General features: G+C 30.4%; 83 protein-coding genes and 4 tRNA genes (2 of these 87 running past the window's edge). 73 read left to right on the forward strand and 14 right to left on the reverse strand.

Translation table 11 applies throughout. The features are described 5' to 3' along the window. The 22 genes from obgE to dnaJ all read left to right on the forward strand — a co-directional run. Positions 1-58 carry the 3' portion of a GTPase ObgE gene (gene obgE / locus Bamer462_RS00490; RefSeq protein WP_500837757.1) on the forward strand. The gene continues 1,010 nt to the left of window position 1, outside the view, so 58 of the gene's 1,068 nt are visible here — the last part of the coding sequence; its start codon lies beyond the left edge, outside the window; the stop codon is at positions 56-58. Positions 59-356: 298 nt separating this feature from the next. Further along, positions 357-833, forward strand: a complete 477-nt coding sequence (greA, locus tag Bamer462_RS00495) for a transcription elongation factor GreA (protein ID WP_500837758.1) — start codon at positions 357-359, stop codon at positions 831-833. Positions 834-1,218: 385 nt separating this feature from the next. Then, positions 1,219-1,845, forward strand: coding sequence for a 23S rRNA (uridine(2552)-2'-O)-methyltransferase RlmE (gene rlmE / locus Bamer462_RS00500; protein WP_500837759.1), 627 nt, complete (start codon positions 1,219-1,221; stop codon positions 1,843-1,845). A 63-nt stretch (positions 1,846-1,908) separates the two neighbouring features. Next, the gene (gene ftsH, locus Bamer462_RS00505; protein ID WP_500837760.1) at positions 1,909-3,840 is read left to right on the forward strand and encodes an ATP-dependent zinc metalloprotease FtsH; all 1,932 of its coding nucleotides are present in this window, start codon (positions 1,909-1,911) and stop codon (positions 3,838-3,840) included. Positions 3,841-3,964: 124 nt separating this feature from the next. After that, positions 3,965-4,819, forward strand: coding sequence for a dihydropteroate synthase (gene folP, locus Bamer462_RS00510; protein ID WP_500837761.1), 855 nt, complete (start codon positions 3,965-3,967; stop codon positions 4,817-4,819). A gap of 1 nt (position 4,820) precedes the next feature. Next, positions 4,821-6,176: a phosphoglucosamine mutase gene (gene glmM, locus Bamer462_RS00515; RefSeq protein WP_500837762.1), complete on the forward strand. Its 1,356-nt coding sequence runs from the start codon at positions 4,821-4,823 to the stop codon at positions 6,174-6,176. A 157-nt stretch (positions 6,177-6,333) separates the two neighbouring features. Next, entirely contained in the window at positions 6,334-6,621 is a 288-nt protein-coding gene (gene secG / locus Bamer462_RS00520; RefSeq protein ID WP_500837763.1) for a preprotein translocase subunit SecG, read from the forward strand. 103 nt (positions 6,622-6,724) lie between these two features. Then, positions 6,725-6,810, forward strand: a tRNA-Leu gene (locus Bamer462_RS00525). A 70-nt stretch (positions 6,811-6,880) separates the two neighbouring features. Beyond that, positions 6,881-6,954, forward strand: a tRNA-Met gene (locus Bamer462_RS00530). Positions 6,955-7,429: 475 nt separating this feature from the next. After that, on the forward strand, positions 7,430-8,950 hold the full coding sequence (nusA, locus tag Bamer462_RS00535; RefSeq protein ID WP_500837764.1) for a transcription termination factor NusA: 1,521 nt from the start codon (positions 7,430-7,432) through the stop codon (positions 8,948-8,950). A 29-nt stretch (positions 8,951-8,979) separates the two neighbouring features. Further along, complete coding sequence (gene infB, locus Bamer462_RS00540; protein ID WP_500837765.1) at positions 8,980-11,658, forward strand: translation initiation factor IF-2; 2,679 nt, start codon at positions 8,980-8,982, stop codon at positions 11,656-11,658. Between the two features lie 95 nt (positions 11,659-11,753). Beyond that, positions 11,754-12,116: a 30S ribosome-binding factor RbfA gene (rbfA, locus tag Bamer462_RS00545; RefSeq protein ID WP_500837766.1), complete on the forward strand. Its 363-nt coding sequence runs from the start codon at positions 11,754-11,756 to the stop codon at positions 12,114-12,116. Positions 12,117-12,146: 30 nt separating this feature from the next. Further along, positions 12,147-12,929, forward strand: a complete 783-nt coding sequence (truB, locus tag Bamer462_RS00550; RefSeq protein WP_500837767.1) for a tRNA pseudouridine(55) synthase TruB — start codon at positions 12,147-12,149, stop codon at positions 12,927-12,929. Between the two features lie 324 nt (positions 12,930-13,253). Then, positions 13,254-13,523, forward strand: coding sequence for a 30S ribosomal protein S15 (gene rpsO / locus Bamer462_RS00555; RefSeq protein ID WP_500837768.1), 270 nt, complete (start codon positions 13,254-13,256; stop codon positions 13,521-13,523). 241 nt (positions 13,524-13,764) lie between these two features. Continuing rightward, positions 13,765-15,861, forward strand: coding sequence for a polyribonucleotide nucleotidyltransferase (gene pnp, locus Bamer462_RS00560; RefSeq protein ID WP_500837769.1), 2,097 nt, complete (start codon positions 13,765-13,767; stop codon positions 15,859-15,861). Positions 15,862-16,460: 599 nt separating this feature from the next. Further along, positions 16,461-18,218 (forward strand): DEAD/DEAH box helicase, encoded by a 1,758-nt coding sequence (locus tag Bamer462_RS00565; protein ID WP_500837770.1) that lies wholly within the window; start codon positions 16,461-16,463, stop codon positions 18,216-18,218. 107 nt (positions 18,219-18,325) lie between these two features. Continuing rightward, positions 18,326-18,754 carry a DNA polymerase III subunit psi gene (locus Bamer462_RS00570; RefSeq protein WP_500837771.1) on the forward strand — a complete coding sequence of 143 codons (429 nt, stop codon included), beginning with the start codon at positions 18,326-18,328 and terminating at the stop codon, positions 18,752-18,754. Positions 18,755-19,683: 929 nt separating this feature from the next. Then, positions 19,684-22,131, forward strand: coding sequence for a bifunctional aspartate kinase/homoserine dehydrogenase I (gene thrA, locus Bamer462_RS00575; RefSeq protein ID WP_500837772.1), 2,448 nt, complete (start codon positions 19,684-19,686; stop codon positions 22,129-22,131). Between the two features lie 21 nt (positions 22,132-22,152). Further along, positions 22,153-23,088: a homoserine kinase gene (gene thrB / locus Bamer462_RS00580; protein WP_500837773.1), complete on the forward strand. Its 936-nt coding sequence runs from the start codon at positions 22,153-22,155 to the stop codon at positions 23,086-23,088. Positions 23,089-23,091: 3 nt separating this feature from the next. Beyond that, entirely contained in the window at positions 23,092-24,393 is a 1,302-nt protein-coding gene (gene thrC, locus Bamer462_RS00585; protein ID WP_500837774.1) for a threonine synthase, read from the forward strand. A 271-nt stretch (positions 24,394-24,664) separates the two neighbouring features. After that, entirely contained in the window at positions 24,665-26,578 is a 1,914-nt protein-coding gene (gene dnaK / locus Bamer462_RS00590) for a molecular chaperone DnaK (RefSeq protein WP_500837775.1), read from the forward strand. 132 nt (positions 26,579-26,710) lie between these two features. Next, positions 26,711-27,838, forward strand: a complete 1,128-nt coding sequence (dnaJ, locus tag Bamer462_RS00595) for a molecular chaperone DnaJ (protein WP_500837776.1) — start codon at positions 26,711-26,713, stop codon at positions 27,836-27,838. A 21-nt stretch (positions 27,839-27,859) separates the two neighbouring features. Here dnaJ and rpsT read toward each other — a convergent pair whose 3' ends face one another. Beyond that, positions 27,860-28,177 (reverse strand): 30S ribosomal protein S20, encoded by a 318-nt coding sequence (rpsT, locus tag Bamer462_RS00600; RefSeq protein ID WP_500837777.1) that lies wholly within the window; start codon positions 28,175-28,177, stop codon positions 27,860-27,862. Between the two features lie 249 nt (positions 28,178-28,426). On the opposite strand from rpsT, the gene ribF reads away from it, so the two are divergent. The 8 genes from ribF to Bamer462_RS00640 all read left to right on the forward strand — a co-directional run bounded on the left by ribF (position 28,427) and on the right by Bamer462_RS00640 (position 40,183). Next, positions 28,427-29,401 carry a bifunctional riboflavin kinase/FAD synthetase gene (gene ribF, locus Bamer462_RS00605; RefSeq protein ID WP_500837778.1) on the forward strand — a complete coding sequence of 325 codons (975 nt, stop codon included), beginning with the start codon at positions 28,427-28,429 and terminating at the stop codon, positions 29,399-29,401. Next, positions 29,398-32,226 carry an isoleucine--tRNA ligase gene (gene ileS / locus Bamer462_RS00610; protein ID WP_500837779.1) on the forward strand — a complete coding sequence of 943 codons (2,829 nt, stop codon included), beginning with the start codon at positions 29,398-29,400 and terminating at the stop codon, positions 32,224-32,226. Before ribF ends, ileS begins: the two co-directional genes overlap by 4 nt. Further along, on the forward strand, positions 32,226-32,717 hold the full coding sequence (lspA, locus tag Bamer462_RS00615) for a signal peptidase II (RefSeq protein ID WP_500837780.1): 492 nt from the start codon (positions 32,226-32,228) through the stop codon (positions 32,715-32,717). The genes ileS and lspA overlap by 1 nt, the downstream gene beginning before the upstream one ends. A gap of 167 nt (positions 32,718-32,884) precedes the next feature. Continuing rightward, positions 32,885-33,820, forward strand: a complete 936-nt coding sequence (gene ispH, locus Bamer462_RS00620; RefSeq protein WP_500837972.1) for a 4-hydroxy-3-methylbut-2-enyl diphosphate reductase — start codon at positions 32,885-32,887, stop codon at positions 33,818-33,820. A gap of 248 nt (positions 33,821-34,068) precedes the next feature. Then, positions 34,069-34,908, forward strand: coding sequence for a 4-hydroxy-tetrahydrodipicolinate reductase (gene dapB / locus Bamer462_RS00625; protein WP_500837781.1), 840 nt, complete (start codon positions 34,069-34,071; stop codon positions 34,906-34,908). Between the two features lie 226 nt (positions 34,909-35,134). After that, positions 35,135-36,280 (forward strand): glutamine-hydrolyzing carbamoyl-phosphate synthase small subunit, encoded by a 1,146-nt coding sequence (carA, locus tag Bamer462_RS00630; protein ID WP_500837782.1) that lies wholly within the window; start codon positions 35,135-35,137, stop codon positions 36,278-36,280. Positions 36,281-36,295: 15 nt separating this feature from the next. Next, complete coding sequence (gene carB, locus Bamer462_RS00635; RefSeq protein WP_500837783.1) at positions 36,296-39,553, forward strand: carbamoyl-phosphate synthase large subunit; 3,258 nt, start codon at positions 36,296-36,298, stop codon at positions 39,551-39,553. A gap of 129 nt (positions 39,554-39,682) precedes the next feature. After that, complete coding sequence (locus Bamer462_RS00640; protein ID WP_500837784.1) at positions 39,683-40,183, forward strand: dihydrofolate reductase; 501 nt, start codon at positions 39,683-39,685, stop codon at positions 40,181-40,183. A gap of 175 nt (positions 40,184-40,358) precedes the next feature. Here the strand turns inward: Bamer462_RS00640 and apaH are convergent, their stop codons facing one another. The 9 genes from apaH to leuA form a co-directional block, all read right to left on the reverse strand. Beyond that, the gene (apaH, locus tag Bamer462_RS00645) at positions 40,359-41,180 is read right to left on the reverse strand and encodes a bis(5'-nucleosyl)-tetraphosphatase (symmetrical) ApaH (RefSeq protein WP_500837785.1); all 822 of its coding nucleotides are present in this window, start codon (positions 41,178-41,180) and stop codon (positions 40,359-40,361) included. 355 nt (positions 41,181-41,535) lie between these two features. Continuing rightward, on the reverse strand, positions 41,536-42,339 hold the full coding sequence (gene rsmA, locus Bamer462_RS00650) for a 16S rRNA (adenine(1518)-N(6)/adenine(1519)-N(6))-dimethyltransferase RsmA (RefSeq protein WP_500837786.1): 804 nt from the start codon (positions 42,337-42,339) through the stop codon (positions 41,536-41,538). Further along, a complete protein-coding gene (gene pdxA / locus Bamer462_RS00655; RefSeq protein WP_500837787.1) occupies positions 42,320-43,339 on the reverse strand; it encodes a 4-hydroxythreonine-4-phosphate dehydrogenase PdxA in 1,020 nt (339 codons plus the stop codon). The genes rsmA and pdxA overlap by 20 nt, the downstream gene beginning before the upstream one ends. A 1-nt stretch (position 43,340) precedes the next feature. After that, positions 43,341-44,624: a peptidylprolyl isomerase gene (locus Bamer462_RS00660; RefSeq protein ID WP_500837788.1), complete on the reverse strand. Its 1,284-nt coding sequence runs from the start codon at positions 44,622-44,624 to the stop codon at positions 43,341-43,343. A gap of 50 nt (positions 44,625-44,674) precedes the next feature. Further along, the gene (lptD, locus tag Bamer462_RS00665; protein ID WP_500837789.1) at positions 44,675-47,056 is read right to left on the reverse strand and encodes an LPS assembly protein LptD; all 2,382 of its coding nucleotides are present in this window, start codon (positions 47,054-47,056) and stop codon (positions 44,675-44,677) included. Between the two features lie 443 nt (positions 47,057-47,499). After that, entirely contained in the window at positions 47,500-48,108 is a 609-nt protein-coding gene (leuD, locus tag Bamer462_RS00670; RefSeq protein ID WP_500837790.1) for a 3-isopropylmalate dehydratase small subunit, read from the reverse strand. 18 nt (positions 48,109-48,126) lie between these two features. Next, positions 48,127-49,527, reverse strand: a complete 1,401-nt coding sequence (gene leuC / locus Bamer462_RS00675; RefSeq protein ID WP_500837791.1) for a 3-isopropylmalate dehydratase large subunit — start codon at positions 49,525-49,527, stop codon at positions 48,127-48,129. Between the two features lies 1 nt (position 49,528). Continuing rightward, positions 49,529-50,629, reverse strand: coding sequence for a 3-isopropylmalate dehydrogenase (gene leuB, locus Bamer462_RS00680; RefSeq protein ID WP_500837792.1), 1,101 nt, complete (start codon positions 50,627-50,629; stop codon positions 49,529-49,531). Positions 50,630-50,648: 19 nt separating this feature from the next. Further along, positions 50,649-52,205 carry a 2-isopropylmalate synthase gene (gene leuA / locus Bamer462_RS00685; RefSeq protein WP_500837793.1) on the reverse strand — a complete coding sequence of 519 codons (1,557 nt, stop codon included), beginning with the start codon at positions 52,203-52,205 and terminating at the stop codon, positions 50,649-50,651. Between the two features lie 451 nt (positions 52,206-52,656). Here leuA and rsmH point away from each other — a divergent pair, with 451 nt between their 5' ends. From rsmH to secA, 15 genes are all read left to right on the forward strand, one after another. Then, positions 52,657-53,616, forward strand: coding sequence for a 16S rRNA (cytosine(1402)-N(4))-methyltransferase RsmH (gene rsmH, locus Bamer462_RS00690; RefSeq protein WP_500837794.1), 960 nt, complete (start codon positions 52,657-52,659; stop codon positions 53,614-53,616). 2 nt (positions 53,617-53,618) lie between these two features. Then, positions 53,619-53,933 (forward strand): cell division protein FtsL, encoded by a 315-nt coding sequence (gene ftsL / locus Bamer462_RS00695; RefSeq protein WP_500837795.1) that lies wholly within the window; start codon positions 53,619-53,621, stop codon positions 53,931-53,933. A gap of 80 nt (positions 53,934-54,013) precedes the next feature. Continuing rightward, complete coding sequence (gene ftsI / locus Bamer462_RS00700; RefSeq protein ID WP_500837796.1) at positions 54,014-55,708, forward strand: peptidoglycan glycosyltransferase FtsI; 1,695 nt, start codon at positions 54,014-54,016, stop codon at positions 55,706-55,708. Between the two features lie 35 nt (positions 55,709-55,743). Further along, positions 55,744-57,249 carry a UDP-N-acetylmuramoyl-L-alanyl-D-glutamate--2,6-diaminopimelate ligase gene (gene murE / locus Bamer462_RS00705; protein WP_500837797.1) on the forward strand — a complete coding sequence of 502 codons (1,506 nt, stop codon included), beginning with the start codon at positions 55,744-55,746 and terminating at the stop codon, positions 57,247-57,249. Next, positions 57,246-58,619, forward strand: a complete 1,374-nt coding sequence (gene murF, locus Bamer462_RS00710; RefSeq protein WP_500837798.1) for a UDP-N-acetylmuramoyl-tripeptide--D-alanyl-D-alanine ligase — start codon at positions 57,246-57,248, stop codon at positions 58,617-58,619. The genes murE and murF overlap by 4 nt, the downstream gene beginning before the upstream one ends. After that, positions 58,604-59,689 (forward strand): phospho-N-acetylmuramoyl-pentapeptide-transferase, encoded by a 1,086-nt coding sequence (mraY, locus tag Bamer462_RS00715; RefSeq protein WP_500837799.1) that lies wholly within the window; start codon positions 58,604-58,606, stop codon positions 59,687-59,689. The genes murF and mraY overlap by 16 nt, the downstream gene beginning before the upstream one ends. 7 nt (positions 59,690-59,696) lie before the next feature. Then, positions 59,697-61,025, forward strand: a complete 1,329-nt coding sequence (gene murD / locus Bamer462_RS00720) for a UDP-N-acetylmuramoyl-L-alanine--D-glutamate ligase (RefSeq protein WP_500837800.1) — start codon at positions 59,697-59,699, stop codon at positions 61,023-61,025. Then, positions 61,025-62,221, forward strand: coding sequence for a cell division protein FtsW (ftsW, locus tag Bamer462_RS00725; protein WP_500837801.1), 1,197 nt, complete (start codon positions 61,025-61,027; stop codon positions 62,219-62,221). The genes murD and ftsW overlap by 1 nt, the downstream gene beginning before the upstream one ends. Further along, the gene (gene murG / locus Bamer462_RS00730; protein WP_500837802.1) at positions 62,218-63,285 is read left to right on the forward strand and encodes an undecaprenyldiphospho-muramoylpentapeptide beta-N-acetylglucosaminyltransferase; all 1,068 of its coding nucleotides are present in this window, start codon (positions 62,218-62,220) and stop codon (positions 63,283-63,285) included. The genes ftsW and murG overlap by 4 nt, the downstream gene beginning before the upstream one ends. A 102-nt stretch (positions 63,286-63,387) precedes the next feature. Further along, on the forward strand, positions 63,388-64,800 hold the full coding sequence (gene murC / locus Bamer462_RS00735; RefSeq protein ID WP_500837803.1) for a UDP-N-acetylmuramate--L-alanine ligase: 1,413 nt from the start codon (positions 63,388-63,390) through the stop codon (positions 64,798-64,800). A gap of 92 nt (positions 64,801-64,892) precedes the next feature. After that, positions 64,893-65,711: a cell division protein FtsQ/DivIB gene (locus Bamer462_RS00740; protein WP_500837804.1), complete on the forward strand. Its 819-nt coding sequence runs from the start codon at positions 64,893-64,895 to the stop codon at positions 65,709-65,711. Positions 65,712-65,769: 58 nt separating this feature from the next. Then, on the forward strand, positions 65,770-67,026 hold the full coding sequence (gene ftsA / locus Bamer462_RS00745; RefSeq protein WP_500837805.1) for a cell division protein FtsA: 1,257 nt from the start codon (positions 65,770-65,772) through the stop codon (positions 67,024-67,026). Between the two features lie 80 nt (positions 67,027-67,106). After that, on the forward strand, positions 67,107-68,273 hold the full coding sequence (gene ftsZ / locus Bamer462_RS00750; RefSeq protein WP_500837806.1) for a cell division protein FtsZ: 1,167 nt from the start codon (positions 67,107-67,109) through the stop codon (positions 68,271-68,273). Positions 68,274-68,372: 99 nt separating this feature from the next. Beyond that, on the forward strand, positions 68,373-69,299 hold the full coding sequence (gene lpxC, locus Bamer462_RS00755; protein WP_500837807.1) for a UDP-3-O-acyl-N-acetylglucosamine deacetylase: 927 nt from the start codon (positions 68,373-68,375) through the stop codon (positions 69,297-69,299). A 762-nt stretch (positions 69,300-70,061) separates the two neighbouring features. Further along, positions 70,062-72,794 (forward strand): preprotein translocase subunit SecA, encoded by a 2,733-nt coding sequence (secA, locus tag Bamer462_RS00760; protein ID WP_500837808.1) that lies wholly within the window; start codon positions 70,062-70,064, stop codon positions 72,792-72,794. A 399-nt stretch (positions 72,795-73,193) separates the two neighbouring features. Here the strand turns inward: secA and coaE are convergent, their stop codons facing one another. Next, the gene (gene coaE / locus Bamer462_RS00765; protein WP_500837809.1) at positions 73,194-73,811 is read right to left on the reverse strand and encodes a dephospho-CoA kinase; all 618 of its coding nucleotides are present in this window, start codon (positions 73,809-73,811) and stop codon (positions 73,194-73,196) included. A gap of 521 nt (positions 73,812-74,332) precedes the next feature. Between coaE and dksA the strand changes: the two genes are divergently transcribed. Both dksA and folK read left to right on the forward strand, forming a co-directional pair. Then, positions 74,333-74,797, forward strand: coding sequence for an RNA polymerase-binding protein DksA (dksA, locus tag Bamer462_RS00770; RefSeq protein WP_500837810.1), 465 nt, complete (start codon positions 74,333-74,335; stop codon positions 74,795-74,797). Positions 74,798-75,043: 246 nt separating this feature from the next. Continuing rightward, positions 75,044-75,535, forward strand: a complete 492-nt coding sequence (folK, locus tag Bamer462_RS00775) for a 2-amino-4-hydroxy-6-hydroxymethyldihydropteridine diphosphokinase (protein WP_500837811.1) — start codon at positions 75,044-75,046, stop codon at positions 75,533-75,535. A 2,143-nt stretch (positions 75,536-77,678) separates the two neighbouring features. Here folK and lpdA read toward each other — a convergent pair. From lpdA to aceE, 3 genes are all read right to left on the reverse strand, one after another. Further along, a complete protein-coding gene (gene lpdA, locus Bamer462_RS00780; protein WP_500837973.1) occupies positions 77,679-79,115 on the reverse strand; it encodes a dihydrolipoyl dehydrogenase in 1,437 nt (478 codons plus the stop codon). 207 nt (positions 79,116-79,322) lie between these two features. Further along, positions 79,323-80,618 carry a dihydrolipoyllysine-residue acetyltransferase gene (gene aceF, locus Bamer462_RS00785; protein WP_500837812.1) on the reverse strand — a complete coding sequence of 432 codons (1,296 nt, stop codon included), beginning with the start codon at positions 80,616-80,618 and terminating at the stop codon, positions 79,323-79,325. Positions 80,619-80,628: 10 nt separating this feature from the next. Continuing rightward, positions 80,629-83,295: a pyruvate dehydrogenase (acetyl-transferring), homodimeric type gene (aceE, locus tag Bamer462_RS00790; protein ID WP_500837813.1), complete on the reverse strand. Its 2,667-nt coding sequence runs from the start codon at positions 83,293-83,295 to the stop codon at positions 80,629-80,631. Positions 83,296-85,353: 2,058 nt separating this feature from the next. Between aceE and mrcB the strand changes: the two genes are divergently transcribed. From mrcB to tyrA, 26 genes are all read left to right on the forward strand, one after another. After that, the gene (mrcB, locus tag Bamer462_RS00795; RefSeq protein ID WP_500837814.1) at positions 85,354-87,651 is read left to right on the forward strand and encodes a bifunctional glycosyl transferase/transpeptidase; all 2,298 of its coding nucleotides are present in this window, start codon (positions 85,354-85,356) and stop codon (positions 87,649-87,651) included. A 315-nt stretch (positions 87,652-87,966) separates the two neighbouring features. Further along, entirely contained in the window at positions 87,967-88,317 is a 351-nt protein-coding gene (erpA, locus tag Bamer462_RS00800; RefSeq protein ID WP_500837815.1) for an iron-sulfur cluster insertion protein ErpA, read from the forward strand. A 452-nt stretch (positions 88,318-88,769) separates the two neighbouring features. After that, positions 88,770-90,413, forward strand: coding sequence for a CTP synthase (pyrG, locus tag Bamer462_RS00805; protein WP_500837816.1), 1,644 nt, complete (start codon positions 88,770-88,772; stop codon positions 90,411-90,413). Positions 90,414-90,492: 79 nt separating this feature from the next. Continuing rightward, complete coding sequence (gene eno / locus Bamer462_RS00810) at positions 90,493-91,776, forward strand: phosphopyruvate hydratase (protein WP_500837817.1); 1,284 nt, start codon at positions 90,493-90,495, stop codon at positions 91,774-91,776. Between the two features lie 634 nt (positions 91,777-92,410). Beyond that, positions 92,411-94,228 carry an NADPH-dependent assimilatory sulfite reductase flavoprotein subunit gene (cysJ, locus tag Bamer462_RS00815; protein ID WP_500837818.1) on the forward strand — a complete coding sequence of 606 codons (1,818 nt, stop codon included), beginning with the start codon at positions 92,411-92,413 and terminating at the stop codon, positions 94,226-94,228. Then, positions 94,228-95,961 (forward strand): assimilatory sulfite reductase (NADPH) hemoprotein subunit, encoded by a 1,734-nt coding sequence (gene cysI / locus Bamer462_RS00820; RefSeq protein ID WP_500837819.1) that lies wholly within the window; start codon positions 94,228-94,230, stop codon positions 95,959-95,961. The genes cysJ and cysI overlap by 1 nt, the downstream gene beginning before the upstream one ends. Then, positions 95,954-96,715, forward strand: a complete 762-nt coding sequence (locus tag Bamer462_RS00825) for a phosphoadenylyl-sulfate reductase (RefSeq protein ID WP_500837820.1) — start codon at positions 95,954-95,956, stop codon at positions 96,713-96,715. The genes cysI and Bamer462_RS00825 overlap by 8 nt, the downstream gene beginning before the upstream one ends. Before the next feature lie 285 nt (positions 96,716-97,000). Further along, positions 97,001-98,431 carry a siroheme synthase CysG gene (cysG, locus tag Bamer462_RS00830; protein WP_500837821.1) on the forward strand — a complete coding sequence of 477 codons (1,431 nt, stop codon included), beginning with the start codon at positions 97,001-97,003 and terminating at the stop codon, positions 98,429-98,431. 21 nt (positions 98,432-98,452) lie between these two features. Next, the gene (gene cysD / locus Bamer462_RS00835; RefSeq protein ID WP_500837974.1) at positions 98,453-99,364 is read left to right on the forward strand and encodes a sulfate adenylyltransferase subunit CysD; all 912 of its coding nucleotides are present in this window, start codon (positions 98,453-98,455) and stop codon (positions 99,362-99,364) included. Positions 99,365-99,373: 9 nt separating this feature from the next. Continuing rightward, complete coding sequence (gene cysN, locus Bamer462_RS00840) at positions 99,374-100,801, forward strand: sulfate adenylyltransferase subunit CysN (RefSeq protein ID WP_500837822.1); 1,428 nt, start codon at positions 99,374-99,376, stop codon at positions 100,799-100,801. Positions 100,802-100,814: 13 nt separating this feature from the next. Continuing rightward, positions 100,815-101,453: an adenylyl-sulfate kinase gene (cysC, locus tag Bamer462_RS00845; RefSeq protein WP_500837823.1), complete on the forward strand. Its 639-nt coding sequence runs from the start codon at positions 100,815-100,817 to the stop codon at positions 101,451-101,453. A gap of 363 nt (positions 101,454-101,816) precedes the next feature. After that, the gene (locus Bamer462_RS00850; protein WP_500837824.1) at positions 101,817-102,092 is read left to right on the forward strand and encodes a septum formation initiator family protein; all 276 of its coding nucleotides are present in this window, start codon (positions 101,817-101,819) and stop codon (positions 102,090-102,092) included. Positions 102,093-102,143: 51 nt separating this feature from the next. Continuing rightward, a complete protein-coding gene (gene ispD / locus Bamer462_RS00855; RefSeq protein ID WP_500837825.1) occupies positions 102,144-102,872 on the forward strand; it encodes a 2-C-methyl-D-erythritol 4-phosphate cytidylyltransferase in 729 nt (242 codons plus the stop codon). A gap of 13 nt (positions 102,873-102,885) precedes the next feature. Beyond that, a complete protein-coding gene (gene ispF, locus Bamer462_RS00860; RefSeq protein WP_500837826.1) occupies positions 102,886-103,359 on the forward strand; it encodes a 2-C-methyl-D-erythritol 2,4-cyclodiphosphate synthase in 474 nt (157 codons plus the stop codon). Positions 103,360-104,053: 694 nt separating this feature from the next. Beyond that, positions 104,054-104,998 (forward strand): peptidoglycan DD-metalloendopeptidase family protein, encoded by a 945-nt coding sequence (locus tag Bamer462_RS00865; RefSeq protein ID WP_500837827.1) that lies wholly within the window; start codon positions 104,054-104,056, stop codon positions 104,996-104,998. Positions 104,999-106,067: 1,069 nt separating this feature from the next. Then, positions 106,068-108,707 (forward strand): alanine--tRNA ligase, encoded by a 2,640-nt coding sequence (gene alaS / locus Bamer462_RS00870; protein ID WP_500837828.1) that lies wholly within the window; start codon positions 106,068-106,070, stop codon positions 108,705-108,707. A gap of 194 nt (positions 108,708-108,901) precedes the next feature. Continuing rightward, a complete protein-coding gene (csrA, locus tag Bamer462_RS00875; protein ID WP_500837829.1) occupies positions 108,902-109,087 on the forward strand; it encodes a carbon storage regulator CsrA in 186 nt (61 codons plus the stop codon). A 160-nt stretch (positions 109,088-109,247) separates the two neighbouring features. Continuing rightward, positions 109,248-109,338, forward strand: a tRNA-Ser gene (locus tag Bamer462_RS00880). A 15-nt stretch (positions 109,339-109,353) separates the two neighbouring features. Further along, positions 109,354-109,427 (forward strand) — tRNA-Arg (locus Bamer462_RS00885). A gap of 173 nt (positions 109,428-109,600) precedes the next feature. Continuing rightward, entirely contained in the window at positions 109,601-110,962 is a 1,362-nt protein-coding gene (ffh, locus tag Bamer462_RS00890) for a signal recognition particle protein (protein WP_500837830.1), read from the forward strand. A gap of 91 nt (positions 110,963-111,053) precedes the next feature. Continuing rightward, positions 111,054-111,293, forward strand: coding sequence for a 30S ribosomal protein S16 (gene rpsP, locus Bamer462_RS00895; protein ID WP_500837831.1), 240 nt, complete (start codon positions 111,054-111,056; stop codon positions 111,291-111,293). A 13-nt stretch (positions 111,294-111,306) separates the two neighbouring features. After that, positions 111,307-111,864 carry a ribosome maturation factor RimM gene (gene rimM / locus Bamer462_RS00900; protein ID WP_500837832.1) on the forward strand — a complete coding sequence of 186 codons (558 nt, stop codon included), beginning with the start codon at positions 111,307-111,309 and terminating at the stop codon, positions 111,862-111,864. A 34-nt stretch (positions 111,865-111,898) separates the two neighbouring features. Next, positions 111,899-112,669: a tRNA (guanosine(37)-N1)-methyltransferase TrmD gene (gene trmD / locus Bamer462_RS00905; protein ID WP_500837833.1), complete on the forward strand. Its 771-nt coding sequence runs from the start codon at positions 111,899-111,901 to the stop codon at positions 112,667-112,669. A gap of 5 nt (positions 112,670-112,674) precedes the next feature. Then, positions 112,675-113,025, forward strand: coding sequence for a 50S ribosomal protein L19 (gene rplS / locus Bamer462_RS00910; RefSeq protein ID WP_500837834.1), 351 nt, complete (start codon positions 112,675-112,677; stop codon positions 113,023-113,025). Positions 113,026-113,568: 543 nt separating this feature from the next. Beyond that, on the forward strand, positions 113,569-114,654 hold the full coding sequence (locus tag Bamer462_RS00915) for a 3-deoxy-7-phosphoheptulonate synthase (protein ID WP_500837835.1): 1,086 nt from the start codon (positions 113,569-113,571) through the stop codon (positions 114,652-114,654). Next, positions 114,651-115,343 carry the 5' portion of a bifunctional chorismate mutase/prephenate dehydrogenase gene (gene tyrA, locus Bamer462_RS00920; protein WP_500837836.1) on the forward strand. 435 nt of this gene lie beyond the right edge of the window, so the window shows 693 of its 1,128 coding nt (coding positions 1-693); it begins with the start codon at positions 114,651-114,653; its stop codon lies beyond the right edge, outside the window. Before Bamer462_RS00915 ends, tyrA begins: the two co-directional genes overlap by 4 nt.

Here is a 115,343-nt window from a genome sequence, read left to right on the forward strand (position 1 = left end):
GTATAATCAGAATCAAGAACAAATTCTTACATATACTCACGACAATACAATAGGATAGTCATATTGATTGATTTAATTTGTATTTTGACGCGATACGTAATATATCATTAAGTTTAAAATTTTTCAATATCGTGGTTTTCCTATTTATAATGTTTTTCATAGGGCAAATGCTATTTATAAAATAGTGTATATGTAAGAGGAGGGTATTTGTAATTAAATTGTTTAAAAATTAGGTATAATAGTTTTTTATTTTTTAAAAAGATAAAGATATAAATATTATTTAATAATGATGTATTGATTATATATAGATGAGTATTAATTTTTATTAAACATATGCAATAAGATAAAGGTAAAATATGAAGCGTATACCAATGACTGTACGTGGATCTGAAAAGTTGAGAGAAGAATTGGATTATTTAAAAAATATTCGTCGTCCGGAAATTATAAAAAATATTTCTGAAGCGCGTAAGCATGGCGACTTAAAAGAAAATGCTGAATATCATGCCGCTCGTGAACAACAGGGATTTTGTGAGGGTCGTATTCAAGAAATAGAGTCTAAGCTTTCTAATGCCCATATTATAGATATTGCTAGATTAACTACCGGGGATAGAGTAGTTTTTGGTGCTACAGTTGGGATTGAAAATTTAGATACAGCATGTAGAGAAACATATACTATTGTAGGAGATGATGAGTCAAACCTTAAAGAACATATGGTTTCTATAAACTCCCCAATGGCTAGAGGTTTAATTGGTCATAAAGAAGGAGATGTTGTTGGAGTTAATACTCCAACAGGAGAGATAAGATATAAAATAATCCAGGTTAAATATTATTAAAAATATGTTTTTGAATTTTTATTTTTTTGAAAAAATTTATAGAATAGTAATTATAAAATTAAGAATTTAAGTTCTATGTGTTTGTATAATCTATATAGACACACGTTTTATGCAAATGTATGGCATAATTCATGTTATTACTAGTAGGTTTATATTTTAATTTTTGTGTGTTTTTGAGATTTGTTATTTGTAATTAGATATGTTTTATTATACGTATTATTTGAAATATTTGGAAGAATATATAAATTATATATGCACATAAATTTAATCTATTTTATAAAAAAAATTTTTTATTTCAGTGAAATTGTAAGGAACATAGATTATCGCTGTTTTATTAATGTTGTTTATTTATTATTTAAAAATACTTGAGAAGTAATAACCTGGCATGGCACATAGAAAACGTTCAATACGTTCTTCAAAGTGGGTACAAAGATATTTTAAAGATCAGTATGCGAGAGAAGCTCAAAGACGGCAATTGAGATCACGGTCTTGGTTTAAGCTTGATGCGATAAATCGTATGGATGCATTGTTTTCCACCGGAATGACAGTAGTGGATTTAGGATCAGCGCCTGGTGGTTGGGCGTTGTACGCAAAAAATGAAATAGGAAGTACAGGCCATATTGTAGCTTGTGATATATTGTCTATGCGTAGAATTTCTGGGGTGAGTTTTTTGAAAGGAGATTGTTCTGATCCTGATATTTTTAAAATATTGTGCACATGGGTAGGGTATAAAAAGGTTCATGTTGTTTTATCTGATATGGCTCCTAATACAACTGGTATATCAATAATTGATGTAAGTCAATCTATATATCTTGGAAATTTGGCGTTAGATATTTGTCGTGGTGTTTTAATGCGTAAAGGTACTTTTTTAGTAAAAGTTTTTCAAGGCAGGGGTTGGGATAAATACTTATGCGATGTGCATTCTTTATTTAACATAGTAAAAATCCGCAAACCAGATGCCTCTAGATCTCGTTCTCGTGAGGTTTATATTGTAGCGAAAGAACGTAAGTAAGTATAATTAACATGTGGACATGTTAAAATTATTTAAATTTTGTTGTAATGCGAGGGTAAGCTTTTGAGCGATATGGCGAAAAATCTGGGTCTTTGGTTGGTTATTGCAGTAGTCGCGATGTCTTTATTCCAGAATTTTGGGCCTAGCGACTCAGGTAGTCGTAAATTGGATTATTCTACTTTTATGTATGATTTAAATCAAGATCAAGTTAAAGAAGCTCGTATTAATGGCCGTGAAATTGTAGTTATCAAAAAGGATAGTAATCGTTATACTACTTATATTCCAGTCAATGATCCGAAACTACTTGATATTCTTTTAACTAAGAAAGTTAAAGTTGTTGGAGAGCCTCCAGAAGAACCAAGTTTAATTACGTCTATTTTTATTTCTTGGTTTCCGATGTTATTATTGATCGGGGTGTGGGTTTTCTTTATGCGTCAAATGCAAGGAGGTGGTAAAGGAGCTATGTCTTTTGGTAAAAGTAAGGCGCGTATGTTAACTGAGGATCAAATCAAGACTACTTTTGCAGATGTAGCAGGATGTGATGAAGCAAAAGAAGAAGTAAAAGAATTGGTAGATTATTTGCGTGAACCTAGTAGATTTCAAAAATTAGGAGGAAAAATTCCAAAAGGAATATTAATGGTAGGACCGCCTGGTACAGGAAAAACACTCTTAGCAAAAGCAATTGCTGGCGAATCAAAAGTTCCATTTTTTACTATTTCGGGGTCTGATTTTGTAGAAATGTTTGTCGGTGTTGGAGCATCTCGTGTACGGGATATGTTTGAACAAGCTAAGAAAGCAGCTCCATGTATTATTTTTATTGATGAAATTGATGCAGTTGGTCGTCAAAGAGGTGCGGGTTTAGGAGGAGGACATGATGAACGTGAACAAACTTTAAATCAGATGCTAGTGGAGATGGATGGATTTGAAGGAAATGAAGGGATTATTGTTATAGCTGCTACTAATCGCCCAGATGTGTTAGATCCAGCTTTGTTGAGACCAGGGCGATTTGATCGTCAAGTAGTTGTAGGATTACCAGATATCCGAGGGAGAGAACAGATATTAAAAGTACACATTAATCATGTGCCGTTATCATCAGATGTAGATATATTAGTAATTGCTCGGAGCACACCGGGATTTTCAGGGGCAGATTTAGCTAATCTTGTAAATGAAGCGGCATTATTTGCTGCTCGTGATAATAAAAATATGGTATCGATGATAGAATTTGAAAAAGCTAAAGACAAGATTGTAATGGGCGCAGAACGTCGGTCTATGGTGATGACGGAAACTCAAAAAGAATCTACAGCTTATCATGAAGCAGGTCATGCTATCATTGGTAGATTAGTCCCGGAGCATGATCCAGTTCATAAAGTAACCATTATTCCTAGAGGGCGTGCCTTAGGTGTAACGTTTTTTTTACCAGAAGGTGATGTAATTAGTACAAGTCGTCAAAAATTAGAAAGTCAAATTTCTACATTGTATGGAGGGAGACTTGCTGAAGAAATAATTTATGGTCCTAATAAAGTATCTACTGGTGCTTCTAATGATATTAAAGTAGCTACTTCTATTGCTCGGAATATGGTAACCCAATGGGGATTTTCTGAAAGGCTTGGGCCGTTATTGTATACAGAAGAAGAAGGAGAGATATTCCTTGGGCGTTCAGTAGCTAAATCAAAACATATGTCTGATGAAACCGCTCGTATTATTGATCAGGAAATTAAATTTCTGATAGAAATAAATTATGCACGTGCTCGCAAGCTTTTGATTGAAAATATGGATATTCTGAATGCTATGAAAGATGCATTAATAAAATACGAAACGATTAATGTATCTCAGATAAATGATTTGATGGATCGAAAACCAGTTAATCCTCCATCTGGATGGGAAAACGGTACGTCTAATATTAATGGCAAAGATATTTGTGTTTCTTCTGAAAACGAATCAAAATCAGTAGATAGCGAATCTTATAATGATCATCCTGGTGCTGCGTCACAATAATACATAATGATTTTTGCACAAAAAGTTAAAATTATTTTTAATATTAAATAGTGTTTTATTTTTTTGATATGAATTAAATAATATAGATTAATTTTAAATAATTTTTGGAGATGTCTTTAAATTTATGACATTGGTTATGAATAATTGTATTTGGGATTTTTCTAAAATTCAAATTATGGGAATTTTGAATGTTACACCAGATTCTTTTTTTGATGGAGGCAACTATTGTAACGTTTCTAAAGCAATTGATCATGTGTTTAATATGATTACTAATGGCGCTACTTTAATTGATGTTGGCGGTGAATCAACACGGCCTGGGGCCGACGGCATCAGCGATGAAGAAGAAGCGGACCGTGTTATACCTGTAGTACGCGCTATAGCGCAGCGTTTTGATATTTTTATTTCAATAAATACATCATCAGCATTAGTCATACGCGAGAGCGCAGCTATTGGTGTGCATCTGATTAATGATGTACGCTCTCTTACCGCTGAAGGAGCGATGCAGGCTGCTTTATGTTGTAAACTACCGGTGTGTTTGGTGCATATGCAGGGAGAGCCTAAGACAATGCAAAATTCTCCTGTATACTCTACTAATATTATAAATGAAGTAAATGAGTATTTTACTCAACAAATTACTCGTTTTGAATCGGCAGGTATTGATAGAAATAGGTTATTACTTGATCCTGGTTTTGGTTTTGGAAAAAATTTAACACATAATTATCAGTTATTGGCTAATTTGAAATATTTTCATCATTTTGGTTTACCTTTATTGGTAGGTATATCACGTAAGTCTATGCTTAATCTTAGCCGTAATCAACATGACCCTAAACAAAGGTTAATAGGTAGCATTGCTTGTGCAGTGATTGCGGCTATACAAGGCGCAAAAATTATTCGTGTTCATGATGTTCAGGAAACAGCAGAAGCATTAAAAGTAGTGCGTACTATGGTGCGCTACAGTAAAGGAGGGGAAAAAAACTGATATGAATCGCTGCAAATACTTCGGTACTGATGGCATTAGAGGTAGAGTAGGAAGTATTCCAATTACTCCGGACTTTATGTTGAGACTTGGGTGGGCTGCAGGAAAGGTATTAAGTCATTTTAGCGGTGGTCGGTCTAATTACATTATCATTGGAAAGGATACTCGTATTTCTGGATATATGTTAGAATCAGCATTAGAATCAGGATTAGCTGCTGCCGGTTTATCTGCAGCATTAACTGGTCCCATGCCTACACCAGCTATTGCATATTTAACCCGTGCTTTTAGAGCTGAGGCTGGTATTGTAATTTCTGCTTCGCATAATCCTTTTTATGATAATGGTATTAAATTTTTTTCTATTAAGGGTGCTAAATTAGATACTGAAGTAGAGCGTTCTATAGAAACAGAATTAGATAAATGTTTAACATGCGTTGAACCAAAAGAATTAGGGAAGGCTAGTCGCATTGTTGATGCAGCTGGTCGTTATATAGAATTCTGTAAAGGAACATTTCCTGCTCATCTGAGTTTGAGAAAATTAAAAATAATTGTAGATTGTGCTAATGGAGCTACTTATCATATTGCTCCAAGTGTATTTCGTGAGCTGGGCGCTAATGTAGTTACAATTTCGTGTCGTCCAAATGGAGTTAATATTAATAAAGAATGTGGTACTACAGATATTCGGAAATTACGTGCTCATGTTTTATCAAAAAAAGCAGATTTAGGTATTGCTTATGATGGGGATGGCGATAGAGTAATTATGGTAGATCATTTTGGAAATAAAGTAGATGGCGATCAAATGCTCTATATTATTGCTCGAGAAAAATTGTATTGTAGACAATTAACAGGAGGTATCGTAGGAACTCTCATGAGTAATATGGGACTTGTATTAGCATTAAAACAGTTAAATATTCCTTTCGCACGTGCTAATGTTGGTGATCGGTGCGTGCTTGCAATGTTAAAAAAAAGGGGTTGGTGTATTGGTGGCGAGAATTCTGGTCATATTGTACTTTTAGATAAAACCACCACAGGAGATGGTATTGTTGTTGCTCTGCAAATATTATCTGCTATGGTAAATAATTGCGTAAGTTTATATGAATTATGTAATGATGTGTGTTTATTGCCGCAGATTTTAGTTAATGTATATTGTTCTAGTATTAAGAGTCCTTTAGAATCTGATTTGGTTAAGAAAGAAACTAAAGCAGTAGAACAGGAGTTATCTGAGCAAGGACGCGTATTATTACGTCAGTCTGGTACTGAACCATATATCCGAATTATGGTAGAAGGAAAAAGTTACGATAAAATATTATATTTGGCAAATAGGATTGCTTCTGTAATTAAATCAGCAATAAAATCAATATAATAGTCATTAGATTGAAATATTACGATATATCGTGCATTACAATATCGGTAATTTATATAATATATTTTATATAAGAAAAGTTTAGTTTAATATTAATAGATATGGACACAATCTCATTGTGAATAGTATATGCTTATATGAGGGCGAAATAACATTTATGTATCAATTTTGTTTAGTTGTTTTTTTAATTATAGCAGTAGCTTTAATTACATTAATTATGTTGCAGCAAAATCAAGGTAATAATTCAGGAGGAGGAATGTTGAGTAGTCGTTCTTTAGGGGATATGTTAGGGTCAGGAGGTATTAATGATGGTGTAACGTGTTTGATAGTAATTCTAGCGATATTATTTTTTTTATTTAGTTTGTTACTAGGTAATATGAATAGTAAGCAAAATCAAAAATATATGCAAGGCAATGTGCAAAATAGTCAATTTCAGGATAAATAAAGTTATACAGGTTTTGTATAAATAGCATCATTTAATAATGAATTGATGAAAAAGATATATACATATATATCATTATAGCGATTAATATGAAACCTTATTAATAACCGAGGTGGTGGAATTGGTAGACACGCTACTTTGAGGTGGTAGTTCTCTTATTTGAGATTACGGGTTCAAATCCCGTCCTCGGTATTATTCGTGATATAAATAATTTGCTTTCTTAACGTTATATGGTGTACAATTCTCGCTGTTTTGATACAGACGCGGGGTGGAGCAGTATGGTAGCTCGTCGGGCTCATAACCCGAAGGTCGTTGGTTCAAATCCGACCCCCGCAACCGTATTAAGCAAATTATTTTTTTAATCGTAATAATACACGTTATGTGTAAGCTGCATCCTGTTGTAATAATAGAATAATAGAAAATATATTGATATGAGCTAGAGACGTGGTATCAATTATTAAATTATTTATGGGTACACGTTGATATTTAAAGAATCTTAATGAATTTCTTATAATATTAGGAATATACCTACCAAATAAGTGGATCACTGATTGTTTTCTATGAAAATTTCTCAAGATTTATGAATTTTGTAATATTGAATAGAATTCTGTTATATGATAACAAGGTTATCTGATCTGAATAGGACAATAAATTGGTGTATGTTCATTCATCATAGTTTTGCAATTGTATCAATAAATACGGTAATTTTCTGATTCTAACGTGGATGAGTGGTAGGTTATTTGTAAGATTTATTTAAACGACAATACATATATAGCTATTAAAAAAATAATAGCATTTTGAGACAACTAGGATGAATAAAGAGATTCTGGCTGTTGTGGAAGCAGTGTCTAACGAAAAAGCTGTACCTCAAGAAAAAATTTTTGAGGCGCTAGAGATAGCATTATCTGCTGCTACAAAAAAAAAATATGAACAAGATATTGAAGTACGTGTGGTAATTGATCGAAAATCAGGTCGGATTAATACGTTTCGGAGATGGATGGTAGTGGAACAAGTAACTCAACCTACTAAGGAAATTACGTTGGATGCTGCTCGGTTTGAAGATCCAAAAGTTCAAATCCGTGATTATGTTGAAGATGTTATTGAATCTATCAGTTTCAATCGTATTACAACACAAACTGCAAAGCAAGTTATTGTTCAAAAGGTACGTGAAGCTGAACGTGCAATTATTATAGAACAGTTTTTAAGTCGTCAAGGTGATATTGTTACAGGTATAGTAAAGAAAATTAATAGAGATAACATAAGCATAGATTTAGGAAATAATGCTGAAGGTATTATTAATAAGGAAGAAATGTTACCGCGTGAAAACTTTAGATTGGGGGATAGAATTCGTGGTATTCTTTATTTAGTACGGCCAGATTTTAAAGGTCCTCAATTACTTATAAGTCGTACTAAGACTGAAATGTTGACCGAATTATTTCGTATTGAAGTGCCTGAAATTGGAGAAGAATTGATCACGATTAAAGCAGCAGCACGAGACCCTGGCTCACGAGCCAAAATTGCTGTTAAAACAAATGATAAACGTATTGATCCAGTGGGGGCGTGCGTGGGTATGCGAGGAGCGCGTGTTCAAGCTGTTTCTAGTGAATTAGGAGGTGAACGTGTAGATGTTGTATTATGGGATGATAATCCTGTACAATTTGTTATTAATGCTATGTCTCCTGCTGATGTTGCATCTATTGTGATAGATGAAGATACGCATACCATGGATATTTCAGTAGAGGAATCTAATTTAGCTCAAGCTATTGGAAGAAATGGACAAAATATTCGATTAGTGTCCAAATTAAGTGGTTGGGAACTCAATATTATGACTGTAGATGAGTTGGAAAAAAAACGCCAAGTTGAAATATGTGCTATTACCAATATTTTTATTCATACTTTAAAAATTAGCGATCAATCTGCTAAAATTTTAATTAATTCAGGATTCTCTTCGATTGAGGAATTGGCTTATGTACCTATAACAGAATTATTATCAATAAAAGAATTTGATAAAAAGACAATAGAAACCATTAGGGATCGTGCAAAAAGTGCTTTAAGAAATTTTTCTGAATCTCATAATAAAAAAAATATTAAGGATCATGATAATAATCATGTTGCTTTTATTCATCCTATTACAGGATTAATGAGATTGTCTAATATTGAATATGAATTAGCATTAAAATTAGTTGAGCGTGGTATTTCTACATTAGAGGATTTAGCTGAACAGGATATTTCAGATCTTTCCGATATTGAAGGATTAACTCAGGAAAAAACTGGAGAATTGATTATGGAAGCGCGTAACATTTGTTGGTTTGATAATGATAATACACATTAATATTATTGAAGTAATGATTAAGGAAAGCCATGATAGATAGAACTATACAATCATTTGCTGTGGAAATGAAAATGTCAGTTGATCAATTAATACAATGGTTTTCGAGTCTTGGCATTTTTAAAACAGAAACAGGTGTTGTAACTCAAAGAGAAAAAGAAATTTTATTTAAGTATATGAATTACAATAAAAGCAGTATATTTAATAAATTAACACTACGACGAAAAACACGTAGTACTTTAAGTATATCTAGCATTGGTGGTAAAAATAAACGTGTACATATAGAGATACGCAAGAGACTTACGTATATACAATCTACTTTACAAGAGACAGATCTTATTGATGTAACAAGTAAAATGGTGTCTGATGTTAATCACAAAACGTCCGATTTACCTGTAAAGGATAGATTAGTAAACAAAAAAGTAGATAATACTGTAAATCCATTATTATCAACACAAATTTCCAAAAAAAATCATCGTTATTCTGTAACATCAGAATATAAAGAAAAAGTAACAGGAAAAGTGCGTCATAAAGTTCAAGGCAAATATTTACAAATGTCAGATAGAACACATGCGCTTGAATGTAAGTCTGGGGACTATTGGAATATTAAATCAAATACAAATCCAACTCATTCTAATTTAGAAGACACCCATGGTAATAGTAAACTGCATTGTTTTCCTCCTGCGTCAATAGAGAAAAATAGTAGTAATCAAAAGTTAGAAAATGAACGAAGAAATCGTTCTCGTGTGCGTGCGCGATATCGGAGTAGCGGGAAGACAACTAAGCAACAACCACATAAAAGAAGTAATAATCATCGTTTATATGAAGTTATACCGGATGAATTTGGTAGAGAAGAAGAGTTGTATATTCCAAATCGTATAATCAAAAGTAGGCGTAAACAAAGCGCGTTATTACAAGTTTTTAATAAACCTGTTCAAACAATTGCTCGCGATATTATTATTGGAGAAACTATAAGTGTAGTTGAGTTAGCCAATAAAATGTCAATAAAGAGTTCGCGTGTTATCAAAGTAATGATGCAATTAGGTATAATAGCAACTATTAATCAAATTATTGATCAAGATACCGCTCAATTAGTAGCAGAAGAAATAGGGCATAATGTTATTTTACGTCGTGAAAACGAACTAGAAGAATTGATTATGAATGATCGTAATACTGACGCATCGAATTGCGATATGATCGAAAATAGAGCTCCAATAGTTACCGTTATGGGCCATGTAGATCACGGGAAAACTTCTCTTCTTGATTGTATTCGATCAACTAAAATAGCTTCTTCTGAGATAGGAGGTATTACTCAAAGTATAGGCGCGTATCATGTACGTACTAACAATGGTATGATTACTTTTCTTGATACTCCAGGACATGCAGCATTTACTGCTATGCGTGCTCGTGGAGCTCAGCTAACGGATATAGCGGTATTAGTAGTAGCTGCTGATGATGGAGTTATGCCTCAAACTATTGAAGCAATACAGCATATTAAGGCTGCTAATGTTCCCGTGGTAGTAGCGATAAATAAGATTGATAAATCAGAAGCTAAACCCGAACGTATAAAAAATGATCTTAATAATTATGGTCTTATTCCAGAAGAGTGGGGTGGTGATACACAATTTGTAAATGTTTCTGCTGTTTCAGGAAAGGGAATAGATAGTTTATTAGATGCTATTTTATTGCAATCAGAAATATTGGAATTAAAAGTAATGTGTCATGGCATGGCTAGAGCTATAGTGATTGAATCTTTTTTAGATAAAGGGCGTGGTCCTGTAGTGGCTGTTTTGGTGCGTGAGGGTACATTAAAATGCGGAGATATAATACTATGTGGTACAGAATATGGACGGGTGCGCGCTATGCGCAATGAGTTCGGCCATGAGATTACTTCGGCTGGACCATCGATCCCGGTTGAATTATTGGGTTTATCAGGATCACCTGCTTCTGGAGAAATGGTAATTGTGGTGCGTAATGAAAAAAAAGCTCGGGAAGTAGCATTATATCGTCAAGAAAAATCTCGTGAAGTAAAATTAGCTCGTCAAAAAGAACCTAATATAAAAAATATATTTTCTGATATTAAGAATAACAGTATGGTTCCTGAATTAAATTTAGTTGTCAAATCTGATACACAAGGCTCTTCTGAAGCTATTCGTGAATCTTTAGAAAATTTATCAGTTATCGGTGATGTAACAATAAAAATATTGTCTTCATCTATTGGTGGTATTACTGAAACTGATGTTACATTAGCATTAGCTTCGAATGCGGTTATTTTAGGATTTAATGTTACCGCCGATCCTTCTGCTCGGCGTATAATTGAGTTGGATCAGTTAGATGTGCGTTATTATTCAGTAATTTATCATTTGATTAATGACGTCAAACAAGCGATGCGCGGTATGTTAGCGCCACAATATAAACATGAAAGTATTGGTTTAGCAGAAGTGCGCAATGTATTTAATTCACCAAAATATGGAAATATTGCTGGTTGTATAGTTGTTGAGGGGATGATAAAACATCATAAAAAGATTCGAATTATAAGAGATCATATAGTGATGTATGAAGGGGAATTAGAGTCATTACGTCGTTTTAAAGATGATGTTCATGAGGTACGGAATGGAATGGAATGTGGTATTGGTATAAAAGATTATAATGATATTCATGTAGGGGATATAATTGAAGTGTTTGATATGATAAAAATCTCTCATATGTAACTTTATTTAAGAGTATTGATTGTTAAATAGTTAGATTAAAATATTTATTATTTATCCATGTATGTGTATGTTTATTTTTACTGCGAGTAAGAGAAATGTACTGTCAACAAAGTTATCGTGCTCAGCGTATTTCTCAGGAAATACATAAAAAAATTTCTATTATCTTACAGCATAAGATGGATGATTGTCGTATAGGTACACCTACTATTTCAGAGGTGCAGGTGTCTAAAGATTTAAAAAATGCTAATATTTTCGTTACTTTTATTGATAAAGATAGTGTGGAGGAAATAGATGCGGCTATTATGATATTACAACGTGCCTCCCGGTTTATTCGTTTTTTATTAGCCAATACTACGTATTTGCGTGTAGTGCCTGTATTATTATTTAAGTATGATTCTTCGTTAAAAGAAAGCGCAAAAATAGGCAGGCTAATTGCTGCTATGGAAAAGTTGCGGTAGAAAAATTCAATTGAATAAATTACAGTTCTTATGAATAGATATAAGCATGAAATAAATCGAGATATCAGTGGTATTCTATTATTAGATAAACCTAAGGGAGTATCTTCTAGCTTATTATTAAATAAGATCAGAAAATTGTTTGGTGCTAATAAAATAGGACATACTGGTACATTAGATCCATTGGCTACAGGAATGCTTCCTATTTGTTTAGGACAAGCAACTAAGTTTGCTAAATATTTATTATATTCTGATAAAAGATATAGAGTAATTGCTCAATTAGGAATAAGTACTGATACTTTTGATGCAGATGGGAGAATTATTCGTGTATCACCTGTACAGTTTAATGATAATAAATTAGAGGAATGTTTAGAATCTTTTAGAGGAATAAAAGATCAGATTCCTCCTATGTTTTCATCATTAAAATATCGTGGATTACCTTTATATAAGTATGCTAGAAAAGGAATATGTATTTCTAGGAAACCCAGGATAGTTAAAATATATAATTTGAATCTTATTAAAAGGGTAGAAAATATTATTGAATTAGATGTTTATTGTTCTAAAGGAACTTATATTCGTAGTATGATTAATGATATTGGGGGGTATTTAGGATGTGGAGCGCATGTTATAGAATTGCGTCGTTTATCAGTAGGACAATATATTTCTTCTTCAATGATAAAGTTAACAACTTTGGAAGATATTTTTTATAATGATTCTTTTGACGATTTAGAAGCGTTTTTAAAATTAGATGCATTATTGATATCAATGCGTGAAATTAGGATTAGGTTGAACAAGATATCCGATAAAAAATATTGAAATCATTCATATATGTTCTGAGCTGTAACAAAAATGTTGAATGAATATATTTGGTGAATTTATAAATAAAATCACATGAACATATAGTATTGTTATATATATTGTTTGATATGTTTATAAGAATAATAAAAGGTATTGTGAATTTTTAACAGATATAGATAATGCTTAAGAAATAAGTTTCAATTGTTATTGAATTTATTTTTGTAATTAGATAGAAGGATAAAATAAAAAATTGAATATTGATTTAGGTTTGATTTAATTGAAGTATTCAAGATAATTTATCTTCAAATTAAACATAGGTTTTTTAAATAAAAGGTGCGTTTCATGTCTTGGAGTGCTGAAAAAAAAATAGAAATAATTTCTAAATTTGGTCGTGATTTTAAAGATACTGGTTCTACTGAGGTACAAGTTGCTTTATTAACTGAGCGTATTGATCACTTGAAACATCATTTTTTAAAACATAAAAAAGATCATCATAGTCGCCGTGGATTACTCAAAATAGTTGCGCATCGACGAAAACTATTGAAATATTTAAAAGAAAATAATGTGTTACGTTATACTAATTTAATAAGGAATTTAGGGTTACGTCATTAATATAAATTTGTGATTAGATTAAAATATTTTATTTGATACCTTTTTGTTTGATAAAGACATTATTAAGCATAAGTTTAAAAAAATGAAATTTTTTAATTTTTATACTTAAGATCATGATTTGTTTATGGACTATAAATTCATAATAGAAAAGGTACAATGAAGAATGTGTATTAATTAATCATATATGATTAATTAATACATCGAAACTTATATTTTCAATATAAATAAAAAGGATATAATTTTGTTAAATCCGATTATTCATGAATTCAAATATGGAAAGCATACTGTAATTTTAGATGTTGGAACTATAGCTCGTCAAGCAAATGCTGCAGTTATGGCGAGTATGGGCGATACTACAGTACTAGTTACAGTAGTTAGCTCTAATCAAATAAAATTAGAACAAGATTTTTTTCCTCTTGTTGTGCATTATCAAGAACGTACTTATGCTGCTGGAAAATTTCCAGGAGGTTTTTTTCGTCGAGAAGGTCGTCCAAGCGAAAACGAAATATTAACGTCTCGTTTGATTGATCGTCCTATTCGGCCGTTATTTCCTAAAGGGTTTTTTAATGATGTGCAAGTGGTTGCTACAGTAGTATCAGTTAATCCGCAAGTGCATCCAGATATTGTAGCAATAATAGGGGTATCTGCTGCGTTGAGTTTGTCTGATATCCCATTTTCTGGCCCAATTGGCGCTGCTAGAGTTGGTTATATTAAAAATAAATACGTATTGAATCCAACAATGACAGAGTTATCTAATAGTCAGTTAGATCTGGTTATTTCAGGAACTGAATCTAATATTTTGATGGTGGAATCAGAATCGTGTTTATTAAGTGAAAAAGAAATGTTAGATGCTATTGTATTTGGACACGAACAACAACAAACGGTGATTCATAATATTAATAAATTAGTTAAAAAATCTGGAAAACCTAAGCGTTCTTGGCAAGAAAAAGAAGTTAATTTTTCTTTGAAAACGTATTTATCCGAATTATATGAGTCTCGTTTTAAAGATATACATTATTGTTGCGGTAAGCAGGAGCGTCGTATTCAAATTGATAGTATTAAGCAGGATATAGCAAAAACCGTCCTGACCAATTATGATAATACTGCTGTGGACGAAAAAGAAATAATGCATCTTCTAAATTATTTAGAAGATCAATCAATTCGCTATCGTATTTTAACAAATAAATTACGTGTTGATGGACGCTCGAAAGACACAATTAGAAAAATAGATATAAAAACAGGTATATTACCGCGTACTCATGGATCAGCATTGTTTACTAGAGGCGATACTCAAGCATTAGTTACGGTTACACTTGGTACAGAACGGGATGCGCAGAATATTGATGGATTGACTGGGACCCGTGTTGATAGATTTTTATTGCATTATAATTTTCCATCATATTGTGTAGGTGAAATAGGTATTATAGGAGTTCCAAAAAGAAGAGAGATAGGACATGGACGTTTAGCAAAACGTGGTATGTTAGCGGTCATGCCTAATGCTAATGAGTTTCCTTATACAATACGTGTAGTATCAGAAATTACTGAATCTAATGGATCTTCTTCCATGGCGTCTATTTGTGGAGCATCTCTGGCACTAATGGATGCCGGAGTGCCAATTAAAACAGCAATTGCTGGTGTTGCTATGGGATTAATTAAGGAAGGAGAGGATTTCGTGGTATTGTCTGATATTGGCAGCGACGAGGACCGTATTGGAGATATGGATTTTAAAGTATCTGGTAGTCGTCAAGGCATCACGGCGTTGCAAATGGATATTAAGACTAAGACAAACGGTATTACTTATGATATTATAAGCATCGCTTTAAAAAAAGCAAAGTATGCTCGATTTCAAATATTAGATACTATGGAACAGGTTATTCAGTTTCCTAGAAAAGAAATTTCCAAATTTGCCCCACGGATATATAGCATTAAAGTTAATCCAGATAAAATTAAAGATGTGATAGGAAAAGGAGGGTCAGTTATTCGTTCATTGACTGAAGAAACTAATACTATTATTGATATTGCAGATGACGGTACCATAAAAATAGTTTCTTTAGATTATGAGCAAGCAAAACAAGCTATGCGTAGAATTAACGATATTACCGCAAATGTTGAAATAGGAGCTATTTATACTGGAAAAGTTACTCATATTGTTGAATTTGGGGCATTTGTTAGCATCCTTTCTGGAAAAGAAGGATTGGTTCATATTTCTCAGATTGCTGAAAGAAGAATAAATAAAGTGGGTGATTATTTGACATTAGGACAAGAAGTATTAGTAAAAGTATTAGAAATAGATCGTCAGGGACGAATCCGTTTAAGTATGAGGGGAATAAACTTGTAGTATTTTACTATGAAGATAACTCTGATTTAGTATATTTGAGTATGAATAATAATATGTGGTCTATGGATTTTTTATAGATGGGCAATTATCTTATATTCTTGAGTGTTTATATTGAAACTTATAATAAGTTGGTTGTATTTTGATTGTATATAATATACATAGCATATATATGTATATAAAAGTACAATCTATATTGTAATTATAAAAGGGGTAATATGTGGATAGTTGTACGATCGAATGAATAATAGCATATGATATAAACAGGTACAGGGAAATAAGTAAATTTAATTAGTGATACATCGTTAAAAATACGTTATTGTGTGCTTAATATTTAATAACGCTTCAAAAATTAATATTTTTCTCCTTTATAGTAGCGATATTTATACTTGTATTAATGCAAGATCCAATAAGTATTGGCGATTTTTTATAGTCATAGTTGTTATATAACCATAATATGTCTATATATATAGACATATTATTGAAATAACTGTTGTTAATGTATATGCGTATTTTTATATTAAGAAATATTATTTCTTAATATAGGATTGTGATGTTGATCTTGCTCAGTTGCTTATTTATTAAAAATGAGGTAATAATAGATGTTGAAACCCGTAGACTCTTTTGTGGATTTAGGATTAAATTATCATATACTTAATGTTTTGCATGATATTGGTTACGAAAAGCCTCTACCTATTCAAATCCAATGTATTCCGTATTTATTAGCTGGGCGTGACGTATTAGGAATGGCGCATACAGGTAGTGGAAAAACTGCGGCATTTGTATTACCATTATTACATAATGTTGATATTAATAATTTTTTTTCTCAAGGCTTGATTGTAACACCTACTAGAGAGTTAGCGATTCAAATTGGGAAAGTATGTGCTAATTTTGCAAGATATATGAAAAAAATTAATGTCGTTACTTTATATGGAGGTCAAAGTTATGATATACAGTTAAGCGCTTTAAATAAAAGACCTCATATTATAGTAAGTACCCCGGGTAGATTAATAGATCATTTGCATCGTGGTACTGCTGATTTATCTCAATTGAAAACTTTAGTGATAGATGAAGCCGACGAGATGTTGCGTATGGGATTTATTGAAGATGTAGAGCGTATTATTAAAAATATCCCAATTAAACGTCAAACAGCGTTGTTTTCTGCTACTTTCCCCATGGGTATTCGCCGTATAAGTTATCGATTTATGAATAATCCAAAAGAGGTATATATTCAATCTAATACTAATATGTGTGCTGATATTAGACAAAGTTATTGGTTAGTACATGGAATGGCTAAACATGAAGCGTTAATGCGTTTTTTAGAAACAGAAGATTTTGATGCTGCTATTGTTTTTGTTCGAACTAAATGTGCAACATTAGAAATTTCTGAAATATTAGAGAAATTTGGGTATAATAGTGCAGCTTTGAACGGAGATATGAATCAAACAGCACGACATCAGACGTTAGATCGATTAAGGAACGGAAAATTAGATATTCTTATAGCTACTGATGTTGCTGCTCGGGGATTGGACGTGCATCGCATTAGTTTAGTCATAAATTATGATATACCAATAAATTCTGATGCTTACATACATCGCATAGGGAGAACTGGTAGAGCAGGGCGTATTGGAAAGTCTTTGTTGTTCGTAGATCCTAGGGAATATCGGTTGCTACGTAATATTGAACGTAAAATAAACTTACATATTCCAGAGGTTCGGTATCCTACTGCTAAAACTGTACTTACTTGTCGTTTAGCTAAATTTACCAACAAAATAGAACATCGATTAAACATTGATAATGATTTGGATATATATAAATCTTTATTGTCTCAGATAAAACCTAGACAAGATTTAACAACAGAAAATTTAGCAGCTGTTTTATTAAAAATAGCACAAGGGAATCGTCCATTGGTATTGCCACCCGATCCAATTATTAAAAAAAAATCAATTTGTAAGATACGTATAAATAATAAGCGTCAAAATGATTATCATATTGATGATAAATCGGTAAAAACTAAATCACAATCTAAAATTTCTGATAATATGGATGTCTATCATATATCGGTAGGGCGTAATGATGGAGTTAAAATACGTCATATTATTCAGGTGTTTGTGAATAAAATTAGTAATATTCGTTATCATGATATAGGTCATATTCGATTATTTTCTTATTATGCTATTATTGAGTTAGCCAAAGGATTAGTCAGTAATAACATATTAACTCAGTTGTCTCATGTGTGTATTTTAAATAAACCAATAAATATTAAATTTTTAAGTAATATGTCTGCATGCAATGTTACGAATTATCAAAAAACATTTGTTAAAAATACATATATATCAGATAAAAGAAGATCATGTTAATTTAATCATTGTTCAATATATATATATATATATTGTTTAAATGAATTATTTGCATTAAGTTTTGTGAATAATGATGTATTGCGTGAGAATGAATATTTTAAATTTAAATGAGTACATGTATCTATAATAATAAACATAAAGAATATAATCGTATTTTACAGGCGTTGGGTATTACATTTTGGAAGTTACGATATCCCGTAGTTTTAGATAATAACAATTCAATTGAGTTATACCCATATCTGCGTTTATTATTGATATCGTCGGATCTTCCGGTATCATTAGATGATCCTTTTGTCAAGGATGTCATACATGCTATGCAGATTAATCTGAGAGCAGTGTGTGTATTGACTATCAATCAAATTAAAACTTTGATCATTCCAGTAAAGTTTTCTTGTTATTGTTGGTGGATTGATACTGAGGTATTTAGAGATTTTCATGGTATATCTATAAAAACCCCAGCATTACCGATATTGAAATGCAATATTCAAGCTAAGTGTGATTTATGGTACCAAATTGGGCGTACTATGCTGACGTGACAGTTTAAAATTATTTAGTAATATTTTTTATCAGAAACAAAAAAAGAAACAAAGTATTACGTAGTACATTAGTGATATTACTAATTTTTTTGTATATTTTAATTTTTTAAATTATGTTGGTTTATTTGTACAAACAAGAATTATATTATATAAATGAAGTTTATGTATGTAACATTGTCACGTTAAATGATACAAATTTTTTATTAATAATTATTTTTAATAAATTAAAGGTATTGATAATTTCAATATGAATCTACATGCATCATTTCTACTAAAAAATGTTCAGAATTATTCATAACTAAACTGATATTAGCCTAGTTAAACATAATTAAGACGATATTAAAAAAAATATAAATTATAATTATTTTAATTAATTATTAGTCTTACTAATTTTAATTTTTGTATTAATAAAAAAGTTATTATGTCCGATAACTTAAGAGTATTTTTTATGCTGAAAAATATATGTTATTAATAACTGTAATATTATTTTTTATTGCTGTTTTATTAAAAAATATTGTTATATTTTATGTGCGATATAAAAATATTTGAGCACTTAAATACATGAATATTGCAGAAATTATGTGATTACATAGATAATCATTTGTTAATAAATATACGTATTTTATAAAAGTATTTATATATATATAATAATTTTCATATTAAAAATAATGTTTTTACATTATTAAAATTTTTATATATTTCAATAATAATTAATTATCTTTTAGAAAAAATTTTTATTATAGGTAGTATTATATTATTGATATAATGATATTATTGATTATAATTTGTGTTTGTTCTAATTTTTAATTATTAATTATAATATTTATCTATAAAGTACAGTAGTAATTTGGAAAAATATTATGTGATCTTTGTGTATCTATTTTTAATGAAGATTCAGAATATTAGAAGGTATATTTAGGAGACAAAACATGCGAGTATTGAAATTTGGTGGAACTTCACTTTCTAATGCAAATCAGTTTATTCATGTAGCTAATATTCTTGAAAAAAACGCTCAAGAAGAACGTATAGCAGCAGTGTTATCAGCCCCTGCAATGATTACTAATTATTTAGTATCAGTTATTGATTGCGCATTAAATGGTAATTCTGTATTAGAACATATTCATAATATAGAAACTATTTTTAATACTTTGTTAGAAGATATAGCTCAGATTCAATCAGGATTTAGTCATGTGATTTTACGCACTATGCTAGAAAAAGAGTTTGTTTGTTTGAAAAATTTATTGCACGGAATTTCGTTACTAAAATTTTGCCCGGATAATGTAAATGCTAATATTATTTGTTTGGGGGAAAAATTGTCTATTGTTTTAATGGAAGGTCTTTTAATCGCAAGAAATCTCCAAATAACTGTTATTAATCCAGTAGATAATCTTATAGCACAGGGAGGGGAATATCTTACTTCTATGGTAAATATTGAAGAATCTGCACGGCGTATTAAAAATATACCTATTTCTCATGTAGATATTATATTAATGGCTGGGTTTACTGCAGGTAATGAGCAAGGTGAATTAGTTGCTTTAGGGCGTAATGGTTCTGATTATTCGGCCGCAATTTTAGCAGCTTGTTTAGGTGCTAGTCGATGTGAAATTTGGACAGATGTGGATGGTATTTATACGTGTGATCCACATCAAGTCCCTAATGCAAAATTGTTACATTCATTATCTTATCAAGAGGCTATGGAACTGTCTTATTTTGGCGCTGAAATTTTACATCCACGTACTATTGTGCCGATTGCTCAATTTCATATACCTTGTTTAATAAAAAATGTTTTTAAACCTAATGCTCCTGGTACATTAATTGGTCCGATTAATAATGATATTACTAATATAGTTAAAGGAATTACGAATTTAAATAATATGGTTATGTTAAATGTTTCTGGACCAGGAATGAAAGGTATGATTGGTATGGCTGCTCGTGTATTTTCTGCAATGTCTAAAGCTACGTGCTCAGTAGTGTTAATTACTCAATCATCTTCTGAGTATAGTATAAGTTTTTGCGTGCCTCATCAAGAATTATCGAAAGCTTGTGCTTCATTAAGTGAGGAATTTAATTTAGAATTAAAAAATGGACTTTTAGAACCAATAGATGTGATACAAGATCTTGCAATTATTTCAGTTGTGGGCGATGGTATGCGTACCCAACTTGGTTTATCTAATAAATTATTTGAGGCATTAGCGCGCGCTAATATTAATATTATTGCAATTGCTCAGGGATCTTCAGAACGGTCTATTTCGGTAGTGGTAAAAAATAATGTTACTGCTATTGGAATTAGAGTAGCGCATCAACTGTTATTTAGCACTGATCAATTAATAGAAGTATTTGTTATCGGATCTGGAGGTGTTGGTTCTGCTTTAATAGAACAAATTCGACGTCAGAGACATTGGTTAAAAAACAAACATATTGACTTACGAGTATGTGGTATTACTAACTCACAGGTGATGTGTATCGATATACATGGGATAGATTTAAATTATTGGAAAGTATCTCTGAAAAAAACACATGAATCTTGTAATTTAAAAAAATTAATAGAAACTATAAAAGAAAATCATTTGTTAAATCCAGTGATTGTTGATTGTACTAGTAGTATGGATGTAGTTAATTGTTATGTAGATTTTTTGTTGAATGGTTGTCACGTAATTACACCAAATAAAAAAGCTAATACTGGATCTATGAAACAGTATAGAATACTTAGAGACGTTGTGATAAAATCACGAAGGAAATTTTTATACGATACTAATGTTGGAGCTGGATTACCAGTTATAGAAAATTTGCAAAATTTATTAAATGCTGGAGATGAATTAATTAGTTTTTCAGGTATTTTATCTGGATCTTTATCATTTATTTTTGGGAAATTAGATGAGGGATTATCGTTATCTGCTGCAACTTTATTAGCTAAGAAGAAAGGTTATACTGAACCAGATCCTAGAGATGATCTATCCGGTATAGATGTAGCTAGAAAGTTATTAATTTTAGCACGAGAAGTTGGATATGAATTAGAGTTGAGGGATATTCAAATTGATCCGGTAATACCACATAATTTTATAAGTAAAAATGATCCGAGCGACTTTTTTAAAAAATTATCTTTATTAGATGATATTATTTTTACCAAGATTCAAAGGGCATGTGAACTAGGATGCGTATTGCGTTATGTGGGGAATATACAGCAAGGACGATGTTCTGTTCAAATTGAATCTATAGATAATAATCATCCGTTATTTAAAGTAAAAGATGGAGAAAATGCTCTTGCATTTTTTACCCGATATTATCAACCGTTACCATTAGTATTACGTGGGTATGGAGCAGGAAATGATGTAACAGCAGCAGGAGTATTTGCAGATTTGTTACGTACTTTGTCGTAAAAATAGTAAGGATATGTAGATATGGTCAGAGTTTATGCTCCAGCATCTATCGGTAATATTGGAGTAGGATTTGATACGTTAGGGATGGCAATTGCCCCAATAAATGGTAGATTACTTGGAGATTGTATAAGTATTGAAGATGCTAATACATTTAGTTTAAAAAATACAGGGTGTTTTCACAGTCAGTTACCAACACAATTAGAAGAAAATATCGTATTCCAATGTTGGGAGAAATTTTGTGAAATTTTAGGACGAACATATTCTGTCAGTATTAAGTTAGAAAAAAGTATTCCCGTTTCTTCTGGTTTAGGTTCTAGTGCTTGTTCTATAGTAGCTGCATTAGTGGCAATGAATCATCATTGTGGATGTCCTCTTAATAAAGATCAATTGATTACATTAATGGGAGAAATAGAAGGTAAAATTTCTGGTGCAATTCATTTTGATAATGTGTCTCCTTGTTTTTTAGGAGGTATGCGTTTGATTTTACAGAATTGTGATTCTGTTGATCAGATAATACCTAGTTTTAGTAATTGGCTATGGATTGTAGCATATCCAGGTATAAAAATATCTACTGCGGTATCTCGATCGGTTTTGCCAAATCAATATGATCGTGAAGATTGTATTAATCATAGTCGATATTTATCTGGATTTATACATGCTTGTCATACTAAACAGGAATATTTAGCAATTAAATGTATGCAAGATATTATTGCAGAACCTTATCGTTCAAGGTTATTTCCAGTTGAACTATCTTATATACGTCATAATGTTATAAAAAAAGGCGCTATATCTTGTGGTATATCAGGATCTGGTCCAACGGTTTTTGTCTTATGCAATACTCATGATGTAATAGAGGATATTTCTAATTGGTTGTCATATTTTTATTTGCAAAATGATTCTGGTTTTATTCAAACCTGTTCTGTAGATAGGCTCGGAGCTCGTATTATGGTGGAATAATTAATGAAATTATATAACATTAATCAACATAGTGAACAAGTCACGTTTTCTCAAGCTCTTTTGCAAGGATTAGGAAAAGAGCAGGGGTTATTTTTCCCATTAGATCTTCCAAAATTTTCTATATTTGAAATAAATTCTTTGTTAGAAATGAATTTTATTGAACGTAGTGCGCATATTTTATCTATATATATTGGACCTGAACTACCAAAGAATAATATATTGAGTTGTGTTAAAAATGCTTTTAATTTTCCAGTACCATTAGTATTTGTAAATAATAACATTTCGATTTTAGAACTTTTTCATGGCCCAACGTTAGCTTTTAAAGATTTTGGAAGTAGATTAATGGCTCAAATGTTAAACCAGATTAACCATCGCTTTGATAAGCCTATGGTCATTCTTACTGCTACTTCTGGAGATACAGGAGCAGCTGTAGCCCATGCTTTTTTTGGGTTAAGTAATATACATGTTATAATTCTTTATCCTAGAGGTAAAATTAGCGTATTACAAGAAAAATTATTTTGTACTTTAGGGAGTAATGTATCTACTATATCTGTAGATGGAGATTTTGATGCATGCCAATGTTTAGTTAAACAAGCTTTTGATGATAGTAAATTAAGAAGGACATTAGATTTAAATTCTGCTAATTCTATTAATATTGGTCGATTATTAGCCCAAATTTGTTATTATTTTGAAGGAATATCGCAGTTACCGCATCAAATGCGTGATCAATTAGTGATTGCGGTTCCTAGTGGGAATTTTGGAAATTTAACCGCAGGATTATTAGCTCAATCTTGCGGATTACCAGTAAAAAAATTTATTGCTGCTACTAATATTAATGATACTGTGCCTAGATTTTTGAGGAATGGTTGCTGGGAACCTCATCCTGCTGTTTCAACGTTTTCTAATGCAATGGATATAAGTTCTCCAAACAATTGGCCTAGAATAGAAGAGTTATTTCGTAGAGAAAACAGATCTATTAAAGAATTAGAATATGGTTGTGTTAATGATGCTTTTACTGAAAAAACGGTCCGCGAAATTGCAGATTTAGGATATCTTTCTGAACCTCATACTGCTGTAGCATATCGATTATTATATGATAAATTGCATGCTGATGAATTTGGGATATGTCTTGGCACTGCTCACCCTGTGAAATTTAAAGGATTAGTAGAGTCTTTTTTAAAAAAAGAGATACAAATAATATTACCAGATTTATTAAAAGAACGTATGAAACTACCTGTTTTATCGTATGAAATTTCTAAATGTTTTTCTTCGTTACGTAATTTAATTTTAAGAATAACATCTTAAAATATTATGTATAAATTGTATATGTTATATTAAAATTTAATATGTTTATATTTGTGTGTATGATTGATATATTTTATGAAAATGAATAATTATTAGTAGAAGTTATGTCATTACCTTATGGCGTGTTATTAATAAAACATGAATTGTATTTAATTTGTATAATCTTTTTGAAAAGTTTTGAAAACAAACTTGTTTTGAGGTTGAAAAGTACAGTTTTGACCGCATATCAGGTGCATAGTGTGATTAAATCGATTTCAGTGGAGATGTTTAGATGGGAAAAATTATTGGCATAGATTTGGGCACAACCAATTCTTGTGTTGCAATTATTGAAGGAAATAAACCTCGTGTATTAGAGAATAGTGAAGGTGATCGTACCACCCCTTCCATTATCGCTTATACACAAGACGGCGAGATTTTGGTTGGTCAACCAGCGAAGCGCCAGTCTGTTACTAATCCTAAAAATACTTTGTTTGCTATTAAGCGACTGATTGGTCGCCGGTTTAAAGATGAAGAGGTGCAGCGTGATGTTAATATCATGCCGTATAAAATAATTTCTGCTAACAACGGAGATGCTTGGTTAGATGTTAAAGATCAAAAAATGGCGCCTCCTCAGGTTTCCGCTGAAATTTTAAAAAAGATGAAGAAAACCGCAGAAGATTATCTTGGAGAGCAAATTTCTGAAGCAGTTATTACGGTTCCGGCTTATTTTAATGATGCTCAACGTCAAGCCACTAAGGATGCTGGACGTATTGCTGGTTTAGAAGTTAAACGTATTATAAATGAACCGACTGCTGCAGCATTAGCTTATGGTTTAGATAAAGAAACTAGAGGTAATCGTACTATTGCGGTATACGATTTAGGTGGAGGAACTTTTGATATTTCGATCATTGAAATTGATGATGTTGATGGAGAAAAAACTTTTGAAGTTCTTTCTACTAACGGAGATACTCATTTAGGAGGAGAAGATTTTGATAGTCTTCTAATAAATTATTTAGCAGATGAATTTAAAAAAGATCAACGTATTAATTTATACAATGATCCTTTAGCAATGCAACGATTGAAAGAAGCAGCAGAAAAAGCAAAAATAGAGTTATCTGCTTCGCATCAAACTGATGTGAATTTACCATATATTACAGCGGATAATACTGGACCGAAGCATATGAATTTAAGAGTAACTCGTGCTAAATTAGAATCTTTAGTAGAGGATTTAGTTAATCGTACTATGGAGCCACTTAAAGTAGCGTTAAAGGATGCTAATTTATCTGCTTCTAATATAAATGATGTTATTTTAGTAGGCGGCCAGACTCGCATGCCTCTTGTTCAAAAAAAAGTGTCTGAATTTTTTCAAAAGGAACCGCGCAGAGACGTTAATCCTGATGAAGCAGTTGCTATTGGAGCAGCAGTACAAGGAGGGGTATTGTCTGGAGATGTAAAAGACGTATTGTTACTAGATGTGACGCCATTATCTTTAGGGATTGAAACGATGGGCGGAGTTATGACCTCATTAATCGCTAAAAATACTACTATCCCTACTAAGCACAGCCAGGTTTTTTCTACAGCTGAAGATAATCAATCTGCTGTCACTATTCATGTTTTACAAGGGGAAAGGAAAAGAGCAAATGATAATAAATCATTAGGACAATTTAATTTAGACGGAATAGCAGCAGCGATGCGTGGTATACCTCAGATTGAGGTAACTTTTGATATTGATGCTGATGGAATTTTACATGTGTCTGCTAAAGATAAAAATAGTGGGCGTGAACAAAAAATTACTATTAAGGCTTCTTCTGGTTTAAATGAAGAAGAAATTAATAAAATGGTTCAAGAAGCAGAAGCTAATGCTGAATCAGATCGAAAATTTGAAGAGTTGGTACAAATTCGTAATCAAGCCGATCATTTATTACATAGCACAAAGAAACAATTAAAAGAAATCGGTGACAATTTATCATCAGATGATAAATCTTCTGTAGAGGATGCATTAAAAGAGTTAGAATCAGTCATAAAAAATGAAGATAAAAATGAAATTGAGTCTAAAATTCAGTCTTTAATTAAAGTTTCTGGAAAATTATTAGAAGCAAGTCAAAAGCATCAAGAACAGTCTAAATCTCAAACTTCTAATAATACTGCTGATCCAAATGGAGAAGTAGTAGATGCAGAATTTGAGGAAATAAAGAATAAAAAATAATATTTTTTAAAAGAATTAAACTTAGAGTGGGGGCAAGAATAATATTAAAATATCAAATCAAAATATTGTGAATCGATAAATATGTTATATACCTAATGAATAGGTATATGGAGGAGGGATATAAAGAAAACCATGGCTAAGTCAGACTATTATGAGATTTTGGGCGTTTCCAAAAATGCGGATGAGCGTGAAATCAAAAAGTCCTATAAACGCTTGGCAATGAAGTTTCATCCAGATCGAAATCCCGGAAATACTGCAGCTGAAACAAAGTTTAAAGAAATCAAAGAAGCATATGAAGTATTAAGTAGTCCAGAAAAACGTGTAGCTTATGATCAGTATGGTCATGCGGCGTTTGAACAAGGAAATATGGGATCAACAGTAAACTCAGGAGGAACAGATTTCAGCGATATTTTTGGCGATGTGTTTGGAGATATTTTTGGAGGAAATAGAAGGAATCGTGCGGGTAGAGGATCAGACTTACGTTATAATGTAGAGTTAAGTTTGGAGGATGCGGTACGTGGGATAATTAAAGAGATATGTATACCGACTCTATCAACGTGTGAGAAGTGTTGTGGAAGCGGTGCGAGATCTAATTCGGCAATAATTACTTGCATGACGTGTCATGGGCAAGGACAAGTACAGATACGACAAGGTTTTTTTTCTGTACAGCAATCTTGTCCCGCATGTCATGGTCATGGGAAAATTATTAAAGAAATTTGTAATAGATGCCATGGAAATGGTCGGGTGGAACGATCTAAAACTCTTTCTGTTAAGATTCCAGCAGGTGTAAATACAGGAGATCGTATACGTTTATCGGGTGAAGGCGAATCAGGCAGTAATAGAGGGCCAGCGGGGGATTTATATGTTCAAATACAGGTTAGAAAGCACCCAATTTTTGATAGAGAAGAAAAAAATCTTTATTGCGAAGTGCCAATTAGTTTTTCTATGGCAGCGTTAGGAGGAGAAATTGAGGTTCCCACTTTGGATGGAAGAGTTAAATTAAAAATTCCTTCTGAAACACAAACTGGCAAATTATTTCGTATGAGAGGAAAAGGTGTAAAATCAGTGCGAAGTGGGGGGAGTGGCGATTTGTTGTGTAGAGTTGTAGTAGAAACTCCAGTGAAATTGAATGATACGCAAAAACAACTACTGCAGGACTTATCAGATAGTTTTGAGGGGCCTCATGGAAACCGAAATAGTCCTAGGTCTAAAAGTTTTTTTGATGGCGTAAAGAAATTCTTTGATGATCTTACTCGTTAATTGATAAAAATAGTGTTTTTATTATTTTACGAGATTATTTTCTATTTGTTTGTTTATTTTCTGTTCTGTCTGATAAGACAGCATAGACTTGATGCGAGCATATACTCTAGATTTACATCTAGCAGCTTTGTTCTTATGAATTAAACCTTTACAAGCTTGTCGGTCTATTATTTTTTGCATAGAAGTAAATGCGGTCATTGCAGCTATTTTATCTTTCGTTTCAATCGCTATGTATACCTTTTTTACAAAGGTACGTAACATAGACTTGCGACTTATATTGTGTTTACGTTTCTTCCTCGATTGTGTGAGAGATTTTTTAGCCGATTTAGTGTTAGCCAATATATAATACTCCTAAATATTAAATTTTAATTACATTGCATATCTATATTATATTGTTGTATTGTATATTACAATTGTTATTTCTAATTCGAATAGGATTAATATGTTGTTGAGCATAATATTTGTGTTATTGATTTACTTTAAGATATGTTATAAATATTATTTTTTTGTAATTTCATAAAAAATGAGTCAGTAATTTTAAAAATATGAATAGTATGAATATTTTTTAAAAGTTTGTTGATATTTAACATGGAATTTGTTAGAGGATTACATAATATAAAGTCTCATCATAAAGGATGTATACTTACTATCGGTAATTTTGATGGATTTCATCGTGGGCATCAAGCATTAATTTCAAAATTGCAAAAAGAAAGGAGCAAGTTGAAATTACCTGTTGTGGTTATGATTTTTGAACCTCAACCTAGGGAATATTTATCTGATATAATAGCAATACGGTTAACAAGATTAAGAGACAAAGTTGATTATTTATATACAGCAGGAGTGGATGTTATTTTATGCATTACTTTTAATAAGAAATTTGCTTCTATTGAAGCATATAATTTTGTTAAAAATATATTAATATGTAAATTAGGAGCGCAGTTTGTTTATGTCGGAGACGATTTTAGGTTTGGTGCTTTTAGGAAGGGAGATTTTGTTTTTTTGAAAAAAATAGGTAAAAATGAAGGTTTTAAAGTGATACGCATTGCGACTTATCTCGATGCGAATAATCAAAGAATAAGTAGCAGCGCGATACGTGTGGCTTTAATAGAAAATAGAATTTTAGATGCTGAATTGTTACTTGGGCATTCTTATTGTATTTCTGGTCGGGTAGTACATGGAGAGGAATTAGGCCGTAGGCTTGGGTTTCCTACAGCTAATATAGCGTTACAGGGCAAACGATTACCCATGCATGGTGTATACGCGGTGGAAGTATATGGCATTTCTAACCTTCCATTACCGGGAATAGCTAATGTGGGGATATGCCCAACAATTATCGGAAAAAATCAACAGAAATTAGAAGTACATTTGTTGAATATATCTACAAATTTATATACTTATCACATTAAAGTAGTTTTTTTAGCTAAAATTCGTGATGAACAATGCTTCACTTCTCTGAAAACATTACAGCATCAAATCAAGAACGATATAATAAAGGTACGTAGTTATTTTAATAAAAAAAATAATATGAATAAAATTTATAAAAACGGAATAATTTATAAATGACTGATTATAAAAATACTTTGAATTTACCACATACACCATTTTCTATGCGTGCTAACTTAGCTATATGCGAGCCTGCTGTATTAGAACGTTGGTATAAAGATAATTTATATGAATTAATTCGTTATAAAAAAAATAAAAAAAAATTATTTTTATTGCATGATGGCCCGCCTTATGTAAACGGTAGTATTCATTTAGGTCATGCAGTAAACAAAGTGCTGAAAGATATTATTCTGAAATATAAAAGTTTTATGGGTTATAATGCTCCTTATATCCCTGGTTGGGATTGTCATGGATTACCTATTGAATTACAAGTAGAACGATTAATAGGACAACCGGGTGTTAGTATTAATCCAAATGAATTTCGTAGTATCTGTCGTAATTATGTATTGGAACAAATAGAAATACAAAAGAGAGATTTCATAAGGTTAGGTGTGTTAGGGGATTGGAAGCGACCTTATTTGACGATGGATTTTAAGACTGAATCAAATATTATTCGTACTTTAAGTAAAGTTATATCTAACGGTTATTTATATAAAGGTGTTAAACCTGTGCATTGGTGTTTTCAATGTTGTTCTGTATTAGCTGAATCAGAAGTGGAGTATAATAATACCCATTTTTCTCCTGCTATTGATGTTGCTTTTGCTTCGGTGGATAATATTCGTATTTCTAAAATATTTAATCTAGATTTATCTCAACATACCATCGAATTGGTGATTTGGACTACTACTCCTTGGACATTACCTGCTAATCAAGCTATTTCTGTGCATCCGGATTACAGTTATCAGTTAATTGTGATAAATAATAATAAATATATAATCATTGCAACTAATTTGGTAGATGTTGTGATGCAACGTATACAATGTTTTTCTTGGAAGATTTTAGGTGAGACTTCAGGTAATTCTTTAGAATTATTAAGATTTCATCACCCATTCATGCCTTTTGATATCCCTGTTGTATTAAGTTGTCATGTATCACTGAATTCTGGAACAGGGGTGGTACATATAGCCCCTAATCATGGTATTGATGATTATATTGTGGCTCAAAAATATAATTTTAAAATTATTAATATAATAAATGATACAGGTCATTATATACCCAATACACATCCTATGTTAGATGGGGTACAAGTATTGAGATCAAATGACATAATAATAAATTTATTAAATCAATCGGGTGCTTTATTACATGTAAACTATAATTACTCACATAGTTATCCATACTGTTGGCGTCATGCAATTCCTGTTATTTTTAAATCTACTTCACAGTGGTTTTTAAGTATGGATAAATATAATTTAAGAGATAAATTACTGAAAACAATACATACAGTACATTGGATTCCAGATAAGGGTAGGTCTAGTATTGAAACGATGCTGATTAATAGACCCGATTGGTGTCTTTCAAGACAACGTGTTTGGGGTGTACCCATACCTCTCTTCGTTCATAAAAAAACTGCAATTTTACATCCACGTACGTTTGAATTAATGGAAATAGTTGCGCAATACGTAGAACAATGTGGAATACAAGCGTGGTGGGATTTAAAAGTTGAAGACATTATAGGAGATGAATCAGATCAATATGAAAAAGTGCTAGATACACTTGATGTGTGGTTTGACTCTGGTTCTACTCATGATTCGGTGATACCAGAACGATTAGAACTGAGTAAAAAGTTACCAGATTTATATTTGGAGGGTTCAGATCAGTATAGGGGTTGGTTTATGTCTTCTTTAATTATATCAACCGTGATCACAGGTAAAGCACCCTATAAAGAAGTACTGACTCACGGGTTTGCTGTAGATGCTCAGGGGCGTAAAATGTCTAAATCTCTTGGTAATGTCATTAGTCCTCAGGAGATAATAAAGAATTTTGGAGCAGATATTTTACGATTATGGATAGCTTCTTCTGATTATTCTAAAGACATGACTATTTCAAATGCTATTTTAAAACATACAACTGATGTGTATCGGCGCATTCGTAATACTGCTCGGTTTTGTTTGGCTAATATTAGTGATTTTAACCCAAAACAAGATTGTATACATCCAGAAAATATGATCGAATTGGATTGTTGGGCGGTAGATCGTGCTTTATCTGTACAATCAGAAGTAATATCAAATTATAATAAGTATAATTTTCATAATGTAATCCAACGAATTATGCAGTTTTGTTCAGTGGAAATGGGTTCATTTTATTTAGATGTTATTAAAGATCGACAATATACTACAAAAAAAACTAGTACTGCGCGTCGTAGCTGTCAGACTGCATTATATCATATTATTGAATCTATGGTACGTTGGATCGCTCCAATTCTATCTTTTACTGCTGATGAAATTTGGAAGTATATTCCAGGAAATAGATCAAAATATGTATTTACTGAAGAATGGTATAGTGGATTATTTAGTATCAATTCAAAAAAAACTATGAACAGTAATGATTGGAATATTTTTTTAGATGTTAGAAACGAGGTAAATAAAATAATTGAACAAGCGCGTCTTAGTGGTATGATTGGCGGGTCTTTAGATGCCAGTGTCGTTTTATATGCTGTTCCAAAATTAGCAAGTAAATTACGTATCTTAGATAATGAACTTTCTTTTGGATTGATTACGTCTTCAGCTATAGTTTTAGATTATTATGATGAATGTAATACAACGCAACATAAAAAAGAAGAGATTCCAGGTTTGAAGATTGTTTTAGAAAAAGCTAAGGGAAAGAAGTGTTTGCGTTGTTGGCATTATAGATTAGACATTGATCGATATAAAAATTATGTCAATATTTGTGCTCGTTGCATTGATAATATAGTGGGACCAGGAGAAAATCGTAGGTTCTTTTAATGGATAGAGAATTTAATTATAAAAATTTAAAATGGTTGTGGTTATCTATATTCTTAATGTTGTTGGATATAGGAACTAAATATTGGATAAAGACACATTTTGTGATTGGTGAGGTATCGTCAGTATTCCCCGGTATTAATTGTTATTATATTTGTAACGCAGGATTAGCTTTTGGGTTTTTTACTAATGTTAATTTACATTATCGTTGGATATTTATGTGGATAATAATATGGGTAATTGTAGCATTTATTATAACTTTGTATAAATTGACCGAGCGTTCTAAGTGTTGTAGTGTATCTTATTCTATGATTATTGGAGGAGCTTTAGGGAATTTATTTGATAGAGTATTACACGGAACAGTAGTTGATTTTATTGATGTATATATTAAAAGTTGGCATTGGCCCACTTTTAATGTTGCTGATATGTCAATTTGTGTAGGAATTACTATTTTAATAGTCAAATACTACTATGATGGTTTAAAAATAATTTAAATTAGAGAATTTTATTGTATATCAAGATTCGTTACGCGCATAATACATCATGGTGTTGTGTTTATCAGTTAATTAAACAATTGATTAGAAAATCAGTTGTATTATGTGCATATAAGTGTTAAATATAGTGAATTTATTTATTAATCATATAATAAAGAGGTTTAAATATTAGAGTTGTGTTGGCCAATCCGCGCGGGTTCTGTGCAGGAGTAAATAGAGCAATTAATATCGCAGAGAATGCTATACAAACATACGGCGCTCCGATTTATGTGAGACATGAGTTAGTGCACAACAGTTATGTGGTAACGCAATTATCGAATAAAGGTATTATTTTTATTGAACGATTAGATGAGGTACCTAATAGATCCGTTCTGATTTTTTCTGCTCATGGGGTTTCAAAAAAGATACGGGAACAAGCAAAAATTAAAAATTTAATAATACTCGATGCTACTTGTCCTTTAGTAACTAAGGTACATAAAGAGGTTTCTCAAGCTAATCGTAATAATATGGAAGTTATTTTAATAGGCCATGCTGGCCATCCAGAAGTTGAAGGGACTATGGGGCAGTATATTACTTCAGATTCTGGAGGAAAAATATATTTGGTTGAATCTCCATCAGACGCTTGGTCACTTCAGGTGAAGTATCCAAATAATTTATTTTTTGTAACACAAACAACTTTGTCGGTAGATGATGCTGCAGAGATTATAGCAATTTTACATCAAAGATTTCCCAAGATTATGGGTCCTAGAAAAAATGATATTTGTTATGCAACATTTAATAGACAAAATGCTCTTAAAAAATTAGCTCTAACAGTAGAGATTATATTTGTTGTAGGATCAAGAATATCATCTAATTCTGTTAGATTAATGGAGTTGGCACGTCGTATTGGGAAAATTGCATATTTGATTGATCACGCCAATGATATTCAAAGAAATTGGTTGCACGGGATAAATAATATTGGTATTACTGCCGGGGCATCAGCCCCGGATATTTTAGTGCATCAAGTTATTGAAAAATTACGTATATTAAGTACAGATTGTATTGTTGTTGAAGAAATGATAGGACAGGAAGAGAATGTCTTTTTTGATGCACCTAAAATTTAGTATGTTTATAATTATCATATATTCATTAATTTTATTGTAATAATAAAATAACGAGTTAAAGAAAACGGTATAATATAAATCATATAACGATGTTATATGTTGTTTAGCTGTATCGAATAGCATAATAATTTTTATTAAAATTTGATAAAAAATTTCATATATTGTTGTATATAAAATTTTTGATATGAAAATTAATTAGAGTCATAAATTATTCTATATGTAATAAATATTGTATAGGTATAAAAATTATGAACGATGTGCCTCTTCGTGTTGCCGTTACGGGGGCAACTGGGCGTATGGGTAAAGAAATAATAACATGTATTGTGCAGGGAGAAGCAAAAAAACAATATAGTCAAGAAATTGTTTTGGGAGCTGCTATAGCACGTTTAAATACTAACATTTGTGGTAAGGATGTTGGAATGTTAATAAACAATGATGATTTGGGTGTGATAGTTACTGATAATCTTGAATCAATTAAAGATGATTTTGATGTTTTGGTTGATTTCACTGCCCCTGATATATCTATGGAATATTTAAAATTCTGTGCTAATAACAATAAAAACATAGTCATTGGCACCACTGGATTGAATCAGATACATAAAAATTTTATTATAAATACATCCCAAAAAATAGGCATCGTGTATTCTTCTAATTTTAGTGTAGGAGTTGCATTAATATCTAAATTGTTACATAAAATTACACAAGTTATAGGTAGTACTTCAGATATCAGTATTATTGAAATGCATCATAATAAAAAACATGATATGCCGTCTGGCACTTCTTTAATGATGCGAAATATTATTGCAAATGCATTGCGATCTAACCGATCTGGTAGCAGTATGAATAGTAATGTTGATTCTATAAAGCATTCGTCAGAAGAATCTTATTATCATGATATATTAATCCATTCGATACGTGCCGGAGATGTTGTAGGGGAACACACTGTTCTATTTACCGGATCAGGGGAACGTCTAGAAATAATACATAAAGCATCGGATCGTATAATATTTGCTATTGGAGCATTACGTGCCGCTATTTGGTTAGGGCGTGATAAAACAGGTTTGTTTGATATGAGTGATATTTTATAGATGTATATGTTATTGTGATTAATTAGATGATATTGTTTAATGGTTTTAAAAAATTTTAAGATTGATTTTAATAAATAAAACATGTGTAAATTTTATTTACACATGTTTTATTTTAATCTAAAATAATAGTAATTATAATTTAATATTTGACTCATCAATTTCCCCTAATAAATTAAATATAAATTATATATTTAATGATTAATTTACTTGCTAAAATAGAGGTACTTTGATGAAACCGGCGTTGTTAGTATTAGAAGATGGTAATCAATTTTATGGGCATGCAATAGGAGCAGAAGGAGAAACGGTAGGAGAAGTGGTGTTTAACACATCAATGACCGGATATCAAGAAATAATCACTGATCCTTCTTACGCATATCAGATAGTAATATTAACTTGCCCTCATATTGGCAATGTTGGTGCTAATGAATTGGATAATGAATCTTCTTGTGTACAAGTAAGAGGACTGATTATTCGTAATTTATCGGTTATTGTTAGTAATTTTCGTCATACATTGACTCTTTCAGATTATTTAGTACAGCAAAATATTGTTGGGATTGCTGGAGTAGATACTCGTAAATTAACGCGGCTAATACGAGAAAAGGGAATACTACATGGTTGTATTATTGCTCATGATATGCCTGACGCTGCATATGCATTGCGTAAAGCTCGTGAATTTCCTGGGTTACATGGACTTAATCTTGCTCATAAAGTAAGTACTGATAAACAGTATATTTGGAATCAAGGTACTTGGAATATTAAATCTGGAATATTTGTTACCCCATTAAGTTTACCTTATCGTGTTGTAGTATATGATTTTGGTATTAAACGAAACATCATGCGCATATTAGTGGATTATGGTTGTGTATTAACTGTAGTTCCGGCACATACTACAGCGCAAGAAATAATAGATATGAGACCAGATGGCATCTTTTTAGCTAATGGCCCTGGAGATCCTAATGCATATGAATATGCAATTAATTCTGTTCAAATTTTTTTAAATACAACTAAAATTCCCCTGTTTGGAATTTGTTTGGGTCATCAATTACTGGCATTAGCCAGTGGAGCAAAAACAATAAAAATGAAATTTGGTCATCATGGTTCTAATCATCCTGTTAAAGACATAGCGACGAACAAAGTTATAATTACCACGCAAAATCATAATTTTGTAGTAGATAAAAAAACTTTACCTGATACATTAAAAATAACGCATATTTCATTGTTTGATGGCACGATACAAGGTATCCATCATGTCGATAAACCTGCTTTTAGCTTTCAAGGACACCCGGAAGCTAGTCCTGGGCCTCATGATGCTACATCATCGTTGTTTAGTCATTTCATTAAATTGATTAAACATTATCGTAATCAACAATAAGTTGGGGAGTGTAATATGCCGAAAAGAACCGATATACACAGCATCTTGTTATTGGGAGCTGGACCAATTGTTATCGGTCAAGCCTGCGAATTTGATTATTCCGGAGCGCAAGCTTGTAAAGCATTACGGGAAGAAGGATATCGTATAATTTTAGTTAATTCCAACCCTGCTACAATTATGACGGATCCTGATATGGCTGATGCTACTTATATTGAAGCGGTTCAATGGGAAATAATATCTAAGATTATAGAAAAAGAACATCCAGACGCATTGTTATCCACTATGGGCGGGCAAACTGCTTTGAATTGCGCTTTAGATTTAGAGCGCCATGGAATTTTAAGACAATTTAATATCATAACAATTGGAGCGACGATAGATTCTATTTATAAGGCAGAAGATCGTCAAAAATTTCGAGAGTCTATGAAAAGAATAGGATTAGAAACAGCCCGATCTGGTATAGCGCGCGATATAGATGAATCTATGATGGTTTTGGAAAAAATAGGGTTACCTTGTATTATTCGTCCTTCTTTTACTTTGGGAGGCAGCGGAGGAGGTATTGCGTATACTACAGAGGAATTTGAAAAACTTTGTAGATATGGGTTAGATTTATCTGCTCATCATGAACTTTTAATTGATGAATCTTTAATTGGTTGGAAAGAATATGAAATGGAAGTTATACGTGATATTAAAGACAATTGTATCATTGTATGCTCTATAGAGAACGTTGATCCTATGGGGATTCATACCGGTGATTCTATTACTGTGGCGCCAGCTCAAACTTTGACTGATAAAGAATATCAAATTATGAGAAATGCTGCAATAATGGTATTACGTGAAATTGGTGTAGATACTGGCGGGGCTAATGTACAATTCGCGGTAAATCCAAATAATGGTAGACTTGTTGTTGTGGAAATGAATCCGAGAGTATCACGATCGTCAGCATTAGCTTCTAAAGCAACTGGATTTCCTATAGCAAAAATAGCTGCTAAATTAGCAGTAGGATATAGTTTAGACGAATTATCAAATGACATTATGAGTGGTTGTATTCCAGCATCTTTTGAGCCATCAATTGATTATGTAGTCACTAAAATTCCACGTTTTAATTTTGAAAAATTTCCGGAACAACATAATAAATTGACAACTCAAATGAAATCAGTGGGCGAAGTGATGGCGATTGGACGCAGTCAGCAAGAATCTTTACAAAAAGCAATACGTGGATTAGAAATAGGAGTAACGGGATTAGATCCTAAGATTAATTTAGATGACCCTAAAGCCTTTAATATTATTGTATATGAATTAAAAAATGCTAGCAGTAATCGAATATGGTATATTGCTGATGCTTTTCGTTATGGTATATCTTTGGAACAAGTTTTTCAGCTAACCAATATTGATCGTTGGTTTTTAGCTCAAATTGAAGAATTAGTACAATTAGAAAACGATATAATATCAGCAGGTATATCATGTCTTGACAGAAATCGGTTGCATTGTCTTAAAAAGAAAGGATTTTCTGACGCAAGATTGGGGCAATTAACAGGTGTATCAGAAAATAAGATTCGCACATTAAGGGCGATGTACGACATACATCCTGTATATAAACATGTAGATGCATGTGCGGCAGAATTTTCTACTGATACTTCTTATATGTATTCTACTTATGATGGTGAATGTGAATTTCAGTTGAATAAAAAAAGTGAAACTATCATGATATTAGGAGGGGGGCCTAATCGTATTGGCCAAGGCATTGAATTTGATTATTGTTGTGTGCATGCAGCAATAACTTTACGTGAAAGCGGATATGACGTAATCATGGTAAATTGTAATCCTGAGACTGTTTCCACTGATTATGATATATCAGATATTCTTTATTTTGAGCCAATTACATTAGAGGATATTTTAGAAATTACACGTATTAATAAACCAATAGGTGTGATTGTGCAATATGGAGGTCAAACTCCATTAAAATTGGCTAAAGCGATAGAAGAAGCCGGAATATTTATTATAGGTACTAGTCCTGATGCAATTGATCAAGCAGAAAATAGAGAACGGTTTCAGCGCTCAATAAAGTGTTTAGGATTGCAGCAGCCTAATAATGCTACTGTAATATCTATACGATCAGCTTTAAAAAAAGCTAAAAATATAGGGTATCCCATAGTGGTAAGGCCTTCTTATGTTTTAGGAGGGAGGGCTATGGAGATAGTATATAATGAAAAAGAATTGTTATTTTATTTTAAAAACGCTATTAAAGTATCCAATAATGCGCCAGTCTTGCTAGATCGTTTTTTAGAAAATGCGATCGAAGTAGATGTAGACGCTGTATGCGACGGAGAGCAGGTGTTTATTGGGGGAATTATGGAGCATATTGAGTATGCAGGAGTGCATTCTGGAGATTCAGCGTGTTCTTTGCCTGTTCATACATTAAGTAAATGTATTCAAGATAGGATACGTTGTCAAGTAAAAGAATTAGCGTTTAAATTTAATGTAAAAGGTTTGGTAAATATACAATTTGCGATACAAAAAGATGAGATTTATATCATTGAGATTAATCCAAGAGCATCACGTACAGTTCCTTTTGTATCTAAAGCTACTGGGATGGCTTTAGCAAAAATCGGGACTCGTGTAATGATCGGGCAATCTTTATCTAAACAAGGTATTTTAAAGGAAGTGATTCCTCCTTATTTTGCAGTGAAAGAGGTAGTATTACCGTTTAATAAATTTATTGATATGAATCCAAAATTAGGTCCAGAAATGCGATCTACAGGTGAAGTAATGGGTATTGGACGTACTTTCGAGGAAGCGTTTGCTAAAGCAACATTGGGTAGTCAGTTTTGTATAAAAAAACATGGCGATATATTATTATCATTATCTGAAAGCGATATGGATAAAGCGTTGGATTTAGTTACTAAGTTCATTCAAAACGGTTATATGTTAGATGTTACACATAAAACAGCGAAGATGTTAAAGAGTGCTGGTATTGATTCTCAAATGATTAGATCAGTGCGTGTAACTCATGCATATATTCATGAAAAGATTAAGAATGGTGAATATAGTTATATTATTGATACTACTTTGACAGAAAAAATTAATAATAATAACAATAATTATTGTAATAATCATACTACATTGTTATGTAGTATTGCATTACAACATAATATTCGTTATGTTACTACAATAAATGGAAGTTTTGCTGTAGCTATGTCATTAACTGTTGATACTACGGACCACGTGATATCAATTCAAGATATGCATTCTAAAATGATGACCGACTATAATTAGAGATATATTTATATAGTTATAATCATTTATATCTTTTTAGTTAAGTTGGTATTAAAATTAATACAATTGGGGATTTTTTATAAAACATATTTTTATTTAATTTAATGCGTGTTTAAATGTTATGTATAAATGATTATTAGCTTAATTGTTGCATTAACTACCAATCATGTAATTGGAAAAAAAAATGTTATTCCTTGGAGTTTACCTGTAGATAAACAGTGGTTTAGATATCATACCTTATATAAACCAATTATTATGGGACGTAAAACGTTTGAGTCTATAGATAATAAACCATTATTAAATAGACTGAATATTGTTTTAAGTCGTAATTTATTAAATAATTATAATGGTGTTTTTGTAGTAGATAATATAGATGATGCTTTATCTTGTATCCAAGATAAATATGAAGAAGTTATGGTAATTGGAGGAGGTGAAGTATACAAAATTTTTTTACCTTATGCACAGCGATTATATTTAACACATATTCATAATCTTGTTGATGTTGATGGAGATACTTGGTTTCCTGAGTATGATATAAAAGAATGGAAACTTATTTTTAATAGTTTTTATAAAATTAATGAAGGTTGTTTTGATTATTTAAACTTTGAAATTATTGAGCGTTGTGAATAATTATATTATAGTGAATTATAAAATATATGGTATTTTGTCATCAATATTTTAAATCAATAATTTGTGTCTTTTTTTTTGTAAGAGGGATTCATTAAAATGTGATGATAATTTATTTGTAACTTATATGATACGGGGGGTATGTGGTAATTGTTAAATTTTGTGATTTTTTAAAGGATTAAGCAGGTGGTGTGCAAGGTACATGTATAATTTTTTTATCTTCCCATCGTAATAAAGTAAGTGTTCCTCCCCAACAACAACCAGAATCCAATCCATAAATACCCGATGGAATTTGTATATCTGTTAATGATGCCCAGTGGCCAAAAATTATATTATATGTAGGATCAATTAATCTAGTTAAACAAAACCATGGATATATATTTTTTGGGGCGTATTTAGGAACTCCTTTATATTTTAAATTTAACTGACCATTTAAATAAATGTAACGCATTCTTGTAAATATATTAATGTTTTTTTGTATTTTTTTTAATTTTTTAATGTCTATGTGATTTATATTAGATATATTTTCAGGTATATCTTTTTTAAAAAGTAGAAAAGAATAGTCGCTAACTAAAATGTCTTCTATTTCTTGAGCATGTTTTTTCACATCATTAATATCCCAATTAGGACTAATACCTGCATGAGTCATTAATATTTTTTTGTTTTTATCTATATATAGTATAGGTTGATGACGTAACCAATAAATTAGTTCTTCTAGATCTGGAGCATTTAATATAGCATCAAAGTAATCTGTATTTTTTTTTCGGTTTATTCCAAAGTATATTTTTAACAGATGTAATTCGTGGTTGCCTAATACTAGACAAGCACTTTTTTTAAATGTACGGATTAGACGCAATACTTCTAATGAATTTGGCCCTCTAGCTATTAAATCTCCGGTGAAATGTAGGGTATCAAAGTCAGGATTAAAGCATACGCGATCTAATATAGTTCTTAAGTTTTTGTAGCATCCATGGACATCTCCAATGAAATAAGTAGACATTTTTATTATAGATTTTATTTCCAGAAAAATTGATTAATCACATATCAAAATATTTTTATTTTTTTATCTTAAAAAAATTTTCTCTTTTTGAGAAGCATATTTTCATAAATATAATTATATTTATGAAAATATGCTCTTTTAATTTAAGGGTTGTCAATTATAACGTTTGCTGTTTTATTTTAAATGTTTTTGTTTTAATTTAAAAGTTTTAATCTCCCTCATTTGATATGTAATTATTGATATGTTTGCAAAATATATAAAGAATTAAAACATATAATTAATACATGCGAATGATAGCATTGAATCAATTGAAATACAATTATAAAGAGTATAATTAAAATATTGCATAGTAAGTCTATTTATTTTTTAATATGTTCGTTAGCATACAGTATTGATCAATAGTAATATTTTCTGCTCGTAGTTTTGGATTGATTCCTTGTTGTGTGATTTCTGTTTCTTTAAAAAATGTAGATAGGCTATTTCGAATGGTTTTTCGTCTTTGGCTAAAGGCCAATTTTGTAAGTGAAGATAGTTGTTTTATATTAATTATTGGATAAGGAGTAAGTGTGTGAGGGAGTAAACGTATTACTACAGATTTTACTTTTGGAATAGGAATAAAAGCAGTAGCTGGTATTGACAATAATGGAATAACTTTATAATGATATTGCGTTATTATACTTAATCTTCCGTATTCCTTATTATTAGGCATTGCGCAGAGTCGCCTGGCTACTTCTTGCTGAAACATAAAATGCATATCATAAATTACATTAGTGTATTTAAACAAATATATGATTAATTCTGTGGCTATATTATAAGGTAAATTTCCGACTAATCGTAGTTTTTGGCCAACTTGGTGTGATAAATCAAAAAAATTTATCGTTAAGATATCTTGACAAAAAATATTAATTTTTTTATTAAACATTTGTATTAGTCGCATGGCCAAATCGAAATCACGTTCTATTAGTATTAGTGAATCGAGATCTACAGTATTTAAAATTTGTTTGGTTAACGCACCTAAACCGGGTCCAATTTCTATTATTTTTTGATTTTTTTTAAGATTAATAGTTTTAATAATAGTATTAATAGTATTTTGGTCGTTGAGAAATACTTGGCTCCATTTTTTTTTTATAAGATGATTTTTATAGTATGTTTTTTTCATGAAGATTATTTATCATGTTAATTGCAACTGTAATAGCCATGATCATACTATTAGGCAAAGCTGTTCCCTTACCAGATAAATCAAGAGCGGTACCATGGTCTACAGAAGTTCTAATAAAAGGCAATCCAAAGGTAACATTGACTGACTGTCCAAATCCAGAATATTTTAATACAGGTAATCCTTGATCATGATACATAGCTAGTATTACATCTGCATCTTGAAGATATTTTGATTGAAATATTGTATCAGCTGATAACGGTCCAATTAGTTTACAATTAATTTTTTCTTTTAAAATATTTAAAGTAGGTATAATAATATTAATTTCTTCTTGTCCTATATAACCGGATTCTCCAGTATGTGGATTTAACCCACATACATAAATTTTAGGATATGGAATGCCAAAGTATTTTTTTAATCCTTTTACGAGAACGGAAATAGTATCGCAAAGAGACTGTTGAGTAATCATTTTTGGAACAGATAATATAGGGATATGAGTAGTGACTAAAGCAACACGTAATTTTTTGTTACTCAACATCATTACAGTTTTTTTGCATTTGTTGAGTTGGGATAAAAATTCAGTGTGCCCACAGAATGAAATGTTGCCTTTATTAAGAATAGCTTTATGTATAGGACCAGTCACTAAAGCTGCAAATTCCCCGTTTAAACATCCTTGCGATGCCCGAGTTAAAGTATTGATAACATAATCGTTATTAGTAACATCTAATTGACCGGGGACAGATTTTTTTGGAAGTGATATTTTTAATATGGATAATTCTCCAGGTACACAAGGAGACGATATTTTTTTTTCATGATAGGAACGTAATTTTAGAGGCAGATTGATTTTATTTGCTCTATCGAGCAGTAAATCAGGATCAGCGCAGACAACTAATTCTACAGGCCACTTTTTCTGAGCACTCATTATGACTATATCAGGCCCTATTCCAGCTGGTTCTCCTATAGTAATGATAATTCGTCGGAATTTTGTGTTTTTTTTAATCATTTTATTGAATGATTTTAATGTAAGCCGTTGATCGCAATTCTTGAATCCAATTTTTCATAATTTCATCAAATTTTTTGTTTAATAAGTATAAGTAAACACGTTCTTGTATCATTTCATTGTAATCTAACATAGATATATCTATCAATTGTATTAAACTCCATCCATAAGAGGTATATACTGGTATACTAATCTCATTTCTCTTTAAGTACATCAAAATTTTTCGAATTGATGATTCAAAATCGTCTAAATCCTTATATACTATATCTTCTTCATAATAATTTAAACATGTATCTTGTGATTTTTCTTTAATAATCATACTAAACGTGGTATTACTTTTTTCAATTCTTTCTTTAATTTGTAACAGTTGTTTTATTACGTTTATATTTTCACACGAATTTTTTATACTAAATATTTTTGCTTTAACTTTAGTTACAGGTAATATAATTTGTTTATAACGTATATCTTGTACCTCTATAATATATATCCCATCATAAGATAAAATTGGACCGATAATATCACCTTTGTTTGCTTTTTCTAAATGTTTATCAAAAATAATTGGTATGTCTTTCCATCCAATCCATTCTGTTTCTTGTGTTTTAATTATTTGAATAATATTTTTATATGCATGTGTGTGCATTAGTTCTTTAATATTGTTATTAAATTCTTTTTTTTTAATTAATAATTTTGCAAAATATTCTATTTTATTTATTTGGGTTTTTGTTGGTTGTATTGGTAATGTGAATATAATATGCTTTAACTTAAATTGTTTATTAAAATCAATAATATTTGATTTATTAGCAATTTTTTTTATTTCAGTTGTCAATATATTAGCACGATGATAAACGATATGATCACATATGTGCTTTTTAAGCATGTTTTGGTATTGTTGCCAATAATATTTTTCATAACTTAAACCAATATTATATAAGTGCATACGAAACTGATCTAATGTCATATCATGTAGATTTAAAATACAATTAATCATCTGATTAATTTGGTCGTAGTTGATGGTGATATTTTGTTGCGTAGCGAATTGAAAAATAAGGTTGTCTGTGATTAATTGATCTAATATTATTGGATAATGTACAATGTTCTGTAATGTTGCGTCATTGTTATCAGAATTAGAAATGGTATCTTGAATCATATAAATATTATTTCTGACGTCGCTATCTAATATAATATGGTGATTCGTTAATGCTACAATTTTATCTACCTTTTCTAAGGCTCCAAGAACAATATTTGTTTTTAATGCAAATATAAGAATTAGTGTGTTCCAAAATTTCATATAATTGATAATGTTGTAATTGTGAATTTAACCTGATGTAGTACACGAGGTTAAAATATATGTTGATATGGTAATATACCTATATTCATCATTTGATATGGGTTTGATTTAAAATCTGCTGTGGAACTATATATTTTAATATCTAATCGTATTTTGTTGTCATACATATTATGATGTAGCTGTTTATGCCAATCGATCACTTTTCGTTCGCAAGATGCATTTATTCTCCAACATGGAGTATAGTACTGTATCCCAATTGTTTGATCAATGAGTTGATGAGTTTTTATATTGTGGTAATGCGAACAACTTACTCTCCAATTATCAAATAAAGGGTAGCAAGCAAGAATACCCAATTGAGCAATTGTATTATGGTAAATTGATTCATTGATTTGTGGTAGTATTTTTTCGAGATATTGTTTGTTAGTGTATCGATAATGTGTTTGTAAAATTTGGTTGTTTTTTCCTATATATTCTAATATTACAGTTCCAAAAGATAGTGTGTGGTGTTGCATATCATATTGTATTTCGGTGTTCATGTTACAATATCTGTTAATATTACAACGACTTATTCCTGAAAACAGGAGGAAATTGTAGTTTTTTTCGTGTATGTATTTAGTTGTGTTTATGTTATGTTTGGAATTAGGTTGGCTTAAGTTAAAAATATGACCTATGGATGTGTAAAATAATTCGTGTTTTTTCTTAAAGTATCGTATAGCTATATTTCCGGTAATTTGATTAACGGGCATGATACGATCCAATCCACTGTATATGGTGTCATGAAATAAATTTTTATGATCTATATGAATCAAATCGGTATCGTACATACCGATGTTTTCCTGAAAATAATATGGTACATATAAATATTGTAGTTTTGGTTCTAAGAAATGTTTATATTTTTTTGAAGTATATGTGTTTTCTTTCAAAATCATTTTTCCGTTGATTTTAAATTGCGGAATAATACGATTAACTATATCATCTAAATGATAATTCGTGTGTTGTGTTTTGTTGTAGTGGTTTATATTTTTTTGTCGATAATGTGTTATTCTTAATTTTGCTTCAGTATTAAAATTAATCCAATGATTGTTTATTGAGATATTTAAAGTTGGTTCTGTGTGTATTCTAATTGTTTTTGGATAATCATAATTTATAGGAATAAATTGGGTGAGTTGACTAAATAATTTTAAGTTAAATGATTTGTGTTTGATGTCATAGTAATATGAATTTAATTCTAATTGAGGTGCTGCACTATAACTACCAAGATGTTGTATCATTGTGTTTTTGGTATTTGCAATGCCAAAATAAGCTACACTGGCGTTCCAATTTTTATCACTGTAATTGCATAAAATTTTTTGGTTTAAATAATCATTATTAGAGTGTGTATGGGTTGGTATACTGGCGTTTTCAACATAATCGTTAGAACCTGTATTTAAGAGATAATTAGAATTGAAATGCCATTTTTTATGTATGATACCATTGTGTTTCCAATATATCTGCCAATATCTGTTATAGCAATTATTGGACATTTTTTTATTGTATATTTTATTGTTTTCTATAAAATCTAAGATCAACAATCCAGTACCTGGATTAATTGTATAATGTATTTCAGTTTCTAATTTTGTTCCTAGATTGGATGCGTAACATGGAGAGATGCTACCTGAGTAATGTTTTGATAAATTAATGGGACAGGGTATTTTAAATTTTAATCCATGTTTACTACTGTATTTAATACTAGGTATATAGTGCCTCAAGATATTGTTTTGATGCAGAGATAATGATAAATAGGGGCTATAAAATATTGGTATTTTTTTTATTTTTAGGCAAGCGTTCCAGATATCAATATTATGTTTATGGTGATCATAAATCATTTCTGATCCTGTTATAATCCAATGATTTTCATTTGAAACACAAGTAGTACATTCTCCTTGTTTAATAATAGTATAACGATTTTTTTCTCGTTGCATTATGGAACGAGCTGTTCCGTGAATATGTGGTTCTAATACATAATATGTGCCTTTATGAATATCTATATTTTTATTATAAAGATTAATCCAAGCGTGAGTTCCGGTTAACACAATATAGTTGTTATTATAGTTAATATGACCACAGGCATATAATGTATTATATAAGAGCTCATTTTGTTTATTATGTGATATTATTAATTTGTCAGATGTTAAAATATTGTTATTATGTTTCATATTGACGTGTCCAGAAAACTGAATTTTTTTAGGATAATAAATTTCTAGTTCGTCAGATTGCACGTAGATAGGGTGATCAGTAGAAAAAAGATTGTCGGTTATAGAAATTGAAATTGGTGCGTAATTAGATGCATAAGCTGAAAGATAAAATTGAGTATAGAATATCAACAAAATCGAATTAATAATGGTGTTTTGATAAAAAAACCTAATATTATGGTTTGAACGATTTTGATGCATATTTTGTCAAAGAATGACGAATTATTTATGATTGAATTAATAAATAGTATATGACGTATATAAAAACATTAAAATTTAAAAATATATAACATATATCTGCGCATCTGCATGTTCAGTTGTTTTAATTTTGTTACGGTATACAGATGTTGTTTGTATTTGTATATGAGAAAGATACAGATATTTATCTGTTATGACAACATTAAATATCATTGGTTTATGAATTTTTATTTATATATATAAATAAAAATTTTAATGTTTATATTTATTTTTTTATATTGTTCTAATTTAAATGATTAATATAAAGGTACATAACATTTGATGTAGTTTTTACTACATATTTTTATTATTGCAATCTATATGCAATGATTTTTAGCGTTTATTGTTATTACAATTTTTATAAAGGTAATACTAATATGTTTATATTTTTGTTGTTTTGTTTGTATTTATTTTAAATATGGCAGCTGATTGTCTTCGTATTTTTTAATAGCATAATCATGCTGTAAAGTTAAGTTAATATTATCAAGATCGTTAAGCATGCAACGTTTATAAAAGTCATTTATTTTAAAGAAATATTTTTTTTTATTATGTGTATAAATAATTTGTTCGTATAAATTTACAGTAAATGATATGCTTTTGTTTTCTGTTGAAATTTCTTTAAATAAATCATTTACTTGTAGTTCTGATATGGTAATAAGTAATAATCGATTATTAAAGCTGTTTTTATGGAAAATATCTGCAAAACTTGGAGCTATGATAACTCTGAATCCATAATCCATGAGCGCCCATACTGCATGTTCACGAGATGAACCACATCCAAAATTTCTTTGGCTTAATAAGATACTAGCTTTTTTATACTGTGGTTTGTTTAATATAAAATTTGGATTTAAAATTTTAGTTGTATTTTCAAGAAAACGCCAATTAAAAAATAAGTATAACCCAAAATCAGCGCGAGTGATAGCTTTTAAAAATTGTTTTGGGATTATATTATCTGTGTCGACATCGGCAATATCAAGTGGTAGAACTACACCGGTATGCTGAATAAATCGAGTCATATGCATGTATCCTTTATATTATTTTAATTTTCGGATATCGATAAAGTGCCCGGCAATGGCGGCCGCCGCCGCCATTGCCGGGCTTACTAAATGAGTCCGACTCCCACGACCTTGGCGACCTTCAAAATTCCGATTGCTAGTAGAAGCACAACGTTCGCCGGTATTGAGTCGATCATTGTTCATAGCTAAACACATAGAGCATCCAGGTAAACGCCACTCAAATCCTGCTTGTATAAATATTTTATCTAATCCTTCTAATTCTGCTTGATTTTTTACTAATTTAGATCCAGGCACCACAATTGCTTGTGTATTATTGGAGATATGATGCCCCTTAATTACTGTTGCCGCTATGCGTAAATCTTCAATGCGCGAGTTAGTACATGAGCCTATGAATACTTTATCAACAGAAATATCTGTTAAATAAGTATTTGATTGAAGTTGCATATATATTAAAGCCCGTTTAGCAGAAATACGTTCCACGGGATCTATAAAGGATTCTGGAAACGGGATCGGTTGATCAATAGAGATTACTTGGCTAGGATTGGTTCCCCAAGTTACTTGTGGTTTAACGTTAGATATATCGAAATCAAATATTTTATCAAAGTGAGCATCGTGGTCGGAATATAAAGTTTTCCAATATAATAATGCTTGATTCCAATTGTTTCCAGTTGGAGAAAATTTACGATTTTTTAAATAATCATAAGTAGTTTTATCTGGTGCTATTAAAGCAGAAGTTGCTCCCATTTCAATAGCCATATTACACAGGGTCATGCGTTCTTCCATACTCAAACGAGTTATAACAGTCCCACAAAATTCTACTACATAACCAGAGGCTCCTCCATGTCCAATTTTTCCAATAATTGCTAGGATTATATCTTTAGCTGTAATTTGAGGAGCGATAACACCTGAAAGGTTAACTTTCATTGATTTATATCGAATTTGTTTTAAAGTTTGTGTTGCTAATACATGTTCTATCTCCGATGTCCCTATTCCAAAAGCTAAAGCGCCAAAAGCCCCATGGGTAGCGGTATGAGAATCTCCGCACACGATAGTCATACCTGGCAGTGTAATGCCTTGTTCTGGAGCTAAAACATGTACTATTCCTTGATAAGGATGATTTAAATCGAACAATGTAATTCCAAAATCTTTACAATTTTTAGTCAATTTATTTAATTGTAATTTAGCCATGTTTCCAGAAGCATTGATATTTTGTGTGGTAGTCGAGACATTATGGTCCATGGTGGCAAATGTTTTATTTGGTTGTCTAACTATACGTTTTTTTAAACGTAGTGCTTCAAAAGCTTGAGGTGACGTAACTTCGTGCAGTAGATGTCGATCAATATATAATATTGGAACATCATTTTTATCTTCGTAAACGATATGTATATCGTATAATTTTTGGTATAAGGATTTTCCCATATCATTTTTCTCTTGTGTTTTGAATGAATGACGCTATAATATTGCCCATTTCATTAGTGCCTATGCTTTTTTCGTGTTTTTTTGCTATATCAATTGTTCGATATCCTAAATTTAATGTTTGAGATACTGCTTTTTCAATTGCAATAGCAATATGATTCAATTTTAAACTATATCTAAATAATAACGCAGTAGAGAGGATATGTGCTATGGGATTGGCAATATTTTTTCCTGCAATATCCGGAGCTGATCCCCCGGCGGGTTCATATAGACCAAAGTTATGTGCATTAATACTAGCAGAAGGTAGTGTTCCAATTGATCCGCTTATCATAGCGCATTCATCAGATAAAATATCTCCAAATAGATTTGAACATAGAATAATATCAAATTTAGACGGATTTTTGATTAATTGCATACTAGCATTATCCACATATAAGTGTTCTAATTCAACGTCCGGATACTTTTTTGAAAGTTGTGATACTACTTCTCTCCATAACATAGAAGTATGCAGTACATTAGCTTTATCTATAGAAGATACAAGTTTACGTCTTTTTTGAGCTAATTTAAAAGCAATGTGAGCAATCCGTTCTATTTCAAAGCGATAATAAATTGCAGTATCGAAAGCATATTCATTTAAACCTAAACCGGAACGTCCTTGTGGTTCACCAAAATAAATGCCTCCGGTTAATTCTCGAACGAATATAATATCGATTCCATTTGGAATGATTTTTGTATTTAAAGGAGAAAGTGTTTTTAATGTTTTGGAAAGATGTATAGGTCTTAAGTTAGCAAATAAATTAAAGTGTTTTCGTAACGCTAATAATGCGCCTTGTTCTGGTCTTTTGGATCCTTTTAAGTGGATCCACTGTGGTCCTCCTACTGCTCCAAGCAATATAGCATCTGATTGTTCACAGTATTTTAAAGTATTATTAGGTAAAGGAGTGCCTTCATTATTAATCGCATCTCCTCCTATTTTATGCTCTGTAGTAACAATATCGATTTGGAATTGTTTTCTTATCACATTTAAAATTTTATAAACTTGTCTTGTAGTTTCCGGTCCAATGCCATCGCCCGGTAATACTGCAATATGATAATTATTGTGCATAAATATTTATGTTTCCAAATTATTGATTATTATCCTTTTGTATATATAATCGCTGGATTATCACTTGTTTTGCGCGCCAAATATTATTTAAAACATGAATCATAGCTTTTACTGAAGATTCTATGACATCTGTATCTAATCCAACTCCATGAAAATTGCGTCCCTCATATGATACGACAATATCCACTTGTCCTAATGCATTACGACCATGTCCTTTTGCATTAAGTTGATATTTTTCTAAATTTATGGATAACTTAGTGATGTAAGTTAATGCTTCATAAATTGCATCTATTGGCCCATTACCAGTTGTTGAATAAGTACATGTGTTTTTGCCGCAATATAATTTTACTGAAGCATTGGCAATTCCAGAAGAACTAGAATGTACATGAAAACATTTTAATCTGAAGAAATCTGATTGTTCTTGCTGATTATTAATAAACGCTAATGCTTCTAGATCGTAATCAAATACTTGTCCTTTTTTATCTGCTAATTCTAAAAAAACGTCATATAATTTATCCATGTCGTAATCACTTTCTTGATAACCCATTTCTTTCATATGATGTTTTACTGCTGCTCTTCCAGATCGGGATGTAAGATTTAATTTAACATCTTTTAAACCAATGCTTTCTGGTGTCATAATTTCATAGTTGTTTCGATTCTTTAATACGCCATCTTGGTGAATACCTGAGGAATGAGAGAAAGCATTTGCTCCAATTATTGCTTTATTCGCTGGAATAGGCATATTACACAATTGACTTACTACTTGACTAGTTCTATAAATTTCTCGACAACGGACATTAGTGTATACATTCAGCAGATCTTCCCTTACTTTAATAGCCATAATTATTTCTTCTAACGCGGTATTTCCTGCTCGTTCACCAATACCATTGATAGTGCCTTCAATTTGACGAGCTCCCGCTTGTATAGCTGAAATAGAGTTACCAACTGCCATTCCTAAATCATCATGACAATGAACAGAAATGATAGCTTTATCAATAGTAGGAACACGATTATATAAGGCAGTAATAATTTCACCGAATTGATATGGGGTTGTGTAACCCACTGTATCGGGAATATTAATCGTACTTGCTCCAGATTGAATAGCAATTTCAACAATACGACATAAGTTATCTATATTGGTGCGTCCAGCGTCTTCACAAGAAAATTCTATATCATCAGTGTATTTTCTTGCATAACGTATTGCATGAACGGTCATTTCTATAATTTGATCAAAGTTTTTTTTCAATTTAGATTGAATATGTATAGCGGAAGTAGGTAAGAATATATGAATACGAAAGTTTTTTGCAATTTTTAATGCTTTTACTGCAGCGTCAATATCTTTCTCAATACATCTGGCCAAGGCGCATACTAGACTATCTTTTATTTGTTGAGCTATCGTATGCACTGATTCAAAATCTCCTGGAGAGGATATTGGAAAACCAACTTCCATAACATCAACTCCCAATCGTTCTAAAGCAAAAGCAATTTGTAATTTTTCTTTTACGTTTAAACTTGTTTGAAGAGCTTGTTCGCCGTCTCTTAAGGTTGTGTCAAAAATAATGATTCGTTGACTCATAGATTATCCATGTCTCATGAATGTTAAGAACAGATATTTATATAGTATTTTATTAATGGGATATTAGTTGATACCCAATAATATTAGAGATAAATGATAATTTATTACATTAAATTTATTCTAAGTCTATTAAATATCATTTGTCAACTATTAATATTATCAGAAGTAAGATATGCAGTAAAAGTATCATAATATCTTTTAGGATCAATATTTGTGTTATCATTATTAATAATGATAACATGCTGTATGAGTGTTTTAAATTATAAAGATATCAATCTTTAATGTTTTAAATGTAGAATATAAAAGAATATACTTAATTTTAATATTTCTATGAAGGCCTAGTATAATGAAATATAGAATGTTATATATCTAATAGTTTTTTATTATTAAGTGTTTTAGTTGTGTCGCATACCTATGTGCGGTTCATCTGTATTTTTTAATTACTGTGTACATGTTTTATATTAACTACAATCATGAAAGCGTATTGCTATATGAAGCGATACAGGCATTAAATATTAATGCAACGGGAATATATATTGATGGCACATTTGGTTTGGGGGGTCATTCTAAGTTGATTTTATCCAAATTAAATAAACAAGGTCGTTTATTAGCAATGGATAGAGATTTATCAGCTGTAAAAATTGGAAGGTTTATTGCTGAACAAGATAATAGATTTACAATGATACATAGTTCGTTTTCTCAAATAAATGCACATATTGAAAATATGGGGATGATCGGATTAGTAAATGGTATTTTATTAGACTTAGGTATGAGCGCATTGCAATTAAATGATATTAACAGAGGATTTTCGTTTATGCGAGATGGTCTATTGGATATGCGTATGGATATTAGCAGCGGACAATCTGCTGCTGCATGGTTGTTAAAAGCATCTCAAGAAAATATTGCTTGGGTTTTGAGGACTTTTGGAGAAGAACGATTTTCTAAACATATCGCTAAAGCTATAGTAGCTGAAAGGCAGTGTAAACCTATTATGCGTTCAATTGCGTTATCTCAATTGATCTGTAATACCGTACCATATCATCATAGTATGCGTAAGCATCCTGCGACTAGAAGTTTTCTAGCAATTAGAATGCACATTAATAATGAATTAAAAGAAATAGAGAAAGTATTAAAAGATGCATTGGTCATGTTATCTCCCCGAGGTAGATTGGTAGTAATTAGTTTTAATTCTTTAGAGGATCGTTTAGTAAAATACTTCATTCGTGAGCATAGTCGCTTTTTGTCTATACCTCCTAAGTTTCCATTAACAGACCATCAAATATTTGAGAAATATAAAAATAAGTGTCAGCTAAAAAATGTGGGAAAATTGATGCCTTCAAAACAAGAAATTAAAAGAAATTCGCGTGCTCGTAGCGCGATATTACGTTGTGCTGAAAAATTAATTCTTTAAACATGATAAAAAATAAACAATATAGCCTTATTAGTATTATTTATAATGATTTGTGTATTTATGGTAAGTTTCAATTGATTTTATTATTGTTGGTCTTAACGTCAGCAATATTGATTATTGTAGTAACACATCACACTAGATCTATGATTATGGATCGAGAAGATCTTATATTAAAAAAAAATGCTTTGGATACTGAATGGAGAAGTTTAATTCTTGAAGAAAAAATATTATCTCACCATAATCGTATTGAACGTATTGCTATAGATAAGTTACAAATGTGTTATGTGGAGTTAACTCAGGATAGTGCGTTGCATTGATTTATATTTTTATGTATCGTATATATAAAAATATAAATCAATGTTTATACTTAGTCATATGATGACATAATATATGTTATATGATGTTTAAACCTTATAATTTTCAAATAATTTTATATAGAAAACGTTTTAATTTATTATATTATTGTATTTTCTTTATATTAATTATTTTGCTATTAAGATTAACTTATCTGCAAATTATTTATTCTGATCAATTAATTGATGAAGGTAACATGCGTTCGTTGCGTGTACAAAGCACCCCGCCTACTCGTGGCATCATTACCGATAGGATGGGTAGGTTGTTAGCAATTAGTATACCAACTGATTCTGTTTGGGTTGATCCTCAGGAAATTAATAAGAAAGGGGGTATTGCTGCTGATATACAGCGTTGGGAGAAGTTATCTGAAATATTGTCTATATCATCAGATAAATTATCATCTCTTATTAATAATGAGACCACAGGGCATTTTGTGTATTTAGCACGCCAGATTGATCCTTCTCTTGCTAAATACATCAGTCAACTTAAATTGCCGGGAGTACATTTTAAGCAAGAATTAAAAAGATACTACCCCGCTGGATATACAACTGCCCATTTGGTGGGAGTAACAGATATAGATAGCCAAGGTATTGAAGGTATCGAAAAAAGTTTTGATGCTTGGTTGACTGGCCAAGCTGAAACAAGGGCGATACGAAAAGATAGATTTGGTCGAATAGTTGAAGAAATTACTTTGGATAACGGTCAAGCTGCTCAAAACATTATTCTCAGCATCGACGAACGCCTGCAATACTTAGCATATCACGAGTTAAATAATGCTATACATATAAATAATGCAGAATCTGGCAGCATAGTATTGATAGATATTAATACTGGAGAAATTTTAGCTATGACGAATAGTCCATCATATAATCCAAACAATTTTTTATCTATTATTAATAAATCTGTGATGCGTAATCGTGCTATTACTGATGCATTTGAACCAGGTTCAACAGTAAAACCTATTGTGATTATGGCTGCGTTAAAACACAAGATCATTACAACCGATACTGTTATCAATACATCACCCTATATAATCAATGGACATAAAATTAAGGATGTACTATATCGTAGTAAATTGACTATTAGAGAGATATTACAAAAATCTAGTAATGTTGGTGTTTCTAAATTAGCACTAGCTATGCCTGCAGCAGTTTTAGTGAATGCGTATTTGAATTTTGGAATGGGTACCGCAACAAATATAGGTTTAATAGGAGAAAGTAGAGGGGTATACCCATATAATAGATGTTGGTCAGATATGGAGCGTGCTGCTTTTTCTTATGGATATGGTTTAATGATTACTCCGTTACAATTAGCTAAAGTTTATGCTACTATTGGCGGAATAGGAATGTCTAAGCCGCTTTCTATTACACGGGTTGATTCTCCCTCGATATTAGGAAATCAAGTATTTCCAAGATCTGTAGTGCGCACTGTTTTAGATATGATGGAAAATGTGTCATTGCCAAATGGTGGTTCTCAAGCATCGATTAAAGGATATCGGGTTGCAGTAAAAACTGGTACTGTTAAGAAGGTTGGGTCACATGGAAAATATATAAATAAGTATATTGCTTGTACTGCTGGAGTAGCCCCAGCGAGCAATCCCCGATTTGCTTTAGCGGTAGTAATAAATGATCCTAAAAATGGTCATTATTATGGCAGTATGGTATCAACACCGGTGTTCAGAGCAGTTATGGGTAATACATTAAAAATAATGAATGTGACGCCAGATTTTTTACAGTAATTTTAAAAGTAATAAGATCTTTTTAATAAAATTATATGTGTGATTTACATAATTTATATAAATTACTCGAACCATATGTTGGTAATGATACTGTTAGTCTTCCGTTGACGGGAATACAGTTGGATAGTCGTAAAATTATATTAGGCAATTTATTCGTAGCGGTGAAAGGGTATAAGACTGATGGGAGATTGTATATTGATTATGCGATCGAAAAGGGAGCTGTGGCAGTTTTGTCGGAATCTTGGAATGATATCACAGGATATAAAAAATATAGGCATACTTTCAATGAAGTACCTGTGATATACATCAATCATTTACCACAATATTTATCTAATATAGCAGGGAGTTTTTATAATCATCCATCACGGTTTTTGATTTTGATTGGTGTTACTGGGACTAACGGAAAAACTACTATAACGCATTTATTAGCTCGTTGGGCCCAATTGTTAGGAGAAAAAAGTGCCGTGATGGGGACTTTAGGTAATGGAATGCTAGGTGATATGTCTTTATCCCATAATACAACATGCTCTTCTGTTGATACTCAAAGAATATTAGCTCAATTTATCCAAAATAGGATTACGTTTGTTGCTATGGAGGTGTCATCACATGGATTAAGTCAGTATCGCGTAGATGATTTATATTTTAAAGTAGCTATATTTACTAATTTAAGTCATGATCATTTAGATTATCATGGAAATATTACGCAATATTCTATGTCTAAATGGCGATTATTTGATGAATTACGTGTAGAAAAATATGTAATTAATGCTGATGACTATATTGGTTCTAAATGGTTATATTATTTACCTCAAGCGGTTGCAGTGACAATAACGGGCAATTTACCGTGTTTTTGGAAGGGTAAATGGATATGTGTGGTTAAGATTAATTATCATGTTGCCAGTACAGATATCTTTTTTGATTCAAGTTGGGGGGGGGGAGTTATTCATAGTCAGTTATTAGGAGAATTTAATGTTAGTAATTTATTATTAGCCTTAGGTGCATTATTAGTTCTAGGATATCCTTTATCGTTATTGGTAAATATATCATCTCAATTACAACCGGTAATTGGTAGAATGGAAGTATTTCATTCTTATGGACGTCCTACGATTATAGTAGATTATGCTCATACTCCTGATGCATTAGAGAAAGTATTGATTTCAATTAGACGATATTGCGCTGGTCAACTGTGGTGTGTTTTTGGTTGCGGGGGTGATAGAGATCCAAGTAAACGTGCTTTAATGGGTTGTATAGCAAAACGATACGCTGATTGCATAATCATTACCAATGATAATCCACGTACTGAAGAGCCAAGATTAATTATAAATGATATTATGCGTGGTATAACATATTCAAAAAAAAATATTAAAATTATTACAAATCGTTATTGTGCAATAAAAACGGCTATTATCAAGGCATGCTCAGAAGATGTAGTATTGATTTCTGGAAAAGGTCATGAGAGATATCAAATGATTGGGAATGATCGTATATACAATTCTGATCAAGATATAGTAAAAAAAATTTTAGAAAACAATATATCATGATTTCATTTAGTTTGCATGAAATAGCGCCGATTTTAAATGCCAAACATATTGGTATAGATTTGGTGATTCATGCCATTACTATTGACTCAAATATTATTTATAAACAATGTATATTCATAGCGTTAATCGGTAAACGTTTTGATGGGCATGATTTTGCAATTCAAGCGGTTACTGCTGGTGCTCAAGCATTGTTAGTTAATCATTATTTGTTATTAAATGTGCCTCAGTTAATAGTGACTGATACTTGTGATGCTTTAATAATGTTAGCTCATTGGGTACGTCAACAAGTATCATCTAAGGTTATTGCTATCACCGGATCAAGTGGCAAAACATCAGTAAAAGAAATGACTGCTTCTATATTAAAGAGTTGCGGGCATATAATAGCAACACAAGGTAACTTTAATAATATGATTGGAGTGCCAATTACTTTATTACGTTTAACAAAACAAAACAATTTTGCAATTATTGAATTGGGCACCAGTTCTCCAGGAGAACTTACTCAATTAAGTAAGATTGTAGCTGCTAATGTAGCTTTAGTAAATAATATTTTTCCATCCCATTTATCAGGTTTTGGATCATTAGCTCAAATAGGAAAAGAGAAGGGAAAAATTTTTTCTGAATTAAATTTAGGAGGAAAAGCTATTATAAATGCTGACAGTCATACTTTGTCGTTATGGCGTAAAACATTAGAAGGAAAATTTACATGGTTTTTTTCTGTTTGTACTAATGTAGATGTAGATTTTTTTGCAAGTAATATTGTTGCCGAAAAAAATGGAACAAGGTTTATTTTGCATAGTCCATACGGAACTTCTCCGGTGTTTTTATCGATGTTAGGTAGACATAATGTATCAAATGCTTTAGCTGCCAGTGCTCTTTCATTTGCTGTAGGAGCAAATTTATCAGAAGTGGTTTCTGGATTAGAAAATATGAAAATGTTACCTGGTAGATTGTTTCCGATTATTTTAGGTGAAGGTAGGTTATTACTAGATGATACTTATAATTCAAACGTTGGTTCTATGATATCTGCTATTCATGTGCTAATTACAATGCCTGGTTATCGTGTATTAGTAGTTAGTGATATGTTAGAGTTAGGCAAATATAAATCAATTCAATATCATTGTTATATTGGGAAATTAATTGCAACACAAAATATTGATAAAGTTCTTAGCATAGGTAGTGATAGTTATTTTATTTCTAAACTGTCTAGAAAAGGGGAACATTTTCAAGATAAAAATAAATTAATTATTTATATCAAACAGATTTTATTCAGTCATAAAACAATTAGTGTGTTAGTGAAAGGATCTCGTAGTTTTAAAATGGAACGAATAATAAATGCTATTCAGGATGGATCAAAATGTTATTTTGGTTAGCAGAAAATGTATTAGTACTATATTCATCCAGATTTAATATTGTTTATTATTTGACTTTCAGAGTAATCATTAGTTTTATATCAGCATTATTTATCTCTTTGGGGATAGGTTACTATGTAATTACGTGGTTTCGTAATTTATGTGTTTTTCAAATAGTACGCTGTGACGGACCAAAATCACATATTCAAAAACAGAGCACGCCAACTATGGGCGGAATTGTGATTCTTTTATCTATCGTTGTGTCAGTAGTGATGTGGGCTGATTTGTCAAATTTATATGTATGGTATGCATTATTTATACTGATAACATATGGATTATTAGGTTTAATTGATGATCTTTTAAAAATAAAAAGAAAAAGTTCTGTAGGTTTAAGCGCGTTGCATAAATATGTTTGGCAATCATTCATTGCTTTAATGTTGATTATGTTTATTTTTATGTCAGATCATAGTCCTACACTCACACAATTAGTAGTGCCATTTTTTAAAAATTTTATGCCGAAATTGGGTATTTGGTATATCATATTAGCATATGTTGTTGTTGTCGGTACAAGCAATTCGATTAATTTATCTGATGGTTTAGATGGATTAGTGATTATGCCTGTAATATTTGTTTCGGCCGGGTTAGCTGTAGTTGCATGGTTAACCAGTAACATTCATTTTTCTAATTATCTACATATTCCTTATCTTTGTTTTTCTGGAGAATTAATCATTATATGTGTAGCTATTATTGGAGCTGGTCTTGGGTTTTTATGGTTTAATACTTATCCAGCGCAAATATTTATGGGTGATGTGGGTTCTTTATCACTTGGAGGCGTGCTGGGGGTGATAGCAGTATTATTACGTCAAGAATGTTTATTATTAATTATGGGTGGTATGTTTGTAATAGAAACTTTATCTGTGATCTTACAAGTCAGCTATTTTAAATTATTTAAACAACGGATATTTAAAATGGCACCGATTCATCATCATTTTGAATTAAAAGGATATCCAGAACCGCGTATTGTAGTACGATTTTGGATAATATCATTAATATTAGTTTTTTTGGGATTAATTACTTTAAAGATACGGTAATAAAAATATGATTAATTACCAAGGATCACGAGTTGTAATTATTGGTTTAGGGATGACAGGTTTATCTTGTGTAAATTTTTTTTTAGCTCGTGGTGTAATACCAAAAGTAATAGATACTCGCTTGCGGCCTCCAGGTATAAAAAAAATACCACATGTCGTAAAGTGCTATTTAGGTGCATTCAATGATGTATGGTTATTAAGTGCTACGTTAATTGTAGTTAGTCCTGGAGTTCGTCTGGACCATCCAATTTTAATTGAAGCTTTAAAATTAGGAGTAGAGATTATTGGTGATATTGAATTATTTGTTCGTGAGGTAACTGCTCCAATAATAGCTATTACTGGATCTAATGGAAAGAGCACAGTAACCCAATTAGTTTCTAGTATGGCTAAAAGTGGTGGTTGGCATGTTGGTGTTGCAGGAAACATAGGTGTACCTGCGCTTTCTTTATTAAGTAAATCGTATCAGTTATATATATTAGAGATTTCAAGTTTTCAACTAGATACAATCTATAGTTTACGAGCATTAGCAGCTGTGATCTTAAATATTAGTGAAGATCATATGGATCGTTATTCTGGTGGGTTAAAACAATATTGTTTTTCTAAACAAAAGATTTATAGAAATGCTAAAATTTGTGTGATGAATGCTTCAGATCCTTTAACAGTGCCTATATCAGATGATTATGATCATCGAGTGAGTTTTGGTTTAAAAAATAAAGCAGATTCTGCAGATTATTATTTGAAATTTTATAAAGGACATACTTGGATAGTTGCATATAATGAATATGTATTCAATTGTTCTATGATGAAGATTAATAATCGTATTAATTATGTAAATGCATTATCTGCTTTAGTATTATCAGATATCGTCAATATTCCTCGTTCTGTTTCTTTAAAAGTATTATGTCAATTTTCTGGATTAGTACATCGTTGTCAATTAATTTATAAAAATCATGGGGTAAGTTGGATTAATGATTCTAAAGCTACTAATGTTAATGCTACTAAAGAAGCCATTAATAATTTAATGTTATCTGGTACATTACATTTAATGTTAGGAGGCGATGGAAAATTAGCTGATTTTTCTTCATTGAAACATTTGATTAAACAATATGATATACATTTATATTGTTTTGGAAAAGATGGATTATTATTGACAGAATTAGGATGTAGTAATGTTATTTTTACAAATACAATGATACAAGCCATGCGCATTGTGAGTCGTCGCACAAAAGAAAAGGACGTCGTTTTGTTATCTCCCGCTTGTTCTAGTTTAGATCAATTTAAATCATTTGAAATGCGTGGGTTTGTATTTACTTATTTTGCACGAGAATTTGGATAATGAGGATTTTTATAACAAACATTATCAATCAGTCGTTAAAGTTGTGTAAAAAAAGATCATTAAATACTATCATACTATATGATCGTATGTTTTTTTGGTTGTTGTTAGGATTAATTAGTGTTGGTTTTATTATCATTAGTTCAGGATCAATTCCTATTGGAATACGATTAGCGAATGATCCATGTTATTTCATAAAGCGCGTGATTATTTATTATGGCATAACATTCTTATTGTCTTTAATAATTTTAAGAATACCTATAATGATTTGGAAGAATTATAGTGTTATCATGTTGTTATGTAGTTTTATGTTGTTAATAGCTGCGTTAATATTAAACAATTCTGCTAATGGGGCATCACGTTGGATAATGTGGGGTTCATTGTGTATTCAGCCTTCGGAATTATCGAAATTATCTTTTATTTGTTATCTTGCTAATTATTTAGTGCGTAAACCAAAAGAAGTATGTACCAATTTTTGGGGTATATGTAAACCTATAGGGATAATGATGTTATTAGCTATGTTATTGTTAGCGCAACCTGATTTTGGCAGTATTATTATTCTTTTTATCATTACTTTATCTATATTATTTCTTTTTGGCGCTAAATTATGGCAGTTAATATTGATTTTTATGTTTAATATATTTTTAATTGCGCTATCAATTGCGATTAAACCTTATCGTATACAACGTATACTTACTTTTTGGAATCCATGGCAAGATCCATTTGGTAATGGTTATCAATTAACTCAATCATTGATAGCTTTTGGTCGTGGAAAATGTTTTGGAGAAGGATTAGGGAATTCTGTACTGAAATTAGAATATTTGCCTGAAGCTCATACTGATTTTATTTTTTCCATTCTTGCGGAAGAATTAGGATATTTTGGAGCAATTTTGGTATTATTCATGTTATTTATAATCGTATTTCGTGCTATGACTATTGGTTATCGTGCTTTGAATGTTAATCAAAGATTTTCCGGTATTTTAGCTTGTTCTGTGAGTATTTGGTTTGGGTTGCAAATATTTATTAATATAGGAGCTGTTAGCGGAATATTACCTACAAAAGGGTTAACATTACCATTGATTAGTTATGGAGGATCTAGTTTTTTAATTACAGTCGTGGCAAGTGTACTGTTGTTAAGAATAGATTTCGAAACACGTTTGTCAAAAGATCAAGCTTTTTTAAAGCGAACTAAAAAATGAATCAAAAAAAGAGAATTATGATCGCAGCAGGTGGTAGCGGGGGTCATGTCTTTCCAGGATTATCGGTGGCCCATTATTTAATCAATAATGGATATCAAGTTGTTTGGTTAGGCACTGCAGATCGTATTGAAGCTAATTTGGTTCCAAAATATGGAATTGATATTAAATTTATTCATATTAAAAGGTGGTATGGTGAAAAATTACATATTAAGTGCATAATGCCATTGTTTATTTGTTTAGCAATATATCAAGCGCGAAAAATTATAAAATATTGGAAACCTGATATAGTATTAGGTATGGGCGGATATATATCTGGACCTAGTGGATTAGCAGCATGGACGTGTGGAATTCCATTAATCATACATGAACAAAATAGAATTATTGGTTTAACCAATCAGTATTTGTCAATGTTTGCTAAAAAAATATTGCAAGGATTTCCCAGTACTTTTCCTAACGCCAAAATGGTGGGAAATCCAATAAGACGCACAATATTAGCTGTGCCAAATCCAACGAAACGATGGCAAGGCCGCGTTGGTCCTATTCGTGTTTTAGTAATTGGAGGGAGTCAAGGAGCGCATATATTAAATAAAATTATTCCAAATATGGCTGAAAAATTATCTAATAAATTGATTATATGGCACCAAGTTGGAGAACAAGATTTCAGACAAGTAATATGGGCTTATCAAAAAATAAAACAAAGCTACCATAGAATTGTGAGATTTATTGATGATATAGCCCAAGCGTATGCTTGGGCAGATATACTCATATCTCGTGCTGGAGCATTGACAGTAAGCGAAGTATCAGTTGTAGGATTACCGGCAATATTTGTACCTTTTATACATCATAGAGATCGTCAGCAATATTGGAATGCTGTGCCGTTAGTGCAAGTAGGAGCAGCAAAAATTATTGAACAACAAAATTTTACAAGTGATTCTGTGAGTACAGTGTTAGAATCTTGGGATCGAAAAACATTATATAGTATGGCTCAACGCGCTAGAAGTATAGCTATACCTAATGCAACTCAACAGGTTTCTCAAACCATAATTGAATATTTAAAAAAATAAATATATTAATAATTTAATTTTTTAATCTATAGACAAATATTGAAAGTATATTGAACAAATATACCAAATATACTGTTATCTAAATTGCGGGATGTCATACCAATGATGGGTGAGCGTATCAGACAAATACATTTTGTTGGTATAGGTGGAACTGGTATGTGTGGTATTGCAGAAATATTGGCTCATGAAGGTTATCGTATTACTGGTTCTGATATTATTTATAATAATGCGATATGTCATTTGCTTGAGTTGGGAGTGAAGGTTTATGTAGGCCATAGATATAGCAATATAGATAATGCTAATGTTGTAGTTGTATCTAGTGCTATAACCTCAAATAACCCTGAAATTTTAGCTGCTAAACGAGCTCGAATTCCTGTTATTAAACGAGCAGAAATGTTGTCTGAATTAATGAGATTTAGATATGGAATAGCTATTTCTGGGACGCATGGGAAAACTACTACCACAACAATGATAGCTAATATTTATACTGAGGCAGGATTAGACCCAACATTTATAAATGGTGGTCTAGTAAAATCAGAAGGAGTGTATGCTCGCCATGGGTATAGTCGTTATTTAATTGTAGAAGCAGATGAAAGTGATGGTTCATTTTTGCATTTACATCCTATAGTAGAAGTAATTACTAATATTGATACCGATCATATAAGTTTATATCAAGGAAATTTTGAATGCCTTAAAAAAGCATTTGTTAGTTTTTTGCATAATCTACCATTTTATGGATATGCTATAGTATGTATTGATGATCCGATAATTTGTGAGATTCTACCTAGAATTAACAGAAAAGTGATAACTTATGGTTTTAGTACAAGTGCAGATTTACATATTTTTAATTATCATCAGCATATAGAAAAAAGTAGTTTTACTGTATTACGTCCAAATAAAACAAAATTACAGGTAACTTTAAATGCCCCTGGTTGTCATAATGCTCTTAACGCTACAGCTGCTATTGCGGTAGCGACTATGGGAGGCATTAGTGATAAAAACATTCTAAAAACTATGTTAAACTTTCAAGGAACTCATAGGCGTTTTGAAAATTTAGGTCATTATTCTTTAAATAGAATCAATGGTCAAACAGGAAAATTTTTATTAATAGATGATTATGGGCATCACCCTGCTGAATTATATGCTACCATTACGACAGTTCGAACCGGATGGCCTGATAGACGGTTAATTATGGTATTTCAACCGCATCGGTATACGCGTATAAAAGAGTTATATCGTGATTTTGTCGATGTGCTTTCTACTGTGGATATTCTCTTAATATTAAGTGTTGATTCTGCCGGAGAATCACCTATTTGTGGAGCAGATAGTCAATCCTTATGTCATACAATTCGTGAATATGGTAAGATTAATCCAGTATTTATATCGGATACTCAGGTGTTATTAGAAACATTAGCCCGATTCTTAAAAAATAACGATTTACTCCTGATTCAAGGAGCTGGTACAATAGGAACAGTTGTACGTGGATTGATTATTAGAAATAATGTTATAGTATAGGCATCATGTGATCATTATAACTTTGAATGATACGGAGTAATCAAAATATAGGCATGAACACAGTACAGTAATGAGTTTTTGTGAAAATAAAAATGCGCAAGGAGTGGATTGTTAATATACCTACAATAACACTGGGTAGGTGCATCAGAGCGATAGTTGAATATATTTTATTAAAGTTAAGAAGATATAAACTTCGTCATCAGTTATTAAATTGGATACTAATATTGATTGCTGCAATTGGTAGCATTTGGAGTTCTTATAAAATAAGAGAATGGATACATATTTTTTTTTCTTGTCCTGCATCTTATATGATAGTAACTGGTAAACGTCAGTATACTACTAACACTGAGATTAATCAGATAATAGTAAAATTAGGTGAGTTAGGCGCATTTATAACACAAGATGTAAATGTTATTCAAAAAAAAATTGAATGTTTACCATGGATTCAGCAGGTTAGCGTTAGGAAACAATGGCCAGATACGTTAAAAATTCATATAGTAGAATATATACCAGTAGCATATTGGAATGATTTATGCGCAATTAGTACAACAGGGGATATATTTAGTATACCCAAAGAAGATCAAGATAGTAATGTTGAATTAATTCCATATTTGTATGGACCAGAAGGTAGCGAACAGGCCGTATTAACCAATTATTATGTGTTTAATGAGATATTAAAATCTATCAAATTTCAAATAAAATCAGTACGAATGGATACACGTTATTCGTGGCAACTGATTTTACAAAATAATATTCATTTAAAATTAGGTAGAAATAATATAATCGAACGATTATATTATTTTATTAGAATTTATCCTATTCTTCTTCAGAAAATCAACAATAATAATAGATGTATTGATTATATAGATTTACGTTATCACTCAGGATTTGCTGTGAGATGGGTCTCATAGCCCAATCACTCCTGTATTTCTAATAAATAAAAGAAAATAAATAAAGGCAATCGCAAATATGATCAAAGCTTCAGATAAAAAATTACTAGTAGGATTAGAAATTGGAACAGCTAAGGTCGCTACGATGGTAGGTGAGATTTTGCCTGATGGAATAGTAAATATTATCGGGTTAGGATATTGTCCATCACGGGGTATGGATAAAGGGGGGGTGAATAATTTAGAGTCAGTAATAAAATGTGTGCAATATTCTATTAATCAAGCGGAATTAATGGCAGGTTGTCAAATTTCATCTGTTTATCTTTCTTTGTCCGGAAAACATATTAGTTGTAAAAATGAAATAGGTATGGTACCTATTTCAGAAGAAGAGGTGACGCAATCAGATGTGGATAATGTAGTACATATAGCCAAGTCAGTTAAAGTACGTGATGAACATCGAATATTACATGTAATTCCACAGGATTATGCTATTGATTATCAAGAAGGTATAAAAAATCCGGTCGGATTATCTGGGGTTAGAATGCAAGCTAAAGTTCATTTAATTACTTGTCATAATGATATGGCCAAGAATATTGTTAAGGCAGTAGAGCGATGTGGATTGCAGGTGGATCAATTGATATTTTCTGGATTAGCTTCAAGTTATGCTGTTTTAACAGAAGATGAACGTGAGTTAGGTGTTTGTGTTGTAGATCTTGGTGGCGGGACTATGGATATAGCAATATATACTGCCGGAGCTTTGCGCCATACCAAAGTTATCCCGTATGCTGGAAATGTAGTGACTAGTGATATTGCTTACGCTTTCGGAACGCCATTGTCTGATGCAGAAATAATTAAAGTACGCTATGGTTGTGCTTTAGAATCTTTAATTAGTAAGGGAGAAAATATAGAAGTTCCAAGTGTCGGAGGGAGACCACCTCGTATTTTACAACGTCATATGTTAGCAGAGATTATTGAGCCTCGATACATTGAATTAATGATGTTGGTTCATAAAGAAATATTACAGTTACAATCACAACTGCATCAACTTAATATTAAACATCATCTTGCAGCAGGTATCGTGTTAACTGGAGGAGCATCTCTTATGGAGGGATTATCGGCTTGTGCACAAAAAGTATTTCATACACAAGTTCGTATTGCATCTTCTATAAATACAAATGGGATAATAGATGATATAAAAAGGCCTCAGTATTCTACTGTTATTGGGTTATTACATTACGGAAAAGAATCTCATTTAAACAATGAAATAGATATAGAAAAAGGAGTAACAATTAAAGGTTGGATAAGAAAAATGAATAATTGGTTAAAAAAAGAATTTTGAGTTTTTATGAGTATAAAATATGCTAAATCCGTGCGAAATAATTAATTTTTTTAAGATAATTGAGGAATATGGAGAACATTATGTTTGAACCAATGGAATTAACTAGTGATGCAGTAATTAAAGTTATTGGAATTGGCGGAGGCGGCAGCAATGCAATCGAGCATATGTTGCGTGAACGTATTGAAGGTGTAGATTTTTTTGCTGTTAATACTGATGCCCAAGCGTTAAGAAAGATGACAGTAGCTCAAACTATTCAAATTGGCAGTTCTATTACTAAAGGATTAGGAGCGGGTGCTAATCCAGAAATTGGTCGTAATTCTGCAGAAGAAGATCGCGATGTATTGAAGGCTACTATAGAGGGTGCAGATATGGTATTTATTGCTGCAGGAATGGGCGGGGGAACCGGTACAGGAGCTGCCCCGATAATAGCAGAAGTAGCTAAAGATCTAGGAATTTTAACTGTAGCTGTAGTTACTAAACCTTTTAATTTTGAAGGGAAAAAACGTATGACATTTGCTGAACAAGGTATTTCTGAATTATCTAAATATGTAGATTCATTAATAACAATTCCAAATGATAAATTATTGAAAGTTTTAGGGCGTGGTGTGTCATTATTAGATGCTTTTAGTGCTGCTAATGATGTACTCAAGGGAGCGGTACAAGGTATCGCGGAATTGATTACTCGACCAGGTTTAATGAATGTAGATTTTGCAGATGTACGCACAGTCATGTCGGAAATGGGGTATGCCATGATGGGAGCCGGAGTGGGCTGTGGTGATGATAGAGCAGAAGAAGCATCGGAGTTAGCAATTGCCAGTCCTTTATTAGAGGATATTGATTTGTCTGGTGCTCGTGGTGTTTTAGTAAATATTACTTCTGGTTTAGATCTACGATTAGATGAATTTGAGACTGTAGGTAATACTATACGTTCTTTTGCTTCCGATAATGCGACAGTAGTAATTGGCACTGCTTTAGATCCAGACATAAATAATGAATTACGCGTTACTGTAGTAGCTACAGGAATTGGTGCCGATAAACGTTCAGATGTTATTTTATCTAGTACTAAAGAGGAAAAAAAGATAGCACGGGATAAGCATTATCACAATCATTCTCCTCAAAGAGTATCTACGTTTTTTAAGGAATCAAGACATGTGTCGTCTAACACGGTAGATCATCAAAACACAGCTCTTGATAAAGATATAGATTATTTAGACATTCCCGCTTTTCTAAGACAACAAGCAGACTGAATTAAGGATAATTTAAATGATTAATTCAGAATAAAATGGTTATATGTAGTAATTTGCTAATAAAGTAAATAATGCGATAGTTGCACGAGATGTGGTATAATGATAAAACAGCGAACATTGAAACGTGTTGTGCAAACTACTGGCGTAGGTTTGCATACTGGTAAAAAAGTTACTTTAACTTTGCGCCCCACTTCAGAAAATACTGGAATTATTTATCGTCGTACTGACTTGCATCCTCCTGTAGATTTTCAGGTTAATATTAGATCAGTAGGAAACACTGTATTATGCACATGTTTGATTAATGAATATGGGGCTCAGATTTTTACTGTTGAACACTTAAGCGCTGCTCAGGCAGGACTGGGTATTGACAATATTATTATAGAACTTAATGCACCTGAAGTGCCAATAATGGATGGTAGCGCTAGTCCTTTTGTATGCTTATTATTAGATGCTGGGATAGAAGAACTTAATAGTGCAAAAAAATTTCTTCGATTAAAAAGAACCGTACGTGTTGAGGATGGAGAAAAATGGGCTGAATTGAAACCATTTAATGGTTTTACGCTTGATTTTACTATTGATTTTAATCATCCAGCTATCAATGTTAAAACACAACATTGTTTTTTTGATTTTTCTTCAGTATCATTTATTAATAATATTAGTCGTGCACGTACTTTTGGTTTTATGCGTGATATAAAAGATTTGCAATCGCGAGGGTTTGCTTTAGGAGGAAGTTTTAATTCTGCTATAATAATTGATGATTATCGTGTACTTAATAAAGATGGGTTGCGTTTTGATGATGAGTTTGTTCGCCACAAAATGCTTGATGCTATTGGGGATTTATTTATGTGCGGACATAATCTTATTGGTTCTTTTACTGCTTTCAAGTCTGGACATACCTTAAATAATAAGTTACTAAAAACTGTTTTATCGTGCCAAGAAGCATGGGAAATGACTACCTTTTCTAATACATCTGATTTACCTTTAGATTTTAAGATTTCTTACATCTCCTCACATGTTCGAATATAGAAGACGATAATATCATAGTAAGTTTTAGAGCTAAATTTAATTAAATTTATTTATGATAATCTTATTATTGTTATGTATTTATTGAAAAAAACAAACAATACATAGTCATTTATGTGTTTGGGTTATAAAATTGTATCTGTAGTTTATAGTTATTTTAGCTTAAAAACATTGAAAATTATTTAGATATATTAACAATAATTGTTGTATATTATACCTTCTATAAGGTTTTGATAAATATCAGGATATATCATATTCCACATATCATTAGACTTATTAATTATTTAATAAAAATTAACATCTTTAATGTTTTATTTCTTTTATTCATACTTATAGAAATTTTCGGTATCATCAAATTAAGATATATTCTGTGTATATATGAAATTTATCTTCATGCTTTTGCATGATACATGATATTTTTGAGGTTAGTGAGTAGTTATTTTAAAATTTTTTAAATTTACTTAAAGCATTGCAGTTTTAGAATAATAAATATGTGCTGATTAACAATTAATAATATATCTATATTATATAAGATGTTTAATATAAAATATATATATATCTTTATATAATTTATGATACAAAATTATATTATATTTATTTAATTCATTACCATTTATTTTAATAAATTGTAATGAATGTGGTTTTGATAATAATTATCAAAGTTGCTCGATATATGCATATCGAGTGTATTATAAACAGAAAATATATGATTGTTGTATTGTGATTCCAATAATGTGCTCTCATTGTAATGAGATATGAATTGTCATGATAACACCATTTTTTAAATTATTTACTAAAATTTTTAAAAATAGAAATGAACGTGTATTGCATCGTATGAAAAAAGTGGTGAATATTATAAATTATATGGAAAAAGATATAGAAAAATTAAATGATAGCCAACTTGCTTCTAAAACTAATGAGTTTCGTGCATTGATTCAATCAGGTATAAAGATCGAGGAATTATTACCACAAGCGTTTGCTGTGGTGCGTGAAGCTATTAAGAGAATATTTAATATACGTTTGTTTGATGCTCAATTATTGGGAGGGATAGTTCTCAATGGTCGTTGTATTGCGGAAATGAAAACTGGAGAAGGAAAAACTTTAACAGCTACTTTACCTGCTTATTTAAACGCATTAAGTGGGCAAGGAGTGCACATCGTTACAGTTAATAATTATTTAGCACATAGAGATGCAGTAAATAATAGACCGTTATTTGAATTTTTGGGGTTAACTGTTGGAATTAATTTACCGGGGGTATCGGCATCTGTGAAACGTTCTGCTTATACAGCAGATATTACCTATGGAACAAATAATGAATATGGTTTTGATTATTTACGTGATAATATGGTTTTTGTTCCGGAAGAACGGGTACAGCGAGGGTTACATTATGCGTTGGTAGATGAAGTAGATTCTATTTTAATCGATGAGGCTCGTACTCCATTGGTTATTTCTGGGTCTTCAGATAATACTTCTGTATTATATTTAAAAATCAACGAATTAGTTTTAAGTATAATTAAACAAAATTCAAAAAATATACATGATTTAAAGGAAGAATATTTCACTATCGATGAAAAATCCAGACAAGTTATATTAAGTGAGAATGGATTAATATTAATAGAACAATTATTAATTAAATCTGGAATTATGAATCCAGGTGAATCGTTGTATTCATCAGATAATATTATATTAATGCATCATGTTAATGTAGCATTTCGTGCGCATATTTTATTTGCGTGTGAAGTGGATTATCTTGTCAAAAATGACGAAATACTTATTATTGACGAACACACAGGACGTGTTATGCCCGGGCGTCGATGGTCAGATGGGCTGCATCAAGCAATAGAAGCTAAAGAACGTGTAACTATTCAAAATGAAAATCAAACATTAGCTTCAATTACATTTCAAAATTACTTCCGTTTATATGAAAAGTTGTCTGGCATGACAGGTACAGCGAATACTGAAGCATTTGAATTTCGCTCTATTTATAAATTAGATACTGTAGTGATACCAACTAATCGCCCTATGATTCGTAATGATTTTCCGGATGTGATTTATATGACAGAACATGAAAAAATTGATGCTATCATTAATGATATTAAAGATTGTGTTAATCGGAATCAACCCGTATTAGTGGGGACTATATCAATTGATAAATCTGAAATTATTTCTCGTGCTTTAAGTCGAATCGGAATTACTCATAAAATTTTGAATGCTAAATTCCATGCTGCGGAAGCAGATATTATAGCGCAAGCAGGATATCCCGGTGCAGTAACTATTGCTACAAATATGGCTGGTCGTGGAACTGATATTATGTTAGGAGGAAATTGGCGCGCAGAAATTGCAGCGCTACATAAATCAAGTAAGTGTAAAATTTTAAAAATTCAATCTGATTGGAAAAAACGTCATGATGCAGTGTTAAAATCAGGAGGATTACATGTCATCGGTACTGAACGACATGAATCTCGTCGTATTGACAATCAACTTCGCGGACGATCGGGGCGACAAGGAGATATAGGTTCATCTAGATTTTATTTGTCAATGGAAGATGCACTAATACGTATTTTTGCTTCTAATAGATTGATAAACATGATGAAAAAATTGGGTATGCAATCGGGGGAATCGATAGAACATCCATGGATTACTAAAGCTATTGCTCATGCTCAAAAAAAGGTAGAAAATCGTAATTTTGATATTAGAAAGCAATTGTTAGAATATGATGATGTAGCGAATGATCAGCGTCATGTTATTTATGAACAACGTGATAATTTATTAAATATGTCAGATATCAGCGATGTTATTAATAATATTCGTTGTGACGTTGTTGATAAATTATTTAATACTTATATTCCATTGCATGTTATAGAGGATAAAAAAGATCTAATAAAATTGGAAGAGTGTTTAAAAAATGATTTTTGTTTAGCATTACCTCTCGTACAATGGATAGAGATAGATTCTAGATTATATGAAGAAAAAGAAAGATTACGTCAGCGTATATTAGAAAAAATGGTACAACAATATGAACACATTAGGAAAATAATCGGGATAAAGATTATGTGTTTTTTTGAAAAGGGAATTATGTTAAGAACGTTAGATGCTCTATGGAAAGAGCATTTAGCATCAATGGAGTATTTGCGTCAAGGGATTCATTTAAGAGGATATGCACAAAAAGACCCTAAGCAGGAATATAAAAGAGAGTCATTTGCTATGTTTACTAAAATGTTAGATCATTTAAAATATGAAGTAATAAGCGAAATTAGTAAGTTGGTAGTAGAATTATTTGATAAAAAAGAATCTGGTTTAAATGAAACTAATGAGTGTAATGATATTCAGTCTATAAATATTCCAGCAATTAATGCTAAATTTTTATCGATAGATTATTTTTTACGTAAACATACGTTAACTAAGAATAAAACAGTAGGTTATAATGATTTCTGCCCTTGTGGATCCAATAAGAAATTTAAAGAATGTCACGGCAAAATTACATATAAGAATCATTGATATGTGTTTAATATTTGATGTTATTGTAGTTATTTATATTATAGTAATGTGATGTATAGTATTTTTACAGTGTCATCTTTGACTGTTAGTTTGTAAGTGATAAATATTTATAAACATAAATTTAGATAAAATTATTGTTTTATGCGTAGTTTATTTGAAGTTTTTAGGTAAACTGACTGATACCCTTAAATACCAACAATGCTTCTTATTATAGTATGTAATCAGCGTTTGATGTTATCTAAGGTGGCTACGTGGTAGATATGAATGATTATCGTGATGATATGAAAAAAATATAATTTCACTAAATCATTTTTACGCCATTATGAAAATTAGTTTGAGTATTGTAGTAGGATAAAGAAAACTTTGAAATTTTTATGTTTGTTGTTAAAAATAGTGTTTTTAGTAATTATTATTTTTTATTTTGAGATAAGATTGATGTAACTGATGAATATATTCTGTTATGTCATCAGGACTATTATTATTTTCAATTATTTTATCAGCAAAATTAAATCTATCTTGACGGGATACTTGGGATAATAAAATATTTTCAGCATATTTTTTGCTTATTTTATCTCTATTAATGATTCGAGCTAATTGAATGTCAATATGTACGTCTATCATCAGTATGTGATCTGCAAATTTTTGTAAATTATTTTCTATTAATAATGGAGTAATCCATAGAATATAAGATGATCGATTAGACAATATGTTGATGGTTTTTTGTGTTTCTTTTCTAATAAGGGGATGTAATAATTTTTCAAGCCATTCTTTGTCTTTAGGATTAAAAAAAATTATTTTCTTTAACATAGATCTATTTAATGAGCCGTTAGGAAGTAATATGCAGGAGCCAAAATATTTGATTATCATATACAACGCAATGCTTCCTGGCTGTGTGACTTTTCTAGAAATCACATCAGCATCTATTATAGAGATTTTTTTTGATAAACTAGAGAATTTTTTAGCAACAACGCTCTTTCCAGAACAAATACCACCAGTGAGAGCAACAATATAAGACATAATTTTATTTGTTATTAAATAACAACATGTTTTTGTACAATGTGTATTCCTAAAGACTGAAAAACTAATATCAAAAATTTTTAGAACAATATTTTACAAACTATGTATAATAGTATCACTATTTTGTAATGAAGATACGGTATTTTATAAATATTTAAATCACACCATTGTACGATTTTAACATTTTAAGGATCAATAAAATTGATGATGTCATTATAGGCAGCAAAATATTTTTTGTCATTATCAAAACGTTTTATTAAAAATATTTTAATGACATCAAAGTTATTATAAGCCTTGATTATAAATATATGTTTAATCATTATTACATAGGTGATATATATAATTGATGAGGTTAATTGTGTTTGTTTTATTGCATTTATTTCAATAGAATAATTATTATAAAAAATTAGAATTCATTACGTGTTTATGATATCAAAAATCAGATTTGATGTATGAATAATTAAATCTAATAAAATATTGATATGAGTTGTTTTTAATTATATATAAACAGGAATAAACATATGTCAACAAAGTCACCAAGTAGTCGTAAGCATTCTTCTTTGAATGTATTAATAATTGCTGGAGTTACACCATATCAACGGAAGCCTAATGAGGAATATATGAGTTATGATCAACTTTTACATTTTAAGCGTATTCTTGAGGCGTGGAAAAATCAGATTACAGATGATTTAGGATATTCCACATTATGTACGCAAGGTCAAGCGTCAGTTAATTTCCCAGATCCAGTGGATAGAGCAGTGCAAGAGGAAGAATTTAATATTCAATTGCGTAATCGTGATAGAGAATATAAACTTGTTGAAAAAATTGAAAAAACATTAAAAAAAATAGATACAAATGAATTTGGATTTTGCGCATCATGTGATGTAGAAATTGGGATTCGAAGATTAGAGGCTCGCCCAACAGCTGATTTATGTATTGATTGTAAAACTTTAGAAGAAATTAAAGAAAAACAAATGACCGGATAAATTTTCATGGTCAAAATTAATTTAATATATATATATATGCTATATATTGAATATAATTTTAAAAAAAGTCATTTTTTAAAGTTGTACATATAGTTTACTGTAAATATTAGTTGATATTTTTGATTATGTTTTATATAAAAATTTGTTTATATAAAATTTATTAATTTTTTAATTTTGGTAATTATTTAAATTTTTTATAAAAATAAAAGACCGATAAATTGATAATTAATTAGGATGTGTAATAAAATGGAACGAGTTTGGATAGGACTTGGTAGTAATATGTTAAATCCAAAAAAACAAGCAGATCGAGCTATATGTTCTCTTGCTGAGCTTCCGATGACTGAGTTTATAGCTTTTTCTTCCTATTATCGTAGTAGGCCTTTAGGACATAAAAATCAACCTGATTTTTTAAATGCAATAATAATATTGGATACTAATTTATCCCCGAGAGCATTGTTAAGTCACATTCAATATATTGAAAAAAAACAAGGGCGTATACGGTTACATAATTCACTTTCATGGCAGTCACGCACATTAGATTTAGATATTTTATTGTTCGGCAAACATGTTATATATAATTCTCTATTAAGAATACCCCATCATGGTATTCTTAATAGAGAATTTGTGATCCATCCTTTGTTTGAATTAGATAATCACTTTGTTCTCCCCAGGGGGGAGATTATAATGGATATCGTGAAAACTATACCTAGGAATGGTTTAGATTTTTGGAGGGAATAAAAAATATACGTTAGTTATACTAACATGTTGTATGCATTATTTTGTATTCTAAAAAAAATATGATATAGTATCTATTTCATTTAATCAAGTGATATTAAATTATATGGTATATGTTTGTATTTAATTTTAAAATTATATTAATATAGTTGTTGTAAATTTAATTAATAACAGATTTTTTATTATTGGTTTTTTATTATTATGATGTAAATTTGTGTTATAAGTGCGTTTTTTATCAATATTTAAGAATTGTTGTAATTTATAGAAATTTCTGTAGTTTTTAGTAAAAATTGCATATTATTAAGAAATTAGTTAGTTAAAAAATTTTAAGTCACAGTATAAATAATAAAAATAGTATTTTTTAGTATGAATTATTTATAAATAATCGTTGTGTTTATAAAAATATATAATAATATTTGTTTGTTTTATTTTTAAATTAGCGTGGTACTTGAAGTACATATTTCCATAATTTGATCCCCCAATTATAATTAATATATTTAATGAGAAAAATTTTTGTAACTATGAAAAGTTTCAACATTTAGTTGGTCATGTATTACAAATATATGTCCAACTAAATGTTGAATACTAGATGAGTTTTTTGATAAAAAGATAATATATACAACAAGTTTATTTGATGCATAAATAATTTATGCTTTATTGTGGATTTGATTGATTATTTATGAATAGTGATTTTATAGTTTAGTATGTATATATTAAATATTATAATATTTGCGTTTGAATATATAATTATTAGTAATTGGTAGATAAAAATTTATCATAATACATTATTCTGTTATTCATTAAAACAATAAATGTTGATAGTGTGAATAAAATAATATTTCATCAAATTTTAAAATTATTGCGATGTATTTGATCATTTAAATGGTTGTTATATTATTGGTGTATAATATTTTATATTTTTGAAACCTTAATTAAGAAAGTTTTATGTTAAAAGTTAGGGTTTTATAAAGAGCACCAGTGTTTTGATTATATAATGGGAATGCAATAGAGTTAAGAACAAATAGTAGGCTAATTTTTGTGACTTAATTTATATGATTATTAATAGAGTTTTTTTGTTTTATACAAGTTTATATTGTTAATATAGGTGATCGTTAAGTTCTGGAAGTCAGAGGTGTCAATAATGTTATTTATTTGGCTATGATCGGAAAATGTTCGCAGCACAGGCAGCACAACATTCAATATAAAAGATCAAGGGAATAACAAACAGTCAGCGTCCTATGAGGTATTTTACTTGAAACGGCAGAATAGAAAATATTGAGTAAGTCTTACGTTAAGATGAATTAGTTTTTTATTTTAATGAAATAAAAAAATAGTTAATATTTATTTATTTTATTTAAAATTTAGAATCATTTTAAGTGTGAATTTGATTATTAAAAAAGTTCGTAAAAATTTAGGTTTATTAAATTTTAATTTATTTTTGTTGTTCTAATTTAGTGGAGTTTTAGCATTTTTTCATTGTAAATTTTTAATGGATACAGTAAATAATATTATCATAATCAATTTTTAACGGGATATTGTAGTATTAATTGTGATTGATTTTAATTTTAGAGAAATAAATCTTTATTTATAATGCATTGAATTAAATATTTTAAACAATAAAAATGTTAAAAATTTTTTAATACTCATCAATTAAGGATATAATATTAATTATCTTACCAAATAATTAATACTAATGATATATATCATATATATATTATATTTATCTATAACTCTATTCTATGATTATATAAATTATTTTTTAGGTTAATGATAAATATCGTTCATTATTAATAATGGATTTATAACATGTAAATCATAACACGTGTTATTTGTTTATTGATATTTAAGTAAATTATGAAATATTTTTTCTTCAAGAGATGCTAATATTATCAAGATATTATTTATATTATTAATACTAACATGTGATTGCTATGTTATATATTAACAATATAAATTGTAACTTTACAGGTATATCTTAGAGAAAATATATATTTTCAGTTTCTGAATAAATAAAATAACCATGTATTGATTTATTAATTATACGTTAATTAATGTTAGTATATTTTCATATTTTATAAGTTATAAAAGAACATAACTGCATATAGCAGTATTTTTTTTGCAATTAATTTGTTTAAAATTTTAAGAATTATTGCAATTTATTATGTCTTTTTTTTATATTAGGTAAATCAGTAATTGATCCATCATAAATAGATGCTGATGATGCTATTGATTCATACAAGGTCGGATGAGCGTGAATAGTTAAAGTAATATCTTCTACATCACACCCCATTTCAATAGCTAATGCAATTTCTCCTAGTATTTCACTAGCATGGGTTCCTACGATTGCCCCCCCGATAATTCTGTTTGTTTTTTTGTCAAAAATTAATTTGGTTATACCTTCTTGACAATCTTCGGTGATTGCTCTACCTGAAGCCATCCAAGGAAAAATTGTAACTTCGTAATCTATATTTCTTTCTTGAGCATCTTTCTCGGTATATCCAACCCATGCTATTTCTGGATCAGTATATATAATGGATGGGATTACGATTGGATTGAAACAACGTTTTTTACCAGAAATAATTTCTGCCGCTATATGTCCTTCATGAATACTTTTATGAGCTAACATTGGATGCCCGATAATATCTCCAATGGCAAAAATGTGTTGTATATTAGTGCGCATTTGCTGATCTACAGGAATAAAACCATATTTGTCTACATTTACTCCTGTATGTTCAATATTTAATATATTCCCATTTGGAGCTCGCCCAATTGCTACTAATAATGCATCATAACGTTGAGTATTTTTTAGGGAAGTTTTTTTATTTTCCACAGTTACATGAATCCCATCTTGTTTAGCCTCTATTATATTAACTTTAGTATCTAGAATTAAATTAATATTTTTACTAATTATTTTAGTAAAAAAATTAATGGTATCTTCATCTAAAATAGGCATAATTTGATTATACATTTCTACTATATCAATTTTTGAGCCAAAAGCATGGTATATTGTTGCCATTTCTAATCCTATAGCTCCAGAACCTATAATTAAAAGACGCTTAGGTATTGATTTTAAAGATAGAGCATCGGTTGAATTCCAAATACGCGGATCATTCGGAATATGTGGTAGAGATACAGCATGGGATCCTGCTGCTATAATAGCGTGATTAAAGGTTATTTTTAAAGTCATCTGATGATTTTCAACTTGAATAGTATTGCTATCAATAAATTTTCCAACCCCATCAACTACTTTAACGTTCCTTGCTTTTGCCATAGCACTTAAACCATTTGACAGTTGAGTGATAATCTTATCCTTCCAAGATCGTGTCTTGTCGATATCAATATGTGTTTCTCCTAAAATAATACCATAATTATTTAATTTCTTTTTTGTTTCAATTAATTTGGCAATGTGTAATAATGTTTTCGAAGGAATGCAACCAACATTAAGACATACTCCACCTAAAGAAGGAAAACGTTCTATTATTGTAGTATCCATACCTAAATCAGCGCAGCGAAAAGCAGCAGAATAACCTCCTGGTCCTGCGCCTAAAACAAGAACTTGAGTTTTTGTTTGTATATGCATAATATATGATACCTCTTATATTCTGATTAGAACTGTTAATGATTGTATCTAATTTAATTAGATCTGTATTGCTGTATTATATATAACTTATGTTTGATGATAACATATATGTTTATGATTTAGGTGATAACTATTTTTATAGTTAATAGCACAAAATAATTTTAAAAAAAAACGAAAAATTTTCAAATTTATCTTATATAATTAATAAGTTTACATAGATAATAGTCGTGTATCAGAAATTATTTTGTTAATAAGCGTTATAAATCGAGCGCCATCAGCTCCATCAATAACACGATGGTCGTATGATAATGATAAAGGTAGCATTAAACGTGGAGTAAATTCTTTTCCAGTCCAAATCGGTTTTATAAAAGATTTAGACATGCCTAAAATAGCTACTTCTGGAACATTAACAATTGGAGTAAAAGCCGTACCTCCAATACCCCCTAAATTAGATATAGTGAAGCTTCCTCCTTGCATATTGGAAGGAGTTAATCGATTTCCAGAACGAGCTTTCTTTGAAAGCTCCGCTAATTCTTGTGACAGTAAAATAATACCTTTTGTATTTACATTGTTAAGAACAGGTACTAATAAACCTTTAGGGGTATCTACTGCTACGCCAATATTAATGTAATTTTTTAAAATTAGTGTTTGACCATCTTGAGACAAAGAACTATTAAACCGTGGCAACTCTTCTAATGCTTTTGCAACTGCTTTTATAACGAAAACTAAAAGCGTAATTTTACAATTCTTCTTTTTCTTTTCAATATCAATATTTTGTTGTTTTCTAAAACTTTCCAAATCGGTAATATCAGCTTCATCAAATTGTGTTACATGTGGAAGCATTATCCAATTTCTTTGTAAATTCGCACCAGCGGTTTTTTGTATTTTACTTAACGTTACAGTTGTAATATTGCCAAATTTGCTAAAATCTACTTTCGGCCAAGATAATATAGGTAGTAGTTGATGAGATTGAATAGATGACATACGAGTTGTATGATACATTGAAATATCGTTTATATAGTTTTGAATATCTTCTTTTAAAATACGTCCCTTACGCCCGCTACCTTTTACTTGTGATAAATCTATTCCGAACGTACGAGCCATATGACGCACTAACGGTGTAGCGTGATGCATCGTGACATCGAATGTGGTATGAGTGCTGTGATGTATATCATCGTCACATATCGCTCGTGATTTTATATCATTGTTTGTTGAAATAAAAGAATCAGGGATAATATCCTTTTGATCTTTAAGAGTAAGAGTATCAGTATGATTTTGTGTATCAAGTAATAAAATTAAAGATCCTGTATGTATTTTATCTCCAACATGGACATTAATTTTAATAACAATCCCAGAACAGGGAGCTGGTATTTCCATAGATGATTTATCACCTTCAATTATGATAAGTGACTGATTAGTATTAATTTTATCTCCAATTTTAACCATTATTTCTGTAACTTCTAATTCATCCTCACCAATATTTGGCACATTAATTTCGATTGTCATATGTTATCTCTTATATTAGGCGTGGATTAATTTTATTGGGATCAATGTCAAACATTTTGATAGCGTTTAAAACAACGTCGGTACTAATATAGCCTTGTTTTACTAATTGGGCTAATGCAGCAGTAACTACATAACCTGTGCTTACCTCAAAATGATATCTCAAATTTTCTCGACTGTCGGAACGACCAAATCCATCTGTACCTAAAACAAAAAAATGATTACCTGGAATAAAACATCGAATTTGTTCTGCAAATAATTTCATATAATCAGTAGCAGCTATAGTAGGAAAATTATTTAATATGGTAGTAACATACGGTATTTTTGGTACATCTATAGGATGTAACATATTCCAACGTTCACAGTCCTGCCCATCTCGCGCTAATTCAGTAAAAGATGTAACACTGTATACATCAGAACTTACATTATATTGTTGAGATAATATTTGTGCTGCTTCACGAACAAGACGCAGGATAGCACCAGATCCCATTAATTGAACTTTCCCATTTTTTCCAGACAAAGATTCTAATTTATAAATTCCTTTTCGAATACCTTCTTCGGCTCCCTCTGGCATGGCCGGCATATGATATTTTTCGTTTAATATAGTGATATAATAATATATATTTTCTGGATTATTTCCATACATACGCATCAGACCATCTTGTATAATCACAGCGATTTCGTATGCATATGCTGGATCATAAGAAATGCAATTAGGAATGGTTAATGACTGAATGTGACTGTGTCCATCAGCATGTTGTAATCCTTCGCCGTTTAAAGTAGTTCGTCCAGATGTTCCTCCGATTAGAAATCCACGAGCTTGTTGATCAGCAGCGGCCCAAAAAAAGTCTCCGATTCTTTGAAAACCAAATATTGAATAGTAAACATAAAATGGTACCATGGGAAAGTCATTAGTACTATATGAAGTAGCAGCCGCTAACCATGATGCTGCCGCGCCTAATTCGTTGATACCTTCTTGTAGAATTTGGCCCTGTTTATCCTCACGATAATACGCAAGTAGATCATGATCCTGAGGAGTGTATTGTTGTCCATTGGAACTATAAATACCAATTTGACGAAATAGACCCTCCATCCCAAAAGTTCGGGCTTCATCAGCAATTATGGGGACTAATCTATTTTTAATTGATGTATGTTTTAATAATATATTCAACACACGTATAAACGCAAGGGTAGTAGAGATATCCTTATTTTGTTGTCTTAGCAATGGATAAAAATATTCTAATGTTGGTAGTTCTAGCGAATCAGTAGAATTCTGTAATCTACTGGGAATATATCCAAATAATGTTTTTCGTCGCTCATGCAAGTATATGTGTTCTTTAGAGCCTTTTTTAAATGTTAAATAAGGTAAAGATTCAATTTGGTCATCTTTGATGAGATTTAAATTAAATCTATCTCTAAAATAACATATTTCTTTGATGTTGATGTTTTTTATTTGATGCGCAATATTCATCCCTTCTGCGCTAGCACCCATGCCATAACCTTTAACAGTATGTGCTAATATTACAACAGGTTTTTCAGAAGTATTTTTAGCTTTTTCTAAAGCAGCAAATATTTTTTTAGGGTCATGCCCGCCGCGATCTAATGCCCAAATTTCAGAGTCACTCATATCATTTACCAGTGCGCTAGTTTCTGGATATTTACCAAAAAAGTGTTTACGTATGTAGGCTCCATTTTTAGATTTAAATGTTTGATAGTCTCCATCGACAGTTTCATTCATAAGTTGAATTAGTTTACCACTAGTATCTTTGTGTAGCAGTGTATCCCATTTGCTTCCCCAAATTACTTTAATCACTTCCCAACCTGATCCTTTAAATATATTTTCTAAGTCATTGATAATTTTTCCATTTCCTACTACTGGCCCATCTAATCGTTGTAAATTGCAATTTATAATAAAAATTAGATTGTCCAATTTTTCTCTAGCAGCGATATTTAGCGCTCCTTTGGATTCGGGTTCATCCATTTCTCCGTCTCCTAAAAAAGCGTAGACTGTTTGTAAAGTGGTGTTTTTTAAATTTCTGTGTTTTAGGTATTTTAAGAATTTTGCTTGATAAATTGCGCTAATTGAAGCAAGTCCCATAGAAACCGTAGGAAATTGCCAAAATTCTGGCATTAATTTCGGATGAGGATATGAAGAAAGCCCTAAATTTTTTACTTCTTGACGAAAATTATTTATTTGATCTTCATGTAATCGGCCTTCAAGAAAAGCACGAGCGTATATACCAGGTGAAATATGACCCTGAAAATATACTAAATCCCCTCCATCATGTTTATTACGCGCGCGAAAAAAATGATTAAAGCATACTTCATACAATGTAGCTGAAGATTGAAAAGAGGCAATATGCCCTCCTAAATCCAAGTTTTTTTTTGATGCATGTAATACTATCATAATGGCATTCCATCGAACGACAGCGCATATGTGTTGTTCTATTTCTAAATTTCCGGGATATTTCGGTTCATCTTTAACCGGGATAGTATTCACATAATCGTTTGTTGTGCCATTATGAGAAATTATAACACCGTTACTATGGGCTTTATGTATGATTTGATTTATTAAAAATTGGGCGCGTTCAATACCTTCTCTTTGAATAACCGAAGAAATAGATTGTAACCAATCTTGTGTTTCTATTGGATCCACATCATTAGATAAACGTTCTAACATTGTAGCGTTTCCTTAATTTATTTAAAATATGCGTTGTTTATGTTGATTTTGTAAGTATTTATATTTTTGTTGTATAAAATATTTATGTGTGTTTGTATTTATAACGAATAAAATGATTTTGAAAATACGTTGGTTTTACCGTTTTAAAAATTAAAATATTTACTACAGAAAATAATATTTAGTAATTCAACGAATACATGATGTTTCTATAACATTTTATGATCTTCTCTCTAAGAGTAATTAACAGTGAAGTTAAATCATAAAAATATAATGTCAAAATATTATTTATTAATTTTTCGTACTTCTTTTTTTATAAGATATCATTTATTTAAGTGATCGTTGCAACATGATAAGAGACTTATTTTTTTATATCAGTGCTTATTTTATATGTTGTATTATACATACATAATTAATAATGTTGTTTTGTTGGACAGTTTAATAGCATATCATCATAAAATTGAATAATATTTCATATTTTTAATAATGATACATTAAAAGCACATATTAATTTGAGTTATATTGTTTCTTAATCGTAATATAGTTTATATATGACATCAATATTTTGATGATATATTCAAATATGATAAGTGAAAATTATGTGATATATCAACGTTTGATAATGATGAGTTCGGCAGTGTTTCAGATATATTGTGTATATGATGTATTTAATTTTTTAATATGGTATCAAAATAGTAATAATGATATGGTAGGAATAGTATTACATCACCTCCTATTATGCATTTATCACTGATAAATATAGATTATTATATAGTATCATGTGAAAATTATGTGGTTTATATATGATAGGTGTTTTGTTCAATGTTAACTACAATTTTAATATTGGTATAGGCATAAAGTAGGTGTAAGAATGCAGATAAATTAAAATATAGTTATGGATTTTTAATTTTATTTTTCAATAAATATATATATTGTCGTATTGTGGCTGTTTGATGTATGTCAAAAACAATCCAAAAATTATATTTATATTGATCTGATAAAGTACGGATAATATCAATATATTATATTTATTACGTTACAATTATAAAAATTTGTATTGTATATACTAAAATTATTTAATTATAGATATTAATTTTTTTGTGTAGTTTTATGTATAATTTAGTATTAATATCCTATTAATAATTAATTTTTTATAGTAAAAATGGAAAATTTATAATATTTTTAATAATATATTTATATACAATTTGTACTGTTACTTATCGTAACGATTTTATAATTTTTTTAATAATATGTTGTCTAATTAAATTAAATATAAAAATTGTTAAGACATTAATGTTGCCGCAGTACTTAGATGCAAGTATACTCGGTATCTAGCGCATATATTTGAGGTTATTTTGATATATTGAAAATATTTTTAGTGGATTTTTCTTCTATAATAAATACATATAAAATATTACAGAAAATTATTTGATATTTTTTAATCAAATGTTATTGGATATGTAAATATTGTTAAGTTATTTTTATATTAAAAATTTTTATGAATAAATCTTAATTAATGAGTAATTAAATTATATTAATTAATTTAGTAGTATATTTACATTAATGTAACTAAAAACTAATCATATTTTATAAGAATAAAATTTATTATAGAAATGTAAGTATAAGTATTGTTATATCTTAATAACTTATAATATTGATAATACCAATATTGGTATTATCAATATTATAAGTTATGGTGCTTAAAATTTTTTTAATTATTTTTAGTTAATATTATTTTATTTAAAATTTTTCAATTATTGATTATTAGTGCAATGTAATTTTTATAGGAAATATATTATGTCCGTGTATTTATTTAGGTGGATTAATTACTTAAAATTGAGAGTGATATTTTATCTGTTTTAACAGATGCAATTTTTTATTTCAAATAGATATAAATTACTGTAATTAGCGCGAGTAATTATTACCTGGGCGCTATTGCATATAATATAAAGAATATTGTCTTCATCAACTGCTTGATAGCCTACCTGGATGTCGCAACGTATATAAACAATATATTTTTTTATGAATCTATCATCATCATATAAGTATCATTCTGTCATTATGCAACGAACTTTATTTTTTTTGTATGCTGCAGGGTTTGTGTTTTTATTTATTATAATTTTAATTGTAGTGTATGGGATATTTTTAGATAAGAAAGTACAAAGTCGTATTAACGGAAAAGTTTGGAGATTACCTACTGTTATTTATGGTCGTATGATGAATATAGAACCTAATATGTCTTATCGTAAAAATGATATAATTCATTTATTGAAAGCATTGAGGTATCGTCAAGTATCTAAAATTACGCATTCAGGAGAGTTTGTTGTGCATAATAATGATATTGAGTTATTACGCAGATCTTTTAATTTTCCAAGCGGAGAGGAAGGAGAAAGACATGTATCCTTTTTTTTTAGTCAGGAAAATTTAATTAGTATTTGTAATCGAGATACAAAGAATAATTTTGGATTATTTCGATTGGATCCTAAAATCATATCTATTATATATGCCCCTAATGGACAACAAAGGTTATTTATACCCAGATCGGGGTTTCCAGATATGTTAATAGATATGTTATTAGCTGTTGAAGATCGTTATTTTTATCGGCATGATGGTATTCAAATATCTTCTATTGGACGCGCTTTTTTAGCTAATATTGTTTCTGGACGTACTGTACAAGGTGGGAGTACTTTAACGCAACAATTAGTAAAAAATTTATTTTTAAATAATGCACGATCATGGTGGCGTAAATTTAACGAAGCTTATATGGCTTTAATTATGGATTATCGATATAGCAAAGATCATATTCTTGAATTATATTTGAACGAAATATATTTTGGACAAAATGGCAATGATCAGATTCGCGGATTTCCTTTGGCTAGTTTTTATTATTTTGGTCGCCCAATAAATGAGTTAAGTATAGATCAACAAGCAACGTTAGTTGGGATGATAAAAGGCGCATCTTTATATAATCCTTGGAAAAATCCACAAACAACACTGGAGCGTCGAAATTTAATACTCAAATTGTTAGAACATAGAAATATTATTGATAAAAAAATATGCGCCATTCTTAGCGCACGTCCCTTAGGAACGCAGTCAAAAGATGGGGTATTGATTGTACAGCCTGCTTTTACACAAATGGTAAATGAAGAAATACAAAATATTAATCAAATTAATAATTTTTCTGGAATAAAAATATTTACTACATTAGATCCTATTTCTCAACAAGCAGCAGAAAAGGCTATGGAATTAGGTATTCATAAATTAAGACGTTATTATCACGTAAAAGATTTAGAAGGAGCCATAGTCGTAGTGGATCGATTTAATGGGAAAATACGTGCTATGGTAGGTGGATCTGATCCTTATTTTTATGGGTTTAATCGTGCCATGCATGCTCGTCGTTCTATTGGTTCGTTAGCAAAGCCGGCAACTTATTTAGCAGCTTTGAGTGATCCCGATAAATATCACCTAAATACATGGATTGCCGACGAACCCATTAATTTGCAACAACCGAATGGAGCAATTTGGTCACCTAAAAATTATGATCGAAAATTTCGGGGTAAGGTCACACTTATCGATGCTTTTATTAAGTCTCTTAATGTACCTACTGTGAATTTAGGAATGACAATAGGATTGGATATTATTTCTGATGTTTTAATAAAGTTGGGTATCTCGCCTGATTTTATTCCTTCTTTTCCATCTATCCTGTTAGGATCCATTAGTTTAACTCCTATGGAAGTTGCGCAAGGATTTCAAACTATTGCTAGTGGTGGTCAATATTCTGCTTTATCATCTGTTCGTTATCTTATGAATGAAGAAAATGAAGTATTATATCAATATTTTCCTAAGATAGAGCGTGTTATTTTTCCTCAAGCAGCTTATTTAACGTTATATGCAATGCAACAAGTAGTAGTACGTGGAACTTCTTGTATTTTATCTGTGCAATTTCCTGGTTCTCAGTTAGCTGCTAAAACTGGAACTACTAATGATCTTCGTGATAGTTGGTTTGTTGGCATTGATGGTACAGAAGTAACTGTGATTTGGATAGGACGTGATAATAACGAGTCGGCTAAATTGACAGGCACTAATGGTGCATTAACTTTATATGCTCTGTATTTAGATCATAAAAAACCTACTCCTTTATACTTGATACCGCCTAGTGGTATTAAGAATGTGCCTATAGATAATTGTGGTAATTTTATATTACATGATAATGAAAAAAATACTTGTTGTCAGGTATTACCAGTATGGACAAACGATGCGCAATTATTATTTCAGTCATATAGACAATCAAAAATAATCTCATATAATCAGCAATCAACAAATATCGTAGAAGAACAAGAGATTCATAATGTAAATTAATAAATAAACAATTTTTAATTATGAATTATTGTCAGTTGTTTATTTGTTAAAATATCAGTGTGATTTAAATAATAGTATGAAATTATACTAATTGTCTTTAAGTGATTTTTTATTTTTTTTGATGCGATTAATCAATAATATAATATTTACATATTTCCTTATAGAATAGAAAAATTATATATATGTACATATATAATGATATTGATTTTTTGTGAGTTAATTACTTTTAACACAATTAAACAGCAAAATTATACGTTGATTAATTAATTATTGCAGACTATAGTATTTTTTTTATGATGTAAAAGGCTAATCATTATGAATGATGATCTAAAATTCCCTGTACAATTGACTGATTTTGCAGCCAGTAAAGTAAGGTTTTTTATTAAAAATGAAATAAAAAAAAACTTAAATTTAAAATTGCGTGTATATATTATAGGAGGTGGTTGTGGTGGATTTCAATATGGCTTTATTTTAGATGATCAAATTTCTAATGATGATTGTATTATAGAAAATAATGGCGCTGCTCTAGTGATAGATCCTATGAGTTTACAATATTTATTTGGAGGTATTGTAGATTATTACGAGGGATTAGAAGGATCCCGATTTGTGGTAATCAATCCAAATGCTAAGAATACTTGTAGTTGTGGTTCTTCTTTCAGCGTATAAATATATATTATGTATAATAATATATCTATCAAAATAGATAAAGGTGATATGGTTGTCTATAATTGTATATATTGAATATCATTATATTAATTGTGTCATGTATACATCTTGTTTTTTATAGTATCAATTTTAGTTATTAAAAATTGTTGATTTAACTACTGTACATAAAGATAGAGTAATTTAATTGTTTAATTAAACAATTAAATAATGTAGTTATACTTAATAGGGAATATTATTTATTTTAAGATAATTAGTAATATAATATTAGATGTTTTCTTCGTAGTGAAATAATTTATTATTAATTATGAAAAATTAAGAAATATCTAGGAATAATCAGGATTTTTCGATGAAATCAGGGCAAATATGTAATAATCGACATTTAATTAAATAATTTGTCATGATTCATAGCAATAATTAAATAGTAAAATTAAATGTATAATTTGGGTTGATATGTGAGAAGTAATTATATTTTTGTAACTGGTGGAGTGGTTTCATCTTTAGGAAAAGGTATTACTACAGCGTCTTTGGCTGCAGTTTTAGAGGCGCGTGGGCTCAGTGTAACTATAATTAAATTAGACCCTTATATCAATGTAGATCCTGGCACAATTAGCCCTGTGCAACATGGAGAGGTATTTATTACTGAAGATGGAGCAGAGACAGATTTAGATTTAGGACATTATGAACGTTTCATCCGCATTAAAATGAGGCATCAAAATAATTTTACTGCTGGTAGAATTTATGCCCATGTTTTACGGAAAGAACGTCGGGGGGATTATTTAGGCGCTACGATACAAATTATTCCTCATGTTACCGATACCATAAAAAAATGGCTCGTAGCAGGTGCTTTAGGCCACGATGTATTATTAGTAGAAATAGGCGGAACAGTAGGTGATATCGAATCATTACCTTTTTTAGAAGCTATTAGGCAAATGGTAGTTGAAATTAATAGGGAGCAAACTTTATATATACATTTAACATTAGTGCCTTTTATTGCAGTGTCTGGAGAATTAAAAACAAAACCAACACAACATTCAGTAAAAGAATTACTTTCTATTGGTATTCAACCTGATATTTTAATTTGTAGATCTGATCGAGTAATAAGCAATATAGAACGAAAAAAAATTTCTTTATTTTGTAATGTACCTAAACAAGCAATAATTTCTCTTCAGGATGTAGATTCAATTTATAAAATACCTGCTTTACTCAAATCGCAAGGTTTAGATGATTATATTTGCAAACGTTTTAATTTAAATTGTCCTGAGGCAAATTTATTGGATTGGGAAGAAGTAATTTATTGTCAAGAACATCCGAGAGGAGAAGTGACTGTGGGCATAGTAGGTAAATATATTAAACTAGTAGATGCTTACAAATCAGTAACAGAAGCATTAAAACATGCTGGAATAAAAAATCGTTTTGTCGTTAATATTCGTCTTATTAATTCCCAGGATGTAGAAAAATTAGGCATAGAAAAAACATTGAAAGGTGTAGATGCTATCTTGGTGCCTGGAGGATTCGGTTATCGTGGAGTAGAGGGAAAGATTTTGTCTGCACAATATGCTAGAGAAAATAATATACCTTATTTTGGAATTTGTTTGGGTATGCAGGTAGCGTTGATTGAATTTGCTCGCCATGTTGCTGGGATGCCGGACGCCAATTCTACAGAATTTATAACTAATTGCACATGCCCAGTAATAGCATTAATAACTGAGTGTAGAGATGAAAATGGTATTGCGATGACGCATGATAATAATAATTTAGGTGGGACTATGCGTTTAGGCAATCAAGTTTGTTATTTAATTCAAGGGAGTTTAACGCATCAAATATATGGTAAAAGCACTATATATGAACGTCATAGACATCGTTATGAAGTGAATAATATGTTATTAAAAGATATAAAACATGCTGGATTAAGTTGTGTTGGTTTTTCTGAAAAGAATCATTTAGTAGAAGTAATTGAGTATTCAAAACATCCATGGTTTATAGGTAGTCAGTTTCATCCTGAATTCAATTCTACACCTCGTGAAGGTCATCCTTTATTCATAGGTTTTATAAAAGCTGCAATAGAATATCAACATCGTCATAATAAATTAATTTAGTGTATAACAATCAATGTTTATGGTATTATGTTATTAGTTTGCAATTAAAAATATAAATTAATTAATAAAGGAAATATACATGCCTAAGATTTTGCATATTGTTGGACGTGAGGTTATTGATTCTCGTGGTAATCCAACAGTGGAAGCTGAAGTATATATTAACAGTGGGTCTAGATTAGCATCTGTACCATCCGGATCATCTGTTGGGTCTCAGGAAGCTGTAGAATTGCGGGATAATGATAATCGTTTTTTTGGAAAAGGAGTAACAAAAGCTGTCAATGCTGTAAATGGACCAATTTATAAGGCATTAGTAGGTATGGATGTGACACAACAACATGTTATTGATTCGATTATGATTGATTTAGATGGCACTCGTAATAAATCGAAACTTGGTGCTAATGCTATATTGAGTGTGTCTTTAGCAGTAGCAAAGGCAGCTTCGGCATTTAAAAATGTTCCATTATATCAACATATTGCTGATATATATGATGCGTCAACCAATACATTCATCATGCCGGTTCCTATGATGAATATTATTAATGGCGGCAGACATGCTGATAATGATTTAGATATTCAGGAGTTTATGATCGTACCAGTTGGAGCAAAAACAATTAAGGAAGCAATTCAGATGGGATCTGAAATATCACATATTTTAGGAAAAATATTAAAGAAAAAAGGAATATCTACCCAACGAGGTGACGAAGGTGGATATGCTCCTAATATTTATTCTCATACTGTTGCGTTGGAATTAATTAAAGAGTCTATAGAGCAGTCTGATTATATTTTAGGAGAAGATATTGGGTTAGCGATAGATTGTGCTTCATCTGAATTATTTGATATATCTACTTCTAAATATAATATAAAAAGTGAAAAAAAATTTTTTACTTCTGAGGAGTTTACTCATTACTTATCATCATTGGCGCAAGAACATTCAATAATTTCTATTGAAGATGGTCAGAGTGAATATGATTGGGATGGTTTTGCTTATCAAACCAAAGCGCTTGGTGATAAAATGCAATTAGTAGGAGATGACTTGTTTGTAACTAACTCAAATTTGCTGCAGATAGGGATTAATCGAAATATTGCAAATTCTATTTTGATTAAATGTAATCAAATAGGATCATTAACTGAAACACTAGAAACAATTAGAATGGCTAAAAGCGCAGGATACGCTACAATTATTTCACATCGTTCCGGAGAAACTGAAGATACAAGTATTGCTGATATAGCAGTAGGCACTTCTGCAGGACAGATAAAAACAGGACCTGTTCGTTGTTCTGAACGTGTAGCTAAATACAATCAACTTATACGTATAGAAGAAATGTTAGGTAAAAAAGGAGTATTTCACAGATTTAAAATCTAAAAATCATGTTTGGCTTAAACGTAATCAGGTATGTTTAAAATAAAGCATATAAAAAAACTAGATAAACGAATATTTCTATAAAGAAATCAGAATGAGATAGTTTGTCGATTACTTGAAAATAGAATGTTAGCCAGAAAAATAATTAATTTAAGTGATATATGATCTAAATGAATATATACAATAATTATTGTAAACTCAGATGTAGGTGTTAATTGTATTAAATATTTAAATATGCACGAATAATAATTCGGTTGCTTTTTAATGTGTATGTATTATTTATATAATAAATTATTTCTTATTAGTTTTAAAAAATTGATATATTACGATGTAAATTCATTTGTATTATTACTATGATACAATATTATAGTAATAATTTAGTGGGTATTATGTTTTGTTTGGGTTTATATTATTTAAAATATAATAATAATAATAAATAATTTTGAGATAATAATTATTAATTAGATCTAAATTTTATTTATATTAAATTTATTTGTGCATGTTAGTAATCTGTATATATTTGATATATAGCGTAATTGGAGCATGTAGATGCAAATATTTTATCAGATAAATATCATGTATGCTAACTTATAAGCATAGTTTTCTATAAAATAATATTAAGTAGTTTGGTTTAGTAATGAAAAAAATCGCACATAACAAAATAACACCGTTAACTTCAGAACAATTAGATTACATTCAATCATTTTTTGTCACTTTGTCTAGTGATCAATTGATTTGGATATCTGGGTATTTATGGGGATTAACAAGTGCGATAAAATCTGATAACATTTCTGATATTTCTGAAAAAACTAAAATTACAGATATTTATCTTAATAAAAAAATTACTTTAATATCTGCTTCTCAAACTGGCAATGCACGTCAATTAGCTGAGCAATTACATGGTGATATTACTGAGGCTAATTTGGGTGTTGTATTATTCAACGCCGGAGATTATAAATTTAAACAAATTTCTAAAGAAACATTATTAATTATTATTATTTCTACATACGGAGAGGGAGAACCTCCAGAAGAGGCGATTGGGTTACACAGATATTTATTTTCTAATAAAGTAGCTAGAATGGAAAATACTTATTTTGCTGTATTCAGTTTTGGAGATCGATCATATGAACATTTCGCTAAGGCTGGAAAAGATTTTGATCATCGATTAGAAGAACTTGGAGCACGACGGTTATGTGATCGAGTTGACGTTGATACTGATTTTAAAGAGAAAGCTAATGCGTGGAGAAAAAAAGTAGTTCTTTTGCTAAAAAACAAGATGCAATCTACTTCTATATGTCACCAAAACAATAAAATTTGTGGCGTTGAACAAGTAAATCATACCGTATATAATAAAAAATATCCATTGGTTGCTCATTTGTCAACACGATACAAAGTTACTAGTCGTAATTCATTGAAGGATGTGCATCATTTAGAAATTGATATTACTGATTCTAATTTGTGTTACCAGCCAGGAGATGCGTTAGGAGTATGGTATGAAAATGATCCAAATCTTATTGATGAATTATTAGAATTGTTGGGATTACAAGGGACTGAGCAAGTAAAAATTGAATCACAGTCGATGCCTCTTGCTGAAGCATTGAAAAAACATTACGAATTAACACATAATACTTCCATTGTTGTGAAAAATATAGCTACTATCGCTCAGGATAGAGCGTTGCTTGATTTATTTGATAATCAAGAAAAATTAAATAAATTTATTTTAACTACACCTATTATTGAAATGATGCATCATGTATCAATCACGATTACTCCCCAAGAGTTATTACAAATATTATGCCCTATGAAACCCCGATTTTATTCTATTTCTTCCGCTCAATCAGAAGTGGGAGAGGAGGTACATATTACTGTAAGTGTGATACGTTATAAAATAAATGAACGTTTTAGAACGGGCGGAGCTAGTAGTTATTTAGTAGATCGCGTAAAAGAAAATGAAAAAATACGTGTTTTTGTTGAATCTAATAATAATTTTAGATTACCAAAAAATCTTAATGCTCCAATAATTATGATCGGAGCGGGAACAGGTATTGCTCCATTTCGGGCCTTTATGCAGCAAAGAGTTGCAGATGGTGCATCAGGAAAAAATTGGCTATTTTTTGGGAATTTAAGATTTATAGATGATTTTCTTTATCAAATTGAGTGGCAACGCTATTTTAGGGATGGGTTTTTAACTAAAATTGATACAGCTTGGTCTAGAGATCAAGCTGATAAGATTTATGTACAAAATAAATTACTAAAAAATAGCGTTGAACTTTGGTCATGGATTCAAGACGGAGCTCATATTTATGTATGTGGTGATGCTAAATATATGGCTCGAGATGTAGATAAGTCTTTAGTTGTATTAGCATCTAAACATGGCGGCATGAATTTAGATAAAGCGAATGAGTTTTGGCACGACATGCGAATACAACATCGTTATCAGAGAGATATTTACTAATGAATAAAAAAAATAATCATCATCATAATGATGATAATAACAATATGAGATTATCCGATAATGAACGAATAAAGAAAGCAAGTAATTTTTTACGGGGTACTATTGCTCAAAATTTAGACAATAATTTAACGGGTGGGTTTAATACAGAAGATGCTCAATTAATTAGATTTCATGGCATGTATCAACAAGATGACCGCGATGTACGTGTGGAGCGAGTAAATCAAAAATTAGAACCATTGATTAATATGATGCTGCGTTGTCGTTTACCGGGTGGCGTGATTACGCCAGCACAATGGCTGGCTATCGATGATTTTTCTAACAAATATACTTTATACGGAACAATACGTCTTACTACTCGACAAACTTTTCAACTACATGGTTTGTTAAAACCTAACTTAAAAAATGTGCATCGTTTATTAAATAAATCGGGATTAGATTCTATAGCTACTGCTGGAGATGTCAATCGTAATGTGATATGTACAGCTAATCCAATGGAATCAACCTTACATTATCAGGTATGGGAATTAGCAAAAAATATTTCTGCATATTTATTACCAAAATCTCGTGCATATGCAGAAATTTGGTTAGATGAAAAAAAAATAGAATCTACAGATTATGAGCCAATTTTAAGTGCTACTTATTTACCTCGTAAATTTAAAATAGCAATCGCGATACCGCCTATCAATGATGTGGATGTTCATGCTAATGATCTCAGTTTTATTGCTATCAAGGGCAATAAAACTGATCAGATAATTGGTTTTAATGTATTAGTGGGTGGAGGATTAGCAACGACTCATGGAGATATCACTACATATCCCCGTAAAGCTAGTGAATTTGGGTATGTTGCTACAAAAGATATTTTAAATATTACAGAAGCAGTGGTTACAATACAAAGAGATTGGGGGAATAGATTTGATCGTAAGCATGCTAAAACAAAGTATACTTTAGATCGAGTCGGAGTAGCTACATTTAAGTCAGAAGTTGAACGCCGGGCTGGAGTAAAATTTCATCCAGTTCATTCTTACATATTTACAGATAGAGGAGATCGATTTGGGTGGGTAAAGGGTATTGATGGTTATTGGCATCTTACTGTATTTATCGAAAACGGAAGGATATCAAATAATGATCCCAATAAATTATTGAAACGTGGAATTGCAGAAGTTGCTCGAATACATTCAGGCTCTTTTAGATTAACTGCAAATCAAAATTTGATTATTGCCGGAATATCTGAGGATAATAAATTAATAGTAGAAAATATATTAAAAAAATATGGCATACTTAACAAGTATATTACTCCCCAACGAAAAGCATCTATGGCATGCGTAGCGTTTCCTACTTGTCCATTAGCGATGGCAGAAGCAGAACGATTTTTGCCAGAATTTGTTACTAAAATAGAAAATATCATGTTGAAGTACAAATTAGAAAAAGATGCTATTATTTTACGGGTAACAGGGTGTCCAAATAGTTGTGCTCGTGCAATGTTATCAGAAATTGGATTAATAGGAAGATCTATCGGGCGTTATAATCTTTATTTAGGAGGTAATGATATCGGCACGCGTATTCCTAGATTATACAAAGAAAATATCACAGAAGTTGATATTTTAAATATCCTTGATATGACTATTGGTCGCTGGGCCCAAGAAAGAAATAATCAAGAATCGTATGGAGATTATGTAGTAAGGTCTGGAATAATTAATGCTGTTATAAATTCTGAAAAAGATTTTTATGAATAAATTATTAAATATTATTAATCATTGTTGGACTGTTTCAGAACTTAACTCACTGGATGTAAAGGAACAACAATTGATATTAATGGAAATAAATCAATATTTAGCATCTTTAAAAACAGAAGAGAGGTTCATGTGGGCTATAAAATATTTACCCAATCAAGCAATATTGTCTTCAAGTTTTGGTGTGCAGTCAGCGGTCAGTTTACATTTAATTACTCATTATTATTCTAATATCCCGATTATTTTAATTGATACTGGTTATTTATTTCCAGAAACATATCGATTTATTGATCGACTGACGGAAAGAATGCAATTAAATTTACATGTATTTTCTCCAAAGAAATCTGCAGCATGGCAAGAAGCGCGATATGGGAAATTGTGGGAACAGGGGGTAAAAGGCATTAAACAATACAATATGATCAATAAAGTTGAACCTATGCATCGCGCCTTAAGCACACTGAAAGTGAAAACATGGTTTGCAGGATTAAGAAGGAATCAATCAGTTAGTCGTAAAAAGTTGCCAATAATAACTATTTATAATGGAATTTTTAAATTCCTACCAATCATTGATTGGGATACTTTTCAGGTTCACAGATACATGAAACAGCATTCCTTGGAATATCATCCATTGTGGGAACAAGGGTACGTATCAGTAGGAGATGTACACACTAGTAGAAAATGGGAACCTGGTATGAAAGAAGAAGATACACGTTTTTTTGGGTTACAACGTGAATGTGGTTTACATGTAATTGATTGAGATTTATTATTTACATGAAATGATTATATGATATACTTTATATATATTACTATATGATAGGTAATGCAATAAAATCCTGTATTATTTTTAATAAATAGCTGTTTAAAGTATGAGCATTTCTATTATTTATAGATATAGAAAATTAAATTTTTTAAAAATGAAATAAATTATAAGCATTAAAATATATATATTTTAATGCTTATAATTTTGAGAATCTTTATAACTATATTATATATGTATTAAGGATTTGTTAATATTTATATATTTGAGCATAAATATAATTCTGTGGAATATTTACCGTTATTTGTTGATCTCAAAAATAGGCCAGTGTTAGTAGTTGGAGGAGGTAGCGTTGCGGCACGAAAAATACAAATGTTACAAAGAGTGGGAGCTACTATTACAATAGTAGCTCCCACTCTTTGTCCAGAATTAAAAAAAATTTTACTCAAAAAAAATATTAGTTGGATCAATAAAAATTTTCAACCGATTATGTTAGATAAAATAATTTTAGTAATTGTAGCTACTAATGATTCTAAATTAAATACTTTAATATACCAGAATGCTGAAAAACGCCATATTTTGATAAATACTGTGGATGATAAGAATAAATGTTCATGTATTTTCCCTGCTATTGTTGATCGAGATCCTATTTTAATAGGAATTTCTTCTTGCGGTAAAGCACCTATATTAGTGCGTATTTTACGTGAAAAACTTGAATCATTATTACCGAAATCTCTCGGATTTGTAGCAAAATTGGCCGGAACATGGCGTAATCGAGTAAGACGGCGTATTGTAGATATAGTACGTAGGCGTCGTTTTTGGGAGAAAATATTTTATAATGATCACATTGCTGCTTTAATTGCGCAAGGTCGTCCTAAAGAAGCTAATAAAGTTTTTAAATATGAGCTTAATCAAGTCAATAATAATAATAATAATCATAAAGGTAATGTAACGTTAGTAGGAGCAGGCCCTGGAGATATAGGATTATTAACTATTAAAGGGTTGCAAGCAATGCAACAAGCAGATGTCATACTATACGATTACTTGGTAAGTTCAGACATTTTAGATGTAGCCCGCCGGGATGCTGATAAAATTTGTGTCGGAAAACGTGTTGGAAACCATTCGATTTCTCAAAAAGAACTTAATCAATTTATAGTGCAGTTAGCACAAAAAGGAAACAAAGTTGTCAGACTTAAGGGAGGGGATGCATTTATTTTTGGGCGGGGTGGAGAGGAATTACAAATAGTATCAGAAGCAGGTATTCCTTTCCAAGTAGTTCCTGGTATTACAGCCGGTATTGGTGTTGCAGCTTATGCAGGTATTCCTTTAACTCATAGAAAGTATGCCCATAGCGTTATGTTTATAACTGGTCATAATACAAATAACGATGATCAATTTAATTGGAACGCTTTATCAAATAATAAACAGACATTGGTAATTTACATGGGTAAAAATAATGCTATAAATATTAGTAATAATTTAATTATTCATGGACGTAACACAGATACCCCGATAGCTGTAATCAGTCGAGGAACATACCAAAATCAAAAAATTTTGATTGGTACCTTAATTGAATTAGAAAAATTAGCACAGATAGCCGATTATCCAACCTTGTTTGTGATTGGTGATGTTGTGTTACTGCATGATAAAATAAATTGGTTTGGTGAAAAAACACTGAATTACTATCCTATTAATTCCGTTATTAATTCGATATAAATTAAGAAAGGATAATATATGATGCAAAATAGAAAGTATATCACTTATTTACATAGATTAGAGTCAGAAAGTATCTATATTATCCGTGAAGTAGTTGCTGAGTTCTGCAAACCAGTAATGTTATATTCTATTGGCAAAGATTCTTCGGTGATGTTACATTTAGCTCGAAAAGCATTTTATCCTAGTAAATTGCCTTTTCCTTTATTACATATAGATACTGGTTGGAAATTTCATGAAATGTATATATTTCGCGACAATACCGCTAAATCCTATGGTTTTGAATTGTTAGTTCATAAAAATTTAGAAGGCATATCTATGGGAATTGATCCATTTGTTCATGGTAGTGCTATATATACAGATATCATGAAAACAGAGGGATTAAAGCAAGCATTAAATCAGTATGGGTTTGATGCAGCTTTCGGAGGTGCTCGTCGTGATGAAGAGAAAGTTAGAGCTAAAGAGAGGATTTATTCGTTTCGAGATAGATTTCATTGCTGGAATCCTAGACAGCAACGCCCGGAATTATGGTCCATTTACAATGGGAAAATTAATAAAGGAGAAAGTATTCGTGTATTTCCATTATCCAATTGGACAGAGTTGGATATTTGGCAGTATATTTTTTTTGAAAAAATTGATATAGTGCCTTTATACCTAGCGAAAAATCGTCCAGTGATATGCAGAGATGGTAATTTAATTATGGTGGATGACAACCGTATTAAAATTCAGACTGGGGAAAATATAGAACAACGTATGATACGGTTTCGTACATTGGGGTGTTGGCCATTGACTGGAGCAATAGAATCTTATGCAGAGACATTACCTGAAATGATTGAAGAAATGCTAATATCTAAAAAAAGTGAGCGTCAAGGTCGATTTATCGACTTTGATCAATCTGGATCTATGGAAAACAAAAAACGTCAAGGTTATTTCTAAGGAAATGTTATGATTAGTACCATAGAACAAGAAATTATTAATCATGGAGGGATTGAAAATTATTTATATGCACAACAACATAAAATGTTGTTACGTTTTATTACATGCGGGAGCGTAGATGACGGGAAAAGCACTTTGATAGGACGATTATTACATGATTCTTGTCAAATTTATGATGATCAATTATCTATTCTTCATACGGATAGCAAGAAAATTGGTACTCAAAAAAATAAATTAGATTTAGCATTGTTGGTAGATGGGCTACAATCAGAGCGTGAGCAAGGTATCACTATAGATGTTGCTTATCGTTATTTTTTCACTAAAAAACGTAAATTTATTATTGCTGATACCCCAGGACATGCAGAACATACAAAAAATATGGTTACTGGAGCTTCTACTAGCGAATTGGCCATTTTATTAGTTGATGCTTGTAAGGGAATACAGAATCAAACTAGGAGACATTGGTTTATCGCTGTGTTGTTAGGTATTCGATATCTTATAGTAGCAATTAATAAAATGGATTTGATAAATTACAATCAAAAGATATTTCAAAAAATTAGTAAAGAATATTTAGAGTTTACTAAGCAATTGTCGATTGAGATAAATACTAAATTTATTCCAATATCTGCTTTAGATGGAGATAATATTGCGGCTTTATCAACAAATATGAAATGGTACGATGGTCCTACTTTGTTGGAAATATTAGAAGATATTCATATAGATAGTTCTGCGCGTCTCGAAGAGCAAGAATTGCGTTTCCCGGTACAATATGTAATTCGTCATAATTTAAATTTTAGAGGTTACTCTGGCACTATTGCTTCTGGTAGTATGTATATCGGACAGCATATTAATATTTTTCCATCAAATGCTACTTCTATTATTAAACGAATCATTGTGTTTAAAACAGATAGGAAACATGCTCGGGCTGGAGAAGCAGTGGTGATAATTTTAGAGGATGATCTGGATATTAGTCGAGGAGATATGATAATTGATTCTCAAGCAACTGTTATACCTGTTCAGCATGCATTGGTAGATGTAGTATGGATGAGAAAAGAAGCGTTAAAAGAAAATCAATATTTTAATGTTAAGATTGCTACTAAAATTATAAGAGCTCAAATAGAAGATATAGAATATCAAATAGATATACATACTTTGCAATCCCAACAAGCGAACACAATACCGCTCAATGGAATTGGTTTAATCAAATTATTATTTGATGAGCCATTGATATTGGATCGGTATTCTCGTTATCCAATAACTGGTAGCATGATATTTATTGATTTATTCACTAATGAAACTGTAGGAGCTGGAATGGTTCGTACTCCTATCGCGCGCCATCACTGTAAACGCAATAAAAATTATAATCAATTAGAATTAGCATTACATGAATTTATTCGCTTACATTTGCCACATTGGAAGATCCAAGATTTATCATAATGATTGTTATATAATGATTAATAAAAACATTAAATGTATCTCTCACAAAAATATTTTTTGGTATACTCATTGCATAAAACAACGTGATCGTGAGTTTTTACATAAACATCGTGCTATGTTATTATGGTTTACAGGGTTATCCGGATCTGGTAAATCGATTTTAGCTAGTATTTTAGAAAAGAAGTTACATGATAGAAATATCAGTACATATATATTGGACGGAGATAATATACGACATGGATTATGTCGAGATTTAGGATTTAGTAATGATGATCGATATGAAAATATACGTCGAGTAGGGGAAACAGCACGATTGATGGTCGACGCGGGGGTGGTGGTATTAGCAACTTTTATTTCTCCTTATCATTCTGAGCGCCAAATGGTGCGTAGTATGTTTCCTATTAATTATTTTATTGAAATATTCGTTGATACCCCGCTGCATGTCTGTGAACAACGTGATCCAAAAGGATTATATCAAAAAGCTAGATCTGGTGAAATAAAAAATTTTACTGGAATAAGTTCTTCTTACGAAAGACCAACTAAACCAGATATATATTTAGATGGTAAAAAGTCGATAACAGAATTAATTGAACAAATATTGCGATCATCATTTTTGGAATTTTTGTTTAAAATAGATCATCATGTTAAATAATACATAACAGAAGTTTATATGCTTAATGATACCATGAATAGTTACCTCTATAATGAATAAATAATGTGTTGCAGAAGATTATTCTTATTCTGTTTTAATAGAAATTATATTTACAATATTAAATTGCAATAAATTTGTTAAAAAGGATACTTTTTATAAAAACAATAATATAAATAATTTATAATAATTTTGAATTAATTTATTCTAGCATGTATGATACGTCATATTAACGATATATATATTTAAAGGTTATCATTGCTTATTTAATAAATGTTTCATTTATTGTCAGTGACAGCAAGTTGACTACATTATAAATGTAATTGATGTTTATTACAGAATACAATGAATTGACTACGTAAAAATATGAATAAGTTAAGTTGTCTTTTATTAGCATTGTTTATTTGGTTACAATATTCATTATGGTTAGGAAAAAATGGTATTTATGATTTAGTATGTATCCGTAATACCATTAAAACGTATAAGAATATTAATAACATTGATCAAATGAGGGCTCGTAACAGTCAATTATTATATGAAATTTATGAATTGCTTCATGGATATGAAGCCATTGAGGAACGATCAAGATATGATCTTGGTATGATTAAAATCGATGAAACTTTTTATCTAATAAAATTGTAATAACAATTTTATTAGATAACCATCGATGATAATATAATAATATTGGTATATATGGTTTTGCATACTAAATCTATTGAAAAAAAATTTCCAGATATCACTGCTATTTTCCCAGCTGCAGGTACTGGGAAGCGTATGAAAAGTGTATTGCCGAAACAGTATTGTATAATAGGCAGTAAAACTGTGCTTGAACATTCCATGTGTGTCTTGTTATCCCAGCCGTGTATACGTCATTGTATAGTGGTAGTTAATGCATGTGATCGTTGGTTTCGCCAATTATCTATTTCTTATGACCCTAGAATTACCGTGGTTATTGGAGGACAAACGCGCGCTGATTCAGTTATGGCTGGGTTGAAACATGTAAAGAAATCAATTTGGGTTGTTGTACATGACGCGGTGCGTCCGTGTTTGCATCATGAAGATTTATTAAGACTCTTTGAAATCACAAGATTATCTCAAGTAGGTGGAATTTTGGCAATACCAATCTATAATACTATTAAACGTACTTATTATAGGACTAATTTTATAAGGTATACTGTAAATCGTGAAAATTTATGGAATGCTTTAACCCCACAGTTGTTTAATTGTAATCTTTTAAAATTTTGTCTTAAAAAAGCTTTAAATAATAAAGTTATTATTACCGATGAAGCATCAGCTATAGAATATTGTGGGTATACATCTATTTTAATAGAAGGTCGTGCAGATAACATAAAAATCACTCATCAAGATGATTTAAAGTTGGCAAGTTTTTATTTATCTAAATTATATAATAAAAATTATTAACAGGTTTATAATCATGTTACGTATTGGTTATGGTTTTGATGTGCACCAATTTGGAGGATGTCGACCATTTATTGTTGGAGGAGTGCGTATTCCCTATACGAAAGGAATAAAGGCTCATTCTGATGGTGACGTGGTAGCTCATGCGTTAATTGATGCTTTATTAGGAGCTGCTTGTTATGGTGATATTGGATCAATGTTTCCAGAGACTGACGCTAAATATAATAATATAGATAGTCGAAAATTATTACGAATCACTTGGGGAAAAATTGGCGCGCAAGAATACTTATTAGAGAATGTAGATATTACTATAGTATTGCAAATTCCCAGGATAAATACATATATTCATCAAATGCGATATCATTTATCCAATGACTTAAATTGTTCAGTGAATAGTATTAATATAAAAGCTACTACTACTGATACACTGGGATATATCGGTCGTTCTGAAGGCATTGCTTGCATAGCAGTAGTGTTGTTAATGCATTAATATTAATATTGATCGAATCATAGAAGAAGAAACATATTTATTTTGGTAGATATGTCCATATACATTTGAAGCATGATATTTCGTATCTCAAAAAAATACTACTATTATTATAATAGTATAACATTATAATTAATTCTAATTAGTTTGATAGGATTAAATATATATATACATAATAATTGTGATATTAATCATTATTAATATGTTATTCATTTTAATGGGATTAAATCGTATACATAAGTGTGTACGATGTGTATTTTATTTATTTTGATTTTTTGTTTATGAGGATTAATATCAACGATTTATAAATGCACATGAAATTATTAAATTTTATAAGAATATTTATTTATTTTTATTGTTGCAGTAAATAATATGGTTGTATCGCTCTTTTTTTTGTAAAACCACAATGCATGTACATACATAGTAATTTAAATATTATTAGAATATCTAATAATTGCTAAAATAATTCTATTGTTGTATTTACATAATAAATATGATACACCGACTATCATATGTAGTATATATGATATATATATAAATATATAAGCTATTTATTTAATATTAAAAAATATGATACACATTTAATATTAGTATTGGATTTATATATTTTATGTATATGGTTATAGTTTGTGATTTTTTAAATAAATGAATTATCAATAGAAATAAGCAGGGAGCAAAGGAGTTTAGTATATCTATTATGCTAGTAGATGGCACATCGATAATTTATATAATAGTGATGATTGTGTTTTTAGAGGGATGTTCTTATAATAATATCTATAGATGTCATGATAAACGCGAATCTCGATCTATGAATTCTGATGCGATTGTCTACATGCCTCAAAATAAAGAAATAAATGCATGGTATTCACAAAAAAATTCCATTACTGATGGTTCCCATCGATATAATAGCATGAATCACGGTTCTTACCATAAGTCTGTATACATAGTAAAATCTGGTGATACTTTATTTTATATTGCTTGGATTACAGGGACCAATTGTTTAAATTTGGCAAAAATAAATAATATTAAAGATATAAATGTATTAAAAGTAGGACAAATCTTGCAAGTATACCATAATACAATATGGTCGTATTTTTCAAAAATATCAGGAAAAATTTTTGTTTCTTTTAATAATGGTGACAATACTATAAATAAAAGATTATTTTTTTTTATAAATCAGTTGTTTTTTTTTAGAACGAATAAAACTGATTATCCTGATATGAATATATCCCATGATGTTATTTCTTACTCAAAAGCGTCAGAATTAGTACCAGTTAAAAATTGGCATTGGCCAACAAATGGGACAATTATTAACACTTTTTCTGATTCTGAAAGGGGTAACAAAGGAATTGATATATCTGGAGTTTTAGGTCAACCCATATTAGCTGCTTCTAATGGAAAGGTGGTATATGTTGGTAACACGTTGCAAGGATATGGTAATTTAATTATCATCAAACATGATAATTGCTATCTTAGTGCTTATGCGCATAACGATGTAATATTGGTTACTGAACAACAAAAAGTTAAAATCGGTGATAAGATTGCTACTATGGGTAATAGCGGGACTAATAAAGTAAAATTACATTTTGAAATTAGATATAAAGGAAAATCTGTAGATCCTTTATATTATCTCCAAAAATAGATAATTTTACTTAATTATGAATGAATATTTCATTTTAAGTATAAAAAAATATGTATTTGTTATACAATAAATACTGTATATATGTTTTTTAATTTGTATTAATTGTTATTTTAATATCTTAATTTTAATAATTTTGCTCAGTGATTAACGCCAAGTATGTATGTACGTAATGTTGTGTTTTATTTTGTGTATTAGTTAGATATTGCTGTTTATGTTATGGGTAAGTATGTAAGATAATCTTTGTTTAATTTTATTAAATGTAGCACTATGCATACATAGTAATATTACCTTAATGAAAGTACTAGTTTTTGACGAATATAATCAGAATAATAATTTTATGATACCTTGATCATAGTCAGTGAATGATATTTAATTTAAAAGGAGTTACATGATGTTTATTTTATACTACATGCAAAAAAGATATTTAAATGAATAAAATATTTGAAGATATATTGTATTTATAGTCCAAATATACTTGTGGGGTGTTATTGTTTATTTATTAAAAATAGCCAATTTGAATATGAGGTGTCTATGCATATTCTAATGAAGTAGAATTGATAATAATGCTAAATACATAAGCATGTAGGTTTATAGAAATAAATTAATATTAGTACTATAATTATAAATTTATCTTCATTAGCAAGCATTGCTAATGAAGATAATGACTTCCAGCGGAGGTCAAGGACTTTATTGAATAAATATAGTTTTTTGATGGGTTGTGCATATATATAAATGCATAAATATGTATTATTAATTATAAATTTTACATCTGTTTTATCAATAAATTCTTCGTACGCAAATAATTTTTATGAACTATTTAAATACTGATTATTATTGTGAATGATATAAAATTATTGATACATTTTACATTTTATGTTTATTTTTCAAATAATTAATTATTGTGCGGTTAGTAATAATTAATAATTTTATATGAATAAAATGAATTATATATATTTTAAATATATGTAATATTCTGTGATTTTTAGTTTCTATCTTTTTAAAATTGTTTATAATATGTAATTGTGCGAGCTATGTATGTGTGATATTCATATTCTATGATGGAATCTGTATGTATAAAGACATTGATGATATTCGTCAAGAATTTCTTAATTTTTTTAAAAAAAAAGAACATAAAATTGTTTCAGGCAGCACTTTAGTACCTGATAATGATCAAACATTATTGTTTACTAATTCTGGTATGAATCAATTTAAAAATGTATTTTTAGGAATCGATAAACCATTGTTTAAGCGTGTTGCTACCGTGCAGCGTTGTCTACGTGCGGGGGGTAAACATAATGATTTAGATAATGTTGGATATACTGAATGGCATTTAACGTTTTTTGAGATGTTAGGTAATTTTAGTTTTGGAGATTATTTTAAACGTGAAGCCATTCAGTTTGCTTGGGAGTTACTAACTGATGCTAATTGGTTCAATTTGTCTAAAGATAAATTGTGGGTAACAGTGCATATTTACGATAACGAATCCTACAATATTTGGTCAAAACAAATAGATATTCCTAATGAACATATTGTTAGAATTGGTAATAATACAAATGATTTTTGTGATTCTGATAATTTTTGGCAAATGGGAAATGTTGGGCCTTGCGGGCCTTGTTCAGAGATATTCTATGATCGTGGAGATCAGTTTCAAGGAAGAGCTCCCGGTAGCTCAAAGGCGTTAGGAGAAAGATATGTTGAAATTTGGAATTTGGTATTTATACAATTTAATCGTCAAAAAAATGGTCATCTTGTATCGCTTCCTATGTTATCAGTAGATACTGGTATGGGTTTAGAACGTATTACTTCAATATTACAGGGAGTACATAGTAATTATTCTATTGATATATTTAAAAAATTGATATTTTCTATATCTCAAATTATTCATGTTAATGATATCAATACGAATAGGTTTTTGTATGTAATAGCTGATCATATTCGTGCATGTTCATTTTTAATTCAAGACGGAGTCATGCCCTCTAATGAAGGGCGTGGCTATGTATTGCGGCGTATTATCCGTAGAGCTATTCTTCATGGGAATAGGTTAGGTATAAATGATATTTTTTTTTATAAATTAGTCTCCCCTCTCATGAAATATATGAGACATATAGCGGGTACATTATATGAAAAAAAAGCCCTTATAGAAAAAATTTTATTTAGTGAAGAAAAATTATTTAAAGATACTTTAAAACGAGGTTTAGAGTTACTGGAAAAACAATTAGTACGATTACAGGGAAATGTTTTAAATGGTGAAATAGCATTTCATTTATATGACACTTATGGGTTCCCATTTGAATTAATTAAGGACGTTTGTTCAAAACGTAATATACATATAGATCAAGTAGGATTTGATCAAGCTATGTTAGTACAAAGAAAATACTCAAAAAAATCAAATAAATTTAATATAACTGATGAAAATATATCATTTTATAATAAATCAAATATATTTGTTGGATATAATGAACTTACTTGTAAAGCTCAGGTAATGGCATTATTTCAAAGAAATAAATCAATAAATAAAATTTATGCAGAAGAGGAAGGAATAGTTATTTTGAACAGTACTCCTTTTTATGGGGAAGCGGGAGGTCAAGTTGGAGATTGCGGGCAACTAAATACTATATCTGGTTGTTTTAAAGTTACTAATACAAAAAAATATGGACAAACAATAGGTCATATAGGAATTATGAATAATGGAACTATTAGTGTTGGAGAGGAAATAGTTGCTCAAGTAAATCAATATCAAAGGAAATGTATTTCTTTAAATCATTCCGCTACGCACTTGCTACACGCCGCATTGTTTCAGGTTCTTGGTTCCCATGTAATACAAAAGGGATCATTGGTACACAATCGATACTTACGTTTTGATTTTTATCACCATGATACTATAACAGAAATACAGATGAATACAATAGAAAATATTGTAAATAAACAAATTTGGGAGAATATTCCAATTATAGTTGATGTTATGCCGATAGAAGTAGCTAAAAATAGCGGAGTTGTAATGTTGTTAAATACACAATACGATAAAAAAGTTCGTGTTTTAAGAATAGGAAATTTTTCTGCCGAATTATGCGGAGGCACTCATGCTTTGCGTACTGGAGAAATTGGTGTGTTTTTAATTACTAAGGAATTTAGTATTGCTTCCGGTGTTAAACGAATTGAGGCAGTGACTAATAATGCAGCATTATCTGTGATACATCAACATAAAATATTGCTTCAAAATATTTGTAAATCGACACATAGTGATCATACGAATATATTAAGTAAAATATATGAATTGAAACTCCGTTGTATAAAATTTGAAAAAGAAATAGAGCATTTAAAAAATAAAGCAATTGCACGACAAAGTTTATCTTTTATTAAGGAAATTTATTATATTAAAGATGTACGGGTTTTAGTAAAACAAGTTATTGACATGACACCAAAGATATTACGTAATATAGTAGATTGCATTAAAGTACAACTAAAATCAGGAGTCATTGTTCTTATTAATATCAACAAAAATAATAAAATTAATTTAGTAGTATCTGTAACTAAAGATTTAATAGAGCATAATCGTATAAATGCCCTAGATCTAGTGCGTTGTATAACGAGTACTCTTGGTGGAAAAGGGGGGGGTCAACTCGATTTTGCTCAAGCTGGTATTAATAATATTACAACTACATCTACAGTGTCTACTGCGGTAGATTCTTTATTACAAGATATATTATAAATAACTATAAATAAGTATACTAGGAGTTTTTTTAAATAAAAATTATTCATATGTTTTAAAAGTGGTACATTAAAAATATATAAAAGAGTCAAAGTATCATATGAGTATATATATTTTATATTATTCAAGGTTTCACAAAAAAAACGGTAAAATTTTAAAAAGTCCGGTTATTTGAATTTTTCAAGGAGCAAAGAATGCTTATTCTGACTCGACGAGTTGGTGAAACTCTTATCATTGGAGATGAGATTACAGTAACTGTATTAGGTATTAAAGGGAACCAGATCCGTATTGGTGTAAATGCTCCCAAGGAAATATCTATACACCGAGAAGAAATTTATCAACGTATTAAAGCTGAAAAAGCACAACAGACTTTGTGCTAAATTTATTATTTTCAAAAATAGATTTCTGAAGAGTAGTGGTGTTATGATAAAAAGATTTAGTTGTAAGTTATGTAAAAACAACGTAATGTAATAAAGGTTTTTGTTAATTATAAAAGAAATGAAAGGATATATATAAATAATTAAAATGAACAAAATATTCAGTGAGGTGGCCGAGTGGCTGAAGGCACTCCCCTGCTAAGGGAGTATATAGTTTTAACGCTGTGTCGAGGGTTCGAATCCCTCCCTCACTGTTTAGTGCCGGCGATGCACCCGTAGCTCAATTGGATAGAGCACTCGGCTACGAACCGAGCGATCGGAGGTTCGAATCCTCTCGGGTGTATTGTGTATTGTTTTAAATTATCAAATAGTAATAAAATTTGATTTAATTATATGTGGTTTCTTTATTTCACTACAATAACACAATATAGAATATTAAAGATTGTGTTTCTAATTATTTATTAGAGTTTTGTAATAAATTTATTATAATGTTTATTTTTATTTTGAGCGATAAAAATGTTTAAAAACCTATCCAATAAAATATCACAATCAATACGTAACATTATTGGTTCTGGACGTTTAACAGAAAACAATATTAAAGAGACTTTAAATACAGTTAAGATTTCTTTATTAGAAGGAGATGTAGCATTACCTGTAGTTCATAGTTTTGTTAATAAAGTTAAAGAAGGAATACTGGGAAAAGATATAAACAAACATTTAACTCCTGGTCAAGAATTTATTAAAATAATGCATTCTTCTTTGGTACAAGTTATGGGAGAGGGATCTAATGATTTGAATTTAAATACTCAAATACCGGCAATAATACTGATTGTAGGCGCACAAGGTTCTGGTAAAACTACCACCACTGGAAAACTTGCTAAATTTTTGAAAATTAAAAAAAATAAAAAAATATTGGTAGCATCAACTGATGTATATAGACCGGCAGGGGCACAACAATTGAAATCGTTGATTAGTTCTGAAGATATCAATTTTTTTTCAGATTATAATATTACTGATAAACCAATTGATATAGTAAAAACGGCAGTTATTACATCAAGATCACTGTGTTATGATGTTTTATTAATAGATACCGCTGGTTGTTTAGATACAGATGATGTTTTACTTTCAGAATTAGCTGATATTCATAATGTTGTTAATCCAGTAGAAACTTTATTCGTTATAGATTCTATGATTGGACAGGTGTCTATTAATAGTATAAATGCGTTTAATAAAACTTTATCATTAACCGGAATTGTTTTGACTAAATTGGACGGGGATGCACGAGGAGGCGTGGCTTTATCTATAAAATATCTTACTGGTAAATCTATAAAATTTATAGGAACAGGAGAAAAAATTGATGCATTAGAGTCTTTCAATGCATATAGAATAGCTGGACGTATACTTGGGATGGGCGATATACTTTCATTAATTGAGGATATTGATAATAAAGCAGAATGGGTTAAGGAAAAAAAATATTTTAGCAAAAGTAGTGAGTGCTTCAATTTATGTGATTTTTTAGGTTATATCAAACAAATACGTAGCATGGGAGGACTTAATAAAGTAATCAGTAGATTGCCTCTTAGTTTAGGAGTAAATTTGGATAATGTACGGTCATATACTACTGATCGTGCATTTGTGCATATGGAGGCTATAATTAACTCTATGACTCTTGAAGAACGTATGAACCCAGATATAATTAAGGGATCTAGAAAAAAACGTATCGCCAATGGATCTGGAGTACATATACAAGATGTTACTAAGTTATTGAATACATTTAATCATATGCGTATTACAATGCAGAAAATAAATAAAAATGAAGTGTTCCGAATGGTGCGTACATTAAAAAATAAAATATCATCTAAATTTACAATTGGTTAAAAATATTTTTTTACTAAATTAATAGTATTTATATTCATATTATTCGTTATGAATTTACATGCTTTTTAGTTTTAATTTAAGGTATATATTTATGGTGAGAATTAGATTAGCACGAGGAGGTCATAAAAAAACTCCTTTTTATCATATAGTTGTTACTGATAGTAGAAATGCACGCGATGGTCGTTTTATTGAACGTATTGGATTTTTTAGTCCAATGCCGTTTAGAAATAATAAAGAAGAACTATATATAAATTCAGAACGTGTAAAGTATTGGTTACATAAAGGAGCAAGTCCATCTGAACGTGTTGTAAAATTGATAAAGAATTTATGAAACGTTATAAAGTATGCAATTTGATGATTCAAAAGATGCCATAAGTCCACCTCTTTATCCTATAAAGATAGGAAGGATAGTAGGCGCATATGGTGTACTAGGATGGATACGAATAATATCATTTACCGAACAACATGAGGATATATTTAATTATAGTCCGTATTATATTTATGTACGATCTCAATGGAAATTAGTTTATTTAGATAAATGGCGATTGATTGGGAAGCGTTATTTTGTTAAAATGAAAGGTATATCTAATAGAGATACTGCTCAAACATTAAATCATTGTGAGATGATTATAGATGAAACACAATTGCCGCCTATAAATGATAATGAATATTATTGGAAAGATTTAATAGGGTGTTCGGTAATTACTGAACAAGGATCTTTTTTAGGAGATGTTGTAAGTATAATAGAAACTACAGCAAATGATGTGTTAGTAGTAAAAATCAGGCAATTTAATGTATATAGAATTAAGGAATGTCTTATTCCTTTTCTTATCAAGAGAGTTATAAAAAATATTAATCTTGTCACACATACTGTTACAGTAGATTGGGATCCTAATTTTTAACTGTTTGTAGTAAAATAGAATTATATAAAAATATATGCGGTTAGGTGTCATTACCTTATTCCCTGAAATGTTTCAGGCTATTGTTCGTTACGGAATAGTAGGGCGGTCAATTCGACATGGTATTATTTCCATAAAATTATGGAATCCTCGTGAATTTACACATGATCAACATCATAGCGTAGATGCCCCTCCTTATGGAGGGGGTCCTGGTATGTTAATGATGATTGAACCTTTGAAAAATGCAATTAATCAAGCAAAAAATGAATTAGGAAATAATATTAAAGTAATTTATCTTTCTCCTCAGGGAAAAAAGTTGAATCAAAAATATGTATGTAAGTTTGCATATAATCATCAGAAATTAATTTTAGTTTGTGGTAGATATTTAGGTATCGATGAAAGGTTAATTCAAACAGAAATTGATGAAGAGTGGTCTATAGGAGATTATATAATTAGCGGAGGAGAATTAGCAGCAATGGTATTGATAGATACTATATCCAGAGTACTTCCGGGGGTGCTAGGTAATAAAAATTCGAAAGAATTAGATTCTTTTTCTACAGGGAGATTAGATTGTCCGCATTATACACGACCAGAAATTTTTGCAGGAATAAAAGTACCATCAGTATTATTATCAGGAAATCATAAAAATATTAATAGTTGGAGGCAAAAACAAGCTTTGGGTTATACTTGGATTAAAAGACCGGATTTGCTTAAAGATATACAATTAACTGATGAAGAAAAGCAGTTGCTTACTGAATTTCAAAGCGAATACTTGTTTGCATTAAAGAAAAAAAAATTAAGGAAATAACGCACATGTATGAATTAATAAATAATTTTGAAAAAAAACAAATGAAAAAAAATATACCGCATTTACATTCAGGTGATACAATAGAGGTTAAAACATGGGTAATTGAAGGTAATAAAAAACGTCTACAAATTTTTGAAGGTGTAGTTATTTCTATTAAAAACAGAGGGTTACATTCTGCGTTTACTGTAAGGAAAATTGCTAGTGGAGAGGGTGTAGAACGTGTGTTTCAAACACACTCCCCTATCATTGAAGAAATTAAAATTAAACGGTTTGGGTTTGTTCGTCGTGCTAAACTATATTATTTACGCGGTCTCAGCGGAAAATCTGCGCGCATTAAAGTACGTATAAATTCATAAAATGTTTTTATAATTACAATATAATTATGCAGGTTTAATATATGCATATGCGTCGTATTATTCGGAATTTTACATCCATTTTGTCTTGTGATATTCTATTGTGGTCATTAAAAAATATCTATTTTTAAAAACATATGTCATAGTATATACTTAATTAATTTAGAAGATATTAATGTATGTTTTCATTTTTTCCCAAAATTCATTTAATATAATTGAATGTGAAAGTAATGTGTTATATACTTTATAAATATATATGGTATTAAAATTTTAACAAAACTATATCTCACACTGTGTATCAATGAAATAGTAAATACTTCATGTAGGCATGATAGTTATTGTTAATAACATCTATATAAATTAAAGAAATTAAATATAACTCAGTTAATCAATTTAATAATAATTTATTGACAATAATAATATAAAACTATATTTACATTAGTTTTATATGTGTATCATAATATGATTATATATTATCATATTTAATGATCATTAATGTCTCATATATTTTATTACATAATAATTAATTATATTAAGGCTAATAATATGCAGAAAAATGAGCGTAATAATATCCATATTTATAATACATACCCAATCATTACTCCTGAGCAATTAAAAGCTCAATTTCCTGTAACACATTTAGAACAACAAACTATTGCAGATTCACAAAATATAATTGCGAATATTATTCATAAACGCGATCCACGTCTGCTGGTGATATGTGGACCTTGTTCTATTCATGATGTTAATGCTGCTTTTGATTATGCTAATAGATTGAAAATCTTGTCGATAGAATTACAGGATCAATTATATATTGTTATGCGTGTATATTTAGAAAAACCTCGCACTAGTATTGGTTGGAAAGGATTAATTAACGATCCACATATGAATGGTTCTAATGATATTGAATTGGGTTTAAAAACCGCTCGAAATATGTTGGTAGAATTAATAAAAATTGGATTACCGCTTGCTACTGAAGTACTAAATCCATATATTCCGCAGTATATTGGAGAACTTTTTAGTTGGTCATCCATTGGAGCACGAACAACAGAATCTCAAATACATCGAGAGATAGCTTCTGGTTTGTATACACCTATAGGTTTTAAGAATAGTACTAATGGTAATTTTTATAATGCAATTAACGCAATATATGCCGCGATGAAGCCCCATTGTTATATTGGCATCAATCAATTAGGTCAAGTATGCGCGCTACACACTAAAGGTAATTTTAATGCTCATATAATTTTACGGGGGGGAGAAAGTCCTAATTATTATCCGAAAGATATTATTTGTTGTGAAAAAAAAATAGTAGAAGCAGGGTTGCCGTTAGCTTTAATGGTGGATTGCAGTCATGGTAATGCTAGTAAAGATTATCGTCGTCAAATTGATGTAGCACAATCTATTTTACATCAAATTAAATATGGAAACCGTTCCATTATTGGTTTAATGATTGAAAGTTATATTTATCCTGGTAATCAATCTATAAATTTATCGTCCTCAACAACTCAATACGGAGTATCAGTCACCGATGCATGTGTAGATTGGAAAACAACTAAATATTTACTATATGCTTTGCATAAAGAACTAAAACCATTTCTTGTTAATCGTATATCAGGAGCTGGAATAGAATGACGGAGGAACTAAATGATTTACGAAAAAAAATTGATAAAATAGATCAGAATTTATTAAAGTTGTTATCTAAACGACTGTCTTTAGTTTCTAAGGTAGGAGAAATAAAAAGTCGCTATGGATTATTTATTTATGCACCAGATAGAGAAGAAATATTAGTAGCTTGTCGGAGACGAGAAGCAGTAGCATTAGGTATTTCTCCAGATTTAGTAGAAGATATATTGCGTCGTATTATCACGGAATCTTATTGTAATGAGAATGAAAAAGGATTTAAAACGTTGCATCCAAATTTAGGTCCGGTTGTTATAATTGGAGGAAAAGGAAAAATGGGTCAATTTTTTTGTAAAATGTTAACTTTATCGGGATATAAAGTGCGAATTTTAGATAAAAATGATTGGGCTCATGCAGAATCAATATTAATAGGTGTTGGTATGGTCGTAATTAGTGTTCCTATTCATTCGGTTATTGATGTGGTTGGAAAATTGCTATATTTACCTAGTCATTGTATTGTAGTAGATTTATCATCTGTAAAAAAAATATCTTTAAATGCTATATTAGCTGTGCATAGCGGCCCAGTATTAGGGTTGCATCCCATGTTTAATCCAGATCATGGAAATATGGTAAAACAAGTAGTGATTTATTGCGAGGGACGTTATCCAGAAGCGTATCAATGGTTATTAGAACAAATACAA

This window comes from Candidatus Blochmannia americanus (nom. nud.) (assembly GCF_059934915.1).

Excerpts from the sequence above, each read along its gene's own strand:
- dksA (WP_500837810.1), top strand. The coding sequence starts at position 74,333 with ATGTCAACAAAGTCACCAAGTAGTCGTAAGCATTCTTCTTTGAATGTA.
- rimM (WP_500837832.1), top strand. The coding sequence starts at position 111,307 with ATGCAATTTGATGATTCAAAAGATGCCATAAGTCCACCTCTTTATCCT.
- ribF (WP_500837778.1), top strand. The coding sequence starts at position 28,427 with ATGGAATTTGTTAGAGGATTACATAATATAAAGTCTCATCATAAAGGA.
- cysN (WP_500837822.1), top strand. The coding sequence starts at position 99,374 with ATGATTAGTACCATAGAACAAGAAATTATTAATCATGGAGGGATTGAA.
- Bamer462_RS00915 (WP_500837835.1), top strand. The coding sequence starts at position 113,569 with ATGCAGAAAAATGAGCGTAATAATATCCATATTTATAATACATACCCA.
- aceF (WP_500837812.1), bottom strand. The coding sequence starts at position 80,618 with ATGACAATCGAAATTAATGTGCCAAATATTGGTGAGGATGAATTAGAA.
- Bamer462_RS00570 (WP_500837771.1), top strand. The coding sequence starts at position 18,326 with ATGAGTACATGTATCTATAATAATAAACATAAAGAATATAATCGTATT.
- infB (WP_500837765.1), top strand. The coding sequence starts at position 8,980 with ATGATAGATAGAACTATACAATCATTTGCTGTGGAAATGAAAATGTCA.
- rplS (WP_500837834.1), top strand. The coding sequence starts at position 112,675 with ATGTATGAATTAATAAATAATTTTGAAAAAAAACAAATGAAAAAAAAT.
- cysI (WP_500837819.1), top strand. The coding sequence starts at position 94,228 with ATGAATAAAAAAAATAATCATCATCATAATGATGATAATAACAATATG.
- ffh (WP_500837830.1), top strand. The coding sequence starts at position 109,601 with ATGTTTAAAAACCTATCCAATAAAATATCACAATCAATACGTAACATT.
- thrB (WP_500837773.1), top strand. The coding sequence starts at position 22,153 with ATGGTCAGAGTTTATGCTCCAGCATCTATCGGTAATATTGGAGTAGGA.
- Bamer462_RS00565 (WP_500837770.1), top strand. The coding sequence starts at position 16,461 with ATGTTGAAACCCGTAGACTCTTTTGTGGATTTAGGATTAAATTATCAT.
- rsmA (WP_500837786.1), bottom strand. The coding sequence starts at position 42,339 with ATGAAAAAAACATACTATAAAAATCATCTTATAAAAAAAAAATGGAGC.
- alaS (WP_500837828.1), top strand. The coding sequence starts at position 106,068 with ATGTATAAAGACATTGATGATATTCGTCAAGAATTTCTTAATTTTTTT.
- coaE (WP_500837809.1), bottom strand. The coding sequence starts at position 73,811 with ATGTCTTATATTGTTGCTCTCACTGGTGGTATTTGTTCTGGAAAGAGC.
- leuC (WP_500837791.1), bottom strand. The coding sequence starts at position 49,527 with ATGGGAAAATCCTTATACCAAAAATTATACGATATACATATCGTTTAC.
- apaH (WP_500837785.1), bottom strand. The coding sequence starts at position 41,180 with ATGTCTACTTATTTCATTGGAGATGTCCATGGATGCTACAAAAACTTA.
- rpsP (WP_500837831.1), top strand. The coding sequence starts at position 111,054 with ATGGTGAGAATTAGATTAGCACGAGGAGGTCATAAAAAAACTCCTTTT.
- dnaK (WP_500837775.1), top strand. The coding sequence starts at position 24,665 with ATGGGAAAAATTATTGGCATAGATTTGGGCACAACCAATTCTTGTGTT.
- nusA (WP_500837764.1), top strand. The coding sequence starts at position 7,430 with ATGAATAAAGAGATTCTGGCTGTTGTGGAAGCAGTGTCTAACGAAAAA.
- dnaJ (WP_500837776.1), top strand. The coding sequence starts at position 26,711 with ATGGCTAAGTCAGACTATTATGAGATTTTGGGCGTTTCCAAAAATGCG.
- murG (WP_500837802.1), top strand. The coding sequence starts at position 62,218 with ATGAATCAAAAAAAGAGAATTATGATCGCAGCAGGTGGTAGCGGGGGT.
- carB (WP_500837783.1), top strand. The coding sequence starts at position 36,296 with ATGCCGAAAAGAACCGATATACACAGCATCTTGTTATTGGGAGCTGGA.
- truB (WP_500837767.1), top strand. The coding sequence starts at position 12,147 with ATGAATAGATATAAGCATGAAATAAATCGAGATATCAGTGGTATTCTA.
- leuA (WP_500837793.1), bottom strand. The coding sequence starts at position 52,205 with ATGAGTCAACGAATCATTATTTTTGACACAACCTTAAGAGACGGCGAA.
- aceE (WP_500837813.1), bottom strand. The coding sequence starts at position 83,295 with ATGTTAGAACGTTTATCTAATGATGTGGATCCAATAGAAACACAAGAT.
- rbfA (WP_500837766.1), top strand. The coding sequence starts at position 11,754 with ATGTACTGTCAACAAAGTTATCGTGCTCAGCGTATTTCTCAGGAAATA.
- Bamer462_RS00850 (WP_500837824.1), top strand. The coding sequence starts at position 101,817 with ATGAATAAGTTAAGTTGTCTTTTATTAGCATTGTTTATTTGGTTACAA.
- mraY (WP_500837799.1), top strand. The coding sequence starts at position 58,604 with ATGTTATTTTGGTTAGCAGAAAATGTATTAGTACTATATTCATCCAGA.
- lspA (WP_500837780.1), top strand. The coding sequence starts at position 32,226 with ATGGATAGAGAATTTAATTATAAAAATTTAAAATGGTTGTGGTTATCT.
- ileS (WP_500837779.1), top strand. The coding sequence starts at position 29,398 with ATGACTGATTATAAAAATACTTTGAATTTACCACATACACCATTTTCT.
- thrA (WP_500837772.1), top strand. The coding sequence starts at position 19,684 with ATGCGAGTATTGAAATTTGGTGGAACTTCACTTTCTAATGCAAATCAG.
- lpxC (WP_500837807.1), top strand. The coding sequence starts at position 68,373 with ATGATAAAACAGCGAACATTGAAACGTGTTGTGCAAACTACTGGCGTA.
- Bamer462_RS00640 (WP_500837784.1), top strand. The coding sequence starts at position 39,683 with ATGATTATTAGCTTAATTGTTGCATTAACTACCAATCATGTAATTGGA.
- trmD (WP_500837833.1), top strand. The coding sequence starts at position 111,899 with ATGCGGTTAGGTGTCATTACCTTATTCCCTGAAATGTTTCAGGCTATT.
- ftsW (WP_500837801.1), top strand. The coding sequence starts at position 61,025 with ATGAGGATTTTTATAACAAACATTATCAATCAGTCGTTAAAGTTGTGT.
- secA (WP_500837808.1), top strand. The coding sequence starts at position 70,062 with ATGATAACACCATTTTTTAAATTATTTACTAAAATTTTTAAAAATAGA.
- ftsZ (WP_500837806.1), top strand. The coding sequence starts at position 67,107 with ATGTTTGAACCAATGGAATTAACTAGTGATGCAGTAATTAAAGTTATT.
- rsmH (WP_500837794.1), top strand. The coding sequence starts at position 52,657 with ATGTTTTATATTAACTACAATCATGAAAGCGTATTGCTATATGAAGCG.
- cysC (WP_500837823.1), top strand. The coding sequence starts at position 100,815 with ATGATTAATAAAAACATTAAATGTATCTCTCACAAAAATATTTTTTGG.
- ispD (WP_500837825.1), top strand. The coding sequence starts at position 102,144 with ATGGTTTTGCATACTAAATCTATTGAAAAAAAATTTCCAGATATCACT.
- cysJ (WP_500837818.1), top strand. The coding sequence starts at position 92,411 with ATGAAAAAAATCGCACATAACAAAATAACACCGTTAACTTCAGAACAA.
- Bamer462_RS00825 (WP_500837820.1), top strand. The coding sequence starts at position 95,954 with ATGAATAAATTATTAAATATTATTAATCATTGTTGGACTGTTTCAGAA.
- lptD (WP_500837789.1), bottom strand. The coding sequence starts at position 47,056 with ATGCATCAAAATCGTTCAAACCATAATATTAGGTTTTTTTATCAAAAC.
- folP (WP_500837761.1), top strand. The coding sequence starts at position 3,965 with ATGACATTGGTTATGAATAATTGTATTTGGGATTTTTCTAAAATTCAA.
- eno (WP_500837817.1), top strand. The coding sequence starts at position 90,493 with ATGCCTAAGATTTTGCATATTGTTGGACGTGAGGTTATTGATTCTCGT.
- ftsA (WP_500837805.1), top strand. The coding sequence starts at position 65,770 with ATGATCAAAGCTTCAGATAAAAAATTACTAGTAGGATTAGAAATTGGA.
- mrcB (WP_500837814.1), top strand. The coding sequence starts at position 85,354 with ATGCAACGAACTTTATTTTTTTTGTATGCTGCAGGGTTTGTGTTTTTA.
- pdxA (WP_500837787.1), bottom strand. The coding sequence starts at position 43,339 with ATGATTAAAAAAAACACAAAATTCCGACGAATTATCATTACTATAGGA.
- secG (WP_500837763.1), top strand. The coding sequence starts at position 6,334 with ATGTATCAATTTTGTTTAGTTGTTTTTTTAATTATAGCAGTAGCTTTA.
- rpsO (WP_500837768.1), top strand. The coding sequence starts at position 13,254 with ATGTCTTGGAGTGCTGAAAAAAAAATAGAAATAATTTCTAAATTTGGT.
- ispF (WP_500837826.1), top strand. The coding sequence starts at position 102,886 with ATGTTACGTATTGGTTATGGTTTTGATGTGCACCAATTTGGAGGATGT.
- dapB (WP_500837781.1), top strand. The coding sequence starts at position 34,069 with ATGAACGATGTGCCTCTTCGTGTTGCCGTTACGGGGGCAACTGGGCGT.
- folK (WP_500837811.1), top strand. The coding sequence starts at position 75,044 with ATGGAACGAGTTTGGATAGGACTTGGTAGTAATATGTTAAATCCAAAA.
- Bamer462_RS00740 (WP_500837804.1), top strand. The coding sequence starts at position 64,893 with ATGCGCAAGGAGTGGATTGTTAATATACCTACAATAACACTGGGTAGG.
- murD (WP_500837800.1), top strand. The coding sequence starts at position 59,697 with ATGATTAATTACCAAGGATCACGAGTTGTAATTATTGGTTTAGGGATG.
- leuB (WP_500837792.1), bottom strand. The coding sequence starts at position 50,629 with ATGCACAATAATTATCATATTGCAGTATTACCGGGCGATGGCATTGGA.
- glmM (WP_500837762.1), top strand. The coding sequence starts at position 4,821 with ATGAATCGCTGCAAATACTTCGGTACTGATGGCATTAGAGGTAGAGTA.
- Bamer462_RS00660 (WP_500837788.1), bottom strand. The coding sequence starts at position 44,624 with ATGAAATTTTGGAACACACTAATTCTTATATTTGCATTAAAAACAAAT.
- murC (WP_500837803.1), top strand. The coding sequence starts at position 63,388 with ATGATGGGTGAGCGTATCAGACAAATACATTTTGTTGGTATAGGTGGA.
- murF (WP_500837798.1), top strand. The coding sequence starts at position 57,246 with ATGATTTCATTTAGTTTGCATGAAATAGCGCCGATTTTAAATGCCAAA.
- leuD (WP_500837790.1), bottom strand. The coding sequence starts at position 48,108 with ATGACTCGATTTATTCAGCATACCGGTGTAGTTCTACCACTTGATATT.
- Bamer462_RS00865 (WP_500837827.1), top strand. The coding sequence starts at position 104,054 with ATGCTAGTAGATGGCACATCGATAATTTATATAATAGTGATGATTGTG.
- cysD (WP_500837974.1), top strand. The coding sequence starts at position 98,453 with ATGCAAAATAGAAAGTATATCACTTATTTACATAGATTAGAGTCAGAA.
- murE (WP_500837797.1), top strand. The coding sequence starts at position 55,744 with ATGTGTGATTTACATAATTTATATAAATTACTCGAACCATATGTTGGT.
- ftsL (WP_500837795.1), top strand. The coding sequence starts at position 53,619 with ATGATAAAAAATAAACAATATAGCCTTATTAGTATTATTTATAATGAT.
- greA (WP_500837758.1), top strand. The coding sequence starts at position 357 with ATGAAGCGTATACCAATGACTGTACGTGGATCTGAAAAGTTGAGAGAA.
- ftsI (WP_500837796.1), top strand. The coding sequence starts at position 54,014 with ATGATGTTTAAACCTTATAATTTTCAAATAATTTTATATAGAAAACGT.
- thrC (WP_500837774.1), top strand. The coding sequence starts at position 23,092 with ATGAAATTATATAACATTAATCAACATAGTGAACAAGTCACGTTTTCT.
- rlmE (WP_500837759.1), top strand. The coding sequence starts at position 1,219 with ATGGCACATAGAAAACGTTCAATACGTTCTTCAAAGTGGGTACAAAGA.
- erpA (WP_500837815.1), top strand. The coding sequence starts at position 87,967 with ATGAATGATGATCTAAAATTCCCTGTACAATTGACTGATTTTGCAGCC.
- csrA (WP_500837829.1), top strand. The coding sequence starts at position 108,902 with ATGCTTATTCTGACTCGACGAGTTGGTGAAACTCTTATCATTGGAGAT.